Source organism: Leucogemmata humicola, assembly GCF_055379415.1.
Map to the genome: position 1 here is coordinate 1 of NZ_AP040875.1, position 114,185 is coordinate 114,185.

Genomic DNA, 114,185 nt, shown 5'->3' on the forward strand with positions numbered 1-114,185 from the left:
ATGACGCTGACTGCCCACGAAGCCTGGAGCCGGCTGCTCGATCGCGCTCGTCTAGAGCTGCCCGAGCAGACCTTCAAGACCTGGCTCGAGCCAACCGAGGCACTCTCCTTCGACGGCGTGACGTTGAACGTTGGTGCTCCCGATCAGTTCGCCGTGGACTGGAATCAGTCCAAGCACGCGGATTTGCTCACGGGCATGGCACCGATCGCGTTGGGCCATCCGGTCACACTCGTTTTCAAGGTGACGGAAGAGCGAAAGGCGCGACAGCAGATGGATCTCTTCGTCGCACCGCCCGTCCAAAGACCGCAATTTCAGAATCAACATGGCGCCACAACTTCGCCACCATTAAGCGATAGATACACCTTCGACTACTTCGTCATCGGTAAGTCGAACGAACTCGCCGCCGCCGCCGCACACGCCGTTGGCCAAGCCCCAGGTAAGGTCTACAACCCCCTCTTCATCTACGGCGACACCGGACTCGGCAAGACACACCTCATGCAGGCGATCGCACACGAGATCGTCACCCGGAAGCCCGACACTCGCATCACGTTCATCGGCACGGAACAGTTCACCAACGAACTCGTCGCTGCCATTCAAAGCCGCACCACCGCCGACTTCCGACGCCGCTTTCGCGAAACCGACCTCCTCCTCGTCGACGACGTGCATTTCCTCAAAGGAAAAGAGGCGATGCAGGAGGAGTTCTTCCACACCTTCAACGCCCTCTACGAAGGTGGACGGCAGATCGTCCTCACGAGCGATCGGCCGCCGTCTGAAATCCCCGGCCTCGAAGCCCGCCTCGTCTCACGCTTCCAGTGGGGCATGGTCGCTGACATCGAGCTGCCCGACCTCGAGCACCGGATCGCGATTCTTCGACAGAAGGCGCACCTGGATCACCTCGAGCTCACGATCCCCGAAGACGTCGTCCGCTTCATCGCCGAGAATGTCCGATCCAGCGTTCGAGAGCTCGAGGGCTCGATCATCAAGCTGCTCGCCTACGCGTCGCTAAAGCATCGAGAGATTTCCGTCGAAGTCGCCCGCGAAGCACTTCGCGACAAACTCAAAGCGATGGAAGGAGCGGGTGGCGGCGGACCGGCGCTCAACACCTTCGCGATTCAGCAGGCCGTCGCAAAGGACTGGGGCGTCACCAATGAAGGGCTACGCTCAAAAACGCGCACGAAGAACCTCACGGTTCCTCGCCAGGTCGCCATGTACCTGATGCGCGAACTACTCGGCATGCAACTCGTGGAAATCGGAGCGGCGTTCGGAGGCCGTGATCACTCCACCGTCATTCATAGTCTGGAGCGAGTCGCCGCGATGATGAAGGAGGAACCGACCTTCGCGCAGCGGGTCGGCAAGATCCAGGTCGCGTTGGAAAGCCTGCGGAATTGAACACGTAACGGTTTCTTTTCCACAAGATTTCGGTTTGATAACGGGCAGTACACACCGAAGATCTGGACAACCTTCCTTGCCCACAGCTATTCCACATGATCGGCTATAGGCGAACTAGTTGAGTTGATGTAAGTTCCAGCGGTTTTCCACTCCTCCACAGGTACTACTACGGCTACTAGTTAATTGCTTTTAATAGAGAACTAGTACCGCCCAGCTGTTTTGCACAACAAAGCACAGCATAGGAGCCGTGATGCGGTTTACGATCTCCCGTGAAAAATTGCAGGAAGGTCTTGCCGCGGTAACCGCGAGCATCCCAGCGAAGACAACGCTGCCGGTGCTCGCGAATATCCTCGTCGAAGCCACTGACAAGGGTATTCGCTTGTCCGGTACCGATCTCGATATCGCCGTGACCACTGAGGTCGCAGCAGACGTCGAGACGGCCGGTGCAATCACGATTCCCGCCAAAAAACTGAGCGAGATCGCCCGCGAACTTCCTCCCGCGCCGGTTCGTATTGCCGCCGTTGGAGAACAGCGCGTCACGCTCGACTGCGGCAGAACGCATTTCAAGATCCTTGGCTTGCCCCGAGACGAGTTTCCGGCGTTTCCGAGTGTCAGGTTCAACGAGAGCTGGCGGATTCGCTCTGGCGACCTCCAGAAGCTGATTGAGCACACATCCTTCGCGGTGTCGACAGAAGAGAGCCGTCCGATTCTGAACGGCGTTCTGTGGGAGCTCAAGCCAGAGATGATGCGGATGGTGGCCACGAACGGCCATCGTCTCGCGAAAATGGAAATGCCCATCAAGTCCGGTGGCGCACCGGCGAGTGATTTGATCGTCCCGCCAAAAGCCCTCGAGCAGATTCGCCGGCTTTTTCCAAAGGACGAAGAGTTGGAAATCGCCAAGGGAGAAAACCACCTCGGCTTCCGCTCACCGTTCACCGCGGTGTACACACGCCTGATCGAAGGACCGTATCCGCCGTACGATCAGGTCATTCCCCGCGACAATAACCGCGTTGCGATCGCCGACCGAACTGCGCTCACAAGCGCGCTTCGCCGCATGTCGATCATCGCGTCTGATCAAACGCATCGCATTCGCCTGTCCTTCAACGCGGGCATGCTCAAGTTCAGCGTTCAGACGCCCGATCTCGGCGAGGCGACGGACGAGCTCGCAGTCCGCTACACCGGCGATCCGCTGGACATCGGCTTCAACGCGAACTATCTCCTCGAGATCCTTCGCTACATTCCCACCGAAGAGGTTCGACTGACGTTCAAAGCGCCAGAGCGAGCCGCGACGCTGGAACCCGAAGGTTGGACCGATCCATCGTCGTACTTGTGTCTCGTCATGCCGCTGCGCTTGCTCGACTGAGCGCGGCACCCTCCTTCCAGGAGGCCGGTCGTAGTGATTGGCTTAGTCACGCTCGTCCAAGGCCTCGGACTAGCATACGCGGCCGGCCTCAGCCTTTACGCGGCAGTGGCCGTTACTGGCTTTGCCGTGCGCTTCGGTTGGGTACACAACGTCCCCACCACAATCGAACCGCTCGGCAACCTGGTCGTCATTTCGATCGCGCTGGCCCTGTACGCCGTCGAGTTTCTGGCCACACTTGTCCCCGGCGTCGCGTCTGCCTGGGAGACACTACATAGCCTCATCCGGCCGCCTGCTGCCGCGGTGTTGGCCGCTGCGACGGCGTGGCATGCTGATCCGGTCATCGTGCTCGTCGCCGCACTTCTAGGCGGCGGACTCGCGATCACGACGCATACAACCAAGCTCGGCTTGCGGTATGCAATCGACGCTTCGCCCGAACCCGCCACTAACGGCGTCGCCAACGTCGCCGAGCTCGGTCTTGTGGCGACAATGTCCATTACGATCTGGAAGCATCCGTTCGTGACGCTGGCCGTGTCCCTCGTCCTCCTGTTCTGCATGATCATCATCGTGCGCCTGATCTGGCGCGCGCTGCGACAGGTCTTCTCCGGGCGATGGATGCCGTCACAAGGATTGATGCAGGCTCCGCGCGTGATGGAACGACGCGGTGGAAGCCACGAGGATCCGGAATAGAAAAACGGCGCGCTCGTGAAAGAGCGCGCCGTCGTCGCCAATCTATAAGCCGGGTCCTGTGCAACGGATTGCTCCGCTGCGGTGATCATTCCTCTCGCGACGTAGTCGCCTACGCCGTCTAGCAGCCTACCCGCTGCGTCTTGATCGAGGTGGGCACCTCTCGCAGCCTATTTGGCCTTGCTCCCGCTGGGGTTTACCCTGCCACGACTGTTGCCAGTCGCGCGGTGGGCTCTTACCCCACCATTTCACCCTTACCCAATCCGAAGATTGTCGGCGGTGTCTTTTCTGTGGCACTGTCCGTCGTCCGCCCGGCAAAAGCCGGGGACGCCCAGGCGTTACCTGGCAGCGCGCCCAATGGAGCCCGGACTTTCCTCGAGCGTTGTTCCGAAGAACATCGATCGCGATCACCCGATTAGCGACTCGGATCAATCTAACGACGCACGCTGACGCGGGCATGACTCGGCCTTGCTACGTTGGCCGCCCAAGAGCCGATGCTGGTTCGACACGCTCCCACCGCCCGAGCGAGATCCACCCATGTTCCACGAATCCCCGTCCAACCGCGCGCCGCTCCCAGTTGCAACAATGCTCACGCCCACCGAACGCATTCGCGTCGACGCAGCGGGCGAAGGGTCCTACCACGCAGTCCATCGCGACTCGGTCGCGGAGCTCGTTCAAGATCTCAAATCGAATCGAGTGAGTGCCGTGCTCGTATCGGTCACCCGCTGCGATCAGCGTGCGCGCGCCGGCGTGGCTGCGCTAGTACGCGAATTCCCGCGCGTACCGACCGTTGCACTGCTCACGCAACTCGACCGCTCCACGCCGCACGCCATGCTGTCGCTCGGATCAACGGGCGTTCGCCAGCTCGTCGACGTTCGTGAAGCCGACGGATGGCGCGAGCTCCGCAGCTATTTGATGTCGTCGCGTGGCGAAGACATTCAACGACAAGCACTCGGCCATCTGGCGATGGACCTGTCTGGAGTGCCGCAGGACTGCTGGCGGTTCTTCGAGTCGCTCTTCCTCTCGCCGCCACGCGTGTCGACTGTTCGCGCGCTCGCGCGCAGACTCGACGTACTTCCAAGTACGCTCATGAGTCGATTCTTTCGGGCGAAATTGCCGGCGCCGAAACAGTACCTCGCGTGTGCGCGGCTCGTTCGCGCGGCGAGGCTCTTCGAAAACCCGGGCTTCTCGGTCGCGAACGTCGCCAACCATCTCGACTACTCGTCACCGCAGAGCTTCGGTCGGCATGTCCGGAGCATCATGGAACTGACCGCCGTTCAATTCCGCGAGCGATATGATGGCGAAGGAATGATTCAGCACTTTCGACAAACACTCATCATTCCACATCTCGACAAGCTCCGGAACATTCGACCCCTGAGTCCCTCGTGGGGATCAGTGGTCGAACGAAACATTCTCCAGTAGGCCGGACCGCAGAGCGCTTGCTACGCCGGGATCAGCGGAACGATCTCGGCGGCGCGTGTCAGTGAAACCACCTCGAGTCCCTCCGCTTCGAGTGCCTCGCGACCGCCTTCCTCGCGATCGACCAACGCGAGCACCCCGACGACTACGCCGCCGGCCGCGCGCACGGCTTCCACGGCCTTTCGCGCCGAGCTGCCCGTCGTGATCGTGTCTTCGATCACGGCGACGCGATCACCGGTCTGAAACGCGCCTTCGATGAGCTTTCCTGTACCGTGTGTCTTGGGCTCCTTGCGTACAGTGAAGGCACGAAGGGGCGCATTGGTCGAGGCGCTGGCATAGCTCACCGCACACGCGATTGGGTCGGCGCCGAGGGTGAGGCCGCCTACGGCGTTCACGTTCCAGCCACGTTCCCGAATGGCCTCCAATCCGAGTGGCCCGATGAGCGACAGCCCTTCGGGGCTCATCGTCGTGATTCGAGCGTCGATGTATAGCGAGGACTGACGACCCGATGCTAACGTGAACGTGCCACGCTTTGCAGATCGCGTGGCGAGCAGGGCGAGCAAGTCGTTTCGATGAGACATTGATGTGTGAAGGCTGAGTGCCGCGAACCAATCGATTCGCTGGTGCTCTCAAATCTCTCGTACTCGCTCGCGCGTCGCCAGCGCGCTCGCGTCTCGAGCTTCCCTCCACGAAGGACACATGGTTCGTTCGTCGTTTGCGCGAATTTCGTCCGGTGGCTTTTCGCTGCTGCTCAGCGCGGCCCTGTTGCTCATGGTCGGTGGACTGCTCGCAAGCGATCAAGCGCTTCGCCAGGCCGCCGAAGCGCAGACGCGCACCGACGCGCGACAAACGCAGCTGGCGGTGACACAGGTCGTCACGGCTGCGCTCAACTCTGGTGCGACGCCGGCGGCGCTTGCGCACGACTCGTCGCTGCGGGCGCTCATGATGCACCGGCCAGCCGAACGCGCGGCCGCGGCAATTCTGGCCGGACTCGATACGGTTTTCGTCGATGGCGACCGGACGGCACTCGGCGATGATCTCAGGTATGTCGTGCTACTCGAAATTCCCTCGTCCGTGCCATGGACGCTCATCATCACTCACCGTCGCAGTGTTGCGGCGTTGCGACTCGTGCTGTGGGCGTTGAGCCTCACCACGGTCGCATTTCTCGGGTTCGGGGTCATCCGCGAACGTCGCCTCGCGATCCGTGTCGCCGAGCGCTCCGCCGAACTCGAACGCTTGTACAGCGAAGTGGCGCGTGCGAATACAGCGAAGAGTGAATTTCTCGCCAACATCTCACACGAGCTGCGAACGCCGCTGAATGCGATCGTCGGCTTCGTCGAGTTGCTCAAAGACGGCGTGTACGGCGACTTGTCGCCGCGTCAGGTGCCGCCCGTAGACCGGATCGCCGCTTCTGCGACGCACCTGCGACATCTCGTCGATCAGGTTCTCGACATCGCCAAGATTGCCGCCGGAAGGCTCGAAGTACATCCGGAGACGCTTGTGCTCCGGTCGTTCGTGCTGAACATCGCGAGCGAGCTGGAGTCGCTGATCAACGAGCGAGGCCTCAGCCTCTCCATTGCTGTAGGCGCATCGCTGCCACGCGTGCGAACGGATCCGACGCACCTGCGCCACATTCTGGTCAACTTGATTGGCAACGCGGTGAAGTACACGCCGTCCGGTGGCATCGCCGTACGTGCGCGACTCGTCGATGCGTCGGCCAATGCGTCAAACCCGCGGCGGAACGCGCCCGACGATCTGGCGATCGTGAGCAAAGCTCCAGACGCTCGTCGTACTTGGATCGCGCTGCAGGTGGTGGACACCGGCGTCGGTATCGCACCGAGTGATCAGGAGCGCATCTTCGATGAATTCGAGCAGGTGAATGCGGGTCCGCGCGGTGAGTCGATGCAGCGCGGTACCGGCCTCGGACTCGCAATCTCGCGACGTCTCGCACAGTTGCTCGGCGGCAACATCGGGGTCGATAGCCAAGTCGGCAAAGGCTCGACCTTTACGCTCTGGCTTCCGGTTCACCCAACCGATCTACAGCCACCAACGCCTACGGCGCCGCGGTCGGCCGGATCGGTGGTGTAGTTAGTTCTTCTTCGACCGGCCGAAGAGCGACGCGATCTTTGCGCCGAGTCCCTGCTTGTCCTCGTCCGACGGCTTTTGGGTTGCGTCGCGAAAGTCGGCGGCAAACGCGATGACGTCGGAATAGCGCTTTGACGGTTCTTTGCTCAGCGCGCGCATGATCACCGCCTCGACGGCGGGCGAGAATCGCAGGCCCGCCTTCGCCTGGTTCAGCGGAATCGGCGGCTGCGACAGGAGCTGAGAGAACATTTCCCGCGGCGTTTTCGCCGGGAATGGAAGACAGCTGGTGAGCAGGAAATACGCTATCGTCGCCAGGCTGTATTGGTCGGCGAGCGGTCCGACGAGTTCGCCCGACAATGCTTCTGGCGCAACGTACATCAGCGTACCGACGAAGAAGCCAGCGCGCGTGAGGCGCTGCTCCGGAGCGATATCCGTATCGGTCGCGATACCGAAGTCGAGCAGCTTCACCTGATGGGTGCCCGGATCGTACATCACGTTGTCCGGCTTCAGATCGCGATGGACGATGCCGACGACATGTGCCGCGTGTACGGCGTCGGCAATCTGCGTGACGATGGCGGACACGTCTTCGACCGCGAGCGGCCCCTGACGCTTCGCATACTTCTCGAGAATTTCTCCGGCGGCCCACTCGATCGCGAGAAAGTGCATTCCCGGACCGGCTTCACCGATCTCGATTGTGCGAACGACGTTTGGGTGCTGAACCCGTTCGCCGTAGCGGGCTTCGCGAAGAAAGCGGGCAACCGCCGTCCGGTCCTGGCGCAATTTCTCGCGCAGGACCTTCACGGCTACCGTGCCGTGGTCGGCATGCTGTGCGCGAAAAACAGCGGAGGTTCCGCCTTCGCCCACTTCGCTCTGCAATGAATATCCGGCAATCGTCTGGCCGACGAGGCTCTCACGTGGCACGCGGCGAACCTAACCATGCAAACTGCCCGTCGCAAGCGAACCGACAGGTTGATTGCGAAAACTCAGCGCGAGTGGCTGCCGAGTATGACTCGTCAATCACGGTGTAAGCGATAGCAGTGGTTACTCATAGCCTCTGAATTCGCGTCGTGACGATTGCTTGACAAATGAACAAAGTGCTCCTATATAGGGCCCCGCAAGCCAAGTGGCTTGCCCAGCACCGCAGTGCAGGATCGATTCACCCCGCAGGAGGCAGCTCGCATGGCCAGAGGGAAGGTGAAGTGGTTCAATGATGCCAAGGGATATGGATTCATTGAACAAGACAGCGGTGAAGATGTGTTTGTTCACTTCTCCGCGATCACGATGGAAGGGTTCAAGACACTCGCCGAAGGTCAGGAAGTCGAATTCGAGATCCGAACGGGTGAAAAGGGTCTTCACGCCGCGAACGTAACTAGGGTCTGAGTTTTCAAACCTTCCCAACGAGTCACCCTGCGCCCGCCCGCCAGTAATGGCGGGCGGTGCTGTTTTCAGGACCAGCGTTCATCAGTTCGATACTGAAGTTCGATGCGGATGGGTCCCAAGGGATTGAACCACCACCGGTGCGCGCTGAGGTTTAGATCCATGTACCTCGATGTCCATCGGCTCTCGATCCTCGCATCCAGTCTCGCGCGTTGACGTCACCTCCGTCTCCCCCGCCCTCTCCCCGACTTTTTCTCGTCGACGGCTACGCGCTGATCTACCGCGCGTTCTTCGCACTCATCGCTCGTCCGCTGACGACCAGTCGCGGCGAGAATACGTCGGCTGCATGGGGAATCGTGAACTTTCTGCAGCGACTCCTGCAGACGCATCGTCCCGACTACCTGGGGTGGGTGCACGACTCCGGATTGTCGTTTCGGCACGAGCGGTACCCGGCGTACAAAGCTACGCGCGAAAAGCTCACCGATGAGCTCCAAGCGGATTTCGACCGAGGCATGGAACGGATTCGCGCGATTCTCGACGCTAGCCGCATTCCAATTATCACATTACATGGTTATGAAGCTGACGATGTGATTGGAACGCTCGCCATCCAGGGCGCCGAAGCAGGAATGAACGTCGTAGTCGTTTCAGGCGACAAGGACTTTCAACAGCTCGTTCGTCCAGGTATATGGCTGCTCAATCCCGGTCGCGGCGGCCCGGCGAGCGTCGAAGAGCAATGGGTGAGCGTCGAGAACGGCAGCGAACGACTCGGCGTCCCACCCGCGCTGGTGACCGACTATCTCGCGCTGGTCGGCGACACCTCGGACAACGTGCCCGGCGTGAAGGGGATTGGTGAGAAGACCGCTCAGGAATTGGTGAGTTCGTACGGCACGGTCGAGAACATTCTCGAACACGCTGCGGAGCTGACGAAAAAGCGGCCGCGCGAGGCGCTGCTGGAACAGCGCGACATGGCGCTGCTCTCGAAAGAGCTCGTGACGATTCGCACCGATCTGCCGGTCTCGCTCGACCTCGAGACGATGCGCCTGTCGCCACCCGATGCTGCTCGACTGCGCAGTCTCTACGTCGAGCTCGAGTTTCACACGCTTGCCCGGAACATTCCCGAAACGCCCGTGAGCGGCGAGGATGTCGCGACCTCGGCGCCGGTGGCGACGCGTGAGACGCACTACACGGTGGTGGATACGATTCCAGCGCTCGAAGCGGCCGTTGCACGGGCGCGGAGCGCTCCGCACATCGCGGTCGATGTGCAAACCGTCATTGACCCGACAGCGCCTCACGATCTCGATCCGCTCCGAACGACGCTGGTTGGCGTCAGTATCGCCGTCGGTGCCGGGGAGGCGTATTACTTCCCGCTCGCGCACCAAACGCGAACGTTGGATCAGGGCGATCTCGGACTCGGCGACGGGTTGCTGCTAGAACCGGTTGCGAAAAAGACGAAAGCGAAGAAGACCGCCGAACCAACGAGTATCGCAGGGCGGGCGCTCGCGCGTGGCGGACATGAGGTCAAGAATCTTCCATCGATTCAAAGTCCCGAACTCGCACCGCTCAAATCGCTGCTCGAGGATGCGTCGGTCAAGAAGACGGTGCAGAACGCGAAGTTTGATCTGCTGGCGCTTCGCGTCGCCGGCATCACGCTACGCGGCGTCGACTTCGATACGATGGTAGCGAGTTACGTGCTGGATCCAGGCCGCCGATCGCACGGTCTCGACCTGCTCGCCCTCGAGTTCCTCGATCATCGGATGACGAGTATCGAAGATCTGTGCGGCAAAGGGAAAGACTTCATTCCATTCGCCGAGGTTCCCGTGGAGTGCGCCCGCGATTTCGCGTGCGAGGACGCCGACGCGACGTGGCAGCTGCGCGAGAAGTTCGAACCACAACTCGATGCGCTTCAACTCGCAGGCTTGTTTCGCGAGGTCGAAATGCCACTCGTCGAAGTGCTCGCCGAGATGGAATGGAACGGCATCACGATCGATACGAACTGGTTTGCGTCGCTCAAGACGCGCTTCGAGCGCGAGCGACGCCGTGCGGAGCAGGAGATTTACGTTGCGGCCGGCGAGGAGTTCAACATCAACTCCAACCCGAAGCTCCGCGAGATCCTGTTCGAGAAGTTGAATCTTCCCGTGCTGAAGAAAACAGCGACGGGAGCGTCGACCGATGCGAGCGTCCTCCAACAGCTGGCCGACGAAGGACATCAACTTCCGGTGCTGATCATGGAGTATCGGGAGATTGCCAAACTCGAAAGCACGTATATCGACGCGCTGCCGAGTTATGTGCACCCGCAGTCCAAACGCGTGCACACCTCGTTCAGCCAAACAGTCGCGGCAACAGGTCGCTTGTCGTCGAGCGAACCGAATCTTCAGAATATTCCGATTCGTCGCGAGCTCGGACGCGACATTCGCCGCGGCTTTGTGCCGCGGCCCGGGTGGGTGCTCGTATCAGCGGACTATTCCCAGATCGAGCTGCGACTGCTGGCCCATCTGTCCGGCGATCCGGCATTCGTCCAGGCGTTTCAGTCGGGCGACGATATTCACCGGCAGACCGCGGCGCTGATTTTCGAAGTGCCGGTGGATCAGGTGACGAAGGACATGCGTGCCCGCGCAAAGACCATCAACTTTGCGACGATCTACGGTCAAGGTGCGCACGCGCTATCCCGTCAGCTCAAGATCTCGTTTGCCGAGGCGAAGGAGTTCATCGAACGCTATTTCCAACGCTTTCATCGCGTGCGCGAGTACCTGGACTCGATGGTCGAATTCGCGCGGCAGCATGGGTATGTCCAGACCATCTTCAATCGCCGCCGATACATTCCCGAGCTTCGCGACCGAAACTTCAACATTCGGGCATTCGGCGAGCGCACCGCCCAGAACTCGCCGATTCAGGGTTCAGCGGCTGATCTGATCAAAGTGGCAATGATCAACATTCATCGGGCGCTCGAATCGCAGGAGCTCGAAAGCGAGATGCTATTGCAGGTGCACGACGAACTGGTCTTCGAAACGCCCGCCTCGGAGCTCGACGCCCTCTCGGCGCTGGTTAAGCACGAAATGGAACATGCCGCTACTCTCTCGGTGCCGCTGGTCGTCGACCTAGGTGCGGGCGAGAACTGGCTGTCTACGAAAATGGATGGTTAGCGGTCTTTCGGTCTGGCGATTTGCATGGCAGCTTGCGAGGGATTTCGCACTTCGACCGAATTATCGGATCCATTGCAATGCAAATGCGTAGCCGTGTGAACCCGTAAAGCGTTGCGCCGCAACAAGTTCATTTGTGTAGTCGAGCCCGGCACCGGCTTTGCCTTAGAGTTGTCGTCAACAACGAAGAAGTTGAGTGACCGAACTATGCGCTCTTCCCACCTCTCCTCCGTCCGCGGTACCATCTCCATGCGCCAGTCACGACGAGGCTTCACGCTCATCGAGCTACTGATCGTCGTTGTGATCATCGGCATTCTCGCGGCGATCGCAATTCCGAAATTCGCGGCTACCAAGGGCAAGGCGCACTTCGCGGCCATGAAGAGCGACCTACACAACCTGACGACGGCGCAGGAGTCGTTCTTCTACGACCACACGCGCTATACGGCCGCACTCGATTCCGTTCAGTTTTCGGGCTCGCACGGAGATTCGCTCATCATCACCGAGGCCTCTGCCACGGGCTGGTCGGCGACGTCCACGAATCCCGAGTCCTATCCGCACTTCTGTGCGCTATTCATCGGAACCGCCGCCGCCGTCGCACCTGCAACCGCCGCGGGCGTGGTGGCCTGTCAGTAGTTCGACGCGCGCTTGATGCAGGTTCCGCCGCCGTTCCGTGAGTTCGAGAAGCGCCGTGATGGAATGATCCACGCCATGGACGGCGGCCTTTGGTTGCATCGGCATCTCTGGAAGGGCCGCCGCCTCGCTCATCTCGTCTCGACAGACCGATTGCTACTTCTCGAATACGGCAATGCAGTCGGGATTTCGGCGGACCGTCTTCAATTCAAGCCACTGAAGGACCCGCGCACCGGAATTCGTCGAGCTGCGTGGCACTGGGACCTCGGCGGGCCGTACCTCCCCGATAAACGCTGAGCGTTACGCCGGCCGCACACTGCCAGGCACGTCGAGGGCGTGCTCGAATGCAATCACGTCCGTGCGGAGTGCGGCCAGCTCGCCCGTCAGCCGCTGTCGAAGCGCACGGTTTCGGCGAAACGTGACGTACGCGCGCGCTCGATGGACTGCGCGCTTCATTCGTTCGCTGAGATAGAAGTTGATGTCCGCGGCAATCGGCAGGCTCACGAGATAGCCTGCGGCAATCACCGGCCCCAAGATGGCCGCCACAGCGACCGTTTGCGCGAAGTACGCGAGCACCACGAGCGCGGCGCCAGCCAATACGGTTCGCATCGCCGGATCGGCGGCGCTTTCGACCGACCGCATGGCGAATGCACGCGCGGCGGTGAATGGCAACCAGTGGTTGATTCGTCCCCATAGCGCGATCGGTCCGCCGACCAGCAGCATCCACCCTTCGCGAACGACAAAGCGAACGCCGCGGCGTTTACTCAGCGCGATGCCAACGTCCTCGAGAAGAATCCCGTGTTGCGCCGCTTCGTGTTGCACCGCCTCGAGTCGTTTCACGAGTTCGGCGGCGCGCGCGCTTAGGTCGATGTCGGCAGACTGTAGCCGAACGGTCCACTCATCGATTCGTCGTGCGAGTTCAGCCTCGGCGCCGAACCCGCGTGGGCCCTTGCCGATGTTGGAAGTCTCCACAAAAAGTGCGGCGAGCACCGACGCCAAGCGCAGCGACCGCGCTGCATCGTCGATGCTCGCAAAATTCAGCGTCACGGCGCGAAGACGCGTCTCGATCTCCGTCGTTAAGGCCTCGGCCGCAGAGCTGTCGTTCGGCGCGTGCCACTCCGACATGATGATCGGCTCACCGATCTGAACGAGCACACGCGTACGAGGTTGTTCCTTACGCTCGAACGTGAGACCGATCGGCACGATTGCGAGATCTGTAACACCTCCGGAGTTGGCGGCGTACAGCGCCATTCGCGCCGCTCCACTCTTTAGTGGTGCGAGGGCGGGCTCGTCGTGCGTAATGCCCTCCGGGAAGATCAAAACCGTGCCACCATCCTTGAGCGCATCGCGAACCGAACGAAAGGCGTTGCGATTTCGCATTGGATCTGCACGCACGCCGACTTCGGACGCGTCGCTGGTTCGATGCAACGGCACGACTCCGACCCAGCGAAGCAGACGACCACCGACGGGATTCGTGAACAGCGTCGACTTCGCGGTGATACGAACGCGACGCGGTACGATCCAGGCAACGAGCAACGCATCGACGAGCGCGTTCGGATGGTTCACGGCCAGCAACACCGGCCGCCCGCGCGGCAGCCGTTCGAGCCCTTCGACCTGGATGTCTCTGTAGTACCAACGCAACGCGACCCGAGCGACCGCGCGCAACAACACGTACACGATCATGCGCGTTGCGGCGATCGATCCGGAACACCGCGAAGAATCCACGCCGCGATCACGAACATGATCGCCACGGTTACGACGGCGGCGCGATACGCGATTGCCGTTCCAAACGATGACTCCAATCCGTCCACGGTGAGTCCCCAGATGAGGGGACCAATGATCGCAGCGGCGCGCGATGAGAGAAGCATCAAACTGAAATAGCGCCCCGCTTCGACGTCGGGCACGAGCCCCAGGAGCACCGGCCGCTCAGCGGTTGGGACACCGCCAAAGTTCAATCCAATCGCTAGGCCGACGAGCCAGAACGCGTTCTTGCCCGGCACGAGGATCATGACGACGAGCAGCACGATCCAGAGTACGAGCGTCATCATGAGACTACGCTTTCCGCCGAGCCGATCGACGAGGTAACCGTAGAAGAAGCTCCCGAAAATCGACGGGATGGTCAGCACCAGGAACAGCGTGATTTCCGAGCCCTTGTCGAAACCGACAGCCTTCACGGCGTAGAGCGTCATGAAGCCGACGATCGTGCCAATGGCGTCCTGGTAGACGAACGACGCGATGATGAACCGTAGTGCGCCAGGATGTTTCTTGGCGTCGCGAATCGTGTTGAACACCTCTCGGACGGCTCGTTTCCAATCGACCGGCGTGCCCTTCGGCGCCGGATTGTGATCACGACAGAAAACGAACAGCGGCAACGAGAACGCGAGAAAGAGCACGCCAGTCGGAAGGAACGCCGATACCCGCCCGCCGTGCGACGTAAACGGCATGAGAGAATGCAACACGTTCATCGTGCCCTGGCTCAGCGGACCAATGATCGGAAGGCTTCCGCTGAAGAACGGCATGACGAACAGCACGCCAAAGATTGATCCGACATAACCGATCGCGGTGCCAAAACCGGAAAGCCTTCCCTGCTCTTCCGGGGGCACGAGCTCCGGCATCATCGCGTTGTAGAACGGTTGCGCTGCCTGGTACGCGAACATGGCGATTATGTAGGCGCCGAGCACCCAGTAGAGAGGCGCGCCGCTCGCGTGCCATCCAGCGGGCAACATCGCTGGCGAATCGACGCTGGTTCCCGTGAGGGGAAGCATGCGCTGACCGAAAATACCCATCATCGCGCAACCGGCACACGACAGCACCGTGAATCCCACGACCCAGGGTTTGCGTCGCCGCCGCACGTCAGACAGAGCGCCAAGAAATGGTATCGCGATCACGACCAGCACCGAGGCAATCGCGCTGGCGACGGCGTCGACAGTATTCGAAACGCCAAGGTCGCTCACGAGCCACACCGCGAAATACAGTGTGGCAATGTTCATCGAGAAAATCGTGTTCGAAAAATCGTACAAGGCCCAGCTAAACCGCTCGACGATCGGTGCGCGTACGGAGGCGCGTATTTCGCCGTCGGGAAGGATCAACGGAATCGCGTGTTCAGGATGTGCCATCCACGGGCTCCAATTGGGGTCGGCAGCGTGTTGGTCTATACGCTACCATGTAGCGCGGGCCTCCGCGTCTACGTCGTCTGACATAGCCGGACGCACGAAGCTGTTGACGCTGCGAACTGTTGATCCAAATTACGACGAATGAAGCCTTTCCGGCGTTCCGCCCTTCTGTTGCCCGCACTCATCATCGCTGCGTGCGACCGCGGAAAGGCTCCCGTGCCCGTCGACTCCACGGCGGCGCGTGCCGCCCACGCGGCTGATTCCATCGCGTTGGCTACGTCGCCAACCCGGAATTGGGACGCGGGTGCTGGCCCTGTCCTGCTCGTGTCAGGCACGTCGCCGGCCCAGGCGATCATCGTTGCGCCGGACAGCGCAACGGCAGCCCAGGCGTTTGCCGGCATTCCACACCTTGCGACGGTCACGCTCTTTGGGCGCAATGGATCGGTCCAGACGGCCGACCTGCCTGGAGTCGCCGACACCACGGCGTGTGCCGTCGCGACGCTGAATGCTTCGCCGCCACCGCGGCCGTGGAGCGTTGGGTTCATCGGTGGTGTCGTGTCGCCGATCGCACTCGATTCAATCGAATCGCTGTCCCGTGTGGATTCCAGCGCGCTCGCCGCCGAGGCTACACGGCTCGCGTCCGCCTTGCCGAACGACACCGCCGGACGATTTACGGGATTGCCGTTCGTCGTTCGGTCGATGTGGAGGTTCACCATCCCGGGCGGCGTACAGGTCGTAGTTGCCACCTTTACCCGTCAAATCAACCAGGAGGCGACCCCCCTCGAGGAGCGAACGCTGCTCGTCGGAGAGCGCGCCGCGAACGACACTGCCTTCGTTGCTGCATACTCCGAGCGCTCGTACGGACAAGAAGAGACGATCGAGAGCCGCGAAGTCCTGGCAGCCGCGTTGATCGGATCGTCTCGCACTCCGGCGTTGATTGTCACTCACGACTATGGTGACGCCACAGCGTACGGGTTGATCGAACGCGCGGATGACGGTCGTTGGCGATCACGCTGGCTCAGCGCGCGCCGTCGCTGCACCGCGTCAGGAACCCTCGACGCGCGCTAGCGCCGCCGGCGCGCGCACTCGGCCGGCTACTCCGGCCAGTCCAGCGAGCGTCAGCACGTAGGGGAGCGAGAGAAATAGTTGATACGGCAGTGCGAGGCCGATGGCCTGCAACAGAAACTGCAAAGCGCTGGCTGCGCCAAATACCAGAGCTGCGAGCGCGACGCCGAGCGGGTGCCAGCGTCCAAGAACGACAATGGCGATCGCGATGAACCCGCGGCCAGCGGACATTCCTTCCGCGAACGTTCCCGCCTGCGCGAGCACGAGTGCACCGCCAGCGAGGCCGCCGGTAAGACCTCCGAAAACCATCGCACCCAGTCGTACGCGATTCACGCGAATACCGGCGGCCTCTGCAGCAGCCGGCGATTCCCCAACGGCACGCAACGCGAGACCGGCGTGCGTTCTGTACATCCACCACCACGCGAGCGGGACGAGTACGTACGCGGCGTAGGTGATGGCGGGCTGGTAGAAGAAGCCCGAACCGAGGATCGGAATCTTCGATAACAGCGGGATTGGAATCGGACCCGTGGTCGGAATCGAAAGTCCGGCGCCTGCGGCTCCGTACAGAGTTCGATACAGCGTACCGGTTAGTCCGAGGGCCATCAGCGTGACGGCCGTTCCCGTGATGATCTGATCGGCGCGCAGCCAAATCGCGAACAGTGCGAACACCAGCGCCGCCGCGACTCCGAACAACATCGAGGCTGCGTATCCCCCAACGGCTCCGGCGTGAGTGGCGCCTACGAGTCCGCCGAAGCAGCCCGACAGGATGATGCCTTCGAGGCTGATGTTGATGATTCCGGCTCGCTCTACGACCACTTCGCCGATTGCAGCCAAGGCGAGGGGAGTGGCAGTGCGAACAGTTGCTTCGACGAACGCGGTAGCGGCGCTGCTCATCGCGATTCTCGTGCGCCAATGCGCGCGCGACCGAGCGCGACGAGCGACAGGATCACTCCAGCTTCGACGACCGACACGACGACCGACGGAACCCCTGCATCGCGCTGCATCGCTGTGGCTCCTGCCTCCAGCGCGCCAAAGAGAATCCCGCTTCCAATGACCGCGAGCGCGTCGAGTCGCGCGAGCAAGGCGACAGCGATTGCCGTGTACCCGTATCCGGGCGAGATGTTCTCATAGAGAGCGTACGTCACGCCAGACACCTCGATGGCGCCGGCAAGTCCGGCTAGGCCGCCACTCACGAGGAATGCGCGCATCGTTACGCGCTCGACATCGATCAATCCAGCGGATCGAGCGGCGTTTGGGTTGGCACCAACGACTCGCAGTCGAAACCCGCTCGCGGTGTAGCGAATTGCCCACCACGCGCCAACACACGCGAGCACCGCGATTCCAAATCCGAAATGAAGGCGAGTCGTCGATGAAAACCGCGGAAGGTGCGCGGCGTCGGCGAGTGTTCGCGTTTGCGGATAAATGTGCGTCGGCTCCTGAAGCGGCCCTCGCACGAGATAGGAAACGAGATATCCTGCAACAAAGTTCAGCATGATCGTACTGATGACTTCCAGCACGCGAAAACGAAGGCGCAGTACCGCGGCGATCGCCGCCCAAGCGGCGCCGGCGATCACGCCGGTCCCCAGCACGAGGGGAAGCACCACGATTCTCGGCGAATCGCCGAGGAATAGCGCTGTGGCCGCGGCTGCGGCGGCTCCAACTATGAACTGACCTTCCGCGCCGATGTTGAATACGCCCGCGCGAAACGCGATCGCGACGGCAAGTCCCGTGAGAATGAGTGGCGTCGCGCGAATCAGCGTCCCCGATCCGATGGCGTACCAGGATCCGATCGATCCCGACACGAGTGCCGATGCGGCTCTAGGTACGTCGAAGCCAGTCGCGGCCAATAGGCCGATCATCCCAGCGACGAGCGCCACGACGAGCGCGATGGCGAGACGAGATGATGATTTCACGCCATCGCGACGCTGCGGCGAGCGCGCACGAGCTGTCGGATTGCCGCGATCCCCAACACGGGTCCGATGGCGAGCACGGGGAATACCCACTTCCACCCAATCATGTTCACCAACGGTGGAATGAGTTGGATCGATACCATCGTCAGAAGAAATCCCATCGACGTCTGCACCGTCAACGCAGTGCCGACGGCGTGCGGCGGCACCGATTCTGTCACCAACGCGCTGAATTGTGCGGAATCGGCGATGACGAAGAAGCCCCACGCCCATGCGAGCGCGCCAAGGATCCAGAGGCTACGACCAAACGCAAACGGAATGAGGAGCGCGCACGCCCCGCTGAGTGCCATCGCGATCATCACGAGTCGTTCGCGTCCGCGCCGGTCGGCGACCAAGCCGCCCCAAACGCATCCGATCCCGCCAATCGCGATGGTGCCGAACGCCGTGAGTGAGACGATGGCGTTCGTCTGCGCTCCTGGCGCACGCCCTTCGGCAGCGACGCTGGCTGCAATGAACGCCGGGATCCAGGTCCAGAACGAATACAACTCGAACATATGTCCGAGATATCCGCCCGTTGCCAGGCGCCAATCGCGCCGCTCGAACACCGTGTTCAATAGACCCCACGAGAAGGGCCTCGGCGGAAACGGATACGGGCCGTCTACATAGAAAGCGCCGATGAGTAGTGCGGCCGTCAGCGCGCAAACGGACGCCGTGAGTATGACGGCGTTTGGTCCCGCGTTTGGAAGCGCGTGGACCAGGTACGGCGTTGCCTTTCCGACGGTCAGCGCGCCCACAACCGTGCCGATGGCCAGGCCGCGCCGCGCACGAAACCACGTCGACGCCATCTTCATTGCCGGCGGATACACGCCCGCGAGGGAGAGTCCGGTGAGAAACCGGAGGCAGAGTGCGACGCCGAATCCGTTCGTGTGAATGAGCGCCGCATTTGCGGCCGCGCCGACGATAGCCGCAATTGCGAAGAAGCGCCGCGACGGTAGAACGTCGGCGAGGTTGAGTAGCGCCGCGATGCCCGTTCCGCAGACGAATCCCAACTGGACAATCGTCGTCAACCAAGCGGTCTGCCCCGCGGCCAGCGACCATCGCTGTGCTAGCTGCGGCGCGACCGCGCTCGCCGCAAACCAAAGCGACATGCCGAGCAGCTCGGCCGTCGCGAGCAGGCCGAGCATTCGCCAACGGTCCGGGTGAACATCCACGCCTACCCGTGTCGCAGTCATGACACGCCGAGCATCGCTCGTCCGACGGCGTCGCGATCGAGACTGGTTTCGCGCACACTGCCAGCATGAACGGCAAGCACACGGGTCGCTAGCGTCAGCACCTCATCCAGGTCGCTCGAGTAGACGACGACGGCCGCACCGCGGTTGGCCGCAGCGCGCAGACGGTCGTGCACGGCCCGCGTCGCGCGAATGTCCAAGCCGCGAGTTGGATTCTCCACCACCACGAGCGGCGGCGCATCTGCGAGCTCGCGTGCGAAGACGAGCTTTTGCTGATTCCCACCGGAGAGACTGCGAACTGGTGTCGTGTCCTCGGCACCGCGCACGTCATATTCCGCGATCGCCGCACGAGCGCGTGATCGCTCGCTCGCCGGATTGAAGAATCCTCCGCGATGACCGGAGCCGCGAAGGGAAAGATTCTCGGCCGGATTGAAATCGAGCACGAGCGCGTCGTGCTGTCGGTCCTCCGGAACGAATGCTACGGACGTCGGCAGTCGAAGTGTGCCTTCGCTGATCGTCGTGCGCCCGGATAGCGCGCGGAGCAGATCGCGCTGACCGGCACCTTCCACTGCGGCAACACCCACGATGTCGCCCGATCGAACGGCGAACGTTGCGTTTCTAATCGTCGTCGCGCCCCGCGCATCCACGATCGAGACGCTGTCGGCATGCACCACTTCGTCGCCCACCACTGGCACGGCGTGCGACTCGTGGGACGGCGAGTCATCGCCAAGTAGCGCACGCGTGAGAATGTCGATCGTGACGTCTGCGGCGCTAGAGCGCAGCGCAACCCGGCCGCGCCGCAATACGGTCACGTCGTCAGCTACGGCAAGCGCTTCGTGCAGCTTATGTGTGATCAACACGACCGCGTTTCCTGCGTCGGCGAACCCGCGGATCCATCGCAGCAGTTCTTCGATCTCATTTGGTGCTAGTACGGCTGTCGGTTCATCGAGGATCAGCACTTCGGCGTTCCGCGCGAGCGCCTTTACGATCTCGAGGCGCTGTTGGGCTCCGACACTGAGATCAGCGGCGCGCGCACGCGCGTCGAGCGTGAGACCCGTTCTCATCCCGATTTCCGTGACACGCTGTTCGGCCTTTGAGCGACTGAATCCTCCGCGTCCGCCTAGTGCGACGTTTTCGGCGACCGTCATAGCAGGGATGTTGGTAAAGTGCTGGTGCACCATTCCAAGTCCTCCGGCAATGGCGTCGGTCGCCGAGGCTATGCGTCGCGTTCCGTTATTTGCGAAAACGTCGCCTGCGTCTGACGTCGAGAGTCCGAACGCGATCCGCATCAGCGTCGTCTTGCCTGCGCCGTTCTCGCCAAGCAGCGCGTGCACCGTTCCCGCGCGAACGTCGAGCGAAACGTCGTCGACCGCGATGTTGCTCTGGAAGCGCTTCGTGATGTTCGCGAGGGACAGCGCGATGGAACCGTTCGCCGCTGTCGATGCAGTCACAGGCCGGAGGGCGCGTCGACGAATGTTGACGTCAGGCCAAACTCTTTTGCCAATCGGTCTCCCAGCGCACGTACGCCGAGTGTTTCGGTCGCGTAGTGTCCAGCGTACAGGATCACGATTCCGAGTTCACGCGCTTCGACGGATGTGTGGTGCGGTCCCTCTCCAACGATCAGCGTGTCGAGCCCGCGTTGAACCGCGTCGCGAAGAGTACTCGTATCAGCGCCTGCGCCGGTGCAGATGCCCCAACGGCGCGTGACCCGCTCGCCGTCGAACGGCGTTGCAACGAGATGACCGCCGTGTGCCACGGCCAGCGCCGCGGCCCGCTCGGCAAGCACGCGTGTAGGCACGTCGCTCGTGCCGCTCAGACCGACTTCGATCGATTGATACGGAGCGAATCCGCCGGACGGTTTCAGACCGAGGTGCGCCGCCAGTAGCGCGTTGTTGCCGAGTTCTGGATGAATGTCTAGCGGAAGGTGCGCTGAATACACCGCCACGTCGTGCGTGACGAGCATCCAAAGCCGCTTGTGTCGGTGCTCGGTGATGGGCTGAACACCACCCCAGAACATGCCGTGATGCACGATCAAGAGACGCGCACCAGCGTCGATCGCTCGTGAAATTGTCTCAGTCGAGAAATCCACGGCCGTCGCAATGCGCTCGATGTCTCCCACGTTGGCGAGCTGCACGCCATTCACGGCACTTGGGTAGTCGGGAATGGAGTGGATGGCCAGCGTGGAGTCGAGAAAGCGCGCCAGCACTTCGAGTGACGGCATGTTAGCGTCGGGCGGTCGCTGAGTCGTTGAGCTTGGGTGCCGTAAAGGCACCGGCGAGCATTTTCGTTTGAAGCGAATCGATTTGCGCGCGGGCCGCGGCGGGAACACGCGCTTCGAGAGCCGGATTGAGCACCAACGTTACGACGTGCGCTTGTTCGCCGAGTTCGATGACACCGGCCTTGAACGTTCCAGTTTTTACTTGCTTCGCAATCGTCAGAAATGCGAGCGGTAGATCGATGACGACGCTTCCCAGTGTCACGTCAGGCGCTACGCCATTCTGATTGGAGTTCGACCCAACGACGAACGTGCCGGCCTTCTCTCTGGCAGCCTGGAACACGCCAAGGCCGGCAGCATCAGCATTCTGAAAAATCACATCGACCCCGCGCGAGAGCTGTGCGAGGGCCGCTTCTTTTCCAGCGCTGACGTCGTCCCAGTTCCCGATATACGACGTCGTGACGGTGACGGCCGGATTCACCGAGCGCGCGCCGGCCTCGAAGGCGCGAAAGCTTTCAACGACCGGGGGCAATTCTTGACCGCCGATGACTCCGAGCTTGTGAGTCTTGGAGACAGACGCCGCCAGGATTCCGGCGAGATACGACGCGTCGGAGAAGCCGAACGCGATTCCGGCGAGGTTCGGCCCTTCGGTCGTTCCCGACGTTGTTATGTAGATGGTTTTGGGAAAGTCTGGCGCGACGCGTTTGGCGGCGTCCTGGTACTCGAATCCGTGGCCGAAGACGATGGTGTAGCCCTGATTTCCGTACTGCCGGAAATTATCCTCGAACTCCGCAGGGGTTTTTGTCTGAATGTGACTGACCTGAGCGCCGAGGCTGTCTTTGATGCGCATCAAGCCTTGGTAGGCGCCGGAATTCCACGACTGATCGTTGATCGCGCCTGGTGTCAGAAGCGCGACTTTCAGCGTCGGTGCGGTCTCTTTGGAAGTCTTGGCCGAGTCGTGTCCGCAGGCAACCAGCGCGACTGATAAAATCGTGTTGAAAAGAGTGGAAAAACGGGTATTCCTGAGCACGCCGTTTCCTTTAGTTGTTGTTGTATAAGTACTTAGTTATCCACGTAGAATTCCACACGCTCGCAGCAAGCGATCGGATACAAGGTCGCCTCTGGCGTCAGAGTTTGTTTGTGGAGTGGCGTTATACTGGCTTAGTGGTGCGTCTAGGATGTTTAGAAATCGCGTCTGCTTTCTTTCAAAATCAAGTCGAGAATGCGATCTAGGTCGTCGTTCGAGTAAAAGGCGAGCTCGATTCGCCCCTTGGCTTCGCCTGAAAGAAGAAGGCGAACGTCCGTTTGGAAATACCGACGCAGGTCATCCTCGATTCTCCGAACAGCTGGATCGGTGGACGGCGTGGCAGGTTTTATCTCCCGCCCCTGCGAGCCCGACTCCCTTTTCGGCGGGACCGCGCCGCCGCCAAGCTCACGAACACGCTGTTCGAGTTCTCTAACACTCATTCCGGCTCGGACCGCTTCTTCGGCGAGCTGGAGCGGAGAGTGATCGGGACCGAGCGCGAGCAGGGCGCGGGCGTGGCCGGTGGTCAGCGCACCCTGCTCTACCAGCTGTTGCACCTGCTCAGGAAGGCTGAGAACGCGAAGAAGGTTCGTGACCGTCGTGCGGTCCTTTCCAACAGCCTCGGCGACCTGCAGCTGGGTCAGCTGGAAATCGTCGATGAGGCGGCGATAGCCGCGCGCCTCTTCGATGGCGTTGAGGTTGGCCCGCTGCAGATTCTCGACGAGGGCGAGCACCAGCATGGTGCGATCATCGAAGTCGCGAACGATGGCCGAAATCTCGGTCCAGCCCAGGTTGGTGGCGGCGCGGAACCGCCGCTCGCCGGCGACGAGCTCGAATGCGTCGCCCTTTCGGCGGACGGTAATCGGCTGCAGCAGGCCGGTCGCTTTCAGCGACGCCTCGAGTTCAGCGAGCTCAGCCGGATCAAACTCCAAGCGCGGCTGAAACGGATTAGGACGGATGCGCGACAGCGCCACGCGCTGCAGGTCGCTGATGGGTGCTGCTGGGGCGGACGCGTTGGACGGGATAAGCGCTTCGAGCCCTCTCCCGAGGCGTCTGGGCTTGTCGGCGCTCACTTGATGCGCCTCATAAGTTCTTTAGCGATATTGAGATACGCCTGAGCGCCCACCGACGCGACATCGTATAAAATGATCGGTTTGCCAAAGCTCGGTGCCTCGGCGAGTCGCACGTTTCTCGGAATAACAGTCTCGAAAACCTGATTTCCGAAGTACTCCCTGGCTTCGGTCGCGACTTGCCTTGAGAGGTTGAGCCGGGCGTCGTACATGGTGAGCAGAACGCCGTCGATGGCGAGCTCTTGATTGACGCTCCGCTGGACCAGATGGACCGTGTTGAGCAGCTGCGAGAGCCCTTCGAGCGCGTAGTACTCGCATTGCAACGGGATCAAGAGCGCATCGGCCGCGGCAAGCATGTTTAGGGTGATTAGCCCCAAGGACGGCGGACAGTCGATAAGGATGAAGTCGTAGTTGTTACGCACCGACGCAACGGCGGACCGCATCATCCGCTCGCGATCCTCTCTGTCGACCAACTCGATCTCGGCGCCAGCCAGATCTGGGGTTGCTGGAAGGACGTCGAGATGCTTGAACTGGACCTGTCGCAGCGTGGCATCTGCGATGGAGACGTCGCCGATCAGGACGTCGTAGACCGTGGCAGTGAACTGATCCCGCTGGAGTCCAATGCCGCTCGTCGCATTGCCCTGCGGGTCGCCGTCGATCAACAGCGTACGCTGCTCTGCGGCTGCGAGACTGGCGGAGAGATTGACGGCGGTCGTGGTCTTACCAACCCCGCCCTTTTGGTTCGCTATCGCGATGACGCGGGCCACTATCTCGAGATGCTAAAGGGGCGTCGGGGCGGCGCTCGGGGCTTCAGCGCCCGACTCTGGCTTCTTCAGCCCGACCATGGCCAATCTACGGAAGCTGGCGGAGTGAGACAACGTGCCACGTGGCACCGCAGGTTTGTCGCTCCCTGCTGTGCCACGTGGCACGTCTGTGCTCGGCAGATCGACGCAACGCGCGACCCTGTCAGCCAATGTCCAATGGCGATGGGTCGCGCGGTTCACTCACTTCCCGCCGACCAGCGCCCACCTCGCTGTCACTGTTGCGGAAATCGTCTGCTGTCCTGGCTCGATCGGCGTCTTCTCCGCCATTGGCGATGCCGCCATGGCGCGCATCGACACGGCAATTGGCCTCACCGGGGTCTCAAAGGTCGACAACTCAAGGAGGGCGCCGAGTGTCCCTCCGGCGGCCTTGGCAAGCACCTCAGCGTCTTGGCGGGCGTCTGCAACCGCGGACGCGAGCGCTGCGCGCCGAGCCGAATCGGCCTTAGAAGAATAGAACTGCAGGCTCGAAATCTCGTTCGCTCCTTTGCCGAGTGAGGCGTCGATGACGCGCGCGACATCTTCGAGGCGACGAACATCCGCGCGCACGTTGTTGGTGACGGTGTAGCCAGTCACCTTCGGGGGCGTCTGCCCGTTCGGGCTGTAGACCATCTCGGGAGAGACGTTGTAGTTCGCCGTCGACAGCTGATCGCTACCGAGTCCGAGCGCCCGCAGCGTGTCGAGGATCGCCTTTTGACGACGCGCGTTGTCTGCCGCTGCCGCCGCTGCCGTCGCGGCGCGACTCTGAACGCCAATCATGATCGTTGCACGATCCGGCGCGACGCGAGCTTCTCCCGCGCCGCTGACGACGATCTGCGGCTGCAGCGCGCCCTGTGAAGCACCCTGCGCCGAACTGGATCGCGGGTTCACAAACGCGGCGATGACGCCAGCGGTGATGACAAGGTTTCGCACCATAGGTCTCCAGTGAGTGGGACAAGTCTGTCTCGCAATCCTCGTGCTTCGTCAATAAGTACCATTATGATACTAATTGCCTCGCGCGAAGTTCCACTCACAGGCCCGTCCACACTGATCTAGGCGCCCGCGCTTTCGCTCGAACGGCGACGACGCTTTTCGATCTCGAGCACGAGATTCTGAAGGTCCGTCGGACTCACACCCGGAATGCGCGACGCCTGCGCCAGCGTCGACGGACGGAGCGTCGCGAGCTTCTGTCGCGACTCGAGCGACAAGGATCGCAACTCCGCGTACGGAATATTTTCGTCGAGCGCGAACTGGCCCATGCGACGAAGCTTCGCTGCCTGATCCCGCTCACGTACGAAATATCCCGCATACTTCAGCTCCAGCTCGGCCGTGATCAACGCGTCGCGCCGAATGTCGGCCCCGACGCCCACCGCGGAGAACAGCGCGTCGAGCGAGACTAGCTGACGCTTCGCGACTTCCGCGATCTTCACCGAATGCGCGAGAGGCGCGCTGTCCACGCCGGCGAGGGTCGCCGCCGCCTGGGCCGGCGTGATGCTCGTCGTTTCGGCGAGGCGCAATGCGGCATCCTCATCGGCGAACCGATGTTCGATGACCACTGCCTCCTCGGCCGAATAGAGGCCGAGTTCCAAGCCAATTGGCGCGAGGCGGCGCAGTGCGTTGTCCTGTCGCACGGTCAGACGAAACTCCGACCGTGATGTGAACAGGCGGTATGGTTCGTCTACGCCACGCGTGACGAGGTCGTCTATGAGAACTCCAATGTAAGAACTCTCACGACCGAGGATCACGGGCGCTTTGTTCAGCACCTGGCGGCCGGCGTTCAGTCCGGCGACGAGACCCTGCCCCGCCGCCTCCTCGTAGCCAGTCGTTCCGTTGATCTGGCCAGCGAAGAACAGGCCGCGCAGCGCGCGCACCTGCAGCCCCGCGTCCAACTGCGTGGGCGGATAGTAGTCGTACTCGATCGCGTAGCCCGCGCGCGTCATCCGCGCGCGTTCGAGACCAGGGATCGAGTGAAGCACCTCGAGCTGAACGGGCGCCGGGAGCGACGTCGAAAGTCCGTTGACGTACAGCTCACTCGTGTCGTGACCTTCCGGCTCCAGAAAGATCTGATGCCGCTCTGCAGTCGGAAACTTGACGATCTTGTCCTCGACCGACGGACAATATCGAGGACCTCGAGACGCGATCGCACCACCATACATCGCCGAGCGACCGATGTTCTCCTGGATGATCTGCTTCCCCTTCTCGCCGAGGAAGGTGATCCAGCACGGAATCTGGTCCGGGTGGCGCGCGCGATCGTCCGAACGCCGTGGCGATGGCCAGAAATGCGACCACGAGTAATCGAACGCCTCTATTTCACTCTCTTGCCGCTCGAGCGAGCTAAAGTCGACCGACCGCCCGTCGATCCGCGGTGGCGTCCCGGTCTTGAATCGCTCGACGACGAGCCCGAGCCGGTCGAGTTGCTCCGCCAGGTGCGTCGCCGCGGATTCCCCGGCGCGCCCGCCGGCGATCTTCGTTTCCGTGCCGATATGGATGCGACCGCGAAGGAAGGTGCCGGTCGTGATCACGACCGCGCGAGCGGCAAACCGTCGTCCCTCGAGCGTCTCCACTCCGCCGACGGAACCGGACGCTTCGTCGATGATCAATCGGGCGACGGTACCCTGAATCGTCTCGAGTCTCGCGTGACTTTCAAGCAGCGTGCGCACCGCGCGCCTATACAGTCCGCGATCGCACTGCGCTCGTGGCGCCCAAACCGCCGGCCCCTTGCTCCGATTCAGCATTCGGAACTGCAGCGACGCCAGGTCGGTCGCGCGCCCCATGATTCCACCAAGCGCGTCGACTTCGCGCACGACCGTGCCCTTGGCAACGCCGCCGATGGCTGGGTTGCACGACATTTGACCGATCGTTTCCAGCGCGCTGGTGACGATCGCGACCCGCGCTCCCGTCCGCGCAGCAGCGACGGCGGCCTCGGTGCCAGCGTGTCCGGCGCCGACGACGAGAACGTCGTACTCTGCTTCGAAGTTGGAGGGCATGCTCGCGGTCATGCCGAAAGCTACGGACCGACGACGGTCACGGGGAGCATTGGCCGCTCGGGATATATTGTTCTCCGCGCAATCGCAACCGGAGTGAAGCCCCATGGCACTAGCGATCACCACAGGCGCACCGACGCTCTTTATCCGTCGCGCGGCCTACGAATCCAGCGGACTGACCCGCCAGCAGCTCGACGAGCGACTCGGCCTAACTGCCGACGAATTTCGCGTCGAGGGAGACCTGATCGCCCTCGGACCGATCTACGGCGATGGCGGTGACGCACTCGGCGATCTGATCGCCGAGCTCGAACAGCTCGGTCTCACGTATTTCGACGACTTCTTCGAGCTGAGCGGCAACTGGCCGGACTGGCTTCGAATTCACGCGTCGGGTAACGCGGCAGGCAGCTAGCGCGACTCGCCGTGCTTGGTCAGGTGCGCGGGCGCTGAAGTCGGAGTAAGCGGACCGCGGCGCAGCAGTCCGTGCCAGCCACAGTGATAACACCAACTCGTGCGGAATCGCGGCATGAGCACGTTCCAGGCGCGTGACTGGATGCGAAGGGTTGGCGCATCACAGTTGGGACAGTGGTCGCCTTCGGGCAGCAGGTAGTAGAAGAAAACGGTCGCGAGTATGGCGCGAAGGACGAAAAACCCGCCGATGATGGTGATGCACAGAATCGCGTCCCACATCGCCCACTCTCCTTCGACTACAGTCGCTTCTCCACTTCCATCCACGCCTCGACGTACGCGACGTCGTCTTCGATGCGCTCGATCACTACGTCGGTGCCGGCGGCGATTGCACCGTCATCGAAGCTGCGTGCGCGGAGCACGTGCTTCTCCGACCCAAGCTCGTAAGTCACTTCTCCATCAACATCCGCCCGAATGGCTTTGGTCACACGAGCGATGTGTCCCTGTAGGACATAGCGAATGTCATCTACGTCGTGCTCTGGCGTGATGACCCACCATTTCTTCACGAAATAGGCTGCCATCGCGGCGAACAGAATTCCAAGCCCGATCGAAATTCCAAGAACCATCGCGACACTGATGGCGCCGCGTCGCGTCAGAACGTAGCCGGTGATGCCAAACGCAGTCAGGAATGCAACGATGATTGCAGGCGAAAGCCGAAACGATCGCTCACCGGCGGGGTTTTCTTCGCGGGGGCGTTCGACGCCGTACATCATCACGCGGACTGCAAGCAGCAGTCCGACGACGAAGCTGGCGAGAAAAAGAATGTTCATGCCCGAATTCTTTGTGGACGTCGCCGCGCGTTGGCGGCCATGATGCCAGCAATGTGCCGAACATCGCCATCGTTTTGAAGTCTGGACTTCTACCGTTGCTTTCGCGCGATACTCCTCAATCCCGCCGCAGCTTGGATGCGAGAAATTCGCAAACGCGCCACTCGGCGTAATAGTGCGATCGCCAGGGAACGCTCCCGCTCACGAAACCAACATGTCCGCCGTGCTCGGTAAACTCGAGCTGCAGATTCGGATTCGCGTTCGCAATGACTCGGACTTCGTCGAGTACTGCCGACGGTAGGAACGGATCGTCGATCGCACTCAGCAGTAGCGTGGGCCTGGCGATTCGGTCGATCCAGCCCAGAGAGCTCGATTTAGCGTAGTAGTCATGAGCGTTGGCGAATCCGTGAACCGGGGCAGTGACAGCATCGTCGAATTCATAGATCGATGTCGCCGCGTCCAGTTCTGACCGCTCGAACAAACCGGGGAAACGTTCGAGCTTGGCCAATGCTTTTTGTCGTAGCGTGCGAAGAAAATGTCGGTCGTAGATCCGCGAAAACCCCTGTGAGATAAATCGAGAGCCGCGCTCGAGGTCGAACGGCACTGAGATCGCTGCTGCCGCAACGATCCGCGGCGACAACGAGCTTCCGCGCTCACCGAGATACTTCAGCAAGACATTTCCGCCGAGCGAGACGCCGGCGAGTACGATGGGCGAGTCTGGTGACTCAGCGATCACGCGGTCGAGCGCGAAGGCCAGATCCCCCGTGTCGCCCGAATGGTAAAAGCGCGGAGCGTTGTTCGGCTCCGAGCCGCATCCGCGAAAGATCAAAAGATCGGCGGCCCAGCCACGCCGGGCTGCCTCGCCAAAAAACCCTGCGACGTAGTGCGACCGAATGGTGCCTTCGAGCCCGTGGAGGAAGAACAGCCTCGGGGCTCCCGGCGCCGCGGGCAAACGATGCAGATCGATGAAGTCGCCGTCTGGTGTCGTCCAGCGCTCGAGTGTGGTTGGTACCGAGGGACGCGGACGAAAGAACTTTCCCCAGAGCGTTTGCGCGTGGGCACCCCGTACCCACCACGCAGGGCGGTAGGTATACTCGCTTCTGCGGTTGGACGACACGGAAAGAGTCTCGGGGCGTGGGTTGGGCGCTGGGCTCGCGATCAATAACAGGCCAGATCGAACGATGGAAGTTCAAGTCTTTGGAGTGAAAAAGAGCGCAGAAACCCGAAAAGCGCTTCGATTCTTCGCTGAGCGACGCGTGAAAACGCACTTTGTCGATCTCAACGAGCGAGCAGCGTCGTTGGGTGAGCTCCGCCGGTTCATCCAAAAATTCGGTCTCGACCGGCTGATTGATCGTGAGTCGAAGCGGTACGACGAGCTCGGTCTGCGCCACGCACGCCTGTCTGACGAACGTTGGATGGAGAAACTTGCCGAGGAGCCACTGCTTCTCCGAATGCCGCTCGTACGTAACTCGAACGCGTTGACGGTCGGTTTGGCGGAACAGGACTGGAAGAGCTGGATCGATAAGTGACGCAACTTGCGGTTTCTGGCGTCAGCGTGGAATTCGGCGCGACGACGTTATTCCGAGACATCACGTTCACCGTTGGGGCGGGTGATCGTTGGGGCATTGTTGGTCGCAACGGGACTGGCAAGACGACGCTGTTTCGGCTTTTGACGGGTGAGATGCAGCCGACGCGCGGCCAAATTGCGCGTCAGCCGAACATTCGCGTCTCTCTACTCGAACAGCACCGGGAGTTCGCGGGTGCCACGACGGTGTGGGAGGCCGCCGCAGGTCAGTTCGCCGATCTCCTCGCGCTCGAGCGCTCGCTTGTGGAGCAGGCGTCGCGCCTCGAACACGATTCGAGCGAAGCCGCACTCGGTCGATATGGAAAGGATCTCGAACGGTTCGAGCGAGAAGGCGGCTATACCATCGCCCCGCGCGTCGACGCCGTGCTTCACGGTCTCGGCTTCGACCCGGCGATTGCCCGTACCCAAGCGGTGTCGCAACTCAGCGGCGGCGAGCGCGGGCGACTCGGACTCGCGCGACAACTCGTGAGTCCCGCCGATGTGCTCTTGCTCGACGAACCGACGAACCACCTAGATCTGGAAACGACCAGGTGGCTCGAGGACTATCTGGCAACGGTCAGCACGACTGTTCTCCTCATCAGCCACGACCGTGCGTTTCTCGCTGCTGTCGTCGATCACGTGCTGCATTTCGAGGGAGATAGCGCGACACCGTACGTCGGGACGTACGCCGCGTTCGTCGAGCAGCGCTCGCTACGGCGTCTGACCCAGCAGCGTCATTTCGATCAACAGCAGCGCAAGATTGCGAGCGAGCAGGACTACATCGCGCGCAACCTCGCCGGTCAGAACAGCAAGCAGGCGAAGGGCCGACGTAAACGGCTCGAAGGAATGCCGCGTCTCAGTGCGCCCATTGGTGAAGACGGTACCATGGCGGTGCGCTTCGAGGTCGAGGAGCGAGGCGGCGATCGGGTCATGTCCGCGGAGCACGCAACGATCGGTGTGCCAGGCCGCGTTCTCGTGAAAGATCTGAACGCGACCCTGATGCGCGGTGATACGCTCGGGCTCATCGGTCCGAATGGATCCGGGAAATCGACGCTCATTCGCGCGCTGATGGGTGAGCATCCGGTCACCAGTGGTGAACTGCGCGTTGGGGGCGGGATCAAGGTCGGGTACTATAGACAGGATCTCGCGCAGGTCCCGCTCGATCAGTCGCTGTTCGATGTCATCAACGATCTTCGGCCGACCTGGGATCGTCGTATGGTACAGGGCCATCTCGGTCGGTTCGGCTTTTCGGGCGACGAAGTGCAGCGTCACGCAGATTCGCTTTCAGGCGGAGAACGTGCTCGCGTCGCGTTGGCCATGCTGATGCTGAGTGGCGCGAATCTGCTCATTCTCGACGAGCCGACAAATCATCTTGACGTCGAGTCGATCGAGGCGCTCGAAGACGCAATCGAGCAGTACGAGGGCACCGTGCTTCTCGTCAGCCACGACCGCGAATTGCTTCGTACGCTGACCACGCGTCTCTGGGTGCTTCACGAACGGCACGTCACCGATTTCGACGGAAACTTCGCCGAATGGGAGTTGGTGTCGAGCGAGCGCAGCCACGCGGCGTCCGTACGTGCGGCAGAAGAAGAAGCGCTACGGCGTGTGCAAGAAAAGAAGAAAACCGCGCGACGTGACGAATCCGGACGCGACGACAAGAACGCGCTCAAAACAGCACAGCGCCGCGTCGCCGAGCTCGAGACCAGGATCCAGGCGCTCGAAGGCGAGGTCGAGACGGTGATGCGCGAGTTGGAGGATCCGCAGCTGTACACGCGGCCCAACGGCGTAGAGCGGGCCAAGACGCTTGGAGTCCAGTTGGAGAAACTGAAGTCCACGCTGGAACGCACGCTCGAAGAATGGGGTACGGCGATCGATGCGCTCGACACTTTGACGGCCGGGCGCGCGTAGAGACTGGCAGTCCTCTCCCGCCCGAATGCTGATCTTCCTGCTCTGCGCGCAGCTCGCCAGCTCTGCCTCGCTTCCGGCTGGTGATTCAACGTACGCAACGCCGGCGCTTCGCGCCCTCGTCGCTCGCGCCGCCGAGGCGAATCGCGCGCCGCCGCCGGAGTTTCGATCGTATCAGAGCCATATCGAAACAGAGCTGTCGCTGTTGGTCCGCGATACGCTCGGTCGGGAGCATACGGCGCAGGTCGAGCAGCTGGCGACGAGTGGCCAGTGGAATCGCAGCGGTCGGTACGACCTTCACGTTGTCGGTTACCGCTCGCAGACGATCGGAGTTCCGTACTCCACACTGAGCATCGTTCGCGCGTGGACCGTTCCGTCGCTCTATGGAGACCGTCTGCTCATGGGCGCGTACTTCAATCAATCGCGACGACGACAGGACACGCTAGTCGCGGTGCATCCATTCGCCGCTGATCGAGACGCGTACTACGTGTTCGCTGGCGGCGACACGGTGACGGTGCTTCGTGTGGGTGAGCGGCGAATTCCGATCGTTCGAATTCATGTCCATCCGAGTTTTCATGGCGCCACGCGACTCGGCGCGTTCGACGGCGAAATCGATCTCGATGCGGAGCGTGCGCAAATCGTGCGAATGCGCGGTCAGTTCGTCACCCTTGGCGGTTCCGTGAGCACGATGTCGCGTATGGTTCGCGCGGCAACAGGCGCCGTGGCTGTAGCGTACGGTGAATTCGTAAACGCTGAAGTCGACGGCAAGTATTGGTTACCGGCGTTTCAGCGCACGGAGTTTCAGGCGAGCTTCCCGGCGCTCGGGCAAATGCGGCCGATCTTTCGTCTCGTGTCGAGCATCAGCGACATCGCTGTGAGTTCGGGGCCACCGTCCGCGGATTCGGTAAATTCACCGCGCGTGATCGTCAGCTGGGCGCCGTCTGACAGCCTCAATAACTATGCGGGATGGGAGCGTGGAATCGGCACGCAGAGCGGGTCTGTGCATTCCGACGACTTCATCGATCTCGCTCCCGATGTGTGGCGTCCGACTGGGTCGCCGCGATTTAGTCTCTTTCCGAACAACACGAGTCGAATCGTTCGATTCAATCGCGTCGAGGGACTCTTCACAGGACTCGCGCCTTCGGTCGACTTTCGCAGCCTTGCGCCCGGGCTCACCGCCGGCGTGCACGGTGGCTGGGCGTGGTCCGAACAGACGGTGCGGGGCGGAGCGTTCGCCTCGTACAATCGCGGCGGCTCGATCGTCGGGCTGCGCGCCGAGCGCGCACTAGCGTCGACGAACGACTTCTCTTTGCCCTTCGCCGATGATCCGGGGATCTGGGGGATCCTCAATTCGGTCGACAATTTCGACTACGTCGATCGCCGGACGGCGATGCTGTCTGTTACGCGGGTCCTTCACTCCGTGGACGTTGCTCTTGCAACATTCCAATTCGGATTTGGCGACGATCGATCCGAACACACCCGATTGTCGCACGGCCTGCTCAGTAAGTCGCGCTTTCTCGCGAACCGCGGCGTGACCGACGGCAGCTACACGATTGGTAGTGCAGATCTGGAAATCCATCCAAACGTGAGCGGAGATTTCGTCCAACCAGGCGTTGGCGTGCGTGCGCACTACGAGGCTGCGTCGGGCGAACTACAGTGGCAGCGCGCGGAACTCTCACTGTCGGGGCGACAGTATCTCGGACCGATCTCGCTTGCGGCGCATGCCGATGGCGGAATAGTCCTGGGAGGGAGTCCGCCACCGCAGAAGCTCTTTGAACTCGGCGGAAACGAGGCGCTGCCGGGCTACGAATACAAGGAATTCACGGGCGACCGCGCGGTTCTGTTTCGTACGTTCGCGAGCTACCGATTCAATCTGTGGCGCCGTCCGATCCACGCGTGGCGTAATCTGATGTTGCCGGGACTGAGCCCGGGGCTCGCGGTGAGCGCTCAAGGTGGTTGGACCGAACTCTCATCGTCAGGCGCGCGACAGGCCGCCGCCATGCTCGGTGTGGTGGATGGCGCGCCGATCTCCATTCCAACCGGGGGGATTCGTGCCACGGTCGGCGGCGGTGTCACGCTCTTTTCAGATCTGCTACACGTTGGCTTAGCGCGCCCCGTCGACCACGCTGGCGGCTGGCGATTCGTTTTCGGCTACGGTGGCGCGTTTTAGCGCCGGTGCGCCTGATTAGAATTCTCCAATAAATCCAATCTCTGGCTGCAGATGGACGTTGCAGTTCTTCTCGACGGCGCTCTGCGCGATGGAGATTAGTTCGCGAACATCCTTTGCCGTAGCATGGCCGAGGTTGACCATGATGTTCGCGTGAATATGTGAGATCTGTGCGTCACCATGCCGAAAACCCTTGAGCCCGCACTGATCCACCAGTCGGCCAGCACCGACACCTTCAATCTTCTTGAAGATCGAGCCGGCGCTGGGATGCCACTCGAGCCACGGATGCCGGCTCCCGCGCCAACTCAAGTTCTCCTGGAGGACGCGCTGCAGCGCTGCCTGATCGGCTCGCGCAAGCTTGAACGTGGCCGCGAGCACAATGTCGCGGCGATGATGAAACACGGTGTCATCGTAGCCGAACTTTACGTAGTCCGGCCCAACGGTCTTTCGATCGCCCTCCTCCGTGAGGACTTCGCACGACTCGAACACTTCGGCGATGAACATCGTTCTATCGCGTTCGGGTGCCGGCGACAGGAAATGAAGGTTCTGCCATATTGCGCCGCCAACGGTGCTCGGAATGCCTACGTAGTGCTCTAGACCCGACCAACCCTTCGACACCGACTCCTGAATCAACTGCTTGACGATCGCGCCGCTTTCGGTCCACAGATGGCAGACGTCGCCGTCCTCGCGGAACTCGTGTGCGCGGGCGGTGTTTCGGATGACCAGACCCCGAAAGCCGCGATCGCCGATCAGGACGTTGGCTCCGAGGCCCAGGACGAAGTAGGGTACACCAGTCTCGCGCGCCGCGAGCACGGCATTCGCAAGCGCAGTGGCGGATGTTGCTTCGAAGAGGAGATCGGCCGGGCCGCCGATCTTGAACGTCGTGAACGGCGCCAGCGTTTCGTTGCGGCGCAGGTGCGCGGCGTCCAAACGCGACGCGAGTTGCTCGAGGGCCTTTGAATCGGACATGTTGAGGAAAGAAACCATGGATGGGTTCGAGATGCCACCGCGCACCCCGTTTCTCGCTCGTACGCTTCGGTTTGTGCTAGCCGCAACCGTTGGTGTCTCGTCGCTACTCGGCGCGCAGCGGGCCGAGTTGGAAAAGCACATTCAGCGCGCAACGCTACCCAACGGACTCGAGGTCATCGTCGTCGAGAACCGCGGCGTGCCGCTCGTAACGATTGAAGCTGATGTAAAGAACGGATCGTTCACGCAGGGGCCGGAGTTCGAAGGACTGTCGCATCTATACGAGCACATGTTCTTCAAGGCGAACGCCAAGTATCCCAACCCGGACGACTTCGTAGCGCGCGCTTCCGAACTGGGCGCTGAGTTCAACGGGACCACAAGTGAGGAGCGCGTCAACTATTACCTCACCGTTCCGGCGGACAGCGTCGAAGGCGGAATGAAGTTTCTGGCGGCCGCCCTCATCAATCCTCTCTTTCGCAAAGACGAGCTCGAGCGCGAACGCGAGGTTGTGATTGGCGAATACGACCGCAACGAATCGAGTCCATTCTTTCCGTTCAGTACGGCGATGAGCAAGGCGCTGTGGTCCACCGGGTGGAGTCGAAAGAACCCGCTCGGAGAGCGAGCGGTCATTCAGAGCACGACGCCGGAGAAAATGCGCGCGATTCAACAGCGCTACTACGTCCCGAACAACACCGCGATCATCATCACGGGCGACGTCCCGGCCGCCAAGGCATTCGCGCTCGCGAAGACAATCTTTGGCGACTGGAAGCAGAGTGCTGACCCGTTCGAGACCGAACCAATTCCGCCGATGCCGCCGCTCACGCGCGACACAGCGGTCATCGTCGAACAGCCAATTGGTTCCGTTGTCATCATGTTGCAATGGCAGGGCCCGAGCGCCCGCCAAGACGTTGCAGCCACCTATGCCGCCGACGTGTTTTCGGATGTTCTAAATCAGCCAGGTTCGCGCTTCCAGCGACGGCTGGTCGACAGCGGGCTCTTTCACTCGGTCGGCGTCAACTACTACACGTTGAATCAGGTTGGGCCGATCACGATCGAGGGCGAAACGTCGCCCGAAAAATTCAAGGCCGCGCTCGCCGCGCTGCGCGATGAAATCCAAAAACTGAATGATCCGGGCTACTTCTCCGCCGCAGAGCTGAACACGATGAAACAGAGTCGCATAGTCGGAACGAAGCTCGGACTGGAGCGGGCGTCTGGCTTTGCACACCAACTCGGATTCTGGTGGGCGGTCACAGGACTCGACTACTTCTTCGGGTACGTCGACACCATGAGCAAGCAGACGCCGCAGGATCTACAGTCGTACGCGAGCAAGTACATCATTGGCAAGCCGCACGTTACCGGAGTGCTCTTGAGTCCACAGGCACGTCGCACCATCGATCTCACACAGGCCATGCTCATGGACGCGGGGGTTCGTCCGTGATCGCGCGCCGGATACTGACGGTCGCGCTACTAGCGACCGCCGCCATCGCGCCGCGCATAACACACGCGCAGGCCGTTGACACGTCGACGACAATGTTCGATGTCAACGGACTCAAGGTGATTCTGCGACGGAATACGGCCAACGACGTAGTCGCGGCAAATGTCTATCTCTTGGGCGGAACGCAGCAACTAAGTCCTGCAACGCAGGGGATCGAGTCGCTACTGCTGCAGGTAACGGAGCGAGGAACAAAGCGCTTTCCGCGCGAGGCAGTTCGCCAGCTCACGGCCGCACTCGGCAGCACTGTTGCGATTGACCCGTCCGAAGACTGGACGCGCTTTGGCTTCACGAGTATTCGCGAGAACTTCGATTCGACGTGGGCGATCTTCGCCGATCGACTCGTAGCACCAACGATTGACTCGAACGAAGTCGAGCTCGTGCGCGCGCGAATGACGGCAGAGTTTCGCGAGGCCGAGCAAAATCCGGATCCTCTCGTGAATCGCCTCGCGGACAGCGTGGCGCATGTCGGACACCCGTACGGGTTCTCGCCAACGGGCACGGAGTCGTCGCTTCGATCGATCACGGTTGCGGCGCTGCGCCGATATCAAGCGACGCAAATGATTACGTCGCGCATGCTCCTCGTTGTCGTGGGGAACATCGAGCGCCCGCGTCTCGAGCAACTCGTTCAGCGAACGCTCGGACAACTTCCGCGCGGCACGTACACATGGACTCCACCTCGCGCGCCGGCCAAGCTGGGCAAGGCATTGGTCGTGCGCGACGCGCAGCTGCCGACCAACTATTTGCTCGGATTCTACGCGGGGCCTGGTGCTCGCGATCCGGACTATCAGGCACTTCGCGTTGCATCCGCTGTGCTATCTGGCCGATTCTTCACCGAGATTCGGTCGCGACGTAACCTCTCATATGAAGTTGAGGCGCCGTTTCTCGAGCGCGCGATTGCCGACGGTGGCGTCTACGTCACGACGACCGATCCAAACGCGACGCTGCAGATCATGCGCACCGAGATCGATCGTCTGCAGCGTGAGCTCATCGACCCACAGGGACTCGAGCGTCTCACGCAGCAGTTCATCACCGACTACTTCCTGAAGAACGAGACGAACGCGGATCAGGCGACGTTCCTTGCGCGCGCGCAGATCTATCAGGGCGACTATCGGGTGGCGAATCACTTCGTCGAAGACCTTCGGCGCGTGCGTCCCGATGATGTTCGCCGGGTTGCCCGTCAGTACATGCGCGACTTTCGCTTCGTCTACCTGGGAAAATCCGGCGCACTGTCTCGTGCGCTCATCGATCAGTTCTGACTCGCAGCGCGAACGCTATTCGCCGAACTCCATTGCCGCACCGTGTGGATCGATGGCGCCGGTGTAGAGCGCATCGCCAAGTATGACCGCGGCGACGCCCCGATTCTCGAGCGCGCGCAATTCGTTCATCGACGAAACGCCGCCGGATACGATGACGGGGTAGTCGCATGCGTCGACGACGTCTTCCAGGAGCGCGAGGTCTGCCCCCGTCCGTAGCTCTTCGGTGGGCGCGCTCGAAACGAGAAAGCCCGCGAGCGGCAGGCCATTCAATTCGCCAACGACATCGAGAATGTCGTGCGGAAGGCTTCGAACCCAGCCGCGTGTGACCAGGCGTCGTTCGCGAACATCTGTCGACACAATCAGAAGTCCGGGAAAGAGGTCGCACGCCCCAGCGAGCCACTCGGGTTCGTTCAACGCGCGTGCTCCGAGGACGACCCGCGTCGCGCCCGCGTCGATCAGTCGCTCGATATGATCGCTCGACTGCGCAGCGTCGCAGACGTCGACCTCGAGGGCGCCATCGCGCACGATGTCGTCAACGAGAAATGCATTCGAGCCAGTTCCCGAGACCGCGTCCGTGTCGAGAAGATGGATTCGTCGAAATCCCACATTGGCCCAGCTGCGGACGACGGAAACGGGGTCGCCCAGCGGAGACCCGCCGCTCGACCCGTGAGTTCCGGACGACGGCTGAACGCACACGCCTTGGGCGAGGGCGACGGTGGGGATGACGATCATCCCCCAAACTAAAGCGCCACCGCGGGTTCGGGCGATGCACGAAAAGGGGCGTACCTCTTGCCACGCCCAAGGCCCGAAGCTTTGCGTTGCGCGGACCGGACTTTGTGAATAGTTTCACATACCCGCGGGTCACGCGGATAAAACCACGACTTTAGCTAGGCACTACTGGAGGCTCCAAGAAATGCGGTTCTACGGACTGGCGCTCATTGCGAGCGCGGCTGTCCTCGGCGCGTGCGGCGGCGGCGAGAAGACGGGCACGGATACGAGTAAGGCCGCTGCTGCTCCTGCTGCTAGCGCTCCGGCCGCTGCTGCCGCCGCTCCTGCGGCTGGCGCTGTTGCAAAGGTTGCTGCCACTGGCGCGACGCACACCGTCAAGATGGTTAGCGACGATAAGGGCTACCGCTTCGAACCGGCCGATCTCACGATCAAGGCTGGCGACGCGATCAAGTTCGTGACGGTTTCTGGCCAGCCGCACAACATCGCGTTCGATCCCGCAACGTTGCCGGCTGACGTTTCGGCGCAGCTCGACGCGAACATGGACAACAAGATCGCGCAGCTTCAGAGCCCCATGCTGATGAACCCGAACGACGAGTACACCGTCTCGTTCGGCGGCGTCAAGCCGGGCACGTATGAATTCCACTGCACGCCGCACCTCGCCATGAACATGAAGGGCAAGGTTACGGTTCAGTAAGCTGTTCTCGTAGTCGATACTCAGGAAAGCGGGGCCCCCGTGGGCCCCGCTTTTTTTTGTTAGGGCGCTGTCGAGCGAAACTGGCCCGGCGCGTGCCAGAGAGAACTGTGGAGCGCGGTTCGGATTGCGGTCCGTTCTTTGGTAAGAGAGACTCGCAGCATGGCGCAAATGACCGGCGAATTTCCGCGACTGATCCCCCGCCCCGTTTGGCTTACGGCGCGGGCGCGGAACGCCGTTCACCGTCCCATGTTCATCGGGGCCGTCGGAATTGGCTCGTTCATCGCCGCCCTCGTCGCGCTCATTCTGGCGCCGCAACAGATAAGGCGGGCCGCGCCACTATCTGCGCTACCCGTAGACGCCCGTCCGGACACCACGCCGTTCATCGGCGCACTCGCGCACACACGTGTGCGACTCGCGGCTGCTGAATCATCCCTCGCCGCCGCGCGCGCGCACGCAATCGTTCCTCGGCCCCCGGCAGTCGACTCGATTAGTCCGGCGCTCGTTGCGCGACGCGATTCGGTAGCAACGGCGATCAACGATCTCGACGCGCTGCTGACTCGCGTCGAAACGGCGCCGCTCACCGCGACATATCGGGCGCTCGGAGAATCAGCGCAGCTCTCTTCGAATCCGCGTTCCAGAGCGCTGCTGGATTCACTCGCGGAAGTCGAAAAAGGCCGCGAGAGTCTTGGCACAGCAGACGCGGCCGATCCAGTTCTCGTCGCGCTCACCGCGCGCACCACCGAGATCGGCCGGTCCATTCAAGCGCTTGCACAGGACAGACGCGAAACGCTCCGCCAGGAATTCGCGAAGATGAGTGCTCCGACGAGTCGCCAGGCCGTGGCGCTCGCTCCGTCGGTCGACACAACAGCGTGGATTGCCGAGCGCGACTCAGCGCAATCGCTCGTTGGGCAGGCAATGACTTCGCTCAAGGATGCGCGAACCGCCGCTCGAGAGTACGATCGCGCGGTCACGCGCGCACGCGAAGACGCACGACTCGATGCGCCGCCAGTGGCGCTGCTCGCCGCGGCGCTCATCTTTGGCATCGCTCTCGGCTTCGGTTCTGCCTTCGCCGGAGAGATGCGCCGTCCTCGGGTGAGCGACGAGCATGAACTCGAGCGAATGACCGGCGCGCGCGTGCTGGCGACAGTACGCCCTCGCCCGCGCAGCCCCGATCGCCAGCGGCGATCTGCCGATCGCAACGCTCCACCGTACTTCGATCCGGCCGCCGACGGGTATCAGCTGACATATCTGCACGTTGCTCGCGCAGGAGCGAGCCGACTGACGCTGACGCTCACGGGCGAGGACTTGGGGATTGCTGCCGTCGTCGCTGTGAATGTCGCAGCAATCGCGGCGGATGAGGCGCGAAGTACGATCGTGATCGACACCGACTCCCGCACGTCGTCGGTTGCTGCAGCACTGCGAATCCACGCCGAGCCCGGGGTCGCCGATATCCTCGACCGTCACCTCGAATGGGCTGAGGTTACCTCACAGGCCGTGGTCGGCCGCGACAGAACGATTGATGTTGTCCCGAGTGGCTTGTCGTCCGTCGACCACAAACCGTCCGCGGTGACCGAGCTATTTCAGCGAGACGCGGCGCGTCTTGCGCGCCACTATGAAGCCATCGTCATCGTAGCGCCACTCGAACATGCGAAAGCAGGACTGCCGGGAGTGCTCCCAATCCCCGACACGATTCTCTGCGCACGAGTTGGCCACACGCGAATTGCGCACGTTCAATCGGCGCTCGACGGAATTCGCGCTGCGGGAGGCAATGCTGTTGGTGTAGTTCTGTGGGATGCGCCGCCGCCGGGGTTGGCGTCGCCAGAACGGATCGCGCGCGCTCAGCGCCCCCTGGATACTCCAGTGATGCAGGCACTCACACCGTCGGCAGAATAGGACTTCCTCGCGTGTCGATGCTTGGCTAGCATCCTCGCGTGTGGGCTGACACTCTCTTACGCGCTGAACAACAGCATCTGCTTAGAGTCTTGCTCTGGGCAGGTCTATCGATCATTGCGGCGACGACAGTCGCCGCGATGCTCGCGGTGCGCCGAATTCGCTCGCCGCTGCTGGTCCAGTTTGCCGGTCAGATGGCTGTTTGGGGCGTCGTGTTTGGCGCCATCGCCGCCATCGAGTGGCACTCCGCCAAGCTTCGCGATGTGTCGGGTGCCGCCCGACTGGAACGAATGCTCTGGATGAACATCGGTTTCGATGCCGGGTTCGTTGCCGTCGGCGTTGTACTCGCCTGCTCTGCTTGGTATCTCGCTCGGCGAGTGTCCGTCGTCGGTGCGGGAATTGGGATCATCGTCCAGGGACTCGCGCTGCTACTCATCGATTTGCAGTTCGCGTCCGTAATATCCAGGTAGATGGCCGAAAGCATTCCGGATCTCCGCCGAGAGCCCAAGGATCGGGCATACGCGCAGCTACACGCGTATCTTCTTCAGGTGCTCGCGGGAATCGACGATGAGGTTGCCGGAATGGCGACGCTCAGCGCACTCCTGCATCACGCGTTCGGCCACTTGTGGACCGGTTTCTATCGCGTGGTTTCGCCGAACCTTTTGCGCGTTGGGCCGTATCAGGGATCGCTGGGCTGCCTCGACATCACTTTTGGACGGGGAGTTTGCGGGACCGCGGCCGCAGAGCGACGGACGATCGTCGTTCCGGATGTCGATCGATTTCCCGGACACATTAGCTGTGATGCGCGCTCGAAATCCGAGATCGTGGTGCCGGTGTTCAACGCGAGTGGGGCGCTCATTGCGGTACTCGATATCGACTCAGACCGCCGTGCTGCGTTCGATCAGCAGGACGCGGATGGCTTGGAGCGCATCGTGCGCTGGTTTGCCGGCGTCGGCCGCGGTTGACGCGAACTCCCGCCTGGTATAGCCTGGTCTCCTGCCCATGAGCATCGCCGGATATTCGGACCGCATCAATCACGCGCTAGCGTTTGCGGCGAAGCACCACGACCGCCAGGTCCGAAAGGGGACTCGTCTACCCTATCTGACGCATCCCGCCAACGTCGCGATCATTCTCACGCGCTACGGCCGCGACGAATGCACGGTCGTTTCGGGAATTCTTCACGACGTCATCGAAGACTGCGTGCGCGACGCGTACACGCGTGAGATGCTCGAGCAGCGGATCGGCGACAAGTTCGGATTCGACGTACTCGACGCGGTGCTCGCCGTGACCTATCGTCGCGTCGATGACGACGGCATCGAGCTATCGCACGAAGAGCGTCGCGACGACTATCTCGAACGGCTCGCCGCTGCGAGCGACGCTGCGCATTGGGTGTGTGCCGCTGACAAGCTGCACAATGCGAGCTCGATTGTCGCCGACCTGCGACGGACCATCGAGCCCGATAACATCTGGAGTCGCTTCAGCAGCGGAAAGGAAGGGACGGTCCGCTGGTACCGCCGTGTCTACGACCGACTGAAAGAGGTCGGTTTTACCGGCGAGATCATGGGCGAACTCGAAGCGACCGTCGTCGCGCTGGAAGACGCCGCCGCGTAGTGCGACTCGACGTATTCGTCGAGAATCTTTAGAAATTCCTGAACGATACCGTCGCCGCGCAACGTGGTGCGGAGCTTTCCGTCCACGTATACCGGCGCTTTCGGTTCTTCGAACGTGCCCGGCAGCGAAATGCCGAGGTTCGCGTGCTTGGATTCGCCCGGGCCGTTAACGACGCATCCCATCACGGCGACCTTGAGTTCCTCGACGCCAGGATGATTCTCGCGCCAGACGGGCATTTGTTCGCGAATGTACGTCTGGATGTCCTCAGCCATGTGCTGAAAGAACGTGGACGTCGTGCGGCCGCAGCCCGGACACGCGGTGACTTGCGGTGTGAAGCTTCGAAGGCCGAGCGACTGGAGAATTTGTTGAGCGACGAGCACCTCTTCAGTGCGGTCGCCGTTCGGCTTCGGCGTGAGCGAAACACGAATGGTGTCGCCGATTCCTTCGGCGAGAAGAATCGATAGGCCGGCGGTGCTGGCAACGATTCCTTTCATCCCCATTCCGGCCTCGGTGAGGCCGAGGTGCAGCGGATAGTCGCAGCGCGCCGCGAGTTTGCGGTAGACGTCCACGAGGTCCTGAACGCCAGACACCTTCGCCGAGATGATGATCTGGTCGTGGCGCAGTCCGACTTCCTCCGCCAATTCGGCCGATCGTAGCGCGCTGGCGAGCATCGCTTCGATGTAGACGTCGTGCGCGTCGGCCGGCTGGCTCAGCTGCGCATTGGCGTCCATCATCTGTGTGAGAAGATCCTGATCGAGCGAGCCCCAATTCACGCCGATGCGTACAGGCTTATCGTTGTCGACCGCGAGCTGAACGATCGTACGAAAATTCTCGTCGCGACGCTTGCTGCCGACATTACCCGGGTTGATTCGGTACTTGGCCAACTCACGAGCACACGCCGGGTATTTGGCGAGCAGCAGGTGTCCGTTGTAGTGGAAATCGCCGACGATCGGGACGATCACGCCTGCGTCGGTCACTCGTTGCGCAATCTCAGGGACGGCGGCGGCGGCCTCCTCGTTGTTGACGGTCACGCGGACCAGCTGCGATCCGGCACGGGCAAGCGCGATCACCTGCTCTGCCGTCGCCGCGGCGTTCGCGGTGTCCGTGTTGGTCATCGATTGAACGACGACTGGGAGCGCGGAGCCGACGGGGACGCCGCCGACCCAGGTAGTCACGGTTTGCCGACGAGGATGAAGCGATGCCATGTGCTGAAATGACCTGACTTTCGGGGATCGTGGGAGGACGATTCCAAAGATACTCGTTGCGCGGAGCGTCCACCCTGGATCGTGCTTGACCGATTTTCTGGCCGCGGCTACTTTGGCGGTCGCCCGACGCCGGGGTTCCGGGGGTACCGGAAACGGCTCGGCGTTTCACGCCCGAGCAACATGGTGTTGCTGGGACAAGTTCTTTTCAGGAGCGGGACCATGCGTACGACCGGCAAAGTAAAGTGGTTCAACGACGCGAAGGGTTTCGGTTTCATCACGCCCGATGGTGGAGACAAGGACTGCTTTGTCCACTACAGCTCCATCGCCGGCAACGGCTTCAAGACGCTTGCCGAGGGTGAGCCAGTCGAGTTTGACCTTGTTCAGGGTCAAAAAGGACCGGCTGCGGAGAATGTGAGCAAAGTTGCTGGGTAGTTCGCGCGCCGGTCGTTCGGCATCAAAGAGGGGAACCCCACCGGGTTCCCCTCTTTGCATTTCGGCGGTTCGGTCTCGGCAACCATCAGCCGCCGGTGTTCGCGTACTTGGGTGGCCGCCCACGGCGCGCCGGAGCAACCGATTCGACCGCCTGACTGATTGCCAGGTCGATGTGGCGCTCGAATTCGTCGCGATCGAAGCGGAATTCGAGTCCCGCGACGATGGGAACGCCTGTCGTGTCAGTGGTCAGTAGGCGTACACTCAGAGAGACAGCGGCAGCCGTGCTCATACCGGCTTCGCGGGTGAGTGCTCGAATGAGTGCGACGTGGTAAACGCCGACGACGGAAATGCGGCGAGCCAGCCCTTGCCGGGCACCGTCGACTCCAGGAACGATGTGGTGCGACAGCAGGTTGTCGACCCATTTCTGGTCGGCATCAGCGGCAAATCTAGCTATATCAACATGATAGAACCGTGCCATATTATCCTTTCATCCTAGGATAAATATTTCACTGCACGGACGCAGAAATAATTCTCCAACAAAAGGATAATAAATGTCGGCCGCGGGCCAGCCAAGGGATATCACCGGTATGCTTCGACACGCTCGACGCTAACGGAAAGGCCGCATCACTCGAGTCTGGCACGGAACTGGAATTCCTATCAGGCAACAACTCTCTCGGAGTGATGATGAACCGACTGCTTCGCCCAGGCGCAGCACTGCTCTTCCTTTTGGCGATTACGGCGTCGAGCGCGGCTCGCGCCCAGGGCACGACCGCCACCTTCAATGGGTTCGCTGGCCTTTCGCTGGCCACCGGCTCTTTCGGCGATCGGAACGACGCGGGCTATTCGCTCGGACTCGGCGTAGGTGCGCGACAGGGGCTTTCGCCGCTCGCGTTCCGCGTGGAAGGTATATACAACGAGTACTCGCAGAAATTCGCCGGAAGTAAGTCGCATGCTACGGGAATTACCGGCAACGCGATCTTCGAATTTCTCACCGGCTCAACGAGTGCGTTCGTGCCGTACGGCATCGGCGGCGTTGGCTACTACAGCACGCGCGAACCTGATCCGTTCTTCAACGTCGACGCGCAATCGAACTTCGGATGGAATCTCGGCGGCGGCGTTCGCTTTCCGCTGAGCGGCTTCTCCGTCTACGCAGAGGCGCGCTATCACTCGGTGTCGGCTCCCGGCGGCGTGCAATTCGCCCCGATCGTTTTCGGCGTCGTCTTCTAGTCGCACGCGATCGAGCTCCGGACGCGAAAACAAAACGGCACACCGCTTCCGCGTGTGTGCCGTTTGTCATTTCATAAGTACACCGTCGATCGTGAGGGCCCTGCCCTATCCCTCCAACGCTCGCTGCGCCGCTTCGAGCTGCGCACGCACGGCACGAGGCCCGGTACCGCCGTCCACTTCGCGCTGCTCGACCGACTGATGCGCAGACAGTGCATCGAATACGTCAGCGCCGAACAGAGTGTGCGCGGACGTAAACGCCGTGAGTGGAAGCGCGCTCAATTCGATTCGCTCCTCTTCGCACTGCCGGACGAGACGACCAACTGCCCCGTGTGCTTCGCGGAAGGTCGCCCCGCGACGAACGAGATAGTCGGCGAGATCCGTCGCCATCATCGTGCTGGACAGCGCTGCTCGCATTCGTGCAGGCCTGAACTCGCACTCCGCGAGCGCTCCTGCAACAGCTGGCAATACCAGTAGCAGCGTGTCGATGGCGTCGAACAGCACGCGCTTGTCGTCCTGGAGGTCCTTGTTGTAGCTCGACGGGAGACCCTTGAGCGTCCCAACGAGTGTGGCGAGATCGCCGAACACACGCGCAGCTGACCCGCGGGCCAACTCCAATGCGTCGGGATTCCGCTTCTGCGGCATCATGCTCGAGCCGGAGGTGTATGCGTCGCCAAACTGCACGAAGCCAAACTCGCTCGAGCCATAGATGATGAGATCTTCTGCGAGACGCGACAGGTGCGTCGCAATCATGGTCGACGAGAACAGCAGCTCGGCGACAAAATCACGATCGCTGACGGCATCGATGGAGTTCGGCGAAATCGCCGCGAAGCCAAGGCTGCCTTGTAGCAGAACGCGTGACACGGGATATGCACATCCAGCGACGGCGCCAGAGCCGAGCGGAAGGACGCCTGCCGAGCGCGCCGCCGCGCGAACGCGAACACGATCGCGCTCGAGAGGCCAGAAGTGCGAGAGCAGCCAGTGCGCGCCCGAGACAGGAATTGCACGCTGCATGTGTGTGTACGACGGCATGAGCGCCGTCTCGAGTCCGTGCGCCTGATCTACCATCACGCGCTGTAGTCCGCGAATCGCGGCATCGAGTCGCGTGGCGGCTTCCATGGACCACAGCCGCGTGGCAGTGGCCACCTGGTCGTTACGGCTTCGGCCGGTGTGCAGCTTGGACGCAACATCGCCGACCTCTTGATGCAGAAGTCGATCGATGAGCGTATGTACATCCTCGTCACTCGCGGCCGGGCTTTCACCTGCAGCGAGCCGCGCACCAACGGCATCCAAACCGCGCTCGAGAGAGTTGCACTCGTCGAGCGTGAGGACGCCCGCCTTATACAGCCCCATCGCCCAAGCCTTGGACAGCTGGATGTCGAACGGCCACAGGCGAAAATCGATGCCGATGGAATTATTCAGCGCGTCGAACTCTGGGGCGGGGCCGCCAGCGAAGCGGCCCCCCCAAAGCTTGTGTGACACGGCCGGCGTTGCTCGGAATGCCGTGGTCACGCGATCTGAAGCGTCGACTCCTCGGACGCTCCCTCCAACGCACCTTCCGGAATCTTCACCGGCGCGGCCGGCGCGAGACCCATTTCCTGATCCTTGATGGCCCGCACGCGTGCCGGCAACGCGAAGAGACGGATGAACCCGGCGGCATCGCTTTGCTCGTACACGTCGTCTTCGCCGAACGTCACGAAACGCTCATCGTACAACGCGTGATCGCTCTGGCGGCCGACGACTGCCGTGGAACCCTTGAACAAACGCAACGTCACGGATCCAGTGACGCGCTCCTGAGTGACGTTGACGAAGGCGTCGTACGCCTCGCGCTCCGTGGTCCACCAGCGGCCTTCGTACACGATGTCCGCATAGCGCGGCGAAACCATGTCCTTGGCCGCGAGCGTCTTGCGATCGAGCACGAGCTGCTCGAGCTCCGAGTGCGCCGTGTAGAGCAGGGAACCGCCGGGCGTTTCGTATACGCCGCGGGACTTCATGCCAACCATTCGGTCCTCAACGAGATCGACGACGCCCACGCCATGCTTGCCGCCGATCGCATTCAACGCGGCGATAAGATCGACACCATCGAGGCGCGTGCCGTTGACCGACACCGGCGTGCCCTTCTCGAATCCGATGACGACGTTCTCCGGCGCATCGGGCGTCTGCATCACTGGATTGGTGAGCATGAGCAGATCGTCCGGCGGCGCAGCGTTCGGATCCTCGAGAATTCCACCTTCGTGCGAGAGATGCCACAGGTTGGCGTCACGCGAGTAGATCTTGGCGCGCGTTGCCGCGATCGGAATGCCACGCGACTCAGCGTACGCGATTGCATCCTCTCTGCTGCGAATGTCCCACACGCGCCACGGAGCGATCACCGGAAGATCCGGCGCGAACGAGGCGTACGTCAGCTCGAAGCGAACTTGATCGTTGCCCTTACCCGTGCAGCCGTGGGCGAGCGCATCGGCGCCGACCTTGCGCGCGAGCTCGACCTGGCGGCGGGCGATGAGCGGACGCGCCATCGACGTGCCGAGCAGGTATTTGCGGTTGTAGATCGCGCCCGCGCGAAGCGTGGGATAGATGAAGGACTCGACGAACTCGTCGCGGAGATCTTCGACGTAGCATTCATCGGCGCCCGAGGCGATTGCCTTGGCGCGAACACCGGCGAGTTCGTCGCTGCCCTGACCGATGTCAGCGGCGACGCAAATGACGGACGCCCCGTTGTAGTTCTCCTTAAGCCAGGGAACGATGATCGAGGTATCGAGTCCGCCAGAATAGGCGAGAACAATAGTACGGGGCATATGCGCTCCTAAGTATGCAGAGTTATGCAGTCAGTATGCATATTTAATCACCAGCCGCGGTCGCGTCAATGCCGGCCGCACTATAAATACTGACTCCGGTCAGTCCTCGTTCGCGAGCGCAGAGAGCCGGCTCGTCAGTGCGACTCTCGCGTCGGCTGAGCGACACACGATCAGCACTGTATTTTCCCCTGCGAGCGTCCCCAGAATTTCCGGCCATCCCTGCGAATCGATCGCCTCGGCGATCGGGGGAGCGCCGCTCGGGAGGGTGTGAAGGACAAGCAACTCTCCAACGCCGTCTATACGTGAGAACCACTGAGGTAAAAGCTCACCCAGTGAAGGTTTAGAGTCATCCGCGACCATCTCTGGAAGGAGATATCTGGCTCCGTCGTCGGTGGGGGCTCGCACGACGCCGAGATCACGAAGGTCACGCGATAGCGTCGCCTGTGTGACTGCCCAGCCACCCTCGATCAGAAGCCGTTTGAGCTCTTCCTGGCTTGCGATTCGGCGGCTTCCAATGAGCTGCAAAATCGCGTGTTGGCGTTCGTGCTTCTTGGTCATCGAGGCGTGCGGGGTCGAAGGGGGCTTGGCTGCCGCGCCACCGTCGGGATTGACTTAGCGCGCATGCATTATTATACATTCGGCGTGCATAAAATACCAGTCGGCGTGCTCGGGGCCAGCGGATATGCCGGCCGCGAGCTCTGCGCACTCATCCTCCGTCATCCAGCGCTCTCGCTCGCCTTTGCAACGGCGAATGAGCAGCGCGGTGCGACCGTCCGACTCGGCGGTCGCGAGGTGACATTCGTTGCGCCCGATGACGCGCCTCTCGGCGCCGCGGAGCTTGTGTTCAGCGCGCTCCCGCACGGCGCTTCAAAGGAAGCGATCGCCCGATTCCGCGACGCCGGTGTCCGCGTGGTCGACCTATCGGCCGATCTGCGCCCCGGGAACGGGTGCGAAGGAACGGTCTACGGTCTCACCGAACTCAATCGGTCGTTGGTTGCCGGCGCCGAACTCGTGTCGAACCCTGGTTGTTATCCGACGTCGATTCTCGTGGCGCTCGCGCCGCTCATCGAGCGTGAGCTCGTCGCCCCCGGCGCAACGATCATCGCGAACTCCGCCAGCGGCGTCACAGGTGCGGGCAATTCGCCCAAACGTGAATACCTCTTCGGCGAAGTCACCGAGGACTATCGCGCTTACGGTATTGGAAACACCCACCGTCACCTGAAGGAGATGCGCGCAACACTCGACGGGTGGAAGGCGGACGCGGACCTCGTGTTCACCCCTCACCTGTTGCCAGTCGCGCGCGGAATTCTGTCGACAATCACCGTTCCGCTCACGAAGCCGCTCACCGATACGCTCGCGCCCTGGCGTGAGTCGTTCGGCAACGAGCCATTCATTGAAGTCGCGACGGATACACCCGCTCTCAAGGACGTCGCGTATCGGAACGTCGTGCGAATTTCCGCTGTGCCGCTGGCCGGCGTACGAACGCCAACGCTGCTCGTGACGTCGGCGATCGACAATCTGCTCAAGGGCGCCGCCGGTCAGGCCGTTCAGAATGCGAACCTGATGCTCGGCCTCGAAGAGACGGCCGGGTTGCCGCTGTGACGCGCGTGATCAAGATCGGCGGTCGTCCGCAGTCGGACCCGGCCCTCGCCAGCACCCTGGCGTCGGGCTGGGCGCAGACGAACGGCGGTCTGGTGCTCGTCCACGGGGGCGGCGACGAAGTGAGCACGCTGCAAGCGGCGCTCGGCGGCAGCACGAAATTCGTCAACGGCCGACGAGTGACGACCGAGAAGGACATCGAACTGATTCGCATGGCGCTGTCCGGAAGCGCGAACAAGCGGCTCGTCGCGAGTTTGGTTCAGAACGGAATTGAAGCGGTTGGGCTGTCTGGCGAAGATGCGGCGTTGATTGCCGCATCGCCGATGGATGCGGAGCAGCTCGGATATGTAGGCGTCCCGACGACGATCAACGTCGCGTTTCTCCGCCACCTGCTCTCCGGTGGATATCTGCCGGTGATTTCACCGGTGAGTCGGGACGGCAGCGGAACGCTGGGGTCGGCGCTCAACGTCAACGGCGATGATGCGGCCGCAGCGATTGCCGTCGCACTCGGAGCCGCCGAACTCCTGCTCGTGGCCGATGTACCAGGCGTCATGAAAGACGGCGTCGTCATTCCGCAACTCACGCCGGACAGCGCCCGCCAGCTCGTCGCCGACGGCGTGATCGTTGGAGGAATGCACGCCAAGCTGCAAGCCGGACTTTCGGCGCTCGCCGGAGGAGTTCCGTGTGTCCGAATCTCGGACATCGCGGCCATCGCCGATTCTTCTCGCGGTACGACCCTGCGTGGTATTGGAGAACTATCATGAGCATTTCATTGCACCCGTCCGGCGACGCGACGGATTCTTCATTCCTGTCTTCGTCCAGCGTTGCAACAGCGACGCCGGCCGAGGGAACGCCGGTCACTCCTGCTGCGCCCGCTGCTGATGCGCTGCTCGGCAACTACAAGCGCGCACCGGGGCACATCGTCGGCGGCGACGGCGTCTATCTCATCGACGAAAACGGCAAGCGCTATCTCGATTTCGTGAGCGGCATTGCCGTCAACGCACTCGGATATGGGGACGCTGGCCTGCGTGCCGCGATGCATTCCGCCGCAGATGGCTTGATTCACACCTCCAACCTCTACGCAACGGAGCCTGGCGAACGTCTCGCAGCGTCGCTCGTGGAAAAGTCCTTCGCATCGAAGGTCTTCTTCTGTAATTCCGGCGCCGAGGCGAACGAAGGCGCGTTCAAGTTCGCGCGACGTTGGGCGCGCACGCAGGGCGATGCAAAGCACGAGATCCTCGCGCTGCGTGGCGCGTTCCACGGCCGTTTGTTCGGCACGCTCGCGGCAACCGATCGTCCGTCGTACCGCGTCCCGTTCCGTCCTCTCGCGCCGGGCATCGGTATCATCGAACGGGACATCGAAGACATCGCCGTCGCGATGAACGAGGAGACCGTCGCTGCGCTGATCCTAGAGCCGATACAGGGCGAGGGCGGTGTGCGTGTGCTCGATGCTGGCTTCGTGCGCGAAGTTCGTGCGCTCACGAAGGAACGCAACGTTGCGTTGATCTTCGACGAAATTCAGTGCGGCCTCGGTCGCACCGGAACGCTGTTCGCCTATGAGCAGTTCGGCGTCGAGCCAGATATTCTCTCGCTCGCTAAGCCAATCGCCGGCGGCTTGCCGATGGGCGCGATTCTCATGACGGAAGAAATCGCTCAGACCATCAAGCCCGGCGATCACGGTACGACGTTCGGCGGCGGACCGTTCGTCGCCTCGGTGGCGAACCACGTGTTCGGTCGCGTGTCCGATCCCGCACTGCTGCGCCACGTGACGGAGAATGGCGCGTGGTTCGGCAAGCAGCTCGCTGAAGTCGCGCGCAGCACTGGCCGCATTCGCGCTGTCCGCGGAATGGGGTACATGTGGGGCATCGATGTCATGGGCACTGCGTCCCATGTCGTGAACGAGGCGTTTGCTGCCGGCCTGCTGACCTGTTCTGCAGGCGAGTACACCGTTCGACTCCTACCCCCGCTCGTCGCCACGCGGGACGAGTTGGCGCTCGGCCTCGGCATGCTCGAGGAAGTTTTGTAATGACCGCGAACGTCGTGATCCGCCGCGCGCGTGCAGCCGACGCCGAAGCGATTTCGCGACTCATCGCGGTATTCGCCGCCGAGGCGCTCATGCTTCGCCGCACGCCCGAGATGGTGGAATTGGCGATCGACGACTATGTCGTTGGCGTCGATCTATCCGGGAAAATCGTGGCCTGCGGGGCGCTTAAGGAGTACTCACCCTCGGTCGCTGAGATCGCGGCGATCGCGGTGTCGCAGGATGTGCACGGCTGCGGGGTGGGGAAGGCGATCGTCAACGCTGTAGAGCGGCTGGCGCTGAAGCGCGGCGTCTATGACGTTTTCGCGCTCACCCTACAACCGGCATTCTTCGCGGCTATCGGTTACCAGCGTGTCGATCGGGCGAGATACCCTGAGAAGATTCGGCGGGACTGCCTTTCTTGTACCCGCCGGTTCGCCTGCAACGAGATCTGTTTCGCCAAGAACCTCCGTTTGGAGGCGATCGCCGCGTAGTAGATTTGGCGCATGAGCCGTCCGAGTCGCCCCATCGGACTGAGCGATCTGCGCCAGGCGTTTGACCAGGCCCGATTCGGGCCGCTGCGCACGCTCAATCTGCGCGAAAGTCTGCCCACTGCCGCCACCGCCGCTGTTCGAACGGAGGCGTGGCTGCGTCAGCACCAGATCGATCGGACGGATGAGGTCCTGATCATCACCGGTCGCGGAAACCAGAGCGTTGGCGGAGTGTCGGTGGTGCGAGAGGCGGTCATTCGACTCCTCCACGTACTCAAGCGCCGCGGAGTCGTCACGGGACATCAGGAACACACGGCGGGTTCGTTTGTCGTGACCCTCGCACCGGTGGCAGCGCTCTGGGAATCGCCAAAGCGGAATCGCGGTCGCGGTGTCGCGCCGCCCCCACCCACGCCGCCGTCGCTCGACGACCTCGATGACGAATCGCGTCGAATGCTGCGTGATCTTGCCGAACGATCGCTCGAAGGATTGGGAGTGAAGGACACAGCGGCGTTTCTGAACGGCGAAATGCTCAAGCAGTTCGGCGCGATCGCGGCGTCAGTCGGTGATCAGTCTGGGCGCGAAGCGCGCCTGCGAGCCGCGCTGCGAGCCGCGCTCGACCAGCACGAGTAAACCAGTAGATTCCCCCACCCCTCTTCGGATTCCAAACCTTGGCCAACCCAATGCGTTTCGCGTTCGCTCTGCTCGCTGTTGCAGCAACATCTGCATACGCGCAGCAATCCATGATTGGGTACAGCTCAGCGAGCGCCGCGCGCGAGCGGGAGGTTGAAGCCAGCGCGATCAAACGGCCGTCGCCAGACGCTGCAGCGATTCATTCGAAGGAGTTGTCGCGCGAAACGCACGTCGCCGGAACTCCGGCGCAAGCGCGCACCCGCGACTACGTGATCGCGCAGATGAAGAAGTGGGGAATCGACACGGAGTCGCGCACGTACAACGTCTGGATGCCGCATCCAACGTCGGTGCGTGTCGCGCGTGTCTCGCCCTCGCCGAAAGAACTTCCACTGGCCGAGCCGCCGGTAGCGGGCGATCCGAGCTCCTCGCTGTGGCAGTATCCCACGGTCAATGGCTACAGCGGCCAAGGTGACGTGACCGCGGAAGTCATCTACGTCAACTATGGCCTCATCGAAGATTACGCGCAGCTCGATTCGATGGGCGTGTCGGTGAAGGGCAAGATCGCAATCGCGCGCTATGGACGATCGTTTCGTGGCATCAAGGCCCGCGAAGCAGAGAAACACGGTGCCGTCGCCCTGCTGATCTACAGCGATCCGCAGGATGATGGCTATGTCGTTGGCGACGTGTATCCAGAAGGCCCGATGCGAAACAGCTCGGGCGTGCAGCGCGGCAGCGTGTTGAACATGGACGGCGACCCGTCGACACCGGGATACGGCAGCACGGGCAACGTTCAGCGATTGACGCCCGACCGCATGGAGATTCCGCACATCCCCGTCGTACCGATTGGCTACGGGAACGCCGGCGAGCTGCTCAAGTACATTCGCGGCGCTGACGTGCCGCGTGGCTGGCAGGGTGGGCTCCCGTTCCGGTATCACATCGGCGCAGGCCCAGTCAAGGCGCGCGTCGCGGTGTCGGACGACCGTGCGACGAAGCCACTGAAGCCGATCTACGACACGTTCGGAATCGTTCGGGGCAGTGAATTCCCCGACGAACTCGTCATCATCGGCGGCCACCGAGACGGTTGGGGCCCAGGCACGGCGGACAACGTCAGCGGCACTGTGAGCATTCTTGAATCAGCTCGCGCCATCGCCGAGGAACTCAAGGCCGGAGTGCGGCCGAAACGAACGATCATCTTCGCAACATGGGACGCCGAGGAGTGGGGACTGATTGGCTCGACGGAATTCGTCGAAGACGATTCGCTCCGCCTCAGTCGCGATGCTGTTGCGTACTTCAATCAGGATGTCGCCGCGCAGGGACCGCGATTCGGTGGCGGCGGTTCGCCGTCACTCCGTGCCACGTTGCGAGATGCGGCGCGCACGGTCTCCGATCCGAACGGGAAGGGAAGCGTCTACGCCGAATGGCGCAAAGCGGCCGCGGTCGCCGACACGGCCGAGCCGGCGATGGGTGATCCGGGCGGCGGCTCTGATTTCGCCGGCTTCTACAATCACCTCGGCATTCCAATCGCCGAGTGGGGCTTTGGCGGCGCGGGCGGTGTGTACCACTCGCAGTACGACGACTACGCGTGGATGACGAAGTTCGGCGACCCAGGCTTCAAGTATCACGCGGCCGCCGCGCGAGTCGGCACCGCCATGCTCCTACGAGTGGCGAACGCCGACGTGCTTCCATATGACTACTCTGAATACGCCAAGACGATGCGCCGGTATATTCCGGCAATCGATCGTTCAGTTGCCGAACACCACTGGAATGCGCCAACAACGGCGCTGAGAGCGGCGATCGATCGGCTCGAGCGCGAGGGCGTGGCGTTCAATGCAGCGCGGGATTCCGCGCTCAGCGGTACCGTGCCGACGCAAACACTTCAGCGGACCAACCGTGCGCTCATGCAGGTCGAACGCGCGCTCATCCGGCCGGAAGGTCTGCGGACGCGTCCGTGGTTTCGCAACCTGATCTATGTCGCCGATGAGAACAACGGATATGCGAACATGGCGCTTCCGTCGGTGAACGAAGCGATTCGCGCCAATCAGGAAACGCTCACACGAACAGAAATCGAGGATCTTGCCTCGCGCTTTAACCGCGCGGCGCAGGCCGTTGTCGACGCGCGAACTGCCCTTCGATCTCGCTAAGGAAGGGAGCTAGCGGACTGACGGCGTGCTGAGGGACGCCGCCGTCACCGAGCGCGAGACGATCACGCCGACGACCGTGCTCGCGCAGATGGCGATGGCGGCGACAGCGATGAGGATCAGCACGATCTGACCGCGGGAGAATGAAGCCGGCGGTGGCGGCGCGCTCATCGCCGGCGTTGGCCTCGCCGGAATTGGGCGGGCTGATCGCGGCGGCGTGCGCGTGGCAACCGGCCGACGCGAAGCGCCACTCGAGCCAAGCGCAGCCGAACCGTCGCGGTCAGGCATCGCATCTTCGCGGTCGACCGAAGTTCGCTCCGCGATTGCCGGATCGGAGACATCGTGTACGGCCCCTGAATGCGCTGGGGCCGCAAAATCGATCGAGCCGACGGGTTCGGGCGCGGCGATCGAAGAGACGACGTTAGCGAGGGGCGCAGGGGCAATTGCGTCCGGTTCCGAGATCGGACTCGGCTCCGGTATAGCGACGAGCTCGTGCACCACGGCTGCGGGCGCTGAGACCTCGACCGGCAATTCGGTCACGGCGATGGAGCTTTCTGAAACCGCTTCTTCCGGAACCGCCTGAGGTGGCGCGGGCTCCGTAGACGTCGTCTGAACGGCCGCCGGCTCTAACGTCACACGGGCCGGAACCTCGACCGCCGGTGGCGACATGGGCGCCGGTGGTAGCTCCGAATCCATCTCTGGAGCATCGATGCCGAGCAATTCGTCGGGCGGCAGGACAACGGAGACGCCGCGCGGGGATGAACGGCGGCGTGCAACGTACGCTCGCGGCAGCGCCTTTCCTTCCAGATCTCGCGATTGCGGGAAGGCGCTCAGCACCGAGCGCGGGACGACCGGCGTGCTCAGTCGCGGCAGTCGGACGTCGGGGGCGGTTGTGTTTGTCGCACTCGGTCCGTTGCCGCGTGCAGGCGCGGACCGAACCGCAGGAACGGGAATCGTCTCGACACCGTTCGGCGGGGTCACCGGACGCGTGGATGCCATTGCGCTCGATACCGCGCCTACGTCTACGGGCGTGCGTGAAACCGCGGGCACGAGCAGGTCGAGATCGATCGGCGTGCGTTCTTCGACGACGGGAGAGGCGGCGCGCGGCGGCTCGTGCGCAATCACTTGCGCGCGCGGGTTTCGCGCGCCGGAAGTCGCGCCGCTGCACGCGCAGCCCAAGCGGGTCGCCGCATCGATGAGAACATTCTTACCGGACAACAGGTGCTGTGCGACTTCTGTGACGAAGTCCTCGCCATCGAGCTCGACGAGCGCGCGGCTTCCGAACTCGGTCCACAGCGATTCTGCGGTCGGTACGCCTCCGGGCTGCGAGCGGAATCGCCGGCGGTCGGGAGGGATGATCGACTCGAACACTTCCGGTTGCTCGCCGATCACGATGTCGCGTTCGGCGAGCATCGCGATGAGCGCGTCGGGCGACATGCGGATGTCGATCGATTCGTCGACCGCGCCCGGGCAAGCGCCGATGTAGGTGATTCGTGTACGCGCGGGTCGTGCGAGAGATCTCAAATAACGCGCGACGGCGACCGGTGGCGGAACGAGCGGAAGCAACACGGGGCGCAAGTCGCCACCGGCGGTGAGCAGACGGTGCGCGACGATGGGACAACTGCACTGAATGACCGGACCGTTTCCGAATTGCGGAAGGCGTCGTAGCACGGCGGCCGCAATCAGCTCATCGCCCCAACTCGCGGGAATGACATTCGCAAATCCGGCGCGCAGACAAGCGTGCGCCAATTGCACCGGTGTTGCCGGTGCAGCGGCGAGCACAGCGTCCGTGCCAATGACAGCGATGGGCACGGTCGGTGGCACGATCGGCTGGTCCGAGGTCGTGGCTGACACGGCGAAAGTCGTTACGCCGCGGGCGGTGTCCATTGCATCACCGCGGAGCGAGCAGTGCTGACGCGCGGCTCGCAGAAGGAATTATGCAACACGAATTGACGGTTCAGTGGTGTCACGATCGGCCCAGACATTGCAACCGTCGCCCACCGTAGCGGGATGTGAGGATGGTTGTGGGGGAGAATAGCATGGGACTCGCGCGACTGACTGACGTCGAGCGAGAGGCAGTCACTGCATACGCAGCTCGGGCCTCCTGGCCAGCGGGTTTCGCGATCTATCAACGCAGTGCAGTAGCAGACGGCGTGTTCATCGTGACACGGGGACGGGTGGTGCTGCGGAGCCGAGTGCGCGCGGGGCGCGGGTTCGTTCCGTGGATCGCGACGCCTGGAGAGACCTTTGGCTCCGAGGGACTGTCGCAAAACGCGCGCTATGCCACCGACGCGCGAGCCGATGATGAAAGTGAAACGCTCTTTCTGAGCTCCGTGCGCTTTCGCGCCTTCGTCCGGGAGCAGCCGCAGCACGCTTTGACGCTCGTAAACCAGCTTATGGCGGAGCGCGCGGCCCTTTTGGACAAGTTGCGAGAGCTCACAACGCTCAGCGTCGAGCAACGGCTCGTGGCCACGCTCGTTCGAATGGCGAGCAATCAGACGTTCACGCGCGAGGACGGACGGATCGTTTTGTGTACCGCGCGCTACAGGTTGTTGTGTGAGCTCGTCGGCGCAACTCGCGAATCCGTATCGCTGGTACTCGGGCGCTTGACCGGCGAAGGTCTCGTCGAGCGCAAGGGGACGACGCTGATCATTGCGCCGCCTACGCAGCTCGCCGATCGAATCGAGAGTGCGGGACTCGATAACGAGATTGCGTTTCCCAGTCTCAGCGAGGGGCAGGAACAGGCACTCCAGTAGCCGCGCAAGTTGGGCGACGCGCGACACGCCCGTCCGCGACTCGGACGGGCGTGTATATTTTGGCGCCTCGGCATCTCGCGTGAGTACATGAAATCCTCGTCGAGCGATTCTTCGCTTCGTTCTGCCGCTGTCGACGCGGACGCTTCGCGTTCCGTGTTGGACGGCGATGAACTCGCGCGATACGCGCGGCAGATCCGCTTGCCGCAGATCGGTCTCGAGGGGCAAGCGCGACTGAAGGCCGCGAGTGTGCTGATCGTGGGCGCAGGCGGCTTGGGCTCGCCCGCGGCGATGTATCTCGCCGCGGCCGGCATCGGCCGAATCGGGATCGCAGACGGGGATCGAGTCGATCCGTCGAATCTTCACCGGCAGCTCCTCCATCGGAGCGGTGACGTGGGATCGGCAAAAACCGACTCAGCGCAGCATACACTGGCGACGATCAATCCGCACGTGCGAGTTGACACGATCGGCGTGCGCGTGTCTCGCGAGAACGCGCTCGACCTCGTCACGGCGTACGATGTGGTCATCGACGGCACCGACAATTTTCCCACGCGCTATCTCCTGAACGACGCGTGCGTCCTGACCGATCGCCCGCTGGTGTACGGCAGTGTCGATCGCTTTGAAGGACAGGTGTCCGTGTTCGCGACCGAACAGGGCCCCTGCTATCGCTGTCTGTTTCCGAGTCCGCCGGAAGCCGGAAGCGTCCAGAACTGCGCGGATGCCGGCGTGCTGGGTGTATTGCCCGGGTTGATCGGAACGCTGCAGGCGACTGAGGCCCTCAAGATCATTCTCGGTCTAGGCACGCCATTGATTGGGAGATTGCTAACTGTTGATACACTTTCCATGGGCTTTCGCGCGTTTGGGGTGGAGCGCGACCCAGAATGTCCGGTCTGCGGGACCGGGGAGATCACCGAATTGATCGACTACGACGAGTTCTGCGACGGTCCGGGCCACCAGGCGGCGCCGGCGGTTGGCGAAATCACACCGAAAGAGCTCGCGGCTTTGATTGCTGCCGGGGAGCCAACCGTTGTCATCGACGTTCGCGAGCCGTACGAATGGCAGATCGGCCGCATTCCGACGGCGACTCTCATTCCGCTTCGCACGTTCATGGCGGCGCGTCCAGACATTCCGGATGACGCAGATATCGTTCTATACTGTCACCATGGTGCGCGAAGCGACGCCGCTGCGCAGGCGTTGGTGGCAGCTGGGTTCCGTCGCGTGCGAAATCTCATCGGCGGTATCGAACGTTGGAGTCTCGAGGTCGATCCAACCGTCCGTCGCTACTGATGTTGCCTTTTGACAGTTACGGTCTAGCGAGCGTCGGCGGATGGTCTTCGCGCTCGTAGCCCTCGCACTGACCGCGGGGGCGGCCTGGTGGCGTGGCCGCCAGCTACGTGTGATGACCGCGCTGTCGATGCGCCGCCGGACACTCGGACCGGACGGAGTCGTAGTTGGCGGCGAGACATTCGTTCTGCGACGAGATGGCGCACCTGCTGTTCTGCTTCTTCACGGTGCGGGCGATACGCCGCAAACCATGCGGTATCTCGGGGACGAGCTATTCGCGCGCGGCTTCCACGTCGTCGCGCCATTGCTTCCACGACATGGTCGCACGCTCAGCGAATTTCAGCGCGTGACAGCGGACGAGCTGACGTCGGCGGCAGAGCGCGCATACGCGGAGCTGCGTGCGTCGCACGAGTGGGTCGGCATTATTGGATTGTCGATGGGTGGTGCGCTGGCCGCGCAATTGGCGGCGGCGCATTCCGATTTGCCGGCGCTCGGCTTGGTCGCGCCCTATCTCGCGATGCCGCGTCGCGTCGAGCGACTGACAGAGTTCTCGCGTCTCTGGGGGATTGTCGTACCCGCGGGAAGATCCGGCGAAGGAACGTCGGTGCTCGATCCGGCGGAGCGCGAGCGCAATCTGGCGTACGGCGTATTTACGCCTGCGGGGCTTCGCGCACTACGCGCAACGATGCGTCGCGCCGTCGCGGTGTTGCCACGCATCTCAGCACCAACGCTGATGATTCAATCACGCGAAGACAATCGCATTGCTGCTGCCGATGCGGAGCGTGCGTTCGCACTCATCGGCTCACGCGACAAGCAACTCGAGTGGGTCACTGGAGCTGCGCATATCATCACCGTCGATTACGGTCGAGACAAATTGATCGCGCGGCTCGCGGCGTTCATGCAACTGTACATGGCGCCGCGAGCCCCGACTCAGAGCGTTCGCGAGATCAGCCCGTAACTCGTTCGACGATCGTTTCGCCGAGATCTTTCAGCGTCTCAACGCCTTCGGTGACGGCGGTCGTGGCCTGCTGCGCCATTTCCTGTGCGACGCGCTTGACGCGTGCGAGTGGCGATGCGCGCTTGACTGGCTTCGCCGCTTTTTTCACAACACGCTTAACGGCGGGGCGTTTGGCAGCCGACCGCTTCAATGCCGGGCGCTTCGCCGAGGTCTTCTTTTTGACCGCGCCGCGTTTTGCCGAAGCCTTCTTTACAGATTTCTTAGCAGACTTTGCCGACGCGGAGCGGCGTGCCCGTGCCGTGGATCCGCCCTTCTTGCTGCCCTTCTTCCCGCCTGACGTCCCGCGAGACTTCTTGGCACGTGTCGCCATGATGCTTCTCCTCGGAGCCGGTTAAAAAGCCAGGCTGGAGAATAGCAGGAATCGGACACTGCGGTAAGAGCAGCTGTGATGGCTTGAGCACACGCATACAAGAACGTTGCGCGGCGCGACACGAGTGAAATCCGCTGGCGTGCAGACTACGGCCAGGGCCTCTTCTTGGAATACGGTTTTCCGAACACGTCGATCAGCGCGTCCGTCGCATCCTCCGATCGAATCACCGCGTCGACGCGTGCGCCAACGAGGATGAGGCTGGAGTAGTCGCGATAGCGCGCGTATCCGTGGCAGAAGCACCATGGGCCGCGTCGGGTGAGATCGCCGAGCCAGATGTCCGGCAACCCGATCCACGTGAACATGTAGAACAGATTCAACTTCTTCAGCGTCGGCAGATCGCTTTCGATGATCCCGTGTGGGAGCGACCCGTGTTTGCCCCACTGAACGTCGATCCCCACCTGGCCGCGATCGCGCCAGTCCGCGTGAAGCAGCGAGCCGTGCCAGTAGGTCCAGATGTCCGTAGGAGCGCGCGTGGAGTCGTAGCCAACCCAGACGACCTCTTCATCGGTCGGGACCGTAAACGGCACCCAGGAGCCGTGTACGTCGTCGTGCCAGAGCAGGTGGTATGCGATGACGGGTCGAGTTGGATGAAGTACAGCGACGACCCTCTCCAATGGGAACCATTCGTCGCGCTGGACGTATAGCAAGGGGGCTAGCGAGCGCGCCAAGATAGCGCCGCTGTCCGATGATTCGAGAGCACCCGGGATTACGGCCGGTCGGGGTGGGATGTGTGCTCGCGGACCGCATGCTGCGCACAGAAAAGCGAGCCCGGCAGCAAGCGATCGAATACGTGACAAAGCGATACCCTGGTTGGTCTTAGGGAAATAGAAGGTTATCTTTCTCGAGGCGGACCGGCGCCATTGTAATCCGGGGCTGAACGATGTTGAGGAGGGCGTATGCGCAAGCCACGACCGGCTACGTATAACCCAGCACAAGCTCTGAATCTGATCGCGAACGACCGCACGGGCTCTCCACTGAGCTGCCCGTCCTGCTCTGGGGCAATCGAGCGGACGCCGGACGACTTTCCGGCACCTCCCCGTTCCCACGTCACACTCCGTTGCCGCGTTTGCGGCCGAATCGCTCGGTACATCGCGGGCGCGGCCTAGACGCACGTATCCCTCGGCAGCGAAACCGACCACCGACGGAGCCGGTTTCGATACCGGTGAGTTGCACAAAACTTGCCCCGACATGGCGATAAGCGGACTCGCGGCCTTTCGACGAGTTCTGCGACGCGAGATGGATCACGCCGCCGGGCGCTGCAACGCTGCTACCGTCGGCGCGGGATCAAGGGTCACAGTTTCTGCAAGAGGTACGATCAATGGCTCGTCTTACCGGCACCGTGAAGTGGTTCAACGACGCTAAGGGCTACGGCTTCATCTCCCGAGAGGGAGGTCCAGACGTCTTCGTTCACTTCAGCGCCATCCAGGGGAACGGGTTCAAGTCTCTGGCTGAGGGCGATCGTGTGGAATTCGAAATCGTTCAAGGTCAGAAAGGACCACAAGCGGCCGACGTCACGAAGCCGTGATCCCGCACGCACGGTCGAACGCAGAGGGCGCTCCGGCACATGCCGGAGCGCTTTCGCTATGCAGCCCTGCTCGGCGACGGTCTCCGCCAAACGCTTGAGCAAACTGTCGTTCAAGATTGCTCAGTCCGCACGCGCGGTTGCGTCCGTCGCACAGCTGAGTCCGATGCTCGACGCGACGCGCGAATTGCGCGTAGCCGCGCCGACCCCGACGCAATAATTTCTTCCGCGTCGAGGCGGCGCGTGCGGCCTATTCCGTGCGTCGTCATCGCAGAGGCGAGGAAAGCGTCAACGAATGACGCGGCGGCGGAGGAAACGGACATGGACCAGCCATTGCGCGACGAATCGTTTTCGGTCTACCGACGCGATTTGCCCGGTGGGGGGTACGTCGCGATCAAGGTCGATCGCGCACGAGAGATCGCGCGTACGCGCGTGTCAGTCGAACGCAGAGCAGTTGCACAAGGTCGCGACGATCGCGAACCAGTAGTGATCGCCGAGGCGGAAGGCGATGAGCGATCGGCGTCGTTTACCGATCTCTATCGGATTGCTGCAGACAATGCTGCGATCGCTCGAGCATTGCTTCGCATCGACGGTCCGGAACGCGCCGACTAACTAACTGGGCGCCAGGCGGAGTCTAAAGGAGATCGAGGCGAATACCGCGACGCTGACGCCGGCGCCGCGGCGGCGCGTAGCGGAAAAGCTGCGCTGGGCGTCCTCGCCCTTCGCTTCGCCATTCATCAGTTGCTTCCACTAGCGCAGCCGCGTGAAGCGAACGACGGAAGCTCGCTTTATGCAGTCGACGGCCCATTAGGAGTTCATAAACCCCCTGCAATTCACTCAACGTGAATGCAGACGGAAGCAGCCGAAAGGCGATAGGCTGTAGATCGACCTGCGCGCGAACGGCATTGAGCGCCGCCTCTACCTGGTCGCGCTGGCGAGCGCTGAGCATGGATAGATCGGATACGCCGGCCCAATGCTGATCCGACCTACCGTTGGACGCATCGGGCACTAATCCGAAGTATGTGACGACAATCTGCGTCCCATCGGCGTGTCGCCGATTTCCTCCCGTCGCCCCAGCTTGGTCCAGCAGCGACGGTGCAGAGCCGAGTGCGTCGCGTGCGATGCGGGCCGCAGCATCGTCGAGCGATTCGTCTGCACGGAGCGCATCAGACGGCAACGTGGCGCGATCGCGTACACGGCCGCGTGCGCTTCCCGCCGCTAGCAGGACGGCGAGCTCTTGGCCTCGCGGCGTAAAGAGCGCGACATCGACAGCGAGTGAAAGCCCGCGTGCGGCAGGACGTGCGGAAGACGATCGATCAGGCATCGCACGCGAATTAGTAACAACTTGCTAATAAAGTCAAGACCGCGAGCACTGCGGCCGCCGTGGGCGGCGCGTACTACGGAGTGACCAATCGAGCGATTCCAGCGCCGAAGCGCAACAGGGGAGGAATGCTGATTGGCAGACGGCCGGTAATTGGCGTGACGCCGATCACAGAACGGCCCGCCGCCGTCTGGGAAACCGGGAATCCGCCCCACGCGACGAGGTATGTCGAGACGGCCGGGACCTGCTGCAGCAGATACGGATTTCCGAACGCGACGAGTATTGTGCGTGGATGACGCTGCACGAGATCGCGAAGGAATTGTGCGATCGGTTCCGGAGCACTTGCGGTCGCGGTGTTGGTTCCCGTCGCCAGATACGAGCTAACGACGACCACATCCGCGGAGTCCGCGAGCGAGAAGAGTCGCGACAGGTTCGGCGACGCATCGTCGGGATAGAGAAGCTCGGTCTTCAACGATGGATCGACGCGACGTAACTCGGCGTTGAATGACGCGCCGGCCGGAAGGTCGGTGCGATTCGCGATGGTAATCGAAAGCGTGCGCTGCGGTCGTCCGCCGTTTCGTACGATTGGCATCAGACCGAGCGAGTCCTTCGCCAGTGTGATCGACTTCTGCGCCGCGGTCGCAGCGACGCTCAGATTTGTCGTGTCGCCCACGAGGGCGCGCACGCTGTCGAGGCTAACCAGTCGACGCCGATCGAGGTCGAGCTGTCGCTTGATCTCGAGCACGCGTCGCACGGATGAATCGACGCGTGCTTGCGAGAAACGTCCTTCACGCACGCCGTCGACAACGGCATCGATCGCCGCCGAGACGTCGCTGGGCATCAGAAGAATGTCGGCGCCAGCGTCGATCGCCAGCTTGCACGCCTCTCCGATCCCGATGCTGTTGTTGATTGCCGCGCCGTAACTGCCAGCCGTAGACGCTCCAACCTGCGCCACCTGCTTGTTCGTCACGCGCGCCAGAACGCCATTCATGTCCATGGCGTCGGTGATTATCAATCCTTTAAAGCCCAGCTGCCCGCGAAGCAGGCGCGTCATGATTGCCGGGTTGAGTGTCGCGGGCACCGGCGTGGTGTCGAGCGACGGGACGACGCCGTGGAACGTCATCATTCCTTCGATTCCGGCGGCGATCGCAGCGCGAAACGGGACCAGCTCCACGGAATCGATGCGGGCTCGACTCGCATGCACCGTGGTCACGGTGAGGTGCGAGTTCTCCTCGGTGTCACCGTGTCCAGGGAAGTGCTTTCCGGTCGCGATCATGCCGTGATCCTGGAGTCCGCGAATCAGCGCGGCACCCATGGTCGAGACGAGACGCGGATCTTCACTGAACGAGCGAACGCCGATGACGGGATTCGCGGGATTGTTGTTGACGTCGAGCACGGGCGCGAAAGCGATGTGTACGCCCATCGCGCGCCCCTCAGTCGCGGTGATGCGCCCTTGCTGATACGCGAGCGACGTATCGCGCGACGCACCAAGGCCCATCTGTGGCGGGAAAATGGTCGCGCCGCCGAGGTAGATGTTGTTCGGGAGGAAGTAGCCGCCGCGTTGACGCATGCCCGCGCCGTATTCGTAGTCGGCGCCGATGACGAGCGGCAAAGTGCTGAGTCGCTGCATAGCGTTCAGCTTCTCGGCCGTCTCGATGGGCGAGCCGATCGACATGATGAATCCGCCGACGTGCTGCTTGGTGATCAACTCGTCCACGCGTGCCCAACTTGCGCTGGACGTAGGCGTGAAATCACCAAACAGTTGCGGCCAGACCAACTGCGCGGCGCGATCGCGCGGCGACAGCGTCGCGAGCACGGAGTCGGCCCACGAGGAACGCGGTGAGCGAGAGGCGGGAAGCGGCGAACTTCCGCTAATCTTGGCGCACGCAATTGCGGTCGCGCAAAGGCCGGCGACGATTGCGACTGAGACGCGAGAAAGACTCAGAGTTCCCGCACTCCGCATCCCTTCCTTCGCTACCACTGGATCGTTCCCTTCTTGGTCGTGTCGACGTCCTCTTCAGCGCCTGACTTGAAGAGGAACGCGTCCATGTTCTGCTTGAGAAAGCTGCGCGCCTGAGGGTCCATCACGTTCAGGCCGTAATGGTTGATCAGCATGGTCTGCTGACGCAGCCACAGGCCCCAGCAGTCCTGGCAAATGTTCGCGATGATCCGCTGCCCGATTGCACCGGGAAATGGGGGGCGCTCGAACGCCGGCTTTGTTTGGCCGCAGCGAGTGCAGGTAATGTCCATGAGAAGGCTCCAGTTAGTAGCTGAAAAGTAGCGGTGGAGCAGGGCACAGGTCTCGGGTCTGGGGTCCGCGGACAACAGAAACGCGCAGGGCCCGCCGGATTTCCGACGGGCCCTGCATGACTCTGACCTCGGACCTGAATCCCGGAGGGACTTAGCCGAGAACCATTGTGAGCCGGTGGCTCAGTGTCCTCGGGCGTAATCGACTTTGGCGAGACGCAGGAACTGCAGTGCGCGGATGTAGAGCCAGCCGATGTCGAATTCGAACCAGCGGGCGGCAAAGCGCGCAGACTTGGGGTCGGCGTGGTGGTTGTTGTGGAGCTCCTCGCCGCCGAGCCAGATGGCGATGGGCGAGATGTTCCGGCTCTCGTCCTTCACGTCGTAGTTGCGGTAGCCAAGCGCGTGGCCGACGCCGTTAACGATTCCGGCAGCCCAGAACGGAATCCAGAGCATCTGAACGCCCCAGACGACCGGGCCAACGAAGAAGCCAAACAGGTAGACGTCGATGGCGAGCATGAACAGAATGCCGAGCCAATTGAGGCGGCTCAGGAGATGGCGCTCGATCCAGTCGTTCGGCGTGCCCTTTCCGTACTTCTCAAGCATACCGGGCTGACGGACCGCCTTGCGGTAATAGAACGCGCCCTTGAAGACGATGTTGCGCAGCCCTTCGACGATCGGGCTGTGCGGGTCTCCTTCGCGATCAGCGAAGGCGTGGTGCTTTCGGTGGCACGCAACCCATTCCTTGGTCACGATGGCGGTCGTCAGCCACAGCCACAGCCGCATGGGGAGCGCCGCGATGTAGTGGAGGCGAAGCCCACGGTGCGTCTGAGCACGGTGAAGAAAGAGCGTGACGCAGACGTTGGTGACGTGCCCGGCGATCACGATGAACAGGACGGGCATCCACCAGTGCGATGCCCAAAGGCCAAATCCCGGCATTGCCGTAACTCCAAAAAACGGAAGGGAGGGTCGTCGAGCAGTTCAATCTAACCGTCGTCCGGACCGGCTGCCATCGGGACGATTTCCCTACAGCGAGCGCCACTATGGTCGAATTGGCATCGGTGGAATAGGTGGAACAATTCCGCCGGACGTCGATGGCGACGGCTTGTCCGCCGCAGGAGGATCACCCCATGTGTCGTTCGAGGAATTCCAGTCTGGGACGTGAGCGTCTGGCCACAGTCGCGCACCAATGACGGGGCGACTAACCGGAAGGACTGCGGTATAACGGTCGCTTCGCGTCCAGATCTCGACGGGAAACTTCAAGTCCTGCGTCGTGCCGTCATTGAGTTTGAGCCGGATGGAAACGGGGAAAGGCATGCTTGTCACGCGGCGTAGGTGAATCTCCGCCAGGCTCTCACCGTTGCCCTGTCTCATCGAAACGCCGTCGATTGCAATGTCGAGCACGCTTGTGCCGTAGAAGAACGAATTCCAGAACCACGACAGATCCTCTCCCGAAACGTTCTCGACTGTCCGGAAGAAGTCGCCGGGAGTGGGATGCTTGAACGCCCAGCGACGCGCATACTCGCGCATTGCGCGATCCATCGTCTCACGGCCGACCACTGCGTCGCGAAGCGTAAGGAGCGTCGCGCCGGGTTTGCGATAGGCGATTGCGCCGAGTGCGGATGCGTCGATGCGATCGGGAGGTGTCATGAGCGGCGACTGCGTGCCGTCGTCGACCACCTGCCGCCAACTCATGACATAATCGGGAAACGCGTCGGTGCCGGGCGTGCGCCGTTCGTTGGAGAAAGCGTTCTGATAGGTGTTGAAGCCTTCGTCCATCCACGCGTACCGGCGCTCATTCGATCCGACGATCATCGGGAACCACTGGTGTCCCTGTTCGTGATCGATGGTACCAAAAATCGACGCTGGGTTCTCGCTGCCGTAGCCCACCATGACGAACATGGGATACTCCATTCCAGCGACCGGGCCGGCGACGGACGTTGCCTGTGGATACGGGTAGTGCATCCACAGTTCCGAATATGTGCGAATGGACCACTGAGTTTGCTCGGCGGCCGATTCCCAGGCGCGACCGGCTTTAGGAAATTGGTAATACGCCTGCGTGAGGACACCGTCCCAGCTAGTGGCGTCCCACCGAAAATCCGGGGCGGCCGACCACGCGACGTCGCGGACACGCTCGGCGCGGAAGCGCCAGGTCTTCGTTCCTGATACGGCGCGGCGCTTCGCAGCCGCGGCTTCGTCGGCCGTGATGATCTGAACGACACCCGCCGATTTCGACGCACGACCGAGTCGCTCGGTTTGCGCGGACGTCAGCACTTCGGGCGCATTTTGGAGCACGCCGCTCCCGGCAACGACGTAGCCCGCGGGAACGGTCACCGAGTAGTCGATGTCGCCGTACTCGAGATAGAACTCGCCTTGACCGAGGTATGGATCGGTGTTCCAACCGCGGACGTCGTCGTAGACCGCCATGCGAGGGAACCATTGAGCGATTTCATACAGTGCGCTGTCTCGGCCCATTCGATCCGAACCGTGATCGGGCACGGCGAAGGTGTACTGCATCCCGATGTTCGTTCTTCCGCCGTGTGGGAGCAGCGGCGTCTCGAGGTCGATCCTCATCATCGTGTCGTCGGTTTTGCCGACGACGCCGCGACCGTCTACCTGAAGGCCGGTGAGGTCATAGCCACCGCGAAAGCCACGCACCCCCCATCGTGATTCGGAGGCGAACAGCGCGGCTCCCTTGCTGCCGGGACGGTAGAGATTCTGATCGAGTTGAATCCAGAGAAAGCGGAGTGTGTCTGGCGAATTGTTGGTGTAGCGAATGCTCACTGTGCCACGAATGCTGTGGCTGCCGGTGTCGAGTGTAGCGACCACGGTGTAGTCCGCGCGCTGCTGCCAATAGTCGGGGCCGGGAGCGCCGGCGCCGGTTCGAAGCGAGTTGGGGCCAGGCCAGTCGGTGCGATCGAGCCGTCGAAGCGGATCGTCGAGCACGGTGGCGACCGGGCGCGAAATCGTTGGCGCAGGGACACTCGCACCAGCGGGCGGATAATCCACGCGCATCGGCACCATGATTTTGGGCCGGTGTAACGAGCAGCCTGCTGCTGTGAAAAGCAGGGCGAGCACAAGTGAACGCTTCACGTGGTCATTCCCCATGATGACGGTGTGAACGAGCTCGAACAGCCTTCAAGTGCATCAGTCTTCACTTGCCACGACAGCGGCGCACGCGTAAGACTGTATGTGTCCATGCCAAAGCGACCACCCACTTCACTCGCGCCACACACCGGCATCGACGCTACCGTGCTTCGGGCCTCGGAAGCCGGCACCGAGAGATTTCGCGCGCGCTTTGCCGAGCAGTTCGCGCCGGACTTCTTTCGTGCCACAACATTCGGCCCGACGGTTTCGTCGATCGGCATTGGTACCTACCTCGGCGACACAACCGACGCGGACGATGCCGCGTATGAAGCCGCGGTACAATCGGCGATCGGTTCCGGTATCAACCTGATCGACACCGCGATCAACTATCGCGGCCAGCGTTCCGAGCGCGCCATTGGTGCGGCGATCCAGCAAGTATTCGCATCAGGGATGGCGTCCCGCGACGAACTCGTGGTGTGCTCCAAGGGCGGATATATCCCCTTGGACCGGACCCCGCCAGCGACCCGGGAGGAGTATCAGCGATACGTTCGCCGGGAATTCATCGATCAGCAAATCCTGCAGGCCGATGAGATCGTTGGTGGTGGTCACAGTCTGGCACCACGCTTTCTTCGTTACTGCATTGCCAAGAGCCGACAAAACCTCGGGCTGCGCACTATAGACATCTATTACGTCCACAACCCTGGTCATTCAGTTGCGAGTGAGCCAGCGTCCGAGCTGCAAAATCGACTCCGAGCGGCCTTCGGAGTGCTGGAAGAGGCAGTGTCGAGAAGCGAGATCGGCGTCTATGGCTGCGCAACGTGGGACGAGCTCCGCATTCCGCCCGGCACGAGCGGCTATCTGAGTCTGGAGCAGCTCGTTGCTCTGGCGCGCGAAGTGGCAGGCGACGGCCATCACTTCCGCGCCGTGCAGGTTCCGGTCAACCTCGCGATGCCGGACGCGGTCAGAAGCCCGACTCAAGCCATTGGGCCTGGCGGGCGCATGGTAACCGTCGTCGAAGCGGCAGCCGAGTTAGGTCTGACGGTGATGGCGAGCGCGTCGCTCATGCAATCGAGACTGACTCAAGGGCTGCCCCAGGCGCTACATGACGCTTTTCCCGGTGCTACGACCGACGCGCAGCGCGCGATCGAGTTCACCAGATCGATTCCGGGGATCACGACAGCGCTCGTGGGGATGAAACAGTTGGCGCACGTCGCTGAGAATCTCGACGGAGTGCGACGGCGGCCGACCGCGTCGTAGCGAGGTTACGGCGCGAGCTTTCGCAGCGCGACGATGTGCCCTTTGACGTCGGAAATCGTAGTCGCCGGATATTTGTCCGCGGCGAGATCGACGAAGCGCTCGTATTCGCGAATTGCGCCAGGCAGTTCACGCTGCGACTGCAGGAACAATCCGAGCGCGTAGTGCGCGCCGGGTTCGTTCGGGTCGAGCTTCACGGCGTCTTCAAAGAATTGGCGAGCGGTTGTCATGTCGCCGATTGCCTGATACTGCGTGGCCAGCCGCGTTTTCACGGCGACGCGTGAAGGATCGAGTTGGCTCGCTCGCGCGAACGCAGACAGCGCGTCGCTGTGTTCACCACTCGCGCTGAGAATGTCGCCAAGGTTGACCCATGCGTCGACGTTGGTGTTGTCGTGGGCAATGGCCTGGCGAAACATCTCTGTCGCGGCGGACGCATCGCCGCGCTGCTTCAAGAGCGCGCCGTAGTCGTTGTACGCAGTGGATGGAGCGGATTGCGTCGCAATCGTTTTCTCGTATAGACCGTTCGCCGCGTCGAGATCGCCGCGCATGTGCGCCGCGTAGGCGAGTTTGAACAGCGAGTCGACGGCGTGCGGACCGGTTGCCGCGGGCGGCGGGGATTGTGTTACCGGTTGAACGACGGCGCGAGCCACTCCCTGTTGAGCGATTCCTGTTTCGGCTGGTTTCGTGATCGGCGCGGGCTTGGTGACCGCTGCCTTCACGGTCGAATCAGGCTTTGGATGCGCCACAGTGATACCGCTAGCCGTGCGGGCCGGCGTAGCGGCGACCGTATGTGTGGCAACCGGAGGAGTGGCAACTGGGGGAACGACAACTGGGGGAACCACAACGGGCGCCGCCGATTTGACGACGGCAGGGACCGCGGCTTTCTGAGGCGTCTGCGCTGATGGAGCGACCGTTTTTGGCGGCTGTGTCGGCGGAACGATGACTGGGCTCACCTTGAGGACAGGAGCCGCCGGTACGTGATCGAACAGCGACGGGATGACTATCGTGCCGTGCGTTCGGAGCGACAGCGTGGCGCCGACGACGACGGACGCGCCAGTGACTAGCGTGACGGCCGCGATCCCGAGTACGCGACTCCGGCGATGGGATGACGGACGCGGACTTGGAATGACGAACTGCGCGAGCGGCTTGGTCGGGCGGCGAACGGACTCGGCGACTCGCTCGCGGGTCGCTTCCTTGAGCGCATCGCCAATGAGACTCATGGCTTTGCCCCGACGACCTCATCGCGCTTAGCGCCAACATTCACGACGGATTGCGGAATCGGCGCCGGTGTTCGGCGTGCGATGGAATCCACGGATGCCGTGGTGGTGACGGGAGCGTTTCGGCCAGCGCAGAGCGACGATACGTCGGTCAGGCGTCGCGACAGCATTGAGTCTGCCGCCGCGGAGGAGGCGAGGTCGGGCGAGATCGTTGAACAGGCGGCCGTGGTATCGGCGCCGTCGAGATGCGTGAGCGCAGTGAGCACCACTGCGCGCGAATGCTCCACACCCGATGGAACGAGTTGGGCGAGTTGCGTCAGATGCTCGATTGCCGCGGCGCGATCGCCCCGTGAGAGCTCGAGCTGTGCGAGACGCATGAGTCCATCGCGCGCGCGCGTCGAGCGCGGATACTTCGCGACGAACGCGCGAAGATCTCGCTCAGCTTCGTTCGCGGTGTAAGCCATCGTCGCGCGCCGATACAACATGTCTTCGGGAGTCGTTGCGCCAAGTCGCGACCAGAGCGAAACGCCCGTGACGGCGACGGCGAGAACCGCGATGCCTGCCGCCACGACGAAACGCCGCCGCCATCCGTTGTTGGGGCGATTCGTTGCTGCTTCGGAGTCCTCGCCACGGAGTGCGGCGAGCGCTTTACGAACGTGCTGTGGTTCGATGTCGCGTGTTTGCGACGCGTAGCCCGCTAGCAGTGCGCGATCCGCGATGAGATTGATGAGTCGCGGAACGCCGTGTGAGCCGCGATAGATCTCATTCATCGTGCGGGCGCTCAGCTCGATCTCGCCAGCGGCGCCAGCGATCTCGAGCCGATGATGGACGTAACGACTCGTTTCTTTCTCGTCGAACTCGCCGAGCGAGCATCGGATCGACACGCGCTGGTTGAGCGGCGCGAGCCGCGGCGTCGCGATCATCGCGAGCAGCTCGGTCTGACCGACCAAGACGATCTGGATCAGTTTTTCCGCGTCGGTTTCGAGATTCGTGAGGACACGGATCTGCTCGAACGCGTCTGCGCTGAGGTGCTGTGCCTCGTCGAAGACGGCAACGCACGTCTTTCCAAGCGCGTGTTTGGCGAGGACGAATTGGGTGAGACGATCGAGCAGCTCGATGTGCGAGCCGTCGTCGGGGACGTTTACGCCGTATGCCGTCAGCAGTGCGACGAGCAGCTCGGTTCCCGTGACGAACGGGTGCGAAATGAGCGCAGCCGGAGATTTCTCATTCTGAAGCTTCTCAACCAGGGCGCGACAGAGCGTTGTTTTGCCTGTGCCGGTGGCTCCCGTGACGAGCATCAGGCTTTCGTGATTGCCGATGCCATAGAGAAGCTGCCCCTCGACTTCTTTGAACAGTGTCGAGGGGTAAACGAATCGCGTGTTGGGCGTGAGTGAGAACGGCTTGTCTTTCAGCCCGAAGAACTGCTCGTACATGGTAGCGCCCCGTCGATGTCCGACCGGTGGCGATGCAGTCGATGTTGCTCGGAAAACCGCATCTCAACTCCACAGACGATTGCGATGCGGTTCGGCAAAAACTTTAGGACTGCCCTTCAAACCGTTACAGGCGGCTCTACTTCCAGTCGGCGATAAACAAATTGAGTCCGCCTTCCTTCACCGTGCGACCGGATGCCCATACGAGCTTCTTGCCGTCGGGGCTGAACATGGGGAAGCCGTCGAACTCGGGGTCGTCGGTCACCTGTTCGAGGCCGGTTCCATCGAGGTTCACGAGATACAGCTCGAAGTTGCGGCTGTGCGGATTCTTGTAGTTCGACGAAAAGATGATGCGCTTGTCGTCGGGCGTGAAATACGGGCCGAAGTTGGCGCCGCCGAGGTTGGTGATCTGGTGCTGGTTGGTGCCGTCGGCGTTCATGATCCAGAGCTCCATTCGGTTGGGCCGCACGAGCCGCTGTTTGAGCAGGTCCTGATAGTTGGTCAGGGCCGTATCCGTCGGATGCCAGGCGCGGTAGACGATCTTCTTTCCGTCGTGCGAGAAGAAGGGACCGCCGTCGTAACCCTTCTGTTTCGTCAGCTGTTTGATGTCTGTGCCATCGACGTTCATCGTGTAGATGTCGAGGTCACCATCCTTGAGCGACGTGAACACGATGCGCTTGCCGTCGGGCGACAGCGTGCCTTCGGCTGTATAGACGCCGTAGTTCGTCAGCCGCTTGAGTCCCGAGCCGTCGGGATTGGCGCTGAAGATGTCGTAGGGGTCGAGACCCCAGACATATCCCTTGGACGGATCTGGCTTCTGCGGGCAGGCGGTGTCGGCCATGTGGGTCGAGCCGAAGAAGATCTTCTTGTCGCCGTCGTAGAAGTAGCCGCAGGTGGTTTTGCCGCCACCGGTCGACACGCGCTTCACGTTCGAGCCATCGACGTTCATGACGAACTGCTGGTCGCAGGTTCGTCCGTTTCGTGTCGACTGGAAGATCAGACGCTTACCATCGTGGCTGAAGTACGCTTCGGCGTTGTCGCCACCGAAGGTGAGCTGCTTGATGTTCGCGAGATGGGGCTCAGCGGCTGGGCGAGCGCCCGAAAGCACAACCGCCGCCACGAGAATCGCGGCGGCGGTGAGAGGTAGAGTTCGCATCCTCAAAATCTAGGGCTTTTTCGGCGGCGCGGTATGCGTGGTCGACGTCAGGGTCTCGCCGGCCATGGCGAATAGGTCGCGCTGTGAGGTGCTCTTGTCGAGCAGCTCGATCGCCTTCCGAAGCGGTGCGTCGTAAGCGAGGTCGCGGCGTTTGGCCGTCGAATCGCCCGAGACGTAGTGCGCGACGCGCTGTTCGAGCAGGCGGCTCACGTAGCGGCTCGCTCCGTCGAACTGCTTGCGATCGACCGGAATGTTCTTAGCCTGCAGGCGCGTGTAGAACTCGTTCAACCACGCCGGCTGGACGGTGAAGTTCGCACCCGCCGTCTTTGCCAGCTCCATGCTGTAGTCGGTTAGGACGGTGACGAAGTCCTGGCCTTTCGGAGCGACGGCCTTGGTGAACTGCTGTTCCGGGGTGCTCAGCGTGTCGTCCTGAACGATGACGTCAGGTGTGATGCCGCCGCCGCCGTAGACCACGCGACCGCCGTCGGACTTATACGCCGGACGCGTTTTCTTGCTCGTGTTCGTCTCGTTGGTGTCGGCGGGTGTTTCGACGAACTGACCATTCACGAACTTGCGCGGGCGCTGGATCGTACGACCGCTCGGCGTGAACCACTTGCCGGTCGTGAGCTTGAGCGCGTAGCCGCCGTCGAGGTTGTAGACGCCCTGGACGAGGCCCTTTCCGAAGCTCGTTTGGCCGACGACGAGTGCGCGGTCGTGGTCCTGGAGTGCGCCGGTGACGATTTCCGACGCGGACGCGGTGCGTTCGTCGGTCATCACGATCAACGGGATAGATGGGGCGATCGGCGTGGCCTTGGCGTTCTCGACCGACGGCGGACCTTCGCGTCCCTTGACCGCCGCGATCTGCGCGCCCGGCTGCAGGAACATGTTCGCAATCTCGAGGCTCTGCGTCAGGATGCCGCCGCCATCGCCTCGGAGGTCGAGGATGATGCCTCGAGCGCCCTGCGCTTGGAACTGCTTGATCGCCGCGGCGACGTTGTCGGCAGCATTCTCATTGAACGTCTGCAGCGGGATGTAGCCGATCTTGTTGCCGAGCGAGAGCGTGAATGGGACCGCCGGAATGTGAATTTCGGCGCGCGTGAAGTTCGCATTGATCGGTGCGGGAACGCCTGGACGCGAGAAGGTCACGTTCACCTTGGTACCGATGATTCCCGTGAGGGAGTCGGACACGTTGGTGATGGTCCAGCCCTGAGTGGTTAGCGGCCCGACCTTGATGATACGATCGCCTTCGCGCACTCCGCCGGCTTCGGCTGGTGTGTTCGGATAGACCTGCGCGACGGTGATGAGATGCGTCTGCGGATCTTCTTCGATCAGCATACCGAGACCGCCGTAGCGACCGCCGGTGCGGCTGTTGAACTGCTTCAAATCCTTTGGAGTGAGCAGTTCGCTATAGGGATCGTTGAGCTCTCGAACCAGTCCGCGGGCCGCCTTCTCGAACACGTCGGCTGTCGGAAGCGTGTCGACGTATCGATCGCTGACGAGCGACATGACCTGATCGAGCAGCTGCGCGCCCTCGCGCTGGCCGCGGCTCTGAAGAAGGAAGCCGCCCGCGAAGACGGGAACGCAGAGTGCGCCAATGAGCGCGATTTTTCGAGAGCGTAGCATGCGTAAGTCCAGCGTGATGTTGTTTCTAAACGATAACTCGGACCGGAACAGCCTGCCGCCGGGAGGGCTTCAACGTTCGTCGGGTGATTCAGGCAAGGAGGAGGCCTCGCCGACGTGGCGACCCCAAAGCGATTTCCAGGAAATGGCCACGCCGGAGCGAAAACGCTTCTTCGTCAGGCGGAGACCGTCCGGTGAAACGGCGATCGTGAACGACTCACCGTCGATTTCGATTTCGCGCCGAATCGTTTTGTCGAGCTTGGTGGCCATAGGTCTCTACGTAGTACCCTGCCAAGGCGTGGCAGTTCGGACGGCCTATTGTTTCCTGCCCAACATGTAATCGACGAACCACTCCCGTTGCTGTTGACGAACGACCGCCTCACGAATCACTCCAGTGGCCTTGAGCATGTCGTGGGCCGGCTGAAGAACTCGTTGTAAGTGCGACGGATAACGCTGGTTGAGTGGTAGCTGTTCGCGGAGATGGTCGAGAGAGACACGCCACGCGAGCACGCCCCCGGCGCGAGCGACCTCGATGAGGCGGTAGAGCCGCCGGGCGACGGGTGACGGCAGGGAGAGGTATCGTGCGACGCTGAGCTGAACGACGTGACGAGCTCGAACGTTCTGACGGACGATGGGCGAGATCACGACTCGTGCTTCACCGGGCTCGGCGGCGACCATCGCGGGAAAAAGAGCGAGCTGATCTCGCTCGGTCGATCGTCGTCGCTCGATCATGACCGAGCTGAGGAGCGTGAAGCGGATGTCGGCCATCTCGGCCACCGCCGCGTCGAAGTAGCTACGCTCCGACTGCAGCACCGTCCGTTCGAGGCGCGTGAGCGAGCCGCGAAGCTGTTCGTATGTTCGGCCGTCAACATGGCGGCCGATCGAGCGCAGGAAGGCGTGAAGCGTGAACGACAGTGCTCCGTCCTGCGGCTCCCCCGCTTCCTGGTAGCGCCGCATCAACTCGACGTACACGTCCTGGTCGAAAGTGCCGGGGAGTCGATCGCCGGGATTCGCGAGCACGCGCCAGCGCCCGCCGTCGGCGTTGGTATACGAGATCGCCGCGTCGTCCGAAGTGTCGCTCAAACGAAAGAGCGGGAGTTCTTCGAGCGCGCGGTCGAGAAGGACCGCGCGCGTCACCGAGCGCCGCTTCGCGGCGAGCGTCATGACAGCGGAATCAGTTCGCCGTTGATCGCACTCGCCGCGCTCGAGCAGAGAAAGACGACCGCGTCGGCCACCTGTTCTCGCTCGATGTACCGTGCGTCGTCGCCCATGTCGGCGACGTTGGTCGCTGTGCGAATGGCGATCGGCGCGAGCGCGTTCGCTCGCACGCCGTTCGCGCGCTCCTCAGCGGCGATCGAACGCATGAGCGACGCGACACCACTCTTCGCGACGGCGTACGCGGACATGTTCGGTCCAGCCTTCCCAGGAAGGGCTGGTTGTGCAGCAAACAGAACGATCGAGCCACGTGCGCGTCGCAACATCGGCAGGAACGCGCGTGTGGTGAGGAAGGTCGTAGTGAGGTTGATGGCGATCTGCCGATTCCACACGTCGAGCGTGGCGTCGGCGACGGGACCACTCATGGCAAATCCGCCGGCCATGTGCACGAGTGCGTGCACGCGGTCTCCACGATCGCGCCTCACGCGATCTACGAGCGAGGCGACGTCGGCGGCGTTCGTGAGATCGCAGGGATACGCGCGGGCAGCGTAGCCGGCCTTTGCCAGTTCCGACGCGCGAGCTTCGACCTTCTCCGCGGTTCGATCAACGAGGACAAGCGATGCGCCGAGTTTACCGAAGGCGGCGGCGACCGTTTCGCCGACCTGCCCCGCCCCACCCACGCCGGTGAGGACGACAGTCGAGTCAGAATCCATGGGATAAGCATGGCGGTGACGTGCCCATGCCCGCAAACCGGGAGCCGAACTCGGCGTGGCATGGTCTGTGTGTACGTACGTCGGCAGCCATGTCACGACTCAAGCGCATCGGCAAAGTCATCCTCGTTTTCGCCGTTCTCGCGCTCGCTCTCATCGGTGCGCTGACGGTGACACGCGGTACGCCCGTCGGATCCGTCGTCACGCTCTCCGGGAGCGGCCCACCGGCAGTCGGCGATTCGCTGTTTGAGCGAACGTTCGAGCTGTTCACCGGGACCCATATGTTTCCGGGGAATCAGGTCGAACAGCTGCTGAATGGGAACGGAGTGTACCCGCGGCTGTGGGAGGATCTCAGATCGGCGAAGCGGACGATCACCGTCCAGATGTACTACTCGCTACCCGGCAAGGTGGCGGACACGCTCGCTGCGATTTTGATAGAGCGAGCGCGGGCAAAGGTCCGCGTTCTGTTTCTCATCGACGCGTTCGGATCGCAGCACCTATCGCGCGAGTACGTCAAACGTCTGCGCGATGCCGGCGTGGAGGTGGCGCGGTTGCGTGCGCTGCACTGGTTCACGATTCACAACGCGAGCGATCGGTCGCACGTGCGCGTCGTGGTGGTCGATGGGCGCGTGGGCTACACGGGCGGATTCGGCCTCGCCGACTATTGGTTGGGCGACGGACACCACGAAGATCAGTGGCGTGAGTCGAACGTCCGCTTCTCCGGACCAGCAGTCATGGCACTGCAGGCGGCGTTTTCGGCGGCCTGGGCGGAAGCGACTGGAGAGTTGATCACCGGCGCGCTGTTCTTTCCCGAGGCGGGATTCCAGGAGGTTGGACCGACGCACGCTGGTCTCCTCTACGCGGCGCCTACGACGGGGAGCACACCCGCCGAGCGATTCCTGGCGCTGACGATGAGTGGTGCGCGGAAGACGCTCTATATCACGAACTCGTACTTCGTGCCGGACGATGATTTTCGGCGTTTGCTCGAGCGCGCAGTTCAACGCGGTGTAGACGTGCGAATCCTTACGGTGAGCGAGAAGACCGATGTGAAGACCACGTGGTACGCCGGCCGCGACCGCTACGAGGAAATGCTGGGTCGTGGAATTCGGATCTTCGAGTACCAGCCGACGATGTTGCACTCCAAAACCATCGTTGCCGACGGCGTCTTTTCGTCGATCGGATCCATGAACTTCGACAACCGGTCGATGGCGTTCAACAACGAGTCGAATCTCGTCGTTCTCGATCACGCGTTTGGCGCGCAGATGGATTCGGTGTTTCTCGACGACCTGCGTTACGCGAAGGAAATCAAACTCGATGAATTCCGCACGCGCTCGCGCTGGTCGAGGATGCTCGAGCGAGGCGCGACCCTGCTTTCGCGCCTGCTCTAGCCCGACTATCGGATATCTTCGCGACCGAGCGCCGCGCGCACCGCCTCGCGCATGGCGATGAGCGCTTCGTCGCGCGACGCCGGGGAGTCGTCGCGAACGTGGAGCTCGATGCCGTCGGCCACGGCGACGCGCCGCCAGCTCGCCGACGGGTCATTGTCGGTGCCCTGACGCCGCGTCTCGACCGTTGCGCCAAGCGCGGCCGCGAGTGACGTCGCTACGCGGCGCTCGAGCGCGTCGCCGGTGAGCTCGACCATCTCCCTCTTGATGATGTCGAGCGTCACTCCCTCGCGCTGGCGGATTTTGATCGCGAGGAGCTGAAGAAAGTGCCGGTAGTTGTAGGTGGCCGCGGTGCCAGTGCCCTCCGGCCGAGCGAGCAGGCCGTTGGCGACATAAAAGCGAATCGAACGTGCACTCGGCGCGGCGCGCGCGGAGGCATTCGTTGGACGAACGCCGGCGGCATCGACGAGGGCTGTCACGTGGGCCGCGAGGCCACGTGCGTTCCAGGGAGCATGACGCGCGTGAGCGCGGAGAAGAGCAATAGGTGAGTCAGCCATGACTGGCGGGAAGCTTGAACGTCAGAGTGGTACCGAGGTGCTGCGCGCTTTCGAAAGAGATCGCGCCGCCATGATCGCAAAGTACGCGATGTGCGATCGCGAGGCCGATACCTGCGTGTCCCGTTTTGGTGCTGACGAGCGGTTCAAAGACCCGCGCGAGCGTCTCAGGGGCTACCGGAGCGCCGTCGTTCGTGATCGACGATTGCCATGCACCGTCGATGGCGGACGAGGAAAGGATCGCGAGGTCGGTTCCTTCGGGCGCGGCATCGATCGCGTTGATGAGCGCGTTCGAAAAAGCCTGGCCGAGCTGTTCGGCGTCGAGATCGCAGACCACGCACGGTTCCGCGGGTGTGTGCTTGGCGAGAAGCGCCTTTGCTTCGAGAGCACCGCGATGGTCGGTGAGTACCCTCGTCCAGACGTCGTCCGGGTTTGCACGCGTCAGTTGGACTGGCTCGGGCCGCCCGTATTCGAGGAGCGTGGCGACCAGTGCGTTGAGTCGTTCGGCTTCGCGCATGATCCGTCCGATGTTCTTCTCGACGACAGGATCATCGGTGATGCGATAGCGAAGCAATTGCGCGGCGGAGGTAATGCCGAACGCCGGGCCGCGCAGCTCGTGTGCAAGCGCAGCAGCCATGTCCTGCGACGCCTTTACGCGCTCGCGATGAGGAGCGCGTGACGGCTTGGCGGTAGACGATCCGAGGTCAGGCTCGGCGGCGGTCATGGTGGATATTACCCGTCACGGGCGTGCGGGGAAACCAGAAACACAACGGCAGCGAAGCGCATGCCGACGCCTCGCTGCCGTTGTGAGGAAAGGACTACCGCGACTAGCGGCGCTTCTTCTTGCCGGCGGGCTTTTTGGGCGCCGCCTTTTTCACTGGCTTCTTCGCAGCCTTGCTCGCACTCGCCTTCTTCGCGGGCTTGGCTGCTTTTTTCGCGACTGCCTTTTTCGGTGCGGCTTTCTTTGGCGCAGCCTTCTTCACGGCGGCCTTCTTTGCCGCGGGCTTAGCCGCAGGTTTCGCCGCCGCTCTTGCCGCCGGCTTGGCCGGAGCAGCCTTGGCGACTGCAACAGGCTTGGCTGATGGAGCTGCCTTCGCAACCGGCGCCTTTGCCGGTTTCGCGGCTGGGGCGGGCTTTGCTGCGGCCGGCTTCGCCGCGGCGGAGGCGGCTAGTCCAGCAGCAGCTGCAGGAGCTGCGGACTTGGGCTTTGGCGGACGTCCGGGACGGCCCGGACGGCGCGGGGCGCCACCGAACGGATCGCTGTCATCGTCGTCTTCTTCTACGGCTTCGACGGCCGCCGGCTCTTCTTCGTCATCGTCCGGCTCGTCGGTGCTGTCCCACAGGTCGTCGCTATCGTCCTTGTGAGTCATCCAGCCGCCGTCTTCCTCGTCGTCGTCGTCGTACGAGGAGCTACCGCCACCACCGCTCCCGTATCCCAGATCGTCGACATCATCGTCTCGATCCGAGAATCGAAACTCCTCGCGCAACTCGTCACCTCGCGGCATGCCCGCCTCCTGAGGGTTGTGTGATCATCGATTAACAAAGGTTCGTCGGCCGACCGCGGTCGCGGCGCCACTCGTCGTGCAACAGATCGTCAGCTTGAGTCCTGCCACGCACACGCGTATCACGCAGTCGTTGTTATCAACGCCTTAGTATACTGAGCCAAGCACTTCGTCAAGGATAAGACGGAGTGGTTCACGTGAACGTTGGAGGAAATGCGCATGCCGAAAGTCATCGTGCTCTTTTACGGCGTCGAGAGTCCCGCGTCAACATTGGCTGAAGCGGCGGCTGATGGCGCGAAGGCTGTTCGCTTCACGGAAGTCGACGTGCGCGCCGGTTCATCACACGAGCCAACCACGGGCAAACGACACAAGTCGCTCGATTCGGCCGAGCGTCTGAAGGACTACGATGGCGTGGTGCTCGCTGCGCCGGCTGCAGGTGAGGCGCCGGCGGAACTCGACGCGTTACTGACTGCGCTGGAGAGCACTCCGCCGATTGGCGTTTTTGCGAACACGGTGTTCGCGGTACTCGGCGGCGACAACACGACGTTGCTTGGTCGTGTGGCTCGGTTGGGTGGAATCATCGTCACCGAGCCTCTCGGTGTGGATGATCCTGAGGGAAGGGCTCGTGCGACGGGGAAGCGAATTGCGAAAGTGGTGGAGTGGGTGCGCCACGCGCAGAGCCACGAGCAGTCACACTCACACAGCCATTCGCACGACCATCATCATCACGAGCATGGCGACCATCATGAGCACCATGACCACCACGATCACGGTCGGTCAGGCGGCTGAGTGATGGCACCAAGTCGAAGGCCCCGAGCGGATGCTCGGGGCCTTTGTTGTCACTGGGGCTGACTCGGTTCAATCGACGAATTCGACGGTTACTGGCTTCTTGATCAGCCCTGCTTGCACGCCGCGTTCGAGGAAAAGGCGAACGGCCTGTCGGCCGCGATCGCCGTAGTCGAGGGTCCAGTCGTTGACGTACATCCCGACGAAGGTGTCGGCCTTGGACCGATCGAGGCCTCGAGCGTATTGCATGGAATGGTCGAGAGCCGCCGTGCGATGCTGCAATCCATACGCAATACTGTCATGAAGATGGCGCGAAATCTTTGCGGTCATCTCCGGTCCAAGATCCTTCCGAACGACGTTGCCGCCGAGTGGGAGGGGTAGGCCGGTCTCGCCGAACCACCATTCGCCGAGGTCTTGGATGAGGTGCAGGCCGTTGTCGGCGAAGGTGAGTTGGCCTTCGTGGATGAGGAGTCCAACGTCGACCGTTCCAGCGATCACCGCGTCTTCGATCTGATCGAAATGGGTCGGGACCGCGATGAAATCAGGCTCGAATAACTGGAGAGCGAGGTACGCGCTGGTTAGCGGGCCAGGAATCGCGATACGCTTTCCCTTCAGATCGGCGCGCGTCATCGGCGTCTTGGCGACCAGGCGCGGTCCGTAGCGGTCACCCATGGAGGCGCCGTGCGGGAGCAGCGCGTACTGATCCGACAGGTACGCGTAGGCGTGAATCGAAACGGCCGTCACCTCGAGCTCACCACGAAGCGCGCGTTGGTTCAGCGTTTCGATGTCCTGGAGCTCGTGAACGTAGGTGAGGCCTTCCGTATCGATTTTGCCGGAGGCGAGCGCATAGAACATGAATGCGTCGTCCGAGTCCGGACTGTGAGCAACGTGAATCGTGGTCATGGACGCTTGGCGTCGAGGGCGATCGTGATGTCGTTCTCGTGAGTGATGTACTCGGGCAATTGCTTCGTGCGTTCGGTCGGCACTGCGGCAACGAGCTTGTCGTGATACGACCGCTCGGCTGCAGCATCCTTGCGCATTCGCGCGGCGTTGCCGGCGAGAATGAGACCGAGGAGGTGCTTTGGGTTGCTGGCGAGGATGGTGTCGGCCTGTGCGCGGGCGAGCGTTTCGTCGCCCGAGATCGCGGCGACCCGGCCAAGATCGTAGCGCTGATCGAGGTCGAGGGTGCCGATCATCTGGTACGCGGTGATCGCCATGGGCGCGAACATCTGCACCGTGTCGGCCCGACCACGCTCGTGAGCACCCATGACGCGGTTGTACAGCTTTACCGCCGCGTCGGCGGGCGACATTTGGCTGATGTCGGGCGGACGACCGCTGCCCGATCCGGCGAAGGGTGCAGCGCCGGCCGATGCGTCGGCTTGCGGCGGAGCCGCGTCGGACGTGGAGCGCGCGAAGCGCTGACCGGCGATGAGAGCGATGAGAGCAACAAGCGCGATGGCGGCTACGCCCCAGGGAAGCGCGGACGAGAAGCTCCGCTGCTCGGGGCGGCCTTCAGCGCCGGCAGCTGTTCCGCATCGATGGCAGAACTTCGCGCCGGGACTGAGTGGGGCGTCGCAGGCGCCACAGGTGGCGCCGGCGAAGGGCGAACCGCAGTTCGAACAGAACTTCCCGGCAGCGGCTGCGCCGCAGGCCGGGCACTGCGCCGTTTTGGATGAGGACGAAACGGGTGAAGGAGAAGCCATTCCCAAAGGTACACAGCTTCACCGACGAGTGCCCGGTCCAGTCGAACTACCGCGCGTGTCGCCCGCCGGGCTCCGAAATGCCTTCGACAGTGCGACCGGCCTGCTGAGCGTCGCTCGTCTTGAGGACGACGTCCGCCTGGGCCACGATGCCAAGGAGCGAGCCGCGTTCATCGACGATTGGAATGCGACGCACCTTCTCGGTGCGCATGGCCTGCATCAACGAGGCAACGTCGTCGCTCTGGCCGCAGGTGGTGAGTTCGCCGCTGCTCATTGCATCGCGCACCTTGCAGCTGCTGTCGCGGCCTTCGGCCACGCAACGAATCGCGATGTCGCGGTCCGTGATCACGCCGACCAATCGGTTGTCGCCCGATCCGGCGACGACCGGCACGATGCCGACTTCCTCGCGGAGCATGATCTGGGCGGCTTCGCGCACGGTGGCTTCCGGGGTGACGCTCGCTGGGTCGCGCGTCATGATATCCTGAATCTTCATAGGTCTCTCGCCTCGAGTGTTTGCAAATTGAAAGCAGAGCTCGGGCAATCCGTATGCCTGTCGTCAGGCGAGCGCTACAGCGATGCGAGCGACGAGACCGCGCGCTAGCTTGACGCGAATGACGCTGCCGCTGCGCCTCGAGTCGGATCGAGCATCGTTGCCGTTGCGACGAGAAGTCGCATGGACGGCGCTCGTGTGGTTGACGGTTGGCGTCGTTGCCGCGGTCCTTCGCATGATCGCGCGTCGAGCTGTGGGGAGTGCGCCGACATTCTCCGACGCGTTCATGGACGCGTGGATGATCGGACTCTGGGCACTGGCGACGCCATTCGTCCTTCGCTCGGCGAAGCGGTTTCCCGTTCGTGCGCCGAATGCTTTGCGGCACGCAGTGATTCACCTGACGCTTGGCACCGGCTTTGTGCTGGCGACGAACGTCATCATTCGGCTACCGCTATTCGTGCGAGCTGGTTGGGCGGAGTTCGTTGCGAATACGGCGCTCGGCATCGCGACGTACTATCCAACAGCGATCATTTCCTACTGCGTGATGGTCGCGATCGGACATCGATTGTTTGCGCCTCCTGTCGTCGCTGCAATCAACGACGGGCCAACGCTCGAGGATGCCCCCGTCGTCGTCGAAGAATTGCGCTTGGTGATTCGCGAGTGGAATCGCGTGCATCTCATCGCACCCGACGACATCGAGTGGATCGAAGCGGATAACAATCACGTCGTCGTGCATACGGCGACGCGAGACTATAAAGGACGCGAGCGGATCAGCGACGTGGAAGCGCGGCTCGACGCGCGGCGCTTCGTACGGGTGCATCGATCGGCGGTCGTGCACGTGGCGAAGATTCGCGAAGTACAACCGCTGATGCGCGGCGATCAGGCCATCGTACTCCACTCGGGGCGCGTCGTGCGCGTGGCGCGCAGCCGACGCCAAGCGCTCGAAGAAGCGCTCGGCGTCGTGCTCTGAGGCGAGATCAACGTCGCGGACGATATTCCGCGGCGAGGTAGATCGCGAGATCGTCGTCCGGGACGCGAACGAAGCCGGTGCCTTCGGGGCCACCGTAGTTCTTCACCCAACCAGCAGCGAGTCCCCATTCGTCCGTTGCGAGTACGACGGTGGGACCGGATTGTTCGACGCCGAACGCAGCTCGCCAACGTCGTGGCAATCCCCAGCGAAGGCCAACGTCGTTCGTCGTCACACCACGCGGATCGAAGATCGCGGCTTGGTGCGATACGCCTAGCAGCTCAGTCGGAGCGTTCCATTTGAAGTCGGACAGCGACGGGCCTTTTCCGGCGGAATCGATCGACCAGAGCAGCGGCGGCACACCGGTCCACACGATCTTGCCGCCGGCGTCGAGGTATTGTCGCACGAGCGACGCGCGCGGCGTGCCGGCACTCAGCGATGCCGGGATGTGATCGGTGGCGAAAACCACGACACTGGGTTGTTTGTCGGCAGTGCGAGCGCGCAAGAATTCTTCGAGGGCTTTGGGATTGAGGACCGCGTAGCCGCGACGTGAGAGATACGTCGCGGTTTCGACCGATCGACTCGGGCCGCTGGGAGGTACGTAGAGCGAATCGAGATAGACGGCGCGTTGCACCACGGGGCCGTTCGTCAGGAGGAGCGAATACACACCGCCGTCGGTGCTGCCAAAGACGACGAGATCACCGGAGACGACGGGCGAACTGAAAACCTGCGAGCCCGTGCGGAACACAGCGAGCGACTTTCCGGTGTGCCGATCGAGCATGTGCAGGCGCCCAGCGCCATCGCCGACAAAGAGCCGATCGCCGGCAACTGAGGGGGACGACCAAACGATTGCGCCTACGTCGGTACGCCACAGTTCACGTCCAGTCGCGGCGTCGAGCGCCTGAACGAATTGGCGATCGGAACTACCGTCGTAGACCACACCATCGGCAACAGCCGGCGAGCTGTTGATCCACGAAATCTGATGGTCGTACTTCCAGCGCAGCGATCCGGTGGCGGCGTCGAGAGCGTAGACAAAACCGTCGCGCGCACCGATGAAGACAACGCCGTTCGAGACGGCCGGCGACGACTGAATGCTTCGCCGATCGAAACCATAGTTCTCTGAATGCAGCGTGGCGCCTTCGGTGTCGTAGCGCCAGCGTTGCTTGCCGTTGGTGAGATCGAATGCGTAGACGCGTCCGTCGAACGAGCCAACGAACGCAAGTCCGTTGGCCACAGCCGGCGTTCCGCGCACTCGACCACCCGTGCTTGCGCGCCAGCGAACCTTGCCCGAACCCGCATCGACGGCGTACACCTGTCCGTCGCCAGCGCCGAAGACGACGAACCCATTCGCCGACGTAGGCGATGACGTGTAGCGATCGCCGCTTTCGTGTCCCCACGGGAAAGGGATGACCGGGCCGGTGGACAGCTTCCAGCGAAGCGCACCCGTGCGCGCGTCGACGGCGAAGAAGCGACCATCGTAAGTGCCAAAGAAGACTGCGCCATCGGCGACTGCAGGCGAAGACGACACGGGGGATCCCGCGGCGAAGCGCCAGAGCTTGGCGCCGGTCGATCGATCGAGAGCGTACATGCTTCCGTCGCCACTGCCGACGTAAACGCTGTTGCCGACGATGGCGGCGGATGAGATGACGTCGCCATTGGTCAGGAAGCGCCACTGAAGTCCGAGCAGGGTCGACGCACCGCCAACGTAAACGCCGGCGTGCGCCGGTCCTCCGCGGAATGACGCTGTCGCTGCGGGCTGAGCGGCTTGCTGTGTGACCGACTGCGCTAGTGCGCCTACTGACACAACGCAGACAAACGCGCCGAGAAGCGCGAAGGTCGTTAGGCGAGCGCGCGTGGTTGGATTCGCAAAATTCGAGGACACCGAAAGCTCCGGGAGAAATCGGCGGCCAATCTCCAAGTTTGGTGCATGGTGTCGCAACCCCGAAGAAGCGCGCGAAAGCGGATCGGTGGTGAACGGAGAGGGTTTTGTGGTGAACTGCGCAGCGAAGTGCTGCTTTACAACAGCGCCGGACGAGCCTTAGCGTACAGTCCACCGATCCAACCGAGGCTATTCTGCCGACTCGCACGCGTTCACTGACGCCGGACACAAGCGGCGCATCGAAGAAGGACATTCTGGAGCTCACCGACAAGCTCAATGTCCGGTTCATGCGCTTACAGTTCACCGACATTCTTGGCATCAACAAGAACGTCGAAATTCCGTCGTCACAGTTCGAGAAAGCGCTGGCCGGCGACATTATGTTCGACGGCTCGTCGATCGAAGGCTTTGTGCGCATCGAAGAGTCGGACATGCTCCTCGCGCCGGACCTGGACACGTTTCTCGTCTATCCGTGGGGTGATCAGGACAATCGGATCTGCCGACTCATCTGTGACATCAACACTCCGGACGGCAAACCGTTTCCTGGAGATCCGCGTGGAACGCTGAAGGGCGTGTTGGCGAAGGCAAAGTCGATGGGCTTTGTCATGAACGCCGGCATGGAAGCGGAGTTCTTCCTCTTCAAGCCCGACACATCGGGCGCGGCGAGCACGACGACGCATGACGTCGGCGGGTATTTCGATCTTGCGCCGGCAGATTTGGGCGAGGACGCGCGGCGTGCGATGGTCGATACGCTCGAGCGCATGGGATTCGAGGTGGAAGCCGCGCACCACGAAGTGGCGCACGGCCAACACGAGATCGATTTCCGGTACGCGGACGCGCTGAAGACCGCGGACAACATCGCCACGTTCCGCTTCGTGGTGAAGCACGTTGCGACGCAGTTCGGTCTGCTCGCGTCGTTCATGCCAAAGCCAATCTTTGGGCAGAACGGCAGCGGCATGCACACGCACCAGTCGCTCTTCAAGGGAAAGGACAACTCGTTCTGGGATCCCAAGGCGGAGTGGGAGTTGTCGAAGACAGCGCTTCATTATGTGGGTGGCTTGCTGCGACACGCACGTGGGATGTGTGCGATTACGAATCCACTCGTGAATTCGTACAAGCGGCTCGTTCCCGGCTACGAAGCGCCGGTGAATGTCGCATGGTCGATGCGCAATCGATCGCCGCTCATCCGTGTTCCCGATCGCCGCGGACCGGGCACGCGTGTCGAACTGCGCTCACCCGATCCGGCAGCGAATCCGTATCTCGCGCTCGCGGTAATGCTCGCCGCAGGTCTCGACGGCGTTGAAACGAAGGCCGATTATCGCGAACCGGTGAACGAGAATATCTGGGAAATGAGCTTTCGCGAAAAGCGTCGCCTGCGAATCGATGATCTGCCGCACGACCTCAACGAAGCGCTCGACGAATTGGAAAAGGACGATGTGATCACTGCGGCACTCGGCAAGCACATCACGTCGAACTTTGTTGAAGCGAAGCGGCAGGAATGGCGCGACTACATCACGCAGGTGAGTGCGTGGGAGCTCGATAGCTACCTGGCGAAGTACTAACTAGCGGCGTCGCTCGGCGACCAATGCTAGCGGCACGGCACGCGCCCCACGCCAGGTGTGCGTAACTCCGGTCGCGTCGCGAATCAGCATCTGTCCGGAAATTCCGCCGTCGAGCATGACGGCGTCGCGGGCACCGAGCGCGCCCATCACGGCGGCCATTTCTGGCGTCGTGAGTCCGAATGGGACAAAGCCTAGCGTCGAGCCAAGCGCGTCGAAGCGCGTGAGCGCGACAATGACTCGCCCGTTCGCATCGATGCCGATGGCGGCACGCGCGTCGCGGTGCTCGACGTCAATCATTCGCGAATCACCGCGGAGCTCGGCCGGGACTTCACCGGCGCGTAGCAGCGTAGGGTACGATTGAAATGCCCACGCCGCCGATGCGGTCGCAGCGCCGGGGGAGTGCGAGATGCGCGGTGTCCCACTCGAGTCGATGAGCACTGTGCTCGATAGAGGTCCGGATCCGGCGGCGAGCCACTGCGATCCGTCGAGAACAACGCGACCCCATGGCATGGTCTGCAAGAACTGGCCGGCGTTCACCGCGAATACAGGCGTCGATCGAGTGCGATCGACCGTCCACGATGGCGCACCATCTCGCGCAAAGGCTGTATCGAGTCGGAGTGTCACGTCGCGAGGATTGATGCGTGCGACGATGACGCGGGTTCGCCACGCTTCGCCACTCCCGGCGAAGACCATTTCCGTCCATTCGACGCCGCTAGACGCCGACCGCCAAGCAATGCGACCAAGCGATGCGGTGTCACCGGATTGCCAACGCGTTGGCGCGTTGGCGGCCGTCCACCAGACATGCCATGCGCCGTCGCGGCGCACGGCGAGCGACGAATTCGGAAGCGACATCGCGGCCGCCGAGAGCACGGCCGCGATCCAACCGGAACGGAGCATTCGAGAACTCAGTTGAGCGCTTTGCGGTACTTCTCGATATCGGAGCGACGCGAGTCGAGCAGCTTGCGCTCGTCGCCGCCGAAGACCTGAATGGGCGAGCCGCCGTGCGCTTCGATGCTCCAGTGCAAAACACGCTCGCGCGCCATGGCGTACTCTCTGGCGGACATGCCGCTCGCAGCAACGCCGGCGCTTTGTGCGCCGCTTTCGGATTCGCGAATCTGCGAATCGAGCTTCGTCGAGCGATCGCGCAATGCTTCTTGCTCGGCGAGCCAAGCCGGCTTTGGTGCGAGTGCGCCGCAGGTTTTGACGGCAACGGTGGAGTCACCCTTGGGATCGATGCCCTGTGCCTTCGCGAGGTCCAGCATGAGAACTCGCATGCCGGCCGTGTCGCCTTTTGCCTGGAGCGCTGCAGACTTCTGCCCCAACTCCATGGCCGCTTTGGACATCTTGGCCTGAGCGGCGGGGTCATTCATCATCTTTTGCTGGAAGGCCAGCTGCGCGGCTTCGCTGCGCGCGTGAATGACGCTGTCCTGGCAGACCTCGGCCTTTCGCTTCGCGGTGTCGTACGCCTCCCGTTCCTTCTCGTGGCCTGACGACGACTTGGCCCAATCGGCGTCGAGACGTTGACGTTCGCTGCGGAGTTGGTCGGCCTGGCTGAGCTTGGCTTGCGCAGCGGCGAGTCCGCGAATCACCGCGTCGAGCGACGCTTCGGTAAGCTCGGGGCCAAAGTTGGCGGACGGCTTGAGGCGGCTGTTGTCGACAACCTTGCTCTCAGCCTTGGCCGCCGCAGCGTCCTTGGCCTTTCGAACGAGTCCGCCGATCTGGGCGGAGGCGGCGTTGGGTGCGACGGCGAGCAGTACGGCGCAGGCGACGACGGATGAGATGCGCATGGTCCTGGATCGGTTGGTGTCTAGCGTTGCGATTGGGTCGAGAACGAGTTGCTGGATACTAGATACGGGAGCCCGCTTACTGGCCGCTTAACGCGCCGCTTGCATAGCGGCACGACGGCGTACAACCTCAGGTGTGCCGCGTGACGCGGTCCTTCTCTCTTGGTCCCAAATGACTCAGGCTCTCACTGTGCGCGACGCGCGGGCGGACGACGCCGAAGCGCTCGCCAGACTTTGTTCGCAGCTTGGATATCCAACCACCTCGAGCGCGATGCCGGCGCGCGTCGCCCGAATTGGCGACGACCCGAATGCGCGCGCCCTCGTGGCCGCCCAGGGTGACGACGTCATCGGCCTGGCGACGATTCATCTCCGGTTCACGATGAATCACGAAGCACCGATCGCGCAACTCACCTTACTGGTGGTCGACGAAGCAAGCCGGGCGCATGGCGTTGGGCGGGCGCTCGTCGAAACTGCCGAGGCGTGGGCGCAGGAGCGTGGGAGTCACCGCATCAACGTGACGACGGCACTCAGTCGCGCTGGGGCGCACGCGTTTTACGAAAAACTTTCGTACGCACACACCGGTCGCCGATACGGCAAGGACTTTCCGTCTCCATGAATCGAGTCAGCATAGAACCAATGACAGGTCGTATTCGCCGCGGAGCGATTGGCATCGCGACATTGGCCGCGACCGTCGGCGCCGCGCTGACGATTGCAGCAGCAGCGCCGCGACTGGCCGCTCCAACGTACGAGGTCTACGCGATTCGATACGCGACGGTCCCATCGTTCAAAGTGTCGGGGCTGATCGCTGGCGCGGATACGAGCCGGCGGCTCGACATCGCGATGATGGTGTGGTTGCTCAAGGGACCCGACGGCCGCAACGTGCTCGTCGATGCTGGATTTCACCGCGGAGATCTCGTTACGCGTTGGAAGCCCGAGCAGTTCCTGCCGCCGAGCGAGGCGGTCGCAAAGTTTGGTGTGAAGCCGGAGGATGTGACCGATGTGATCATCTCGCACATCCACTGGGATCACGCCGACGGAATCGATCTCTTCCCCAAGGCGCGCGTGTGGTTGCAGCGCGATGAATTCAATTACTACCTCGATTCGTCTGGAACGGCGAAGAATCGAACGATCGATGCGGCCGATGCGAAAATTCTCGCCGACATCGCGCGTCAGGGGCGCGTCATGCTCGTCGACGGCGACGCGAAGGAGATCATCCCTGGAATTACCGTGTACACCGGCGGCAAGCACACCTTCGCGTCGCAGTTTGCGGGCGTGAACACGACGTCGGGAACTGTCGTCATCGCGTCCGACAACATGTATCTGTACGAGAACCTCGCGCGCCACGTGCCAATCGCGCAGACACTCGACGCCGAGTCGAACCTGCGTGCGCAGGCGCGAATGGTGACGTTGGCTGCCGATCCGCGACTCATCGTTCCCGGGCACGATCCCGAAGTCTTCGTGCGCTTTCCGTCGCCGGGTAACGGCGTCGTGCGAATTCGCTGACGACGACCCACGCACTCGAACTCAATGCAGCCGCGCATCCAAGAAGTACTCGATCACATTGCCAGTGCGAGACAGGAGCTCCGCGCTGCCGTCGACTCTGTGCCGGCAGCCCAGCGTGAGACCAAGCCGTCAGCGAACGAATGGTCCGTCGCGGAAGTCGTTGAGCACATCGCGCTGATCGACGCTGCGATCGCAGGACTGCTGAAGAAGAAGATCGCGGAAGGGCGTGCGGCTGGGATTGGCGCTGAGACGGATACCGCGCCGGTCGTGAACAAGCGACACATCGAGAAGGTTCGCGACCGTTCGACGCGACTCGTCAGCGGCGCGGGAACGAATCCCACGTCGTCGCTCTCTGCCGATGAAGCGTGGCAGACGGCCGAGCGCGAGCGTGAGGCGTTGCGTCAGGTCATCATCGATGCGGATGGCTTGGCACTCGCCGAAGTGTCAGCGCCGCATCGCGTATTCGGACCCTTGAACGGGTACGAGTGGATCGCGTTCATCGGGAGCCACGAGCTACGCCACGCCGCGCAGATTCGGGAGGTTGGGGCCAGCCTCGGCGAGCGCGGCGTGTGACGCGTTTGTGCCGGCACTCAGATTGAAAGCGGTGCTCAGCAGCGCGACATGCGAGAATGCTTGCGGGAAGTTGCCAACCTGACGCTTGAGTTGTGGGTCGTACTCTTCGGAGAGGAGCCCAACATCGTTGCGCAGCGTCAGGAGGCGTTCGAAGAGACGTCGTGCTTCGTCATGTCGTCCCGATAGCGCGTAGTTGTCGGCAAGCCAGAAGCTACACGCGAGAAAGGCACCTTCACCCTCCGGCAGTCCGTCGTCAGTCGCGGCGGTGTCGTAGCGAAGAACGAAGCCATCGACGACGAGATTCTTTTCGATGGCCGCGATGGTTCCCTGAACGCGTGGATCGTCAATCGGAAGAAAACCGACGAGCGGAATGATCAAACCGCCCGCATCGATGAGCGATGAACCGTACGCCTGGACGAACGACTCCAGCTCGTGATTGTAGGCCTGATCACACACCTCGGCGTGGATCTGATCGCGTATATCACGCCAGTGATCGACGGGCCCTTCGAGTCCGAACTGCTCGACGCTCTTGACCGCGCGATCCATCGCGACCCACGCCATCACCTTCGAATGCGTGAAATGCTGCGGTCGTCCGCGTGTCTCCCAAATTCCCTGATCCGGCTCATGCCAGATCTTCTCGAGTTGGGTGATGAGCGCCTGTTCGAGATTCCACGCGTCGGCGCTCGCCGCAATCCCGCCCACGCGAGCCTGATGGAGGGCGTCGAGCACTTCGCCGAAGACGTCGAGCTGCAACTGCTCGTGCGCGGCATTCCCGACGCGCACCGGTTTAGAGTTCTCATAACCAGCGAGCCACGGCAGCTCCCATTCTCGCAAGTACCGTTCGCCGCTCAAGCCGTACATGATTTGAACCTGATCCGGACTTCCCGCGGCGGCGCGCAGGAGCCAATCGCGCCACGCCGACGCTTCGTGAAAATATCCGGCGTTCATCAGCGCGAGGAGCGTGAGCGTCGCGTCGCGCAGCCAACAGAAGCGGTAGTCCCAATTGCGCACGCCCCCAACTTGTTCCGGCAACGATGTCGTTGGCGCGGCAACAATTCCACCGGTCGGACGAAAGGTGAGCGCCTTGAGGACGATCACCGAGCGGATCACCGCGTCGCGCCATTCGCCACGGTAGGTGCACCGGCTGGCCCACTCAGTCCAACGTCGGTCCGTTTCCGCGAGGGCACCGTGCGGCTCGGCTGACGACGGCGCTTCAAGGTGGGATGGTCCCCACGTCATCACGAACGACACGCGCTCGCCTTCGGTTACCGTGAACGTTCCGATCGTGGTGAGATCGACGCCTTCGAGCTCGACGTCCGACTGGAGAATGATCAGATCCGGACCGGCAGTCGCGCAGATGCGACCGTCGCCTGTGCGACGCACCCACGGCACGATCGCACCATAGTCGAAGCGCAGAACAATCTCCGTTTTCATCTCGACTGTGCCTCGCAGTCCGGTGACGATGCGAACGAGATTCGATCGATCGTCGTGCATTGGCATGAAGTCGGTGATCAGTACGGAACCTCGATCAGTCTCGAAGGTGGTCTCGAGAATCAGCGTGTCGCCGCGGTACCGGCGCGAGTTTCTCGCCTTAGCATCGGTCGGTGCCAGGCTCCAATAGCCGTTCTCTGGACCGCCGATTAGCGCGGCGAAGCACGCACCCGAATCGAAGCGCGGCCAGCAGAGCCATTCGATCGACCCGTCACGTGAGACCAGGGCGGCGGATTCACAGTCGCCGATGAGCGCGTAGTCTTCGATTCGTGAGGGCATTGATCCGGGTTATCGAGTACGCTCGGTGGCGGCGATACCTAGCTGAGCTGTCAACGCGCGCATCTTACGCGTAGAATTTTCCCACTACGCAGAATTCACACCGACCTTGTTCGAGCCGGCGGCGTCGAAATGCGATACGTTGAAGCGGTGAGTGACGAAACCGACACCAGGATTCACGTCATCGTCGTGATGGGTGTGGCCGGCGCCGGCAAGACGACGGTCGGCCAGGCGCTCGCCGACGCGTTGTGTTGGACGTTCTACGAAGGCGACGACTTTCATTCGGCGGCGAGCATCGAGAAGATGCACGCCGGACATCCGCTGACCGACGACGACAGGGGTCCTTGGCTCGCGACGTTGAACGGCATCGTCGCCGACGTCATGCGGCGAGATACCCACGCAGTTCTCGCCTGCTCGGCGCTCAAGGAGCGGTATCGCGAGGCAATCATTCCGAACGGGATCGGACCGGACGCCGTTCGCTATGTCTACCTCGACGTCGCCCCGGATGTGTTGCGCGAACGACTGCGTGAACGCACACACTTCTTTCCGCCCGAGTTGCTCGACAGCCAGCTGACGACACTCGAGAAGCCGCGGGACGCAGCGTGGGTCGACGGTGCACGGCCGGTCAGCGAGATCGTCCGCGCGGTCCGCGATGCGTTGAGGGTGTGAGCGGCCGTGGGCACCTCGAAGAGACCAACACGCCGTTCGCCAACAAAAGCAAAGTTCTTCCGAACTCCGGCTGCGTTTCACGCCTGGCTCGAGAAACATCACGCAACCGAGACGGAGTTGCTGGTCGGGTTCTACAAAAAGGGGTCGGGCAAACCGAGTATCACGTATCCGGAAGCGCTCGACGAAGTGCTGATCGTGGGTTGGATCGACGGCATCCGTCGCGGTGTAGATGAGGAGAGCTACACGATTCGTTTTACGCCGAGGAAGCCGCGCAGCATCTGGAGCAAGGTGAACATCAAGCGCGTCAACGAACTCACGGAAGCAGGTCGCATGCGGCCGGGCGGACTCGCTGCCTTCGCGAAACGCGACGAGAAGCGATCCGCCATCTACTCATATGAGCGAGAGACGGCTTCGCTCGACGGTGACGCGCTTGCGGCGCTGAAGGCTGCTGGCAAGGCGTGGTCGTTTTACGACGCGCAGGCACCCTGGTACAAGCGCACGACCGCGCACTGGGTTACGAGTGCGAAGAAGGCGGAAACTCGCGAGCGGCGACTCGCCACGCTCATCGAATGTTCGCGGAAGGGCGAGCGAATTCCTCCGCTCGCCAACTGATACGCGCACACGTTTCCGTAAGCGATTTAGGATCTGGGCTTTAGGGTTTAGTCTACCCTAGACGAACTCGGGCTTTCCGCGGATGAAAGCGTTCTGAAAGGGAAACGCATCGTTTCGAGCGGCGTATAAAGTCTTGTTGCCGCTGGCACGAGGCTCTCTCATACTTCTAGCCTTGCCTGCACGCCTACCCCTCGGTGGTGCCTTCTCTATGACGAAACGCTTTCTGCCGTTTGCTCTGTCCCTGTCCCTTGCCGTTCCGGCGGTCGCGCAAAACGCGAAGCCAACGGCCTCGGCTGCGCCTATTCCGTTGACGGCCACACTGCCCGTCGATTCGAAGGTGAAGATCGGGACACTGCCGAACGGCATTCGGTACTACATACGCAAGAACCTCAAACCCGAAAAGCGCGCCGAGTTACGACTCGTCGTGAACGCGGGTTCGGTGCTCGAGACCGACAACCAGCTCGGCCTCGCACACTTCGTTGAACACACCGCGTTCAATGGAACGACACACTTCGCTAAGAACGATTTGGTGAAGTACCTCCAGTCCATTGGTGTACGGTTCGGCGCAGACCTAAACGCCTACACCGGGTTCGACGAGACGGTGTACATCCTCCCCGTTCCCACGGACACCGCTCGCATCGTCGAGCAGGCATTCACGATTCTCGAAGACTGGGCGCACGGCCAGGTCTTCGACTCGACCGAGGTCACCAACGAGCGCGGCGTGGTGCGCGAAGAGTGGCGGCTCGGCAAAGGCGCCGGCGACCGTATGCTGCATCAGTGGCTGCCGATCGCGCTCAAGGGTTCGATCTACGCCGAGCGTCTGCCGATCGGCAACGAGCCGAGCATCATGTCGGCTACTCCGGAGCGCCTTAGGTCATTCTACAAGAACTGGTATCGCCCCGACCTGCAGGCCGTTATCGCTGTTGGCGACTTCGATCCGGCGGTGATCGAAGCGCAGATCAAAAAGCACTTCGGCAGCATTCCGAAGCCGGTGAATCCTCCGGCGCGTCCGGTCGCAACGGTGCCAACGAACAAAGCACCGCTGATCGCGATCGGGCACGACAAGGAAGCGACGAACTCGGACGTCGAGCTGATGTTCAAGCTTCCCGTCGAAAAGACTCGCACGGTGGCTGACTACCGGCGCGATCTCACCGAGCGTCTGTACCTCTCGATGCTGAATACGCGACTCGCCGAAATCTCGCAGAAGCCAGACGCGCCCTTTCTTGGCGCTGGTGCGTCGAAGGGAAGCTTCATTGGCCGATCGACTGACGCGTTCACACTCGGAGCAGGCGTGAAAGATGGCGGCATCGATCGTGGCCTCGAGGCGCTGCTCGTCGAGGCGAAGCGTGTCGACCAGTTCGGATTTCTGCAGCCGGAGCTCGATCGCCAGAAGGAAAGCGTGATTCGTGGTTACGAGCGGGCGTACGCCGAGCGCGACAAGACGCAGTCGTCGGGGTTCGTACAGGAGTACATCAACAACTACCTGACTGGCGAAGCGATTCCCGGCATCGAGTACGAGTACAAGCTCGTGAAGCAGCTCGTTCCGACAATCACGCTTGCTGATGTCAACAAGCTTGCGAGCAATTGGATCACCGATGACAATCGCGTGATCATCGCGCAGTCGCCAGAAAAGGACGGCGTGAAAATTCCGACGCAGGCAGAGTTGCTTGCGGTGTTCGAGCGAGCCGGCAAGGCACCGGTGGCCGCGTACACCGAGAACCTCTCGACCGAAGCGCTGCTGGCCAACGTTCGTCCCGCCGGAAAGATCACGAGCGGCCGATCGATTCCGGCGGTGAACGTGACTGAGTGGACGCTGTCGAATGGCGCCCGCGTGCTGGTGAAGCCGACGGACTACAAGGCTGATGAAGTGCTGTTCGGTGCGTACAGTCCGGGCGGATCGTCGTTGTCGTCCGATGCTGACTACATGTCGGCGAGCCTCGCGTCGCAGATCGTTGCGCGCGGCGGACTCGGACAGTTCAACCTTATCGACCTGCAAAAGAAGCTGACGGGCAAAGTGGCGTCGGCCAGCGCAACGATCGGAGAGACCACGGAAGGTCTGAGTGGTCGCGCATCGCCGAAGGACATCGAGACGATGTTCCAGTTGATCTACCTCGACTTCACCGCGCCGCGGCTCGATCTGCCAGCCTTCGAGGCGCTGAAGAATCAGGTCGCACCATATCTCGCGAATCGCGGCGTCGATCCAGATGAGGTGTTCTCGGACACCGTCAGCGTGACGATGTCGCAGCACAATTTCCGATCACGTCCGCTCACGGCGGCAACGTTCGCCGAGGTGAGTCCGGAAAAGGCTTTCGCCTTCTATAAAGATCGCTTCTCCGACGCGAGTGATTTTACCTTCGTCTTCGTCGGCAACATCGACACGACGTCGCTCAAGCCGCTCGTCGAGAAGTATCTCGCGTCGCTTCCATCGACCAATCGGAAAGAGGCGTTCAAGGATAACGGCGGTACGGCGCCCAAGGGCGTTGTGGAACGAGTCGTACACAAGGGCGTGGAGCCCAAGGCGAACACGATCATCGACTTCACCGGCTCCTGTGTGTACGCACCAGAAACGCGGTTTGCCATGCGCGCGATGATCGAACTGTTCCAGATCAAGCTGAATGAATCGCTGCGCGAGCAGCTCGGCGGCGTATACAGTCCGAGCGCGAGCGGCGGCTGCAGCCGAGTGCCGCGACAGGAGTACTCGATCGAAGTACAGTTCAATTCTGCGCCGGAAAACGTGGAGAAGCTCTCGAAGAGCGTCTTCGCGCTGATCGATTCGCTCAAGACGCAGGGCCCGACGCAGGCCGACGTCAACAAAGTGAAGGAAGAGCTGACGCGCGCCCACGAGGTGGAAGTCAAGCAAAACAACTTCTGGCTTGGCAACATCATGGGACGTACGCAGTCGGGCGAGGACATTACGGGTTTGCTTGGCGCCTATGACGCGATGATCAAGAACCTGACGCCTGCGCTGATCCAAGAGGCGGCGAAGAAGTATTTCGACACGACCAACTACGCGCGGTTCGTGCTGCTACCGGAGAACGGAAAGACCACGCCGTAGCTTCGGCCGGGGAATGACCTAACAAGCCGGGCGCCCGATGACTGGGCGCCCGGCTTTTTTGCTTCCATTGCTCAATTTCTTGGCATGGCTAGCCGTCAGACGCGATTTCTTACAAGAGGCGTTTTGCCTTTTGCCGAGTTTGCGGCGAGACTTTCGGTACCTCCCGCACTGCCGATTCCCCGCCGCAGCGAGTCTTCCATGCGATTGCTCCGCACCCTCCCTCTTGTCCTCAGTCTGACCGCATCCGTCGCGCTTGCGCAGCGTGGCGCTGGCGGTGGTCCGCGCGACCCAATGCAGGAAGGGTTGCCGCTCAAGCCCACGCGTACGATGACCACGACGACGCGCGTCGGGCACTGGATGTCAGTCGACGTAAGCCACGATGGCCAGACGCTCGTCTTCGACCTCCTCGGCGACATCTATACGATGCCGATCGCTGGTGGAAAGGCGACGGCGATCACGCGCGGCATGGCCTTCGACGCGCAGCCTCGCTTCTCGCCCGACGGCAAGAAGGTGGTGTTCGTCAGCGATCGCGATGGCGGCTACAACCTGTACGTCATGTCCGTCGACAAGCGAGACACCGTCCAGCTCACGACAGGCAAGACGAACCGATACTACTCGCCGACGTTTACGCCCGACGGCAAGTACGTCATCGCGACGAAGGGCACCCGACTTTTTATCTATGACATCGAAGGCGGAACGGGCGAAGAGCTCGTGCGCCCGGATGCCGCCGCGCCAGCGGCTGGTGGACGCGGCGGTGCAGGAGCGGCAGACGCCCTTCGACAAATGGGGGCAGCATTTGGCGGAGATCCGCGGTACGTGTGGTTTGCGCAACGTCGCGGCGGCTTCATGTACAACACGCCGCTGCAGGACTACACGCTCGCCGTGTATGACCGCGAATCCGGTCAGACGACGACGCGCGAGTCGCGCTGGGGCTCGGCGTTCCGGCCCGTCCTGTCGCCCGACAATAAGTGGCTCGTGTACGGCACCCGCTACATCGACGAGACGCGTCTGCGCATTCGCGATCTGAAAACGGGCGAAGAGAAGTGGCTCGTCTATCCAATCCAGCGCGACGATCAGGAATCGGCGGCGTCGCTCGACGTGCTGCCAGGGATGGCATTCACGCCGGACTCCAAGTGGGTCATCACCACCTGGGACGGCAAGCTGTGGAAGGTGCCGGTGCCGGGCGGAAAGCCGGTCGAGATTCCGTTCGAGGCGGACGTCGTGCAGCCGATGGGTCCCGCGGTTCGCTTCGACTACGCGATTCCAGATTCATCGACGTTCGTGATCAAGCAGATCCGCGACGCAACGCCGTCACCGGACGGTCGTAAGCTCGCGTTCGTCGCGCTCGATCGCTTGTACACGATGGACTATCCGAACGGCACGCCGCGTCGCGTGACCAACTCAACTCTCGGTGAGTACGAACCATCGTGGAGTGCAGACGGTCAGTGGCTTACGTACTCGACGTGGGATGGTGCTGACGGTGGGCACGTCTACAAGACTCGCGCTGATGGCTCGGGTCAGCCGCAGAAACTCACGACGACGTCGTCATACTGGCAGCATCCAACCTTCTCGCCGAGCGGAACGCGCATTGTCGCGGTTCGCGGTCCGGCGCGTGCGTTCAATCTCGCGCTCGCGCAAGGAACGCCGAACGGCACCGAAGATGTCGTGTGGTTTCCGGCAAGCGGCGGTGACGCCGTGTTCATCGCGCCGGCTGGTGGAATGGATCAGCCACAATTCTCGACGCGCGATACGTCGCGCATCTTCGGATTCAGCGCAGCTCGTGGCCTGTTCTCCATGCGCTGGGACGGTACTGATGTTCGTTCGCTGCTTCGCGTCGCTGAGGGCGGTGGTCGTGGCGGCGGCGGTGGCGGTAACATCACGGGCGTCCTGATCTCGCCCGACGGTTCGCAGGCGCTAGCGCAGTCGTCGTCGATGGATCTGTACACGATGTCGATTCCGTGGCTCGGCGGAGCGGCACCGCAGATCACCGTTGGCGAAACGTCGACGTTCCCGAATCACAAGCTCACGGACATTGGCGCTCAGTTCCCGGTGTGGAGTGTGGATGGCAAGCACGTGCACTGGTCGATCGGCAACGCGCACGTCGTGTACGATCTCGCCGCGTCGCGCGCGTTCGATGATTCGGTTCGCCGAGCGACGCGTGGCGATTCAACGGCTGGTCGCGGCGGCCGTGGCCGGGCGAATGGTCCACAGTATCATCCGAACGAAACGCGAATTCGCATCACGGCAACGCGCGACATTCCGAAGAGCGTGTCAGTGCTGCGCGGTGCGCGCGTGATCACGATGAAGGGCGCCGAGGTGATCGAGAACGCCGACATCGTGGTGACGGACAATCGTATCACGGCGATCGGCAAGCGCGGCAGCGTGAAGATTCCCAGCGGCGCGCACGCGATCGACGTTGCGGGCAAGACGATCATGCCGGGCTTTGTCGACACGCATGCGCATTTGCGCGTGGCGTCGAACATTCACCGCGATGTGCAGTGGAGCTACGCGGCGAATCTCGCGTACGGCGTGACGACGGCGCGCGATCCACAGACGGGTCAGACTGACGTGCTCTCGTACGAAGACGAAGTGCGGGCCGGCAACGTGCTTGGGCCACGCATCTATTCGACCGGCCCCGGTGTGTTCTCGTACTCCGGTGTTCGCGATCTCGAGACCGCGCGCAAAGTGCTCAAGCGTTACAGCGACTATTACGACACGAAGACGATCAAGCAGTACGAGGCGGGAAATCGTGAGGTTCGTCAGTGGATCATTCAGGCGGCGAATGAGCTCAAGCTCATGCCGACGACTGAAGGTGGTCTCGACTATCCAATGAACATCACCGAGGCGATCGACGGATATAGTGGTCATGAACACACTATTCCGACGTATCCGCTGCAGTCGGACGTGATCAAGCTGCTCGTGGAGTCTGGAATCAGTTATACGCCGACGCTGCTCGTTGCGTACGGCGGCCCATGGTCGGAGAACTATTGGTACGAGCACGAAGAGCCGTTCAAGGAAGACAAGCTCAAGCGCTTCACGCCGTGGAACGATCTCGATGCAAAGCTGTTCCGTCGTGGCGGAACCAACAACCCGGCACCAAACGGCGGCCAGGCGGGTTGGTTCGCCGACAATCAGTATGTCATGAAGGTTGTTGGCGAAGACATGAAGAACTTCGTCGCGGCAGGCGGTCGTGCAGGTATTGGATCACACGGCCAGCTGCAGGGCCTTGGGTATCACTGGGAGATGTGGTCGGTCGCAATGGGTGGCATGACACCGCACGACGTGTTGCGCGTCGCCACGATCATTGGCGCGGATGCGCTCGGGCTGGCCAAGGAAGTCGGGTCGCTCGAGAATGGAAAACAGGCCGACCTCGTGGTGCTCGACAAGAATCCTCTCGAGAACATTCGTAACACGAAATCGATCAAGTACGTGATGAAGAATGGTCGTCTGTACGACGGTAGCACGCTCGATGAAGTGTGGCCGCGCCAGAAGAAGGCGGGTCCGTTCTATTGGCAGGAAGCCGAAGGCGGCACGCCTGTGAAGGCAAACAACAACGAGACTCCGTGAGCCGATCATGTTGAAGCGCGCGATCATCATTGCAGTCTGCGCGGCAGGCGGGCTCGCCGCGCAGCAGGTGCCCGAAAAGGAATTCGCTGCTCGTCGCGACTCACTCGCAAAGCGAATCGATAGCGGAGTCGTCGTCGCATTCGGTGGACGCACGCCGATCACCGACTTCGGGCCGTTCCATCAGCTTCCGGCGTTTCACTATCTCACGAACTTCGACGAGCCGGATGCGGCGTTCGTGATGGTCGTGCACAAGGGCGTGCCGACGTCGACACTGTTTGTAACTCCCGCCGATCCACGTCGTGCCTTCTACTACGGTTGGCGGCCCGACTCGGCGGCAGTTCGCAAAGACCACAACGTGAATGGACGGTCGTTCGGGGCGTTGGGCGCATTTGTGGACTCTGTGCTGCAGACGAAGCTGCCGCTGTACACGCTCGACGACTTCGAAGACGCGGATTTTGCGCGCGTCGATTCACTGACGCGCGGCAAAGTATTCGCGAAGGCCGTTGCAGCGAAGCACGCGGGTCTGGTCGTGAAAGACGCGCACGGTATGGTCGATCAGTTGCGTGCGAGGAAGAGCTCCACGGAAATCGCGCTGTTGCGAAAGGCGGCGGAGATCAGCTCAGAAGGCCATCGAGCAGCGATGCTCGCGCCGTTGCCGCAGCATGAGTACGAGTTGCAGGCTGCACTCGAATACACGTTCATGAAGCTGGGCGGACAGCGGCCGGCGTACGGGTCGATCGTCGGCTCGGGCCAGAACGGAACGCAACTGCACTACATGAAGGATCGCGGCGCGACGAAGCCGGGCGATGTCGTCGTGATCGACGCGGCGACGGAGTACGAGGGCTACGCCGCGGACATCACGCGCACGCTGCCAATCAGCGGGACGTTCACGCCTGAGCAGAAGAAGATCTACCAACTGGTGCGCGATGCGCAGGCGGCGGCGGAGCGTAACTCGAAGCCCGGCAAGCTCGCGTCGGCGGCGCAGGACTCATCCGTCGCAGTGCGTGCGAAAGGATTGGCGGCACTTGGACTCGTCGAGAGCGAAGACGCGTCGTTCGATCCACCCTGGCAGGCGAACTGTGAACGTCAGCCGGCATCGTGCAAGCAGGCGATGTTCTGGATGATTCACGGCATCAGTCACGGGCTCGGGCTCGCGGTGCACGACCCGGCGCAGTTCTCGTACGGCGATCGCACGTACAAGCCGGGCGACGTGTTCACAATCGAGCCAGGGATCTATGTGAGCGCCCGGATGCTTGATGCGCTCCCGGACACTCCGAAGAATCGCGCGTTCATTGCGAAGGTGAAGCCGATCGTCGCGAAGTACGAGAACACCGGCGTTCGCATCGAGGACGATTATCTGATCACGGAAACGGGCCTCGAACGCCTCAGCACCGCGCCGCGCGAAATTCCGGAGATCGAAGCGCTGATGAAGAAGCGGGCGAGGGTGGTGCCGTAACGAGAGGTCTCAGGTCCCTGGTCCCTGGTCTCTGGGAAAGATGTCGAACGGCGACAACGATCGGTCAGCGGCGACGGGGAGTTCGTTCCGTCGCCGCCTTCTCGACGAGACGGCGCAGCTCCTTGATCGGTTCCGGGTTGTCGTCGACCTGAAGACGAAGCACAGTATCGTTGTGCAGCCAAACGCCGGCGTCCTTCTTCACGATTACCATCGCGGCTGACTGTTGGCCGCGATGGTCGCCGCCAGCGAGTTGGCCGCCTTCTAGTGCAGCCAGTAGTCGGAAAGACAAGTGTCCCGGCGTGCGCTCGAAGAATGCGACCATGCTGTCGACGACGGCTGGATGCGCAAGCGTGTTTCCCTGGGCAGTGCACTTGGCGTTCGGCGCCGTGCAGAATTTGTGGCTCGCGGAGTCGGGCGCCTTGGGGCCGGTGTAGGCGAAGACGTTGCCCTTGGCGTCGATGACCGCGAACTGACGACCCTCCTTCGGCCAATCCTTTCGAGCATCCGGGTCGCGCGCCCACACTTCCTTGACGATCTGCTCAGGTGTGTGGCCCTGTTTCAACAGTTCAATCGCCTGGGGTCCGTAGCTCACGTCGACGACCGCCTGCGTCGCCGCGGCGCCGACACCGGCTTCGGCCCACAGCACGCCGTTGCCAACGGAGAACACGCGTGACTGCACCGCTCCGCCGATTTCGCCGGTCTGTGGATCGTAGCCGAGAATGGAGAAGGTGCCAGTTTCCCACGGAGGCGCAGCCGATGTCGTGTCGCCGTTCGCCGCGGCACGTGTCCGTGCGAGAAGTGCGGAGCCGACGAGCAGGAAGCACGTGGTGAAAGCGATTGTTCGACGCATGGATCTCGATCAGGGAATGGAACGTGGCTGTGAGTCGGGGCGACGGAAATTGACGTCCAACGCTTGCAGTCGATCGAAGTGCGGCGCGAGCCGCGCCGAGAAGTCGGCGAAATTCTTCCGGTCCTTGGGCGTCCACAGCACTTCGGCGAGCGCGGCGACGCGAGGAAAGGCCATGTACTCGACGCCTTTGGGCCCTTCGATGTATTCCGTCCACACCTGTCCCTGAGTGCCGAGGATGTGCTTGACGAACGCGGGCTCGAGGTTGGCGGGAATGGGTTCGTAGGCGTACGTGGTATCGAGCGGCAAGAAACCACCGATCGCGAGCGGCTCGGACTGCGTGTTTCGAGTTTGATAGTGGTCGAAGTATGTGTGGCTTCCCGGCGTCATGACAACGTCGTGCCCGGCACGTGCCGCGGCGATTCCACCTTCGGTTCCGCGCCACGACATCACAACGGCGTTCGGCGCCAAGCCGCCTTCGAGAATCTCGTCCCAGCCGACCATGCGTCGCCCCTTGGACGTGATGAACGCATCCATCTTGGTGATGAACCAGCTCTGGAGTTCATCCTCGGTCTTGAGACCGAGCTCTTTCATGCGGGCTTGAGCACGCGGACTCGCTTTCCATTGCGGCTTAATCGCTTCATCGCCGCCAACGTGAATGAACTCACCGGGAAAGAGGGACATCACTTCCGTCAATACGTCCTGCATGAACGCAATCGTGGTGTCGGACGGGTTGAGGATATATGGACTCACACCCCAGGAGCCCCACGCGCTCACGGTGTCGCCGAAGTTGCCGAGCCACGGGTACGCGGCAATCGCCGCCTGCGAATGGCCGGGCATCTCGATTTCCGGAACGATGCGAACGAATCGTTCTCGCGCATAGGCAACGATTTCACGGACGTCGTCCTGTGAGTAGAAACCGCCGTGCGGCTTTTTGTCGTACACCCACGTCGACGAGTCGCCGCCCACATGTCCCACGAGCGTCTGCTTGCGCCAGGCTCCGACCTCTGTGAGACGCGGATACTTCTTGATCTCTATTCGCCAACCCTGGTCATCGGTGAGATGCCAGTGGAAGGAATTCATTTTGTGCAGCGCCAGGAGGTCGATGTACTTCTTCACGAACTCCTTTGGCATGAAGTGCCGCGACACGTCGAGGTGCATGCCGCGCCAGGAGAAACGCGGTCGATCGACGATTGCCACGGCAGGAATGGTCCAGTTTTCGTTGGCAACGGTGGCCGATCGGAAGACAGCGGGTGGAAGAAGCTGCCGAATCGTCTGTGTCGCGTAGAACGCGCCCGCCGGAGCCGCGGATGTGATCGTCACGACACCCGGCTTCACGTCAAGTCGATACCCTTCGGCGCCGAGCGTCGTGTCGCGTGGTGCGGTACGACGAAAGACGATGCGATTGCCGGCCGACGTCGGGCTGAATCGCACTGCGAGGTCGAAACCTGTGGCAGGTGCGAGGTCGCGAGCGAGTCGCCGTGCCGCGGCCGAATCGGCGCGTGTGGCAACGATCACGGTTTGTGGGGTGAGGCGAAAGACGCCTGTGCCGCGCGTCATCGACACGGGTCGCGGAATGACCGACGGCTCAGTTGCCGCGTTGGTCTGCCCGCCGAGTGCGACGGTTCGGAGCGCGAGTGCGGCGACACAGGTAAGAACGGTTTTCATGGACAACAACATACGGCTGCGCCACCAACGCGTCACGGCGTGCGCCACACGTAGCGGTCCAGAGCGCGGCACGCCATGTTAATCGTGTCTTTTCCCCACGTGGAATGTCTCAGAATCGACGCTCGTTTCTCGCGACACTCGGTGGTGCGACGCTCGGCCTCGCGTATGGCGGTCAGTCGCTTGGAGCGCTCGTGCCCGCGCTCGAGCGACGGAGCAAGCTGTCGCGCATTGGTATTCAGTTGTACACGGCGCGTCGCCAAGCCCAGACGGATCTTTCGGGTACGCTGACCCAGCTTGCGAAGATCGGCTACAAGGAGATCGAGTTCGCGGGGTACTACAATCATCCCGCGACTGCGGTTCGTGCGATGCTCGATCAGAACGGATTGACGGCGCCGTCGGCGCACATCGCCATCGAAGCAATCGAAACGAATGCCGCTCAGACCTTCACGGACGCCAAGACGGTGGGGCACCAGTGGATTACCGTGCCGTCGCTGCCGCGCGGTCCCAAGGTGACGGCTGAGGATTGGAAGGGCGTGGCCGACCGGTTCAACAAGGCCGCCGCGGCGTGCAAGGCTGCGGGGTTCCGCTTTGCCTTCCACAATCACAACGACATTGTACGTAAGACGGGTGACGTGCTGCCGATCGACATCCTGATGAAGGAGACCGATCCGTCACTCGTGTCGTACGAAATGGACATCTACTGGGCGGTGAATGGCGGCGCCGATCCGCTGGCGCTCGTTGCGGCGTATCCTGGGCGCTTCAAGATGTTTCACGCCAAGGACTCGACGCCTGCGCCGGATCTCAAGATGGCCGACGTCGGCACTGGGATGATCGACTTCAAGACAATCTTTGGACGCACGAAGGGAATCGAGCACTACTTCGTTGAGCGCGACGACGCAACGGATCCGATCGCGTCTGCCGCGGCCAGCTACAAATATCTTTCCAATCTCGAATACTAGTTTTCACATGCCGCAACGCACTGTCTACGACGTCTGTATCGTTGGCTCCGGGGCCGGAGGCGGCATGGCCGCCTACGTGTTGACCAAGGCCGGTGCCCGTGTTGTGATGCTCGAGGCCGGACCGAGCTGGTTCGCGAGTCGCGATTCGAAGATGATGACGCCGAACTGGGCGACGCCGCATCGCGGTGCATCGATTCATGGGCGTCCGTTCGGCGAATTCGACGCGTGCGACGGCGGCTGGGAGATCGACGGTGAGCCGTACACCAAAGCGCCTGGGACGCAGTTCAGTTGGTGGCGCGCCCGCATGCTTGGCGGCCGCACGAATCACTGGGGACGCATCTCGCTGCGCTTTGGTCCGGACGACTTTCGCGGCAAGAGCATCGACGGCCTGGGCGACGATTGGCCGATCGGCTACGACGATGTGAAGCCGTACTACGACAACATCGATCGCTTCATCGGGCTCTACGGATCGAACGAAGGGCTGCGCAATCATCCTGACGGCATCTTCACGCCGCCGCCGAAGCCGCGCTGTCACGAGTTGCTCGTAAAGAAGGCGTCGGACAAACTGAACATCACGTGCATCCCTGCGCGGTTGTCCGTGATCACGAAGCCGCTGCCGGGGCGCCAGGCCTGTCACTACTGCGGCCAGTGCAATCGCGGCTGTCAGGTGAAAGCGAATTTCTCGAGCCCCGACGTGCTCATCGCGCCGGCGCTGCAGACAGGGAAGTTGACGCTGCTGACAAATGCGATGGCGCGCGAGGTCACGATCGGACCGGATGGTCTGGCGACGGGCGTGTCGTACATCGACAAGAACACCGGCGCCGACGAGCATGTGCGCGCCAAGGTCGTGGTGCTCGCGGCGAGCGCGATGGAGACGGCGCGCATTCTCCTCAACTCAAAGTCGAACCAGTTCGCCAACGGACTCGCGAACTCGAGCGGCGTCGTTGGGAAGTATCTCACCGACACGACGGGCGCTGGCGTGTCGGGCCATATCCCGATGATGGAAGACCACATTCCGCACAATCACGACGGTGTTGGCGGAATGCACGTGTACATGCCGTGGTGGCTCGACAACAAGAAGCTCGACTTCCCGCGTGGCTATCACATCGAAGTGTATGGCGGCACGGGACAGCCGGGGTCCGGCTTCGGCGGCGGCATTCAACGTCAGAATGGCGGCGGCTACGGCAAGCAACTCAAGGCCGACTATCGCAAGTACTACGGAGCGTCGATCGGATTCGACGGTCGTGGCGAGATGATTCCGAATGAGGATTCGTACTGCGAGCTTGATCCGAACGTCGTCGATCGGTTCGGCATTCCCGTGCTGCGCTTCCACTGGAAGTTCTCCGACTATGAGATCAATCAGGCGAAGCACATGCAGGAGACTTTCCGCTCGCTGATCGTCGCGATGGGTGGAACTCCGACGTCGCCGATGCCGTCGAAGGAGCGCAACTATGGACTCGCTGACGGCGGAACAATCATTCACGAACTGGGCGGCGCGCGTATGGGCAGTGATCCCAAGACGTCCGTCGTGAATTCGAATTGTCAGGCGCACGACGTGAAGAATCTGTTCGTGAGCGACGGCAGTCCGTTCGTGTCGCAGGCTGACAAGAATCCAACGTGGACGATCCTCGCGCTGTCGTGGCGCACGAGCGACTACATCGCGGAACAGCGAAAGGCGGGAGCACTATGAGCGACGAGGGGAGCGGGAAGACGGAAGGCGGCGTTTCGCGGCGCGAAGCGCTCAAGGTTCTCGGTACGGTTCCAGTCGCCGCCGCACTCGGCGCACCACAAGCGGCCTTTGCAGCGGCCGTGCTTCCTGGAATCGACGCGCAGGCACCTGCTGCGCCGAAGTTCTTCACAGCCCACGAATGGTCGACGGTGCGGATGCTCGTGGACTACATCATTCCGCGTGATGAGCATTCTGGCAGCGCGACGGACGCGAAGGTCCCGGAGTACATGGACTTTCTGCTCGCCGAGAAGGATGCGAACGTCAACACGCAGATTGCGATTCGCGGTGGACTCGGCTGGCTCGATACGGAGTGTCATAAGCGTTTCAACAAGACATTCATTGGCTCCAGCGACGCACAGCGACGTCAGGTGCTCGACGACATCGCCTATCCACAGAAGGCGAAGCCGGGAATGAGTTACGGCGTCACGTTCTTCAATCGCTTTCGCGACATGACCGCATCGGGCTTCTTTTCGAGCGCGATCGGCTGGAAGGATCTTCAATACATTGGCAACGTTGCCAACCCTGGCTACGACGGCTGTCCGCAACCGGCGCTCGACAAGCTCGGCGTCTCCTACGATCTGATGCAAACCCGCGTGAGTCCCGAAGCGAAATGAGCGGCAAGAAGACAACCGAACCATCACAGCGACTTGGCGTCGCCTTCGTCGGCAGCGGCTTCAACGCGCGCTTCCATCTTCAAGCGTTCCGCGCCGTGCGCGACGCCGACGTGCTCGGCGTCTGGAGCCCGAACAAAAAGAACGCGTCGTCGGCCGCCGAGTTGGCGCGCAATCTCGACGTCGGCAATGCTAAGGCGTATTCCTCGATTTCCGACATGGTCGCCGATCCAGCGATCGACGCGATCTGGTTGACCGGTCCGAACCAGGCGCGCATCGAGAACGTCGAAGAGATTGTCCATGCGATCGAGAGCGGGAAGGGAACGCTCAAGGGCATTGCCTGCGAAAAGCCGCTTGCGCGAAACGTTGCTGAAGCAAAGCGCGTTACCGAATTGGTGAAGCGCGTTGGAATTGCGCACGGATATCTCGAGAACCAACTCTTCGCCCCACAGGTCGAGACAGGGCGCGAGTTGCTATGGGCACGTGGCGCAGCGACGACGGGCCGGCCGTATCTGGCGCGCGCCGCCGAGGAGCACAGCGGCCCGCACATGCCGTGGTTCTGGCAGGGCGCGCTGCAAGGCGGCGGTGTACTCAACGACATGATGTGCCACTCGGCGCTCGTCGTTCGGCATTTGCTCACGAAGCCAGGCGCGGCGTCGTCGACCGTTCGCCCAACGCGAATCACGGCGCACATCGCGAGTCTGAAGTGGTCGCGGCCGGAATACGCGAAGCAGCTGTCGAAGACTTTCGGTAAGGAAGTCGACTACACCAAGCGTCCCTCCGAGGATTTCGCGAGCCTCACGATCGAGTTCGAGACGGATGACGGACACACTGTGATCGGCGAGGCCTCGACCTCGTGGAGTTTCGTTGGCGCGGGATTGCGACTCTCGGCCGAGCTGCTGGGGCCGGAGTACTCGATGGCGTGGAACTCCCTGGATAGCGGGTTGAAGCTGTTCTTCTCACGGGCCGTGCGGGGTAAGGCGGGCGAAGATCTCGTCGAGAAGCAGAACGCCGAAATCGGTTTGATGCCGGTCGTCGCCAACGAGGCCGCGGCATACGGCTACGAAGCAGAGGATCGCCACTTCGTTCGCGCGTTCCTGGGCAAAGAGACGCCACGCCTCACGTTCGACGACGGACTCGACGTTGTGAAGATCCTCATGACGGCATACCAGAGCGCCGAGCAGGGGAAAACGCTCGAGTTTCCGCCGCGAGGGTTGGACAAGTTCGTGCCGGCGGTGGCCAAGGGGAGCTGGCAGCCGCGATAGGGTTGCCCCAGGCCTGTGCGCCGGACAATTTCAGAGGTCCGGTTCGCGATCCTCGCGATCGAACCAGCTCCCCACAGGCTCCTCATGAAGCGACTCGTCCTCTCACTCGCGACCGCGGTCGCGTTCGCACCCGCCGGCGCGCAGCAAGCTCAGCGTGCCCTGACCACCGCCGATTACGACAAGGCGGCCAAAATGCTCGCACCGTCGCTCGCCAACCTGGTGGTTGGCGGAAACGTTGCGGCCAACTGGCTGCCCGACGGCCGGATGTGGTACCGCACCGGCTCCGGCAACGCGGAGTTCGTGCTCGTCGATCCGGCGAAGCGCTCACGCGTCGTTTGCGACGCGACCCGCTCCAACTGTCCAGGCGTGCCCTCGGCGGCGGATGCTGATGCCGCCGGTCGTGGTGGTCGCGGCGGCGGTCGCGGCGGCCGAGGTGGCGGCGGTGGACGTGGCGGCGCTGCGGGCAACGCGGTGATGTCGCCCGACGGAACGAAGGCCGCGTTCATTCGCGACTGGAATCTCTGGGTCCGTGATGTCGCGAGTGGCCAGGAACGCCAGCTGACGAAGGACGGCGAAAAGGATTTCGGCTACGCGACAGACAACGCCGGATGGGCGAGCAGTGATCGCGCGATACTGCTGTGGTCGCCAGACTCGAAGAAGATTGCGACCTCGCAACAGGACGAGCGCAAAGTCGGCGACATGTTCCTCGTCGAGACCAAGGTCGGACATCCGACGCTCAAGGCGTGGAAGTATCCGCTGCCGGGTGACTCGGTCGTTGCAATGCTGCAGCGCGTCATCATCGACGTCGACGCCGGCAAAGTGACGCGGCTCCAACTGCCGCCCGAGTTCCATCGGGCGACGATCGGCGACAACATCACGATGGCCGACTACAACTGGAGCCCCGACGGCTCGAAGTTGGCGCTCGTGTCGACGGGTCGCGACCACAAGAACGCGATCTTCCGCGTTGCCGACGCTGCGACTGGCGCGGTGCGCACCGTATTTGAAGAGACCGTGCCGACGCAGTTCGAGTCGCGCACCGGTTGGCGCGTACTCTGGCCGACGAACGAAGTCATCTGGTATTCGCAGCGCGACGATTGGGGTCAGCTCTATCTGTACGACCTCAACTCGGGCAAGGTGAAGCGCCAGATCACGACGGGCGAAGGTCCGGTGACGCAGATCAACCGCATTGATGAGAAGACTCGTACGATCTGGTATGCGGCGAGTGGTCGCGAGAAGGGTCAGGATCCGTACTTCTCGCACTTCTATCGGATCGGTCTCGACGCCGGCGCGCAGGTTTCGCTGACGCCGGACGATGGTGATCACGCAGTGCAGCTGTCGCCCGACGGGAAGTATCTCGTCGACACGTACTCGCGCCCTGACGTCGCGCCGCAGGTCGGACTCCGTGACGCGGACGGCAAGCTCGTCGTTGCGCTCGAGAAGGCCGACATCTCGAAGCTGGTTGCAACTGGCTGGAAACCGCCGATTCCGATCAAGGCCAAGGCGGCCGACGGCAAGACGGATCTCTACGGAATGATGTTCCGTCCGACGAATTTTGATCCGAACAAAAAGTATCCGATCATCAACAACGCGTACCCTGGTCCGCAGAGCGGCAGCGTTGGCGCTCGCTCATTCTCCGCCGCGCGCGGCGACAAGCAGGCGTTGGCCGAGTTGGGCTTCATCGTCGTGTCGATCGATGGTCGCGGCACGCCGGGTCGCTCGAAGTCGTTCCACGACTACTATTACGGAAAGATGGGACGCGACAACACGGTCCCCGACCAAGTTGCCGCGATGAAGGACTTGGCGAAGCAGTACTCGGGCATCGACATCGACAAGGCCGCGATGTGGGGCCACTCGGGCGGCGGATTCATCACCGCTGATGCCATGTTCCGCTTCCCAGACTTCTTCAAGGTCGGCATCGCCGAGTCGGGCAATCACGACCAGCGTCAGTATGAAGATGATTGGGGTGAGCGCTACCAGGGTCTTCTCACGAAGAACGCCGACGGTACCGACAGCTACGACATCGAAGCGAATCAGTCGATGGCTAAGAATCTCAAGGGCCATCTGTTGCTCGCGCACGGCACGATGGACAACAACGTGCCGCCGTACAACACGCTCCTCGTTGCCGACGCGCTGATCAAGGCGAACAAGGATTTCGATCTGCTCATGCTGCCGAATCAGCCGCACGGCTACGGTGACATGTCGAACTACATGATGCGCCGTCGTTGGGACTACTTCGTGAGATACCTGCTCGGCGCCGAGCCGCCGAAGGAATACGAAATCAAGAACACGCCGCCGACGGTTCCGTAACGTTTCTTCGCTTGGCAGCCCAAACACGCCTCACGTGAACCTGTAAATCGGTTTGCGTGAGGCGTGTCACAGCTTAGTGCCCCGCCGACGGGCAGGTTGAAGGTCGTTGGAAAGACCGCCCATCCTGTCGGAGCTCCACCATCAATCGAATACACGCGCGCGTTTGTTTCGCGCTCTGCTTGGTTCCGTCGCTCGCGGCGAGTCAGGGTATCGCACTCGCGCGAGTCGACGATGTTCGCGGCGTCGAAGCCCAGGGAACGTGCATCGTCTCACGGCACGTGCCCGCCGACCCGCAGTCGTTCTCGCGCATCGGAACGCAAAAAACCGAGCGGCTCTGGCCGCGAGACTCGGCGATTTTCACGAACGATCGCATCGTCGTGATGCGACGCACCGACGTGCGCGTGCGTGTCGACGGAACGATAGGCCGTGGCACCTTCGTGCTCGCACCAGACCTCGGGCGCTGCCCGGGCTCCGATGTCGGTCGCCACATTGCGAGCCGCGTTCCTGCGGCAGGCAACGGATCGTACGAGTTCAAGAAGGACACAGTCGGTCGCGGAGCCAACGCACCCGAGCGCTTCATTCTCGTCGTGAAGAATGGTGCGGCGATCGTGCAGTGGCGTTCTGGCCAGTTGCAGGTTCGTGCGCTCGACGAACAGATCAGCAACGTGGGCAGCGCGTTCACGGTGCTCGTTGACTCAGTCGCGCGCAGAGGAATTGTCACCGTTCAAGACGGTCTCGTGACGCTGCGATCGGGAACGGTCGCTGCTGGCCAATCATTCACGTTTGGTCCGGGACAGCCGCTGCAACCTGTGGTCGTACAAACCGCGGGGCTCGACGAGATCCACTTCCACTCGAATGATGTGTGGAAGAATCCTTTCAAGGTTTCGTCGATTCCGCATCCGCCGATTCCGCATCCGTCGTTCGCCACGGTGCGTGCACTTCCGTGGAAGAAGATCACGATCGGAACGGTTGGTATTGGTGCAGCGAGCTATGCGACGTACAAGTTCTGGCCGCGCAAAGGCCCGCCGCCGCCACCGCCGGTGAAGGCCGTCGTCGTCGTGACGTTGCCACTATGACGACCACACGTATTACTCGACTGCTCGGCGCGCTCGCGCTCGCCGCGTGTTCGTCGACCGAGAACGGCGGCGTCCAGCCAAGCGTGCGGCCAACACTCCTGCTCGCGAATGAATCGCGGTCCGTATCGTCGATTCCCTCGGGGCCGTGGGTCTCGATTCTTGACAGCATCGACCTCAAAATCACCGCCGAAAATGGCGATCGGATTCCGATTGGTCGTCATCTCTCGCGGTACAACACGA

The 114,185-nt window shown here is 62.2% G+C and carries 106 protein-coding genes and 1 other RNA gene (1 of these 107 running past the window's edge); 55 read left to right on the forward strand and 52 right to left on the reverse strand.

Going from position 1 to position 114,185, the window contains the following annotated elements; genetic code table 11:
* The 3 genes from dnaA (at window position 1) to AC6H4Z_RS00015 (ending at window position 3,439) form a co-directional block, all read left to right on the forward strand.
* Window positions 1-1,389: a chromosomal replication initiator protein DnaA gene (dnaA, locus tag AC6H4Z_RS00005; RefSeq protein WP_497544668.1), complete on the forward strand. Its 1,389-nt coding sequence runs from the start codon at window positions 1-3 to the stop codon at window positions 1,387-1,389.
* A gap of 250 nt (window positions 1,390-1,639) precedes the next feature.
* Window positions 1,640-2,752, forward strand: a complete 1,113-nt coding sequence (dnaN, locus tag AC6H4Z_RS00010; protein ID WP_497544669.1) for a DNA polymerase III subunit beta — start codon at window positions 1,640-1,642, stop codon at window positions 2,750-2,752.
* Window positions 2,753-2,785: 33 nt separating this feature from the next.
* Window positions 2,786-3,439, forward strand: coding sequence for a DUF4126 domain-containing protein (locus AC6H4Z_RS00015; RefSeq protein WP_497544670.1), 654 nt, complete (start codon window positions 2,786-2,788; stop codon window positions 3,437-3,439).
* 29 nt (window positions 3,440-3,468) lie between these two features.
* On the opposite strand, the gene rnpB is transcribed toward AC6H4Z_RS00015, so the two are convergent.
* Window positions 3,469-3,859, reverse strand: an RNA gene (gene rnpB / locus AC6H4Z_RS00020) — RNase P RNA component class A.
* A gap of 162 nt (window positions 3,860-4,021) precedes the next feature.
* Between rnpB and AC6H4Z_RS00025 the strand changes: the two genes are divergently transcribed.
* Complete coding sequence (locus tag AC6H4Z_RS00025) at window positions 4,022-4,858, forward strand: helix-turn-helix transcriptional regulator (RefSeq protein WP_497544671.1); 837 nt, start codon at window positions 4,022-4,024, stop codon at window positions 4,856-4,858.
* Between the two features lie 20 nt (window positions 4,859-4,878).
* Here AC6H4Z_RS00025 and pyrE read toward each other — a convergent pair whose 3' ends face one another.
* Window positions 4,879-5,436, reverse strand: coding sequence for an orotate phosphoribosyltransferase (gene pyrE, locus AC6H4Z_RS00030; RefSeq protein WP_497544672.1), 558 nt, complete (start codon window positions 5,434-5,436; stop codon window positions 4,879-4,881).
* A 118-nt stretch (window positions 5,437-5,554) separates the two neighbouring features.
* Between pyrE and AC6H4Z_RS00035 the strand changes: the two genes are divergently transcribed.
* Entirely contained in the window at window positions 5,555-6,943 is a 1,389-nt protein-coding gene (locus tag AC6H4Z_RS00035; RefSeq protein WP_497544673.1) for a sensor histidine kinase, read from the forward strand.
* Here the strand turns inward: AC6H4Z_RS00035 and AC6H4Z_RS00040 are convergent, their stop codons facing one another.
* Window positions 6,944-7,861: a serine/threonine-protein kinase gene (locus AC6H4Z_RS00040; protein WP_497544674.1), complete on the reverse strand. Its 918-nt coding sequence runs from the start codon at window positions 7,859-7,861 to the stop codon at window positions 6,944-6,946.
* Between the two features lie 258 nt (window positions 7,862-8,119).
* Here AC6H4Z_RS00040 and AC6H4Z_RS00045 point away from each other — a divergent pair, with 258 nt between their 5' ends.
* The 4 genes from AC6H4Z_RS00045 (at window position 8,120) to AC6H4Z_RS00060 (ending at window position 12,381) form a co-directional block, all read left to right on the forward strand.
* Entirely contained in the window at window positions 8,120-8,320 is a 201-nt protein-coding gene (locus AC6H4Z_RS00045; RefSeq protein ID WP_497544675.1) for a cold-shock protein, read from the forward strand.
* Between the two features lie 209 nt (window positions 8,321-8,529).
* Window positions 8,530-11,457, forward strand: a complete 2,928-nt coding sequence (gene polA, locus AC6H4Z_RS00050; protein ID WP_497544676.1) for a DNA polymerase I — start codon at window positions 8,530-8,532, stop codon at window positions 11,455-11,457.
* Window positions 11,458-11,703: 246 nt separating this feature from the next.
* Entirely contained in the window at window positions 11,704-12,087 is a 384-nt protein-coding gene (locus tag AC6H4Z_RS00055; RefSeq protein ID WP_497544677.1) for a type IV pilin protein, read from the forward strand.
* 15 nt (window positions 12,088-12,102) lie between these two features.
* On the forward strand, window positions 12,103-12,381 hold the full coding sequence (locus tag AC6H4Z_RS00060; protein ID WP_497544678.1) for a hypothetical protein: 279 nt from the start codon (window positions 12,103-12,105) through the stop codon (window positions 12,379-12,381).
* 3 nt (window positions 12,382-12,384) lie between these two features.
* On the opposite strand, the gene AC6H4Z_RS00065 is transcribed toward AC6H4Z_RS00060, so the two are convergent.
* Window positions 12,385-13,809: a lysophospholipid acyltransferase family protein gene (locus tag AC6H4Z_RS00065; RefSeq protein ID WP_497544679.1), complete on the reverse strand. Its 1,425-nt coding sequence runs from the start codon at window positions 13,807-13,809 to the stop codon at window positions 12,385-12,387.
* Window positions 13,764-15,200, reverse strand: coding sequence for an MFS transporter (locus AC6H4Z_RS00070; protein ID WP_497544680.1), 1,437 nt, complete (start codon window positions 15,198-15,200; stop codon window positions 13,764-13,766). Before AC6H4Z_RS00070 ends, AC6H4Z_RS00065 begins: the two co-directional genes overlap by 46 nt.
* Window positions 15,201-15,338: 138 nt before the next feature.
* Between AC6H4Z_RS00070 and AC6H4Z_RS00075 the strand changes: the two genes are divergently transcribed.
* A complete protein-coding gene (locus AC6H4Z_RS00075) occupies window positions 15,339-16,265 on the forward strand; it encodes a hypothetical protein (RefSeq protein WP_497544681.1) in 927 nt (308 codons plus the stop codon).
* On the opposite strand, the gene AC6H4Z_RS00080 is transcribed toward AC6H4Z_RS00075, so the two are convergent.
* The 10 genes from AC6H4Z_RS00080 to mnmG form a co-directional block, all read right to left on the reverse strand.
* On the reverse strand, window positions 16,242-17,156 hold the full coding sequence (locus AC6H4Z_RS00080; RefSeq protein ID WP_497544682.1) for an ABC transporter permease: 915 nt from the start codon (window positions 17,154-17,156) through the stop codon (window positions 16,242-16,244). The two genes, AC6H4Z_RS00075 and AC6H4Z_RS00080, sit on opposite strands and share 24 nt — an antisense overlap.
* Window positions 17,153-18,175 carry an ABC transporter permease gene (locus AC6H4Z_RS00085; protein WP_497544683.1) on the reverse strand — a complete coding sequence of 341 codons (1,023 nt, stop codon included), beginning with the start codon at window positions 18,173-18,175 and terminating at the stop codon, window positions 17,153-17,155. The genes AC6H4Z_RS00080 and AC6H4Z_RS00085 overlap by 4 nt, the downstream gene beginning before the upstream one ends.
* Window positions 18,172-19,401 (reverse strand): MFS transporter, encoded by a 1,230-nt coding sequence (locus AC6H4Z_RS00090; protein WP_497544684.1) that lies wholly within the window; start codon window positions 19,399-19,401, stop codon window positions 18,172-18,174. The genes AC6H4Z_RS00085 and AC6H4Z_RS00090 overlap by 4 nt, the downstream gene beginning before the upstream one ends.
* Window positions 19,398-20,849, reverse strand: a complete 1,452-nt coding sequence (locus tag AC6H4Z_RS00095) for an ABC transporter ATP-binding protein (protein WP_497544685.1) — start codon at window positions 20,847-20,849, stop codon at window positions 19,398-19,400. The genes AC6H4Z_RS00090 and AC6H4Z_RS00095 overlap by 4 nt, the downstream gene beginning before the upstream one ends.
* Window positions 20,846-21,619, reverse strand: a complete 774-nt coding sequence (locus AC6H4Z_RS00100; RefSeq protein WP_497544686.1) for a Nif3-like dinuclear metal center hexameric protein — start codon at window positions 21,617-21,619, stop codon at window positions 20,846-20,848. Before AC6H4Z_RS00100 ends, AC6H4Z_RS00095 begins: the two co-directional genes overlap by 4 nt.
* 1 nt (window position 21,620) lies before the next feature.
* A complete protein-coding gene (locus AC6H4Z_RS00105; protein ID WP_497544687.1) occupies window positions 21,621-22,643 on the reverse strand; it encodes a BMP family protein in 1,023 nt (340 codons plus the stop codon).
* 152 nt (window positions 22,644-22,795) lie between these two features.
* Entirely contained in the window at window positions 22,796-23,710 is a 915-nt protein-coding gene (locus tag AC6H4Z_RS00110; protein WP_497544688.1) for a ParB/RepB/Spo0J family partition protein, read from the reverse strand.
* Window positions 23,707-24,474, reverse strand: a complete 768-nt coding sequence (locus AC6H4Z_RS00115; RefSeq protein WP_497544689.1) for a ParA family protein — start codon at window positions 24,472-24,474, stop codon at window positions 23,707-23,709. The genes AC6H4Z_RS00110 and AC6H4Z_RS00115 overlap by 4 nt, the downstream gene beginning before the upstream one ends.
* Before the next feature lie 237 nt (window positions 24,475-24,711).
* Window positions 24,712-25,443, reverse strand: coding sequence for an SIMPL domain-containing protein (locus tag AC6H4Z_RS00120; RefSeq protein ID WP_497544690.1), 732 nt, complete (start codon window positions 25,441-25,443; stop codon window positions 24,712-24,714).
* A 116-nt stretch (window positions 25,444-25,559) separates the two neighbouring features.
* Window positions 25,560-27,506, reverse strand: coding sequence for a tRNA uridine-5-carboxymethylaminomethyl(34) synthesis enzyme MnmG (mnmG, locus tag AC6H4Z_RS00125; RefSeq protein ID WP_497544691.1), 1,947 nt, complete (start codon window positions 27,504-27,506; stop codon window positions 25,560-25,562).
* Window positions 27,507-27,597: 91 nt separating this feature from the next.
* On the opposite strand from mnmG, the gene AC6H4Z_RS00130 reads away from it, so the two are divergent.
* On the forward strand, window positions 27,598-27,900 hold the full coding sequence (locus tag AC6H4Z_RS00130) for a hypothetical protein (RefSeq protein WP_497544692.1): 303 nt from the start codon (window positions 27,598-27,600) through the stop codon (window positions 27,898-27,900).
* Here AC6H4Z_RS00130 and AC6H4Z_RS00135 read toward each other — a convergent pair.
* The 3 genes from AC6H4Z_RS00135 to AC6H4Z_RS00145 all read right to left on the reverse strand — a co-directional run bounded on the left by AC6H4Z_RS00135 (window position 27,897) and on the right by AC6H4Z_RS00145 (window position 29,840).
* Window positions 27,897-28,178, reverse strand: a complete 282-nt coding sequence (locus tag AC6H4Z_RS00135; protein ID WP_497544693.1) for a hypothetical protein — start codon at window positions 28,176-28,178, stop codon at window positions 27,897-27,899. The genes AC6H4Z_RS00130 and AC6H4Z_RS00135 overlap by 4 nt on opposite strands.
* A 17-nt stretch (window positions 28,179-28,195) precedes the next feature.
* Window positions 28,196-28,726, reverse strand: coding sequence for an NfeD family protein (locus AC6H4Z_RS00140; protein ID WP_497544694.1), 531 nt, complete (start codon window positions 28,724-28,726; stop codon window positions 28,196-28,198).
* A 115-nt stretch (window positions 28,727-28,841) separates the two neighbouring features.
* A complete protein-coding gene (locus AC6H4Z_RS00145; protein WP_497544695.1) occupies window positions 28,842-29,840 on the reverse strand; it encodes a hydrolase in 999 nt (332 codons plus the stop codon).
* A 64-nt stretch (window positions 29,841-29,904) separates the two neighbouring features.
* On the opposite strand from AC6H4Z_RS00145, the gene AC6H4Z_RS00150 reads away from it, so the two are divergent.
* The 3 genes from AC6H4Z_RS00150 to AC6H4Z_RS00160 are packed head-to-tail and all read left to right on the forward strand — an operon-like array spanning window position 29,905 to window position 34,362.
* Window positions 29,905-30,252 (forward strand): arsenate reductase family protein, encoded by a 348-nt coding sequence (locus AC6H4Z_RS00150; protein WP_497544696.1) that lies wholly within the window; start codon window positions 29,905-29,907, stop codon window positions 30,250-30,252.
* Window positions 30,249-32,195, forward strand: coding sequence for an ABC-F family ATP-binding cassette domain-containing protein (locus AC6H4Z_RS00155; RefSeq protein WP_497544697.1), 1,947 nt, complete (start codon window positions 30,249-30,251; stop codon window positions 32,193-32,195). Before AC6H4Z_RS00150 ends, AC6H4Z_RS00155 begins: the two co-directional genes overlap by 4 nt.
* Window positions 32,196-32,220: 25 nt before the next feature.
* Entirely contained in the window at window positions 32,221-34,362 is a 2,142-nt protein-coding gene (locus AC6H4Z_RS00160) for a BamA/TamA family outer membrane protein (RefSeq protein ID WP_497544698.1), read from the forward strand.
* Window positions 34,363-34,377: 15 nt separating this feature from the next.
* Here the strand turns inward: AC6H4Z_RS00160 and murB are convergent, their stop codons facing one another.
* Entirely contained in the window at window positions 34,378-35,328 is a 951-nt protein-coding gene (gene murB / locus AC6H4Z_RS00165; protein ID WP_497544699.1) for a UDP-N-acetylmuramate dehydrogenase, read from the reverse strand.
* A 31-nt stretch (window positions 35,329-35,359) separates the two neighbouring features.
* Between murB and AC6H4Z_RS00170 the strand changes: the two genes are divergently transcribed.
* Together AC6H4Z_RS00170 and AC6H4Z_RS00175 are read left to right on the forward strand one after the other, a co-directional pair.
* Window positions 35,360-36,763, forward strand: coding sequence for a M16 family metallopeptidase (locus AC6H4Z_RS00170; RefSeq protein WP_497544701.1), 1,404 nt, complete (start codon window positions 35,360-35,362; stop codon window positions 36,761-36,763).
* Complete coding sequence (locus AC6H4Z_RS00175; RefSeq protein ID WP_497544702.1) at window positions 36,760-38,076, forward strand: M16 family metallopeptidase; 1,317 nt, start codon at window positions 36,760-36,762, stop codon at window positions 38,074-38,076. Before AC6H4Z_RS00170 ends, AC6H4Z_RS00175 begins: the two co-directional genes overlap by 4 nt.
* A gap of 15 nt (window positions 38,077-38,091) precedes the next feature.
* Here the strand turns inward: AC6H4Z_RS00175 and AC6H4Z_RS00180 are convergent, their stop codons facing one another.
* Window positions 38,092-38,808 (reverse strand): 1-(5-phosphoribosyl)-5-[(5-phosphoribosylamino)methylideneamino]imidazole-4-carboxamide isomerase, encoded by a 717-nt coding sequence (locus AC6H4Z_RS00180; RefSeq protein ID WP_497544703.1) that lies wholly within the window; start codon window positions 38,806-38,808, stop codon window positions 38,092-38,094.
* Between the two features lie 181 nt (window positions 38,809-38,989).
* Here AC6H4Z_RS00180 and AC6H4Z_RS00185 point away from each other — a divergent pair, with 181 nt between their 5' ends.
* The 5 genes from AC6H4Z_RS00185 to AC6H4Z_RS00205 all read left to right on the forward strand — a co-directional run bounded on the left by AC6H4Z_RS00185 (window position 38,990) and on the right by AC6H4Z_RS00205 (window position 43,000).
* A complete protein-coding gene (locus AC6H4Z_RS00185; RefSeq protein ID WP_497544704.1) occupies window positions 38,990-39,499 on the forward strand; it encodes a plastocyanin/azurin family copper-binding protein in 510 nt (169 codons plus the stop codon).
* A gap of 246 nt (window positions 39,500-39,745) precedes the next feature.
* Window positions 39,746-41,392 (forward strand): hypothetical protein, encoded by a 1,647-nt coding sequence (locus AC6H4Z_RS00190; RefSeq protein ID WP_497544705.1) that lies wholly within the window; start codon window positions 39,746-39,748, stop codon window positions 41,390-41,392.
* Window positions 41,393-41,430: 38 nt separating this feature from the next.
* On the forward strand, window positions 41,431-41,859 hold the full coding sequence (locus AC6H4Z_RS00195) for a DUF6992 family protein (protein WP_497544706.1): 429 nt from the start codon (window positions 41,431-41,433) through the stop codon (window positions 41,857-41,859).
* Entirely contained in the window at window positions 41,860-42,354 is a 495-nt protein-coding gene (locus AC6H4Z_RS00200) for a GAF domain-containing protein (protein ID WP_497544707.1), read from the forward strand.
* A 37-nt stretch (window positions 42,355-42,391) separates the two neighbouring features.
* Window positions 42,392-43,000 (forward strand): HD domain-containing protein, encoded by a 609-nt coding sequence (locus tag AC6H4Z_RS00205; protein ID WP_497544708.1) that lies wholly within the window; start codon window positions 42,392-42,394, stop codon window positions 42,998-43,000.
* Here AC6H4Z_RS00205 and ispG read toward each other — a convergent pair.
* A complete protein-coding gene (ispG, locus tag AC6H4Z_RS00210; protein ID WP_497544709.1) occupies window positions 42,910-44,205 on the reverse strand; it encodes a flavodoxin-dependent (E)-4-hydroxy-3-methylbut-2-enyl-diphosphate synthase in 1,296 nt (431 codons plus the stop codon). The genes AC6H4Z_RS00205 and ispG overlap by 91 nt on opposite strands.
* A gap of 219 nt (window positions 44,206-44,424) precedes the next feature.
* On the opposite strand from ispG, the gene AC6H4Z_RS00215 reads away from it, so the two are divergent.
* Complete coding sequence (locus tag AC6H4Z_RS00215; RefSeq protein ID WP_497544710.1) at window positions 44,425-44,637, forward strand: cold shock domain-containing protein; 213 nt, start codon at window positions 44,425-44,427, stop codon at window positions 44,635-44,637.
* A gap of 85 nt (window positions 44,638-44,722) precedes the next feature.
* Here the strand turns inward: AC6H4Z_RS00215 and AC6H4Z_RS00220 are convergent, their stop codons facing one another.
* Entirely contained in the window at window positions 44,723-45,115 is a 393-nt protein-coding gene (locus AC6H4Z_RS00220) for a hypothetical protein (protein ID WP_497544711.1), read from the reverse strand.
* A 206-nt stretch (window positions 45,116-45,321) separates the two neighbouring features.
* Here AC6H4Z_RS00220 and AC6H4Z_RS00225 point away from each other — a divergent pair, with 206 nt between their 5' ends.
* A complete protein-coding gene (locus tag AC6H4Z_RS00225) occupies window positions 45,322-45,864 on the forward strand; it encodes an outer membrane protein (RefSeq protein ID WP_497544712.1) in 543 nt (180 codons plus the stop codon).
* Between the two features lie 105 nt (window positions 45,865-45,969).
* On the opposite strand, the gene argH is transcribed toward AC6H4Z_RS00225, so the two are convergent.
* From argH to AC6H4Z_RS00240, 3 genes are all read right to left on the reverse strand, one after another.
* Window positions 45,970-47,373, reverse strand: coding sequence for an argininosuccinate lyase (argH, locus tag AC6H4Z_RS00230; RefSeq protein WP_497544713.1), 1,404 nt, complete (start codon window positions 47,371-47,373; stop codon window positions 45,970-45,972).
* Complete coding sequence (locus AC6H4Z_RS00235; RefSeq protein WP_497544714.1) at window positions 47,370-48,656, reverse strand: argininosuccinate synthase; 1,287 nt, start codon at window positions 48,654-48,656, stop codon at window positions 47,370-47,372. The genes argH and AC6H4Z_RS00235 overlap by 4 nt, the downstream gene beginning before the upstream one ends.
* A gap of 99 nt (window positions 48,657-48,755) precedes the next feature.
* A complete protein-coding gene (locus AC6H4Z_RS00240) occupies window positions 48,756-49,214 on the reverse strand; it encodes an arginine repressor (protein WP_497544715.1) in 459 nt (152 codons plus the stop codon).
* Between the two features lie 84 nt (window positions 49,215-49,298).
* Between AC6H4Z_RS00240 and argC the strand changes: the two genes are divergently transcribed.
* The 6 genes from argC (at window position 49,299) to AC6H4Z_RS00270 (ending at window position 55,537) form a co-directional block, all read left to right on the forward strand.
* Complete coding sequence (argC, locus tag AC6H4Z_RS00245; RefSeq protein ID WP_497544716.1) at window positions 49,299-50,258, forward strand: N-acetyl-gamma-glutamyl-phosphate reductase; 960 nt, start codon at window positions 49,299-49,301, stop codon at window positions 50,256-50,258.
* Complete coding sequence (gene argB / locus AC6H4Z_RS00250; protein WP_497544717.1) at window positions 50,255-51,019, forward strand: acetylglutamate kinase; 765 nt, start codon at window positions 50,255-50,257, stop codon at window positions 51,017-51,019. The genes argC and argB overlap by 4 nt, the downstream gene beginning before the upstream one ends.
* Entirely contained in the window at window positions 51,016-52,281 is a 1,266-nt protein-coding gene (locus AC6H4Z_RS00255; RefSeq protein ID WP_497544718.1) for an aspartate aminotransferase family protein, read from the forward strand. The genes argB and AC6H4Z_RS00255 overlap by 4 nt, the downstream gene beginning before the upstream one ends.
* 89 nt (window positions 52,282-52,370) lie before the next feature.
* Window positions 52,371-52,769: a GNAT family N-acetyltransferase gene (locus AC6H4Z_RS00260; RefSeq protein WP_497544719.1), complete on the forward strand. Its 399-nt coding sequence runs from the start codon at window positions 52,371-52,373 to the stop codon at window positions 52,767-52,769.
* Window positions 52,770-52,781: 12 nt separating this feature from the next.
* Window positions 52,782-53,396: a hypothetical protein gene (locus AC6H4Z_RS00265; protein ID WP_497544720.1), complete on the forward strand. Its 615-nt coding sequence runs from the start codon at window positions 52,782-52,784 to the stop codon at window positions 53,394-53,396.
* 50 nt (window positions 53,397-53,446) lie between these two features.
* Window positions 53,447-55,537, forward strand: coding sequence for a M20/M25/M40 family metallo-hydrolase (locus AC6H4Z_RS00270; protein ID WP_497544721.1), 2,091 nt, complete (start codon window positions 53,447-53,449; stop codon window positions 55,535-55,537).
* Window positions 55,538-55,546: 9 nt separating this feature from the next.
* Here AC6H4Z_RS00270 and AC6H4Z_RS00275 read toward each other — a convergent pair whose 3' ends face one another.
* Window positions 55,547-57,388, reverse strand: coding sequence for a hypothetical protein (locus AC6H4Z_RS00275; RefSeq protein ID WP_497544722.1), 1,842 nt, complete (start codon window positions 57,386-57,388; stop codon window positions 55,547-55,549).
* A gap of 185 nt (window positions 57,389-57,573) precedes the next feature.
* Between AC6H4Z_RS00275 and AC6H4Z_RS00280 the strand changes: the two genes are divergently transcribed.
* From AC6H4Z_RS00280 to AC6H4Z_RS00290, 3 genes are all read left to right on the forward strand, one after another.
* Complete coding sequence (locus AC6H4Z_RS00280) at window positions 57,574-58,290, forward strand: Crp/Fnr family transcriptional regulator (RefSeq protein ID WP_497544723.1); 717 nt, start codon at window positions 57,574-57,576, stop codon at window positions 58,288-58,290.
* An 87-nt stretch (window positions 58,291-58,377) separates the two neighbouring features.
* The gene (gene moeB / locus AC6H4Z_RS00285; RefSeq protein WP_497544724.1) at window positions 58,378-59,574 is read left to right on the forward strand and encodes a molybdopterin-synthase adenylyltransferase MoeB; all 1,197 of its coding nucleotides are present in this window, start codon (window positions 58,378-58,380) and stop codon (window positions 59,572-59,574) included.
* A gap of 40 nt (window positions 59,575-59,614) precedes the next feature.
* Window positions 59,615-60,529 (forward strand): alpha/beta hydrolase, encoded by a 915-nt coding sequence (locus AC6H4Z_RS00290; RefSeq protein ID WP_497544725.1) that lies wholly within the window; start codon window positions 59,615-59,617, stop codon window positions 60,527-60,529.
* On the opposite strand, the gene AC6H4Z_RS00295 is transcribed toward AC6H4Z_RS00290, so the two are convergent.
* Window positions 60,519-60,899 carry a hypothetical protein gene (locus tag AC6H4Z_RS00295; protein ID WP_497544726.1) on the reverse strand — a complete coding sequence of 127 codons (381 nt, stop codon included), beginning with the start codon at window positions 60,897-60,899 and terminating at the stop codon, window positions 60,519-60,521. The two genes, AC6H4Z_RS00290 and AC6H4Z_RS00295, sit on opposite strands and share 11 nt — an antisense overlap.
* Before the next feature lie 146 nt (window positions 60,900-61,045).
* Window positions 61,046-61,486, reverse strand: a complete 441-nt coding sequence (locus AC6H4Z_RS00300; RefSeq protein ID WP_497544727.1) for a hypothetical protein — start codon at window positions 61,484-61,486, stop codon at window positions 61,046-61,048.
* Between the two features lie 791 nt (window positions 61,487-62,277).
* Between AC6H4Z_RS00300 and AC6H4Z_RS00305 the strand changes: the two genes are divergently transcribed.
* The 3 genes from AC6H4Z_RS00305 (at window position 62,278) to AC6H4Z_RS00315 (ending at window position 63,093) form a co-directional block, all read left to right on the forward strand.
* Window positions 62,278-62,484, forward strand: a complete 207-nt coding sequence (locus tag AC6H4Z_RS00305) for a cold shock domain-containing protein (RefSeq protein ID WP_497544728.1) — start codon at window positions 62,278-62,280, stop codon at window positions 62,482-62,484.
* A 58-nt stretch (window positions 62,485-62,542) separates the two neighbouring features.
* Entirely contained in the window at window positions 62,543-62,701 is a 159-nt protein-coding gene (locus AC6H4Z_RS00310; protein WP_497544729.1) for a hypothetical protein, read from the forward strand.
* Between the two features lie 101 nt (window positions 62,702-62,802).
* Window positions 62,803-63,093, forward strand: a complete 291-nt coding sequence (locus AC6H4Z_RS00315; protein WP_497544730.1) for a hypothetical protein — start codon at window positions 62,803-62,805, stop codon at window positions 63,091-63,093.
* Window positions 63,094-63,115: 22 nt separating this feature from the next.
* On the opposite strand, the gene AC6H4Z_RS00320 is transcribed toward AC6H4Z_RS00315, so the two are convergent.
* The 5 genes from AC6H4Z_RS00320 to AC6H4Z_RS00340 all read right to left on the reverse strand — a co-directional run bounded on the left by AC6H4Z_RS00320 (window position 63,116) and on the right by AC6H4Z_RS00340 (window position 69,139).
* Complete coding sequence (locus tag AC6H4Z_RS00320; protein WP_497544731.1) at window positions 63,116-63,805, reverse strand: NUDIX hydrolase; 690 nt, start codon at window positions 63,803-63,805, stop codon at window positions 63,116-63,118.
* A gap of 73 nt (window positions 63,806-63,878) precedes the next feature.
* Window positions 63,879-65,618, reverse strand: a complete 1,740-nt coding sequence (locus tag AC6H4Z_RS00325) for a glycoside hydrolase family 3 protein (RefSeq protein ID WP_497544732.1) — start codon at window positions 65,616-65,618, stop codon at window positions 63,879-63,881.
* Window positions 65,619-65,776: 158 nt separating this feature from the next.
* The gene (locus AC6H4Z_RS00330; protein WP_497544733.1) at window positions 65,777-66,052 is read right to left on the reverse strand and encodes an oxidative damage protection protein; all 276 of its coding nucleotides are present in this window, start codon (window positions 66,050-66,052) and stop codon (window positions 65,777-65,779) included.
* Between the two features lie 180 nt (window positions 66,053-66,232).
* Window positions 66,233-66,985 carry an acyl-CoA desaturase gene (locus AC6H4Z_RS00335; protein ID WP_497544734.1) on the reverse strand — a complete coding sequence of 251 codons (753 nt, stop codon included), beginning with the start codon at window positions 66,983-66,985 and terminating at the stop codon, window positions 66,233-66,235.
* Between the two features lie 102 nt (window positions 66,986-67,087).
* Window positions 67,088-69,139, reverse strand: a complete 2,052-nt coding sequence (locus AC6H4Z_RS00340) for a M1 family metallopeptidase (RefSeq protein WP_497544735.1) — start codon at window positions 69,137-69,139, stop codon at window positions 67,088-67,090.
* A 105-nt stretch (window positions 69,140-69,244) separates the two neighbouring features.
* Between AC6H4Z_RS00340 and AC6H4Z_RS00345 the strand changes: the two genes are divergently transcribed.
* Window positions 69,245-70,390, forward strand: a complete 1,146-nt coding sequence (locus AC6H4Z_RS00345) for an aldo/keto reductase (protein WP_497544736.1) — start codon at window positions 69,245-69,247, stop codon at window positions 70,388-70,390.
* A gap of 5 nt (window positions 70,391-70,395) precedes the next feature.
* Here the strand turns inward: AC6H4Z_RS00345 and AC6H4Z_RS00350 are convergent, their stop codons facing one another.
* The 7 genes from AC6H4Z_RS00350 to AC6H4Z_RS00380 all read right to left on the reverse strand — a co-directional run bounded on the left by AC6H4Z_RS00350 (window position 70,396) and on the right by AC6H4Z_RS00380 (window position 77,678).
* Window positions 70,396-71,607 (reverse strand): tetratricopeptide repeat protein, encoded by a 1,212-nt coding sequence (locus tag AC6H4Z_RS00350; RefSeq protein ID WP_497544737.1) that lies wholly within the window; start codon window positions 71,605-71,607, stop codon window positions 70,396-70,398.
* Window positions 71,604-73,037: an AAA family ATPase gene (locus AC6H4Z_RS00355; RefSeq protein WP_497544738.1), complete on the reverse strand. Its 1,434-nt coding sequence runs from the start codon at window positions 73,035-73,037 to the stop codon at window positions 71,604-71,606. Before AC6H4Z_RS00355 ends, AC6H4Z_RS00350 begins: the two co-directional genes overlap by 4 nt.
* Before the next feature lie 136 nt (window positions 73,038-73,173).
* Window positions 73,174-74,190 carry a TolB family protein gene (locus tag AC6H4Z_RS00360; protein ID WP_497544739.1) on the reverse strand — a complete coding sequence of 339 codons (1,017 nt, stop codon included), beginning with the start codon at window positions 74,188-74,190 and terminating at the stop codon, window positions 73,174-73,176.
* Between the two features lie 9 nt (window positions 74,191-74,199).
* Window positions 74,200-75,813 (reverse strand): S41 family peptidase, encoded by a 1,614-nt coding sequence (locus AC6H4Z_RS00365; RefSeq protein ID WP_497544740.1) that lies wholly within the window; start codon window positions 75,811-75,813, stop codon window positions 74,200-74,202.
* A 69-nt stretch (window positions 75,814-75,882) separates the two neighbouring features.
* Complete coding sequence (locus tag AC6H4Z_RS00370; RefSeq protein WP_497544741.1) at window positions 75,883-76,080, reverse strand: hypothetical protein; 198 nt, start codon at window positions 76,078-76,080, stop codon at window positions 75,883-75,885.
* Between the two features lie 45 nt (window positions 76,081-76,125).
* Entirely contained in the window at window positions 76,126-76,974 is an 849-nt protein-coding gene (locus AC6H4Z_RS00375) for a replication initiator protein A (protein WP_497544742.1), read from the reverse strand.
* The gene (locus AC6H4Z_RS00380; RefSeq protein ID WP_497544743.1) at window positions 76,971-77,678 is read right to left on the reverse strand and encodes an SDR family NAD(P)-dependent oxidoreductase; all 708 of its coding nucleotides are present in this window, start codon (window positions 77,676-77,678) and stop codon (window positions 76,971-76,973) included. Before AC6H4Z_RS00380 ends, AC6H4Z_RS00375 begins: the two co-directional genes overlap by 4 nt.
* Before the next feature lie 89 nt (window positions 77,679-77,767).
* On the opposite strand from AC6H4Z_RS00380, the gene AC6H4Z_RS00385 reads away from it, so the two are divergent.
* Window positions 77,768-79,063 carry a phospholipase D-like domain-containing protein gene (locus AC6H4Z_RS00385; RefSeq protein ID WP_497544744.1) on the forward strand — a complete coding sequence of 432 codons (1,296 nt, stop codon included), beginning with the start codon at window positions 77,768-77,770 and terminating at the stop codon, window positions 79,061-79,063.
* A 5-nt stretch (window positions 79,064-79,068) separates the two neighbouring features.
* Here the strand turns inward: AC6H4Z_RS00385 and AC6H4Z_RS00390 are convergent, their stop codons facing one another.
* The 3 genes from AC6H4Z_RS00390 to AC6H4Z_RS00400 form a co-directional block, all read right to left on the reverse strand.
* Entirely contained in the window at window positions 79,069-79,617 is a 549-nt protein-coding gene (locus AC6H4Z_RS00390) for a MerR family transcriptional regulator (RefSeq protein ID WP_497544745.1), read from the reverse strand.
* The gene (locus AC6H4Z_RS00395; RefSeq protein WP_497544746.1) at window positions 79,610-80,338 is read right to left on the reverse strand and encodes a sensor histidine kinase; all 729 of its coding nucleotides are present in this window, start codon (window positions 80,336-80,338) and stop codon (window positions 79,610-79,612) included. Before AC6H4Z_RS00395 ends, AC6H4Z_RS00390 begins: the two co-directional genes overlap by 8 nt.
* A 103-nt stretch (window positions 80,339-80,441) precedes the next feature.
* Window positions 80,442-81,119, reverse strand: a complete 678-nt coding sequence (locus tag AC6H4Z_RS00400) for a hypothetical protein (RefSeq protein ID WP_497544747.1) — start codon at window positions 81,117-81,119, stop codon at window positions 80,442-80,444.
* Window positions 81,120-81,335: 216 nt separating this feature from the next.
* On the opposite strand from AC6H4Z_RS00400, the gene AC6H4Z_RS00405 reads away from it, so the two are divergent.
* Window positions 81,336-81,905 carry a hypothetical protein gene (locus tag AC6H4Z_RS00405; protein WP_497544748.1) on the forward strand — a complete coding sequence of 190 codons (570 nt, stop codon included), beginning with the start codon at window positions 81,336-81,338 and terminating at the stop codon, window positions 81,903-81,905.
* Window positions 81,906-81,974: 69 nt separating this feature from the next.
* Here the strand turns inward: AC6H4Z_RS00405 and AC6H4Z_RS00410 are convergent, their stop codons facing one another.
* The 3 genes from AC6H4Z_RS00410 to AC6H4Z_RS00420 are packed head-to-tail and all read right to left on the reverse strand — an operon-like array spanning window position 81,975 to window position 84,095.
* Window positions 81,975-82,805 (reverse strand): menaquinone biosynthesis family protein, encoded by an 831-nt coding sequence (locus AC6H4Z_RS00410; RefSeq protein ID WP_497544749.1) that lies wholly within the window; start codon window positions 82,803-82,805, stop codon window positions 81,975-81,977.
* The gene (locus AC6H4Z_RS00415; protein ID WP_497544750.1) at window positions 82,802-83,605 is read right to left on the reverse strand and encodes a double zinc ribbon domain-containing protein; all 804 of its coding nucleotides are present in this window, start codon (window positions 83,603-83,605) and stop codon (window positions 82,802-82,804) included. Before AC6H4Z_RS00415 ends, AC6H4Z_RS00410 begins: the two co-directional genes overlap by 4 nt.
* 46 nt (window positions 83,606-83,651) lie before the next feature.
* A complete protein-coding gene (locus tag AC6H4Z_RS00420) occupies window positions 83,652-84,095 on the reverse strand; it encodes a CBS domain-containing protein (protein WP_497544751.1) in 444 nt (147 codons plus the stop codon).
* A 118-nt stretch (window positions 84,096-84,213) separates the two neighbouring features.
* On the opposite strand from AC6H4Z_RS00420, the gene AC6H4Z_RS00425 reads away from it, so the two are divergent.
* On the forward strand, window positions 84,214-85,062 hold the full coding sequence (locus AC6H4Z_RS00425) for a LytTR family DNA-binding domain-containing protein (RefSeq protein ID WP_497544752.1): 849 nt from the start codon (window positions 84,214-84,216) through the stop codon (window positions 85,060-85,062).
* Between the two features lie 7 nt (window positions 85,063-85,069).
* On the opposite strand, the gene AC6H4Z_RS00430 is transcribed toward AC6H4Z_RS00425, so the two are convergent.
* A complete protein-coding gene (locus AC6H4Z_RS00430; RefSeq protein WP_497544753.1) occupies window positions 85,070-86,941 on the reverse strand; it encodes an outer membrane protein assembly factor BamB family protein in 1,872 nt (623 codons plus the stop codon).
* Between the two features lie 191 nt (window positions 86,942-87,132).
* Here AC6H4Z_RS00430 and glnA point away from each other — a divergent pair, with 191 nt between their 5' ends.
* Complete coding sequence (gene glnA, locus AC6H4Z_RS00435) at window positions 87,133-88,497, forward strand: type I glutamate--ammonia ligase (protein ID WP_497546995.1); 1,365 nt, start codon at window positions 87,133-87,135, stop codon at window positions 88,495-88,497.
* On the opposite strand, the gene AC6H4Z_RS00440 is transcribed toward glnA, so the two are convergent.
* Window positions 88,498-89,394, reverse strand: a complete 897-nt coding sequence (locus tag AC6H4Z_RS00440; protein WP_497544754.1) for a phosphodiester glycosidase family protein — start codon at window positions 89,392-89,394, stop codon at window positions 88,498-88,500.
* An 8-nt stretch (window positions 89,395-89,402) separates the two neighbouring features.
* Complete coding sequence (locus AC6H4Z_RS00445) at window positions 89,403-90,284, reverse strand: hypothetical protein (RefSeq protein ID WP_497544755.1); 882 nt, start codon at window positions 90,282-90,284, stop codon at window positions 89,403-89,405.
* Between the two features lie 169 nt (window positions 90,285-90,453).
* On the opposite strand from AC6H4Z_RS00445, the gene AC6H4Z_RS00450 reads away from it, so the two are divergent.
* From AC6H4Z_RS00450 to AC6H4Z_RS00460, 3 genes are read left to right on the forward strand one after another with little or no spacing between them, the layout of a single operon-like run.
* Window positions 90,454-90,897 carry a GNAT family N-acetyltransferase gene (locus tag AC6H4Z_RS00450; RefSeq protein WP_497544756.1) on the forward strand — a complete coding sequence of 148 codons (444 nt, stop codon included), beginning with the start codon at window positions 90,454-90,456 and terminating at the stop codon, window positions 90,895-90,897.
* A 20-nt stretch (window positions 90,898-90,917) separates the two neighbouring features.
* Window positions 90,918-91,784, forward strand: coding sequence for an N-acyl homoserine lactonase family protein (locus AC6H4Z_RS00455; RefSeq protein WP_497544757.1), 867 nt, complete (start codon window positions 90,918-90,920; stop codon window positions 91,782-91,784).
* Between the two features lie 24 nt (window positions 91,785-91,808).
* The gene (locus tag AC6H4Z_RS00460) at window positions 91,809-92,357 is read left to right on the forward strand and encodes a DinB family protein (RefSeq protein ID WP_497544758.1); all 549 of its coding nucleotides are present in this window, start codon (window positions 91,809-91,811) and stop codon (window positions 92,355-92,357) included.
* Here the strand turns inward: AC6H4Z_RS00460 and AC6H4Z_RS00465 are convergent.
* The gene (locus AC6H4Z_RS00465; protein ID WP_497544759.1) at window positions 92,298-94,127 is read right to left on the reverse strand and encodes a glycoside hydrolase family 15 protein; all 1,830 of its coding nucleotides are present in this window, start codon (window positions 94,125-94,127) and stop codon (window positions 92,298-92,300) included. The genes AC6H4Z_RS00460 and AC6H4Z_RS00465 overlap by 60 nt on opposite strands.
* A 129-nt stretch (window positions 94,128-94,256) precedes the next feature.
* Between AC6H4Z_RS00465 and AC6H4Z_RS00470 the strand changes: the two genes are divergently transcribed.
* The 5 genes from AC6H4Z_RS00470 to AC6H4Z_RS00490 all read left to right on the forward strand — a co-directional run bounded on the left by AC6H4Z_RS00470 (window position 94,257) and on the right by AC6H4Z_RS00490 (window position 103,483).
* On the forward strand, window positions 94,257-94,793 hold the full coding sequence (locus tag AC6H4Z_RS00470) for a gluconokinase (protein ID WP_497544760.1): 537 nt from the start codon (window positions 94,257-94,259) through the stop codon (window positions 94,791-94,793).
* A 6-nt stretch (window positions 94,794-94,799) separates the two neighbouring features.
* Window positions 94,800-95,405, forward strand: coding sequence for a YdeI/OmpD-associated family protein (locus AC6H4Z_RS00475; protein WP_497544761.1), 606 nt, complete (start codon window positions 94,800-94,802; stop codon window positions 95,403-95,405).
* 208 nt (window positions 95,406-95,613) lie between these two features.
* Window positions 95,614-98,460: a M16 family metallopeptidase gene (locus AC6H4Z_RS00480; RefSeq protein WP_497544762.1), complete on the forward strand. Its 2,847-nt coding sequence runs from the start codon at window positions 95,614-95,616 to the stop codon at window positions 98,458-98,460.
* A 198-nt stretch (window positions 98,461-98,658) separates the two neighbouring features.
* Window positions 98,659-102,027 (forward strand): amidohydrolase family protein, encoded by a 3,369-nt coding sequence (locus AC6H4Z_RS00485; RefSeq protein ID WP_497544763.1) that lies wholly within the window; start codon window positions 98,659-98,661, stop codon window positions 102,025-102,027.
* Between the two features lie 7 nt (window positions 102,028-102,034).
* Window positions 102,035-103,483: an aminopeptidase P family protein gene (locus AC6H4Z_RS00490; RefSeq protein WP_497544764.1), complete on the forward strand. Its 1,449-nt coding sequence runs from the start codon at window positions 102,035-102,037 to the stop codon at window positions 103,481-103,483.
* Between the two features lie 64 nt (window positions 103,484-103,547).
* Here the strand turns inward: AC6H4Z_RS00490 and AC6H4Z_RS00495 are convergent, their stop codons facing one another.
* Together AC6H4Z_RS00495 and AC6H4Z_RS00500 are read right to left on the reverse strand one after the other, a co-directional pair.
* Window positions 103,548-104,333, reverse strand: a complete 786-nt coding sequence (locus AC6H4Z_RS00495; RefSeq protein ID WP_497544765.1) for a DUF1028 domain-containing protein — start codon at window positions 104,331-104,333, stop codon at window positions 103,548-103,550.
* 9 nt (window positions 104,334-104,342) lie between these two features.
* A complete protein-coding gene (locus tag AC6H4Z_RS00500) occupies window positions 104,343-105,998 on the reverse strand; it encodes a beta-N-acetylhexosaminidase (RefSeq protein WP_497544766.1) in 1,656 nt (551 codons plus the stop codon).
* A gap of 104 nt (window positions 105,999-106,102) precedes the next feature.
* Between AC6H4Z_RS00500 and AC6H4Z_RS00505 the strand changes: the two genes are divergently transcribed.
* The 7 genes from AC6H4Z_RS00505 to AC6H4Z_RS00535 all read left to right on the forward strand — a co-directional run.
* Entirely contained in the window at window positions 106,103-106,957 is an 855-nt protein-coding gene (locus tag AC6H4Z_RS00505; protein ID WP_497544767.1) for a sugar phosphate isomerase/epimerase family protein, read from the forward strand.
* 7 nt (window positions 106,958-106,964) lie between these two features.
* Entirely contained in the window at window positions 106,965-108,647 is a 1,683-nt protein-coding gene (locus tag AC6H4Z_RS00510) for a GMC family oxidoreductase (RefSeq protein ID WP_497544768.1), read from the forward strand.
* Window positions 108,644-109,300: a gluconate 2-dehydrogenase subunit 3 family protein gene (locus AC6H4Z_RS00515; protein ID WP_497544769.1), complete on the forward strand. Its 657-nt coding sequence runs from the start codon at window positions 108,644-108,646 to the stop codon at window positions 109,298-109,300. The genes AC6H4Z_RS00510 and AC6H4Z_RS00515 overlap by 4 nt, the downstream gene beginning before the upstream one ends.
* Complete coding sequence (locus AC6H4Z_RS00520; protein WP_497544770.1) at window positions 109,297-110,562, forward strand: Gfo/Idh/MocA family protein; 1,266 nt, start codon at window positions 109,297-109,299, stop codon at window positions 110,560-110,562. The genes AC6H4Z_RS00515 and AC6H4Z_RS00520 overlap by 4 nt, the downstream gene beginning before the upstream one ends.
* 84 nt (window positions 110,563-110,646) lie before the next feature.
* Entirely contained in the window at window positions 110,647-112,869 is a 2,223-nt protein-coding gene (locus AC6H4Z_RS00525) for a S9 family peptidase (protein ID WP_497544771.1), read from the forward strand.
* 179 nt (window positions 112,870-113,048) lie between these two features.
* On the forward strand, window positions 113,049-113,945 hold the full coding sequence (locus AC6H4Z_RS00530; protein WP_497544772.1) for a hypothetical protein: 897 nt from the start codon (window positions 113,049-113,051) through the stop codon (window positions 113,943-113,945).
* Window positions 113,942-114,185 carry the start of an Ig-like domain-containing protein gene (locus tag AC6H4Z_RS00535; protein WP_497544773.1) on the forward strand. Its footprint extends 1,106 nt past the window's final position, so 244 of the gene's 1,350 nt are visible here — the first part of the coding sequence; its start codon is at window positions 113,942-113,944; the stop codon falls past the right edge of the window. The genes AC6H4Z_RS00530 and AC6H4Z_RS00535 overlap by 4 nt, the downstream gene beginning before the upstream one ends.

Bases quoted from the DNA above. Each gene is read 5' to 3' on its own strand.
- dnaA (WP_497544668.1), top strand. From the start codon at position 1: ATGACGCTGACTGCCCACGAAGCCTGGAGCCGGCTGCTCGATCGCGCT.
- dnaN (WP_497544669.1), top strand. From the start codon at position 1,640: ATGCGGTTTACGATCTCCCGTGAAAAATTGCAGGAAGGTCTTGCCGCG.
- AC6H4Z_RS00025 (WP_497544671.1), top strand. From the start codon at position 4,022: ATGCTCACGCCCACCGAACGCATTCGCGTCGACGCAGCGGGCGAAGGG.
- pyrE (WP_497544672.1), bottom strand. From the start codon at position 5,436: ATGTCTCATCGAAACGACTTGCTCGCCCTGCTCGCCACGCGATCTGCA.
- AC6H4Z_RS00035 (WP_497544673.1), top strand. From the start codon at position 5,555: ATGGTTCGTTCGTCGTTTGCGCGAATTTCGTCCGGTGGCTTTTCGCTG.
- AC6H4Z_RS00045 (WP_497544675.1), top strand. From the start codon at position 8,120: ATGGCCAGAGGGAAGGTGAAGTGGTTCAATGATGCCAAGGGATATGGA.
- AC6H4Z_RS00055 (WP_497544677.1), top strand. From the start codon at position 11,704: ATGCGCCAGTCACGACGAGGCTTCACGCTCATCGAGCTACTGATCGTC.
- AC6H4Z_RS00060 (WP_497544678.1), top strand. From the start codon at position 12,103: ATGCAGGTTCCGCCGCCGTTCCGTGAGTTCGAGAAGCGCCGTGATGGA.
- AC6H4Z_RS00070 (WP_497544680.1), bottom strand. From the start codon at position 15,200: ATGGCACATCCTGAACACGCGATTCCGTTGATCCTTCCCGACGGCGAA.
- AC6H4Z_RS00075 (WP_497544681.1), top strand. From the start codon at position 15,339: ATGAAGCCTTTCCGGCGTTCCGCCCTTCTGTTGCCCGCACTCATCATC.
- AC6H4Z_RS00080 (WP_497544682.1), bottom strand. From the start codon at position 17,156: ATGAGCAGCGCCGCTACCGCGTTCGTCGAAGCAACTGTTCGCACTGCC.
- AC6H4Z_RS00090 (WP_497544684.1), bottom strand. From the start codon at position 19,401: ATGACTGCGACACGGGTAGGCGTGGATGTTCACCCGGACCGTTGGCGA.
- AC6H4Z_RS00100 (WP_497544686.1), bottom strand. From the start codon at position 21,619: ATGCCGTCACTCGAAGTGCTGGCGCGCTTTCTCGACTCCACGCTGGCC.
- AC6H4Z_RS00120 (WP_497544690.1), bottom strand. From the start codon at position 25,443: ATGGTGCGAAACCTTGTCATCACCGCTGGCGTCATCGCCGCGTTTGTG.
- mnmG (WP_497544691.1), bottom strand. From the start codon at position 27,506: ATGACCGCGAGCATGCCCTCCAACTTCGAAGCAGAGTACGACGTTCTC.
- AC6H4Z_RS00130 (WP_497544692.1), top strand. From the start codon at position 27,598: ATGGCACTAGCGATCACCACAGGCGCACCGACGCTCTTTATCCGTCGC.
- AC6H4Z_RS00135 (WP_497544693.1), bottom strand. From the start codon at position 28,178: ATGTGGGACGCGATTCTGTGCATCACCATCATCGGCGGGTTTTTCGTC.
- AC6H4Z_RS00140 (WP_497544694.1), bottom strand. From the start codon at position 28,726: ATGAACATTCTTTTTCTCGCCAGCTTCGTCGTCGGACTGCTGCTTGCA.
- AC6H4Z_RS00150 (WP_497544696.1), top strand. From the start codon at position 29,905: ATGGAAGTTCAAGTCTTTGGAGTGAAAAAGAGCGCAGAAACCCGAAAA.
- AC6H4Z_RS00160 (WP_497544698.1), top strand. From the start codon at position 32,221: ATGCTGATCTTCCTGCTCTGCGCGCAGCTCGCCAGCTCTGCCTCGCTT.
- murB (WP_497544699.1), bottom strand. From the start codon at position 35,328: ATGTCCGATTCAAAGGCCCTCGAGCAACTCGCGTCGCGTTTGGACGCC.
- AC6H4Z_RS00170 (WP_497544701.1), top strand. From the start codon at position 35,360: ATGCCACCGCGCACCCCGTTTCTCGCTCGTACGCTTCGGTTTGTGCTA.
- AC6H4Z_RS00180 (WP_497544703.1), bottom strand. From the start codon at position 38,808: ATGATCGTCATCCCCACCGTCGCCCTCGCCCAAGGCGTGTGCGTTCAG.
- AC6H4Z_RS00185 (WP_497544704.1), top strand. From the start codon at position 38,990: ATGCGGTTCTACGGACTGGCGCTCATTGCGAGCGCGGCTGTCCTCGGC.
- AC6H4Z_RS00190 (WP_497544705.1), top strand. From the start codon at position 39,746: ATGTTCATCGGGGCCGTCGGAATTGGCTCGTTCATCGCCGCCCTCGTC.
- AC6H4Z_RS00200 (WP_497544707.1), top strand. From the start codon at position 41,860: ATGGCCGAAAGCATTCCGGATCTCCGCCGAGAGCCCAAGGATCGGGCA.
- AC6H4Z_RS00205 (WP_497544708.1), top strand. From the start codon at position 42,392: ATGAGCATCGCCGGATATTCGGACCGCATCAATCACGCGCTAGCGTTT.
- ispG (WP_497544709.1), bottom strand. From the start codon at position 44,205: ATGGCATCGCTTCATCCTCGTCGGCAAACCGTGACTACCTGGGTCGGC.
- AC6H4Z_RS00215 (WP_497544710.1), top strand. From the start codon at position 44,425: ATGCGTACGACCGGCAAAGTAAAGTGGTTCAACGACGCGAAGGGTTTC.
- AC6H4Z_RS00220 (WP_497544711.1), bottom strand. From the start codon at position 45,115: ATGGCACGGTTCTATCATGTTGATATAGCTAGATTTGCCGCTGATGCC.
- AC6H4Z_RS00225 (WP_497544712.1), top strand. From the start codon at position 45,322: ATGAACCGACTGCTTCGCCCAGGCGCAGCACTGCTCTTCCTTTTGGCG.
- AC6H4Z_RS00235 (WP_497544714.1), bottom strand. From the start codon at position 48,656: ATGCCCCGTACTATTGTTCTCGCCTATTCTGGCGGACTCGATACCTCG.
- AC6H4Z_RS00240 (WP_497544715.1), bottom strand. From the start codon at position 49,214: ATGACCAAGAAGCACGAACGCCAACACGCGATTTTGCAGCTCATTGGA.
- AC6H4Z_RS00255 (WP_497544718.1), top strand. From the start codon at position 51,016: ATGAGCATTTCATTGCACCCGTCCGGCGACGCGACGGATTCTTCATTC.
- AC6H4Z_RS00260 (WP_497544719.1), top strand. From the start codon at position 52,371: ATGCTTCGCCGCACGCCCGAGATGGTGGAATTGGCGATCGACGACTAT.
- AC6H4Z_RS00265 (WP_497544720.1), top strand. From the start codon at position 52,782: ATGAGCCGTCCGAGTCGCCCCATCGGACTGAGCGATCTGCGCCAGGCG.
- AC6H4Z_RS00270 (WP_497544721.1), top strand. From the start codon at position 53,447: ATGCGTTTCGCGTTCGCTCTGCTCGCTGTTGCAGCAACATCTGCATAC.
- AC6H4Z_RS00280 (WP_497544723.1), top strand. From the start codon at position 57,574: ATGGGACTCGCGCGACTGACTGACGTCGAGCGAGAGGCAGTCACTGCA.
- moeB (WP_497544724.1), top strand. From the start codon at position 58,378: ATGAAATCCTCGTCGAGCGATTCTTCGCTTCGTTCTGCCGCTGTCGAC.
- AC6H4Z_RS00290 (WP_497544725.1), top strand. From the start codon at position 59,615: ATGGTCTTCGCGCTCGTAGCCCTCGCACTGACCGCGGGGGCGGCCTGG.
- AC6H4Z_RS00295 (WP_497544726.1), bottom strand. From the start codon at position 60,899: ATGGCGACACGTGCCAAGAAGTCTCGCGGGACGTCAGGCGGGAAGAAG.
- AC6H4Z_RS00305 (WP_497544728.1), top strand. From the start codon at position 62,278: ATGGCTCGTCTTACCGGCACCGTGAAGTGGTTCAACGACGCTAAGGGC.
- AC6H4Z_RS00310 (WP_497544729.1), top strand. From the start codon at position 62,543: ATGCAGCCCTGCTCGGCGACGGTCTCCGCCAAACGCTTGAGCAAACTG.
- AC6H4Z_RS00315 (WP_497544730.1), top strand. From the start codon at position 62,803: ATGGACCAGCCATTGCGCGACGAATCGTTTTCGGTCTACCGACGCGAT.
- AC6H4Z_RS00320 (WP_497544731.1), bottom strand. From the start codon at position 63,805: ATGCCTGATCGATCGTCTTCCGCACGTCCTGCCGCACGCGGGCTTTCA.
- AC6H4Z_RS00330 (WP_497544733.1), bottom strand. From the start codon at position 66,052: ATGGACATTACCTGCACTCGCTGCGGCCAAACAAAGCCGGCGTTCGAG.
- AC6H4Z_RS00335 (WP_497544734.1), bottom strand. From the start codon at position 66,985: ATGCCGGGATTTGGCCTTTGGGCATCGCACTGGTGGATGCCCGTCCTG.
- AC6H4Z_RS00345 (WP_497544736.1), top strand. From the start codon at position 69,245: ATGCCAAAGCGACCACCCACTTCACTCGCGCCACACACCGGCATCGAC.
- AC6H4Z_RS00350 (WP_497544737.1), bottom strand. From the start codon at position 71,607: ATGAGTCTCATTGGCGATGCGCTCAAGGAAGCGACCCGCGAGCGAGTC.
- AC6H4Z_RS00355 (WP_497544738.1), bottom strand. From the start codon at position 73,037: ATGTACGAGCAGTTCTTCGGGCTGAAAGACAAGCCGTTCTCACTCACG.
- AC6H4Z_RS00360 (WP_497544739.1), bottom strand. From the start codon at position 74,190: ATGCGAACTCTACCTCTCACCGCCGCCGCGATTCTCGTGGCGGCGGTT.
- AC6H4Z_RS00365 (WP_497544740.1), bottom strand. From the start codon at position 75,813: ATGCTACGCTCTCGAAAAATCGCGCTCATTGGCGCACTCTGCGTTCCC.
- AC6H4Z_RS00370 (WP_497544741.1), bottom strand. From the start codon at position 76,080: ATGGCCACCAAGCTCGACAAAACGATTCGGCGCGAAATCGAAATCGAC.
- AC6H4Z_RS00375 (WP_497544742.1), bottom strand. From the start codon at position 76,974: ATGACGCTCGCCGCGAAGCGGCGCTCGGTGACGCGCGCGGTCCTTCTC.
- AC6H4Z_RS00380 (WP_497544743.1), bottom strand. From the start codon at position 77,678: ATGGATTCTGACTCGACTGTCGTCCTCACCGGCGTGGGTGGGGCGGGG.
- AC6H4Z_RS00385 (WP_497544744.1), top strand. From the start codon at position 77,768: ATGTCACGACTCAAGCGCATCGGCAAAGTCATCCTCGTTTTCGCCGTT.
- AC6H4Z_RS00390 (WP_497544745.1), bottom strand. From the start codon at position 79,617: ATGGCTGACTCACCTATTGCTCTTCTCCGCGCTCACGCGCGTCATGCT.
- AC6H4Z_RS00395 (WP_497544746.1), bottom strand. From the start codon at position 80,338: ATGACCGCCGCCGAGCCTGACCTCGGATCGTCTACCGCCAAGCCGTCA.
- AC6H4Z_RS00400 (WP_497544747.1), bottom strand. From the start codon at position 81,119: ATGCCGCGAGGTGACGAGTTGCGCGAGGAGTTTCGATTCTCGGATCGA.
- AC6H4Z_RS00405 (WP_497544748.1), top strand. From the start codon at position 81,336: ATGCCGAAAGTCATCGTGCTCTTTTACGGCGTCGAGAGTCCCGCGTCA.
- AC6H4Z_RS00410 (WP_497544749.1), bottom strand. From the start codon at position 82,805: ATGACCACGATTCACGTTGCTCACAGTCCGGACTCGGACGACGCATTC.
- AC6H4Z_RS00415 (WP_497544750.1), bottom strand. From the start codon at position 83,605: ATGGCTTCTCCTTCACCCGTTTCGTCCTCATCCAAAACGGCGCAGTGC.
- AC6H4Z_RS00420 (WP_497544751.1), bottom strand. From the start codon at position 84,095: ATGAAGATTCAGGATATCATGACGCGCGACCCAGCGAGCGTCACCCCG.
- AC6H4Z_RS00425 (WP_497544752.1), top strand. From the start codon at position 84,214: ATGACGCTGCCGCTGCGCCTCGAGTCGGATCGAGCATCGTTGCCGTTG.
- AC6H4Z_RS00440 (WP_497544754.1), bottom strand. From the start codon at position 89,394: ATGCTCCGTTCCGGTTGGATCGCGGCCGTGCTCTCGGCGGCCGCGATG.
- AC6H4Z_RS00445 (WP_497544755.1), bottom strand. From the start codon at position 90,284: ATGCGCATCTCATCCGTCGTCGCCTGCGCCGTACTGCTCGCCGTCGCA.
- AC6H4Z_RS00450 (WP_497544756.1), top strand. From the start codon at position 90,454: ATGACTCAGGCTCTCACTGTGCGCGACGCGCGGGCGGACGACGCCGAA.
- AC6H4Z_RS00455 (WP_497544757.1), top strand. From the start codon at position 90,918: ATGACAGGTCGTATTCGCCGCGGAGCGATTGGCATCGCGACATTGGCC.
- AC6H4Z_RS00460 (WP_497544758.1), top strand. From the start codon at position 91,809: ATGCAGCCGCGCATCCAAGAAGTACTCGATCACATTGCCAGTGCGAGA.
- AC6H4Z_RS00465 (WP_497544759.1), bottom strand. From the start codon at position 94,127: ATGCCCTCACGAATCGAAGACTACGCGCTCATCGGCGACTGTGAATCC.
- AC6H4Z_RS00470 (WP_497544760.1), top strand. From the start codon at position 94,257: ATGCGATACGTTGAAGCGGTGAGTGACGAAACCGACACCAGGATTCAC.
- AC6H4Z_RS00480 (WP_497544762.1), top strand. From the start codon at position 95,614: ATGACGAAACGCTTTCTGCCGTTTGCTCTGTCCCTGTCCCTTGCCGTT.
- AC6H4Z_RS00485 (WP_497544763.1), top strand. From the start codon at position 98,659: ATGCGATTGCTCCGCACCCTCCCTCTTGTCCTCAGTCTGACCGCATCC.
- AC6H4Z_RS00490 (WP_497544764.1), top strand. From the start codon at position 102,035: ATGTTGAAGCGCGCGATCATCATTGCAGTCTGCGCGGCAGGCGGGCTC.
- AC6H4Z_RS00495 (WP_497544765.1), bottom strand. From the start codon at position 104,333: ATGCGTCGAACAATCGCTTTCACCACGTGCTTCCTGCTCGTCGGCTCC.
- AC6H4Z_RS00500 (WP_497544766.1), bottom strand. From the start codon at position 105,998: ATGAAAACCGTTCTTACCTGTGTCGCCGCACTCGCGCTCCGAACCGTC.
- AC6H4Z_RS00505 (WP_497544767.1), top strand. From the start codon at position 106,103: ATGTCTCAGAATCGACGCTCGTTTCTCGCGACACTCGGTGGTGCGACG.
- AC6H4Z_RS00510 (WP_497544768.1), top strand. From the start codon at position 106,965: ATGCCGCAACGCACTGTCTACGACGTCTGTATCGTTGGCTCCGGGGCC.
- AC6H4Z_RS00515 (WP_497544769.1), top strand. From the start codon at position 108,644: ATGAGCGACGAGGGGAGCGGGAAGACGGAAGGCGGCGTTTCGCGGCGC.
- AC6H4Z_RS00520 (WP_497544770.1), top strand. From the start codon at position 109,297: ATGAGCGGCAAGAAGACAACCGAACCATCACAGCGACTTGGCGTCGCC.
- AC6H4Z_RS00525 (WP_497544771.1), top strand. From the start codon at position 110,647: ATGAAGCGACTCGTCCTCTCACTCGCGACCGCGGTCGCGTTCGCACCC.